Below are 115,343 nucleotides of genomic sequence, written 5' to 3' on the forward strand. Positions count from 1 at the left end.
GAACAAGCAAGAAAAATAACGGAAGAATGGTTAGAAATATATAACACAGAAAGACCGCATGAAGCATTAAATAATATGACACCAATTGAATATAGAAACATGAAACAAATAGCATGATTTTCTACTTAGTTTGTGTGCTAACAATGGGGTATTTACAGTGGATGAGTGGCGTGAAGGATTTGTCACTATATAAACAAAACAAAAAAATTAGACTGGGAGTTATTATGACGGAAAAAAAAGTATATCTTTTAATCCATGCTAAGGAAACAAAACAGAGCGGTATACAAGAATTTGTAATTGGTTTTTTTTCTTCCTTGGAAAGAGCAATTGAGGAAAAAAGAAACGGGAGAATGTCTTAGGTTTTAAAGATTATCCTGAAGGATTCAGAGTAGAGGTATTTGTAATTGATAAAGATATTTGTCAAGAAATCATATATCTGTAGGCAAAAATTTATCCTATAAAATGATGGTAATATGCAGCTTCAAAAAATCTTTTAACGTTAAGCAATAAAAAGATGATAATGAAGCTGCATTAGATTTAGCTAAACTATATAATAGATAGTAGAAAAGAACATATGAAGAGTGAAAATATTATTTAATTGAATTTTAAATAATATAATTGTCATTATATATTCTTTAAAACTAGCATTACTTTTTAAAAACTGATTTAAAAAGAAGATTGAAAAAATTAGTATAGCCTAGGAAAACCAGCAAAAGGTGATTCCATAAATTTTTAAAAACTGTTTCTTACAGAAATAAAATTTAATCTGGAAAATAAAGTACTATTTATAAGAGAGTAAAATGTTACAAACTGAAGTGACTATAGAATTTATCATATGCGGCCCTAATTTTAATCCAGATAGTGTAACCAAATTACTAGGAATTTCGCCTACAAAATATACTATCAGGGGAAGTATGAAAAATTGCAAATATAGCCCGGCTATAGAAACTACCTGGTGTTTACAGCATTGTATAAATTCACTAAATGATCTGGATCATCAAGTACGTCAGATAATTGATAGAATTGAAAACAAACTAAATATATTATTAACATTTAAAGAAGAGAATGATATAGATTTTGTATTCACAATTTATGGTCATGTATATAAGAATGAACAGCGATCAGATATATATTTGAAAAAAAATACGTTAGATTTCATAGCTGATTTAGGTAGTAAATTAACGATGGATATCGAATTTTGGTAAATAGATATACCAATATATATAAATTATTTAGTAAGCAAGATTTAATGAATTATATTGCAGATATAATTGCAAAATTAGATAGAATTAATTCCGCTTTTATTAGATCATTTTTTTCTATTCTGTTAGATAGTGACGATAAAGAAGTTATTCAGTATATTTCGTCGATTATCAATAGTAATAAGTTAGTAAATAAATTATCTGATAAGGAGTTAACTCTATTGAAAAGACAAATTTTGTAAACTCTTTATTTTTAATAAAGTATGTTTTTTGTATAATAAAGTATAATACAATGTTGATTACACAAAAAAGTAATTGTTAATTTATGAGGAGTAATAAAGTAATGAGTGCGTTTGATGAAGAGATTGAAATTGAAATTGATGAGATAATCAAAAAAAGTAATAATTTTGGATATGATTTAAAACAATATTTAGATAATCTTCCAGAAAAACAATTAAGAAGAGCTATATATATTTTATCAAGACACTATTATCATATGGATGTTTCATCAGAAGAAATGTTTAAATTTATAGTTTATATGTTTTCTGATGATAAAATAATATCCCAAGTTACTTTTGATAATTTTGCTTATTATTTTGTATCGATGAGAGATTTTAATAGTGCTCAAAAATATAAATTGAAAAATATAGTAATGGAAAAAATGGAGATTCTATGCAGAAATTCCGTTGACCCTTATAATATGAACACTTTATTAAATCATTTATTTAGTAAGCAAGATTTGATGGATTATATTGCAGATCTAATTGAAAAATTAAATAGAATTAATTCTGATTTTATTACATCATTTTTCTCGATCTTATTTTATAATGACTATAAAGAAGTTATTCAGTATATTTCGTCGATTATCAATAGTAATAAGTTAGTAAATAAACTATCTGATGAGGAGTTAACTCTATTGAAAAGACAAATTTTGTAAACTCTTCGTTTTTAATAAAATATTGTTTTTAAATATTTATAATTTATTTGCTCATTCATATGGTTGTAAATATTGTTTTGGTACGGTTTGAACCAGCCATACTCCATTTTCCGCCAGATAGAATTGATATCCTGCCTGATACATTATTAAGGCGTGTATTTGCAGCACAATAGGGCTGCCATGACGTGTGCCGACTTTTATCGCAGTATTCACATCTGCTGACAGATGTACATAATGGCGGCTCCCTGCGATTAATCCTTGCTGTTTGATTGAATCCATAAATCTTGTGGCTGTACCATGATATAAAAACTCTGGCGGTTTTTGCGCATTATGACTGATATGAACCTGATCAGTTGAATGTCCTTGTGCTGCACGAATTTTTAAGCCATCTTCAGATATGGTAAATCGTTTTTTATCACTTGTTTTAACAACCACTTCGATAATATTTCTGGTGAGTTGTTCTCCATGCAGGTTTGCCTGTTTGATTAAGTATTCTATATTTACCCATCCCTGCTGATCTAAGGTGATATCTATTGTTTCCGGCTTATGTCTTAGAATATAACTTAGGAATTTACTGGTTTTGATAATTTTCTCTGACATTAATTTTGTATTCATATGTTCTATATTGTATTAATTTGAAACCATAGTTTATTAAGTTAAGTATTAGTTCATTGGTGTTGTGTTGGCTGATTTTAATATAGTGAATGTATATTAAAAACGAGAAATAGTATATGTTAAAAACATAAGATTGGTTGAAGAATAGTTAGTTATACCGGAAAATTTTTGAAAATTCAGAGGATTAATTTTTTTACTAGGAGGATAACTAAAAGTATTGATGGTAGTGATGCAGTAAAAAATATATGAAGTCAGTAAAATTGTTAATGAGAATGAGTTATTGCGAAACAAATTTTATTTTTAAGCTTGGTCTGCGTTGATACAACAGCCACCGGATGGTTTTTTATTGATGATAGTAATTAATTGTTTATCGCTCCCGAGCACGTGGATTTTATAGAATCAGGCTGTGGTTATACATATTGCTCAGCCTGATTCTATTAGGAAAGATTAAGGTATCAGTACTGCACGGCCATTAATCTGCCCTTTAATCAATTTATCGTATACTTCCAGAGCCTGTGAAAGGGGGTAGGTGGTGTATTCGATATTTATAATACCTTTTCTTTTCATGTCCAGTACTTCCATCAGTTCAACCCGTGAACCCCAATAGGGTGTACAAAGCGATGCTCCCCATGGCTGATTCATGCAGTGCCAGTCGAGTTTGCCGCCACCCAGACCAACTACTGTCCAGTCGCCGTTTAATCCGACTGTTTGTGCGCCCAAAGTCAGAGTTGGCTTATTACCAACAAAATCAAGTACGACGGCACATTTCTTCACACCGGTAATACGGGTAATTTCTTCGACAATGCTATCGGTATCGCGGTCGGTACGTATTACATAATCCGCACCATATTTTTTGGCCAGTTCCAGTTTTTCATCATTAATATCACCGGCAATAATGGTGGCTGAATATAGCTGTTTCAGGATTTGTACAGCCATATGTCCTAAACCACCTATGCCGATTACGAGAACAAAAGCAGACGGTGTTATTTTGCCGGCAGAACGTTTAATTGCATGATAGGGAGTTAAGGCTGCATCAGAAAGAGGGGCTACTTCTTCCGGGTGCAGGTCATGCAAAGGTACGAGTAAACGGCTGGATGGAACAATCATGTATTCAGCCATGCCGCCATTGGTACCCAGTCCACCGCCGAGGATCGGAGATTCCGATTGATGCTCACAGTAGTTTTCCATAGATTGCTGACAAGGCTGGCAATGTCCGCAGCCCCATGGTCCGTATACCATGACTGCATCGCCTACTTTAAAATCGGTTACTCCTTCGCCCAGTTCTTCAACCCATCCGGCATTTTCATGTCCCAGGGTAAATGCAGGAGCACCTGCAGGGATACCACTTTCGATCAGGTGTATATCTGAGTGGCACACGCCGGCTGCGCCGATTTTAATCAGTATTTCACCGGCTTTGGGTTTTGGTTTTTCGATTTCATCTATGCGGATATCGTGTTGTGCATGTAATCTGACAGCTTTCATGTTTTTCTCTTTTTCTGTTGATAAGATAAATATATAAGTTAATAGTTAATCAATTTGTTTAATTTGTGTCAAGTTACTAGTTTTTATTATATATTTTGTTTATTTTAATAGTTCTGTTTTTTTATGTTATTTTTAAATTAAATTTGTATTTTTCTGCTGATTTATCTGATTTTTTTATTCTGGATTTTGTTTAAATCTATAGTACAAATTTTTAAAATGTAAATAAAGCTGTATCAATTAAGATATTTTTGATATCTGTCTCCTGATGAGTTTCATCATTGATACTAATCGATAACTGACTGGTGTTATTTATGATGATTAATATTTGATAGCTGATTCAAATAGATTTTTTCAGTGTTGGATTTGCAATTTGAAATAGCTGGTTTGCAATAATATTGATTGGGTCGGAAAACCATATGTAATAAATGTAATTGATTTGACTCTGGTGTCAGTAAAGCTATAAATCAGTTTGTACATTGGTGTTATGAGGTTGAATTCTGCTATTTTATAAAATGAAACAGGACGGTTGATTTTTAACCGTCCTGTTCTCATGTTGTTGATTTCTGTCTAAGCTCAGTGCTGATAACCTTTATTGTATTTTTTCTCCAGCCATGAGAAGAACCAGCTTAAGGCGATGGTCATTATCAGATAGATTATGGCAATGGTGTATAGCGGTGTCTCGTAGTTAAGATAACGTCCGGCTGCTGCGCGGGCTGCAAAAGCCAGTTCGACTACGGCGATGGCGGATAAAAGTGAGCTGTCTTTAAGTAAGGTAATAAATTCGTTGCCAATCGGCGGCAGCATACGGCGGATAGCCTGTGGCAGAATGACATAGCGCATGGCCTGTGTATAACTCAGACCAAGAGAGCGGGAGGCTTCGAATTGCCCGCGGTCTATTGACTGGATGCCTGCACGGAAAATCTCGGTAATGTAGGCTCCTGAATTAACTGAAAGTGCAAGTACGCCGGCAATCAGTGCACCGTAGCTGCGGCGCAGTTCGACAGCCAGATCGCCGCTGATAATCAGGCCGTCAGCAGGGTTGATGAGCAGTGGAAACCAGACAAAATACCAGATGAAAATCTGTACAAACAGGGGTGTGCCGCGGAAAATGGTTACATAGAGCAGGGAAATCTGGCGCAATGACCATACGAATGCACGCATGGGCAGCCCGCCTTTTTCAATGCGGATAATGCGTGCAAGGGCAAAAATCAGACCGAGAAGTGTGCCCATAAATGTGGAAATCAGGGTGACGCCGAGTGTTGTAAGCGCACCGTAATAAAACATTTCACGGTATTCGTAGATGATGTCAAAACGAAAGGCCATTGTGTTACCTAATAAATTTTCTGAGGTGTTGCTGGCTATTGATAGCCTTAGCGTCAGGGTGGCGGCTATTTTAGCAAGAAATAGGGGGATAACTGTATTAAAATTTGTTTGTTCTTGAGAATAAAGTGGATTTGATGGTTGAAACGGCTGGAAAATCCTGAGCAATTGCGCTGGCTAAGGCTGGCTGAAATGTTTACAATAATACGTTTTATTATTTGATTTATTCAAGAATTGTATGCGAGTTTGGTTGGGGAGCGGGCAGCAGCCGGATTGGCCGGATGGTACTGCGGTGACTATCGGTAATTTTGACGGGGTTCATTGCGGGCACCGGCATATTTTGATGCGTTTGCGTCAGGAAGCCGGACAGCGCGGGCTTAGTTCGGTGGTGATGATGTTTGAGCCGCAACCACAGGAATTTTTTGCGCAGCAGGCTGGGAAAACTTTGCCGTTTCGTCTGACTCCGCTGCGCGATAAACTGGATCTGCTTGCTGCAAGCGGCTGTGTTGATGCGGTTTATGTTGTGCGGTTTAATCAGCAGTTTGCAGCTATGCAACCGATGGATTTTATCAGTCAGATGCTGGTCAGGCATTTGCACACGCGCTATTTGCTGGTAGGTGATGATTTCCGCTTCGGTACACGGCGCAGCGGTGATTTTACTTTATTGCAGGCGCAGAATGAGTTTGTTACTGAGCACACGCCTTCAATTGTGGTTGAAGATGTGCGCGCATCCAGTACTGCGGTGCGGATGGCACTGGCTTCGGGTAATCTGGCTTATGCACAGTTGTTGCTGGGACACGAGTATACGCTGAGCGGTCGTGTGAAGCATGGGGCCAAACTGGGGCGTGAACTGGGTTGTCCTACTGCTAATGTGCATTTACCGGCTTTGCACTATGCTCTGAACGGGGTATTTGTGGTCGATGTATCCGGAGCTTTCGGGCGTAAGCGCGGGGTAGCCAGTTTTGGTAAAAACCCGACTGTGTCTTCGGGCAGTTTACAAAAGCTTGAAGTGCATATTTTTGATTGTGAAGATGATTTATACGGACAGCGTTTACAGGTGCATTTTTTGCATAAGCTGCGCGATGAGCTGAAGTTTGAGTCGCTGGCTGCGTTACAGACGCAGATTTTTGCTGATATGGAAGCTGCCCGAATATGGCAGGCTGCCTGAACAGCAGGATTATGTTCGGGTGGCCGTAAAATTTATTGAACTGAATTTATTCTGAATATTAAAAGTTAAATATATTTTAAAGAGAAAGTCATGACTGACTATAGTAAAACAGTAAATTTATTGGATACGCCGTTTCCAATGCGCGGTAATCTGGCCAAGCGTGAAGGCGGCTGGCTGAAATCTTGGTATGAACAGAAGCGTTATCAGAAACTGCGTAAACTGGCAGCGGGAAGACCTAAGTTTATTCTGCATGATGGTCCTCCATATGCAAATGGTGATATTCATATCGGCCATGCGGTAAATAAGGTATTGAAGGATATTATTATCCGGAGTAAGACGCTGGCTGGTTTTGATGCACCATATGTTCCGGGCTGGGACTGTCACGGTTTGCCGATTGAGCTGATGGTGGAGAAAAAGCACGGCAAGAATATTCCGGCTGCAAAATTCCGCGAGTTATGCCGGGAATATGCACGGGAACAGATTGACCGGCAGAAAAAAGATTTTATGCGTCTGGGTGTACTGGGTGACTGGGAACATCCATATCTGACTATGGATTATCAAACCGAGGCAGATATTGTACGTACGCTGGGACGAATTCAGCAAGGCGGTTATTTGTATCGTGGTGAGAAGCCGGTACAGTTCTGTCTGGATTGCGGCTCTTCGCTGGCAGAAGCAGAGGTAGAGTATAAGGATAAGGTTTCTTATGCGATTGATGTGGCTTATCAGTTTAAAGATAATGCTGCTGTGGCGAAAGCTTTCGGATTGAATGAGCTGCCGGGTGAGGTATATGGTGTTATCTGGACAACAACTCCGTGGACTTTGCCAGCCAGTCAGGCAATTTGTGTCGGGCCTGAAGTGGTTTATCAGTTAATTGATACGCCTAAAGGTAAGCTGGTGCTGGCTAAAGAGCTGGCTGAGGCGGCTTTAGCCCGGTTTGGTTTTGGTGCGGATGATACGGCGGTACTGGCTGAAACAGCTGGCCGGCAACTGGAAAATCTGCATTTAAATCATCCGTTTCTAGATAGGGATATTCTAGTATTACTGGGTGACCATGTTACTACCGAGGCCGGTACTGGTATGGTACATACTGCTCCGGCACATGGTCTGGATGATTATTTTGCCTGTTTGCGCTATGGAATTAAGTTGTATAACCCGGTAAATGCTGAGGGGCGCTATATTAGTGATGTGCCACGGTTAGCTGGTATGACAGTCTGGGAAGGTAACCCTGTGGTAATCGACTGGGTTGCGGAAGAAGGTAAGTTACTCTCTAATGGCAAAATTACCCATAGTTATGCACATTGCTGGCGCCATAAAACACCATTGATTTACCGGGCAACCGGTCAGTGGTTTATCGGTATGGATAAGGAAGGTACCGATGGTAAAACATTGCGCAATAAGGCTATGAATGCTGTTGATGTTACTGAATTTTTCCCTGCATGGGGACGTGCGCGTCTGGAGGCAATGATTGAAGGGCGTCCGGACTGGGTGGTTTCCCGCCAGCGTTACTGGGGTACTCCGATGGCGTTTTTTGCGCATAAGGAAACCGGTCAGTTGCATCCGCGTTCGGCTGAGTTACTGGAAGAGGTAGCTAAGCGGATTGAGCAGCACGGAATTGAAGCCTGGTTTGCATTGGATAAGCATGAGCTGTTAGGGGCTGATGCAGATGAATATGAAAAGCTGCCGGATACGCTGGATGTCTGGTTTGATTCGGGCAGTACGCATTATGCAGTATTGCGTCAGCGCCCTGAACTGGCATGGCCGGCTGATTTGTATCTGGAAGGTTCGGATCAGCATCGCGGCTGGTTTCAGTCTTCATTGCTGACAGCTTGTGCAACAGTTGGCAGTGCTCCTTATAAACAGTTGCTGACACATGGTTTTGTGGTGGATGGTAATGGACAGAAGATGTCCAAATCTGTTGGGAATGTGGTTGCACCACAAAAGGTCAATGACAGTCTGGGTGCTGATATTCTGCGCCTGTGGGTGGCTTCTACGGATTACTCCGGTGAACTGGCTATTTCTGATGAAATTCTGAAACGGGTTTCTGAAAGCTACCGTCGTTTGCGCAATACGCTGCGCTTTTTGCTGGCCAATCTGAGTGATTTTAATCCGGAAACGGATGCAGTAGCGATTTCAGATATGCTTGAGCTGGACCGCTATGCTCTGGTATTGGCTCAGCAGTTACAGGAGCGCGTAGCCAATGATCACTTTACCCGTTATGCATTCCATTTTGCGGTACAGGATATTGTGCATTTCTGTTCGGAAGATATGGGTGCTTTCTATCTGGATATTCTGAAAGACCGTCTGTATACAATGCAGGCAGGCAGCCATGGTCGTCGGAGTGCACAGACTGCGCTTTATCATATTACGCGTAATCTGGTGTTGCTGCTGAGTCCGATTCTGTGCTTTACGGCTGAAGAAGCCTGGGCTGTTTTAACAGGTAATGATGAGGATAGTGTGCTGTATCATACTGCACATGTGTTCCCGTCTATGGCTGAGGCGGAATTAGCCGGTCTGGCGCAGAAGTGGCAGGCAATCCGTGCAGTAAGAGATACTGTTAATGCGGCGATTGAGCCTTTGCGTGCTGATAAGAATGTTGGTTCGTCATTACAGGCCGATGTGGCTATTCGAGTACCGGCGGATATTCTGCCTTTTGTTACGGCAATTGGTGATGAGTTACGCTTCGTGCTGATGGTTGCCAAGGTTACTGTTGATCAGGGTGATGAGCTGTCGGCTACGGTCACTGTTGATCAGGGTACTAAGTGTGAACGTTGCTGGCATTATACAAATGATGTGGGTTCTGACCCGAAACACCCGACAATCTGCGGTCGTTGTGCACTTAATATCGACGGTACCGGTGAACAGCGGTTATATGCTTGATGCGGGTTAATGATTTTAATATTGCCGGTTATTTTGGCATGATTTGAATGATTCAGGCGTAATTGGTTTGGCCGGTTACGCCTGTTTGGTTTTTAGGGAAGGTTATGCTGAGTAAAAAATTGTTTTTATATGGTGCAATTATTATTGCTGGGCTGATAGCTGATCAGTTAACGAAGTATCTGGTTTTATGCCATATTCAATATCTAGAAAGAATTACGGTAATACCGGGTTTTTTTGATCTTACACTGACATATAACCCCGGCGCGGCGTTCAGTTTTCTTGCAGATGCCGGAGGCTGGCAAAAATTCTTTTTTATGGGACTGGCTCTGGTGATTTGTGTTTATCTGTTGCGTGCAATTATCCGTGACGAATTCGCAAAGCTGGGTAAAGTTGCTGCAGCCATGATTATAGGAGGGGCCGCAGGTAATGTAACAGACCGGCTGGTGCACGGGCATGTGGTTGATTTTCTATTGTTCTACTACCATAATTGGTTTTATCCGGCATTTAATGTTGCTGATAGCCTGATTTGTGTCGGTGCGGTGTTGCTGGTGCTGGAAAGTATTTTCCATCAGAAGAAAAAGGCGGTCTGATTGATTTGTCTGTGATGAATTCAGCCAGGTAACGGGATGTTTAATGAGTGACAAAAAGATTTTACTGGCCAATCCGCGTGGATTCTGTGCTGGTGTAGACCGTGCTATCAGTATTGTAGAACGGGCACTGGAAGAGTATGGTGCTCCGATTTATGTACGGCATGAAGTAGTACACAATAAGTTTGTGGTTGATAATCTGCGCAATAAGGGTGCGGTATTTATCGAAAATCTGGATGATGTGCCTCCTGATGCGACGCTGATTTATTCTGCTCATGGTGTCTCTCAGGCTGTACAGCAGGAAGCAGTTGCACGCGGCTTTCGTATTTTTGATGCTACGTGTCCTCTGGTAACTAAGGTTCACCGACAGGTATCTCGGCTGGATGAACAGGGTTATCAGATTATTATGATTGGTCATAAAGGCCATCCGGAAGTTGAAGGAACGATGGGGCAATTGCCGCCGGGTGTGATGTTGCTGGTGGAAACAGTTGCTGATGTGGCAGGTTTACAGGTCCGCAATGAAGAAAAGCTGGCGCATGTGAGCCAGACAACGCTTTCGGTTGATGAAACCAGCGGTATTATTGCCGCTTTAAAACAGCGTTTTCCTCACATTAAAAGTCCGCATAAAGAGGATATTTGTTATGCAACCACCAATCGTCAGGATGCAGTGAAAAAACTGGCTGCTACCTGTGATGTGGTGATTGTGGTGGGATCTCCTAATAGTTCGAACAGTAATCGTTTGCGTGAAGTGGCAGCATTACTAGGTGTTGATGCTTATATGGTTGACAATGCCGGCTGTCTGCAAACACAGTGGTTCAGTGGTAAGCATCAGATTGGTATTACAGCCGGTGCTTCAGCTCCTGAGGTACTGGTGAATGATGTTGTACAAACTATTGTTTCCTGGGGATACCCGACAGTTACCGAAGGTGCTGGTGTGGAGGAAAATATTATGTTTGTTCTACCGAAAGAACTGCGTGGCTCATCATGAGTACGCCGATTTTATCCGGTGAGGGTGTGTGTCAGCGTGCCCATGATGATGGCAGGATGTTATTACAGGATATCGATTTTCAGCTCTGGGCTGGTGCGCGTGTGGCAATCAGCGGTGCATCCGGGGCAGGAAAATCGGTTTTTTTACGTACGATTTCTCTGCTGGATTTACCAGCTTCGGGCACGCTGTATTGTCATAATCAGCCGGTTCGTCTGAATGCACATTGTATTGCACAGCATCGCAGCCAGATCGCTTATGTACGTCAGCAGGCGGTGCTGATTCCGGGTACAGTGCGTGATAATCTGTTTTTACCTTTTACTTTGCATCATTATCAGCATAAAAAATTTCAGCCGGATAATGTACAGCGTGTGTTAGAGAGTCTGGGTAAAGATGGTAATTTCCTGGAACGGGATGCAACGGATTTATCCGGAGGAGAGGCTCAGCTGGTGTGTTTGTTGCGTATATTGCAATTAAATCCGCCGGTTTTGCTGCTGGATGAGCCAACGGCTTCTCTGGATGAAGATTCGGCACAGGCTGTACAAAAGCTGGTCGGTCAATGGCAGAAAGATAATCCTCAGGCTGCCTATATTTGGATTTCACATAGTGAGCAGCAGATTAATCAGGTAGGTGATGAAATCTGGTATCTGGATGCCGGACGGATTACTCACACCAGAAAATCACCACGGGCGGGAGGCAATAATGCAGGGAACTAATTATATTAGTGTTGCAGAACTGGCTCTGGCTTCATTGCTGATTCTGGTGAGTGCCGGTGTTTCATTATGGCTGAAGCTTGGATTGACAAAACGTATTCTGATTTCAGCAGTTCGGGCTATTGTGCAGCTGTCCATTGTAGGTTTGTTATTAAAATGGATATTTGCCTCTAATCAATGGTACTGGGTACTGCTGATTATTGTTGTTATGACTGTGATTGCCGGCTTTTCTGCGCGTTCGCGGGGCAGTTATGTATATCGGGGCTTGACCCGTGATGCTTTATCATCTGTATGGCTGGCTTCGTGGTTAAGTGCTGCTGTGGGATTATATGCGGTACTGCATATCCGCCCATGGTATTCACCGCAGTATGTGATTCCCCTTCTGGGGATGGTATTGGGTAATTGTCTGACAGCTGTAGCATTGTGTCTGGACCGTTTAACACAGGATTTACGTCAGCAACAGGCTCGTGTAGAAGTAATGCTGTCTATGGGCGCTACAGGCTGGGAGGCTTATCGGGATACTGCGCGTGCAGCGGTAGTAGCAGGGATGTTACCAACAATTAATCAATTGAGTGTAGTGGGGTTGGTAAGCTTGCCGGGTATGATTACCGGGCAGATTCTGGCCGGTGCATCTCCTGATCAGGCAATCAGGTTTCAGCTATTTACTATGTTTCTGATTTGTGCCGGTTCTGCCGGTGGTTGCTTATTATGTGCGGTTTTTGTTTACCGGCATGTATTTAATCGTTGCTGGCAATTTTGCAGCTGGCGTTTGAGACGCAGAAAAGCTGATAAGATTTAGTGATTTAATTTATATATTAAACAAACCGGTTGCCTATAGAAGTTGGCAACCGGTTTGTTTCAGTTATAAGCCGGACATCATCTGTAACATCATTATTTGTACGGATATTCTGATAAGTTTAGATGACTAAATTCAGGCAATTTCATCAATCCATGCCTGCTGAACCGCTTCGAGTATGCGCTCGCTGCAGTGCTCCGGATTGTCATCAAATTCTGGTAAAGCCAGTATCAGATCACGCAGTTGGGTAAAGCGGATACTGGTAGGGTTGATGTCTTCGTAGCGGTCGGCCAGTTCTTCGGCGATTCGGTGTATATCAGTCCATTTCATGGTTTAAGCCTGCACTTAATTAGATAATTAAAAAATATTATTAATTCAATCGGTTTGGAGAGTATTGTCATCAAATATGATTAATGCTCTTCTCGTGCATGATTGATGGTATATCTGGGAATTTCGATGGTAACATCACTATCAGCCAGACGTGCCTGACAGCTCAGGCGTGAATCGGCTTCCAGCCCCCATGCCTGATCAAGTAAATCTTCTTCCTGTTCAGTCGGTTCAGGCAGGCTATCATATCCTTTGCGGATAAGAACGTGACAGGTTGTACAGGCGCAGGATTTTTCGCAGGCGTGTTCAATTTCAATATCATGCTCAAGTAATGCATCACAAATACTGGTTCCTGTGGGAATGTCACTTAAAACTTTACCTTCAGGACAGAGTTGAGGATGGGGCAGTACAGTAATTTTGGGCATGGTAATTCCGTGTTTCTAAATAAAGCAGGCGTGTCCGGTTTTAAAATAAAACCATTCACGCCGAAAATGTTATTAAATTATACCTTGTACTTTTAGCACGGTGGATACACCGGCATCAGCACTTACGCGCTGATAGAATTTACTCAGATTATGATATGCGCTCAGATCAATGTTACATCTTTTTGTCCAATGTGCTTCTATAAAAATGTAAACATCTGCAATAGTGATATTATCGCCAGTCAGGTAATCCTGCTGAGCAAGAATATTATCAACGAAGGAAAATAAATTTTTCAGAGTAGCACTAGCATAGGCCTTCAGATTCTCCTGTGCTTTTTCATCATCTACCATGCGTGCTGCATAGAAATAAGGTTTAAAGCTCATGTGTAAATCAGAATTGGCAAAGGCCAGCCATTGACGGGCAAGGGCGCGTGCTTTGGGATCGTGTTGTGCTGTAACACCATAAATACCTTTATCCGGTGCAAGATCATTGATGTAATCAATGATTGCCACATTCTGACGCAGTGCCCAGTTGCCGTCAGTCAGTAATGGTACTTGCCCCTGAGGGTTCAGTGCCAGATATTCCGGCGATTTGATTGTGTCGCGGCCTACCTCTTCAGCGGTATATTCAAGTCCGCTCCATTCTAGTGCCACATGCGGTATAAATGCACAGGTATTTGGTATGTAATATAGCTTTAACATGATGTTATCTCCATTGTATCGGCAGACAGTTCAATTTGTCTGCATTTGAAATATCAGATTTCTCTGACGTTTTTACCTTGTAAAGCACGTTGGATATTGCGGTTCATGCGTTTGGCAGCAAATTCATCAGTTGCGTGATTCAATGCATGAATGGCATCACGAATATCCTGAGCATCTCCTTGCCGGATTTGTTGTCGGGTGTGTTCCAATGCAGTTTGAATAGCCTGTTGTTCATCATTGCTAAGTAAGTCTGCGTCCATAGACAGTGCATTGGTGACCGCTACAATAATGCTTTCTGCTTCTACTGTGGCTTCTGTACGGGCACGTTGTCTGGCATCGGTTTGTGCATGAGTAAAACTGTCTTTCAGCATTTGGGTAATAACGGTATCGTCAAGTCCGTACGAAGGTTTTACTTCAATATGAGCCTGTACTCCTGTAGTTTGTTCGCGAGCAGAAACAGAAAGCAGACCATCAGCATCAACCTGAAATGTTACCCGTATGCGTGCTGCTCCGGCGGCCATCGGCGGGATACCGCGGAGTGTGAATTGTGCCAGACTGCGGCAGTCTGCGACTAATTCACGCTCACCCTGTACAACATGGATCATCATGGCTGTTTGCCCGTCTTTAAAGGTTGTAAAATCCTGAGCGCGTGCTGTAGGTAAGGTACTGTTGCGCGGGATAACCTTTTCAACCAGTCCGCCATAAGTTTCCAGCCCGAGTGATAACGGGGTTACATCCAGTAACAGCCATTCATCATCATTTTTATTGCCTGCCAGTACATTGGCCTGCATTGCAGCTCCCAATGCTACGACTTCATCCGGATTAAGATTATTCAGCGGAGTCTGACCAAAGAAAGTGGCTACAGCCTGCTGTACATGCAACATGCGCGTAGCTCCGCCTACCATAATTACCCCTTTTATCTCACTTTTACTGATGCCGGCATCGCGCATTGCCTGTTTAACCGGCTCCAGTGTTTTGGCTACCAGAGGCTGAGTTAGCTGATGAAAAGTGTCACGGCTGATATCAGTGAGAATTTTTTGTCCGTTAGAAAGAGTGGCGGCAATGGTGGTTGATGTTTCACTTGTCAGAGCTTCTTTGGCTGCACGTGAAAGTGATTGTAATAATGCGCTATCCTGAGCATTTAACTGTGATAATTTATTCTGTTCCAGCAACCAGCAAAACAAACGCTGGTCGAAATCGTCACCACCCAGAGCACTGTTACCGTTTGTTGCTTTTACTTCAAACAGACCGCGGCTTAAGGTTAGAACTGAAACATCAAATGTTCCTCCGCCAAGATCATAAACGATAAATGTTCCTTCAGCGGCATTGTCCAGACCATAAGCAATTGCTGCCGCGGTGGGTTCATTCAGTAAGCGTAAAACATGCAGACCGGCCAGACGGGCGGCATCTTTGGTTGCCTGGCGCTGTGCATCGTCAAAATAGGCCGGTACGGTAATCACTGCGCCGGCAAGTTCACCACCGAGTGTGTTTTCTGCACGGGTTTTCAAAACACGGAGAATATCTGCAGAGACATCTATCGGGGTTTTATTTCCTGCACGGGTGTGAATGCTGATAATGCGTTCATCATTAGTAAAATGATAGGGCAGATAACGGGTTTCAGACTGATTATTGATATCTTCAAGAGTACGGCCAATCAGACGTTTAGCTGAACTGATGGTGTTGGCCGGATCGATACGCTGTGCTTTTAATGCATCTGTGCCTACTTCCGGTACGCTATCCTGCTGGTAGCGGACAACAGAGGGCAGGGTAATCCTTCCCTGTTCGTCTGCGAGACATTCGGCATAACCACTGCGTACGGTTGCAACTAAGCTATTAGTTGTGCCTAAATCAATGCCTACAGCACGACGATGTTCATGCGGTACAGCGGAAAGGCCGGGTTCGGCAATTTGCAATAAAGCCATAATCTGAATTTAGTCCTGATTTCTTAAATATTACTTAATACTTCGATTTTTTATCAAAGCATATCTCTGATACATTGATTCTGATGATGTCAGGGAAGCGCAGCTTGAATTTCACTTTGTAATTTGTGTAAAAAACGCCCCAGGCGTACCAATTCTGCTGCTTTTTCCGGCTGATTCTGAATAAAGGCCGCATCCAGTTGCTGGTATAAGCCGGTTTGTTCGAGCTCAATAGTTGCTGCAAGTTCTTTCAGTGTTGTCCAGTCAGCTTCTGTACGGGCGTCTTCGAGTGTTTCACGCCATTGCATCTGCTGCATTAAAAACTCAGCCGGAAAGTGCGTATGCTCAGGTGCATCCGCATCTATTCCCTGTTGTTTCAATAAATATGCAGCCCGGTCAAGCGGATTGCTCAGAATACGATAAGCTTCGTTAACGGTAGCAGCCATCATCATGGCCTGCTTTTGTTCAAAAGCACTTCTGGCAGCAAATTTATCCGGATGGCACTGTGCTGCCAGCAGGCGATAATTCTGCTCCAGTTGCTTATCATCAATATTGAACTGTTCGGGTAATTGAAAAAGAGCAAAGTATTGGTTCATGTGGCTCACCTTTATGGTGAAAATTGGGTCAAAGCTAAAGATACCGGACATGAAAAACAGGCTTTTCGCAAAATTTGGTGTAATGCTGTATTTTGCTTATCAACCGGCAGAATTGCGACATTCCGGCAACAGGGTTATTTATTTAAACATGAAAGCTTTCACCACAACCGCATTCATCTTTGGCATTGGGATTGGCAAATTTAAAACCTTCTTGTAATCCCTCTTTAACAAAATCCAGTTCAGTACCATCCAGATAAACATGGCTTTTAGGATCAACAAATACTTTGACACCATGTTGTTCAAACAATAGATCTTCCGGCTGGATGTTATCAACAAATTCAAGAGTATACGCCATACCCGAACAGCCACTGTTTTTAACCCCGAGACGAATACCTTCGCCTTTACCACGTTTGGTCAGATAATTGCTAATATGCTTAGCGGCTTTTTCAGTCAGAGAAATCATATTCTCACCTGTTGGAAATTTGTCCTGAATTTACTATGCAGTACCTTCAGGTTTTTTACAATTATGATTAAAACGACGTTTGTAAGATGAAAGAAATGAGCGCTTAATGGCAATATTTTCTTCACAGTTAATACAAAAACGTGTACCAGGAAACTCAAGCTGATGTTCAGATGATATTGATTCACCGCATTCCAGGCAAAATTGACTGGTACACATTCTGATATCGTTTAGGCGTACTGCATTAACCGATTGATTGTCATTATTTTCAGTAGTGGGTTCGTTGTTATTTGCGGTACTGCCAAAAATCATCATATTACTCGTTATGTTTTTTTCGATAATCAGCTACAGCAGCCTTAATAGCATCTTCTGCCAGAATAGAACAATGTATTTTTACTGGTGGTAATGCTAGTTCTTCAGCAATGGCACTGTTTTTAATAGCCAAAGCCTCATCAAGACTCTTACCTTTAACCCATTCTGTAATCAGACTTGAAGAAGCAATAGCAGAACCGCAGCCATAAGTTTTGAATTTGGCATCTTCAATAATACCGTTATCACTTACTTTGATTTGTAATTTCATTACATCGCCGCAGGCTGGTGCGCCTACCATACCGGTACCTACGCTCTGGTCACCCTTTTCAAAAGAGCCGACATTGCGCGGATTTTCATAATGATCAATGACTTTGTCACTGTAGGCCATAATAAGTTCCTTTTACAATTCTTCTGATGCCAGAATAACTACAATTGCTTTTATATTCGCAGCAAATAACCTGTTTTTGGTGTGCAGCCCTGCGATATAGCAGGGCAGAATATATCGTTTCAGTCTGAGCTGATTAATGTGCTGCCCATTCGACACTACTCAAATCAATACCTTCCTGATGCATTTCCCATAATGGAGACAATTCGCGTAATTTACCGATTTTGGATTTAATCAGTTCAGCAGCATAATCAATCTCGGCTTCGGTAGTAAAACGTCCGAATGTAATACGCAGAGAACTGTGCGCCAGCTCATCATTGCGACCCAGTGCGCGCAGTACATAGCTTGGCTCCAGACTTGCGGAAGTGCAGGCAGATCCGCTGGAAACAGCGATATCTTTAACAGCCATTATCAGACTTTCACCCTCAACAAAATTAAAGCTAATATTCAGATTCTGATAAACGCGATGTTGTAAATCACCATTGATATATACTTCTTCAACACTTTTAATTGCATTGAGAAAACGGTCACGTAGTGCTTTAGCATGAGCATTGTCTTTATCCATTTCCAGACGAGCCAGACGGAATGCCTCACCCATGCCGACAATCTGATGAGTAGCCAGTGTGCCGGAACGGAAACCACGCTCATGCCCGCCGCCATGCATCTGTGCATTCAGGCGGACACGGGGTTTGCGGCGTACATACAAAGCACCAATTCCTTTAGGGCCGTAGGTTTTGTGTGCAGACATACTCAGCAAACCAATCTGATTGGCTTTTACATCAATATGAACTTTACCGGTAGCCTGAGCAGCATCGACGTGAAAAATGACTCCTTTTTCAGCACAAAGTGCACCAATAGCTGCAATATCCTGAATCACGCCGATTTCATTATTTACCCACATCACACTGACTAAGGTTGTATCAGGACGGATAGCAGCTTCCAGCTCAGCCATATCAATCAAACCATTTTCCTGTACACCCAGATAGGTAACTTCAAAGCCTTCTCTTTCCAGCTCTCGCATGGTATCCAGAATAGCTTTATGTTCAGTTTTGACCGTAATCAGATGCTTACCTTTACTGGCATAAAACTGTGCCGCACCTTTCAATGCCAGATTGTCAGACTCAGTGGCTCCTGAAGTGAAGATAATTTCTTTAGAATCCGCACCAATCAATGCAGCAATTTCATTGCGAGCATTTTCTACGGCTTCTTCTGCCTGCCAGCCAAAGCTATGGCTATTGGATGCCGGATTACCAAAAAATTCCGTCAGGTAAGGAATCATTTTTTCAGCCACACGCGGATCAACCGGTGTTGTAGCTGAATAATCAAGGTAGATAGGAAGTTTTACGGTCATTGTCGTGTTCTCTTTAAATATCTATGGCTGCGCCGGAGTATTAATGCAGATTAATTAAGGTAACTGGCTGCTCCGGGTTGCTTTTTTTTTCATTACTGTTGTTATGGTAAGTTCGCTGATTCAGAATGCATTGCAAAGTAATGCCGCGCAGATAGCTGTCTATGGTTTTATTCAGATTTGCCCATAAGTCATGTGTCAGACAGGGTGAACCATCCTGACAATCAGCATGACCGCCGCAAACGGTAGCATCCAGAGTGTCTTCCGCTGCAGAGATAATATCTGCAATATTAATCTGAGCAGCATCATGACTCAGTACATAGCCGCCCCCCGGCCCGCGAATACTTTCTACCAGCCCGGCACGGCGTAATTTTCCGAATAGCTGCTCAAGATAAGACAGGGAAATGCGCTGGCGTTCACTTATTGCAGTCAGGTTTACTGCACCAGATTGCGCATGCATAGCTAAATCCAGCATGGCAATGACGGCAAAACGCCCTTTGGTGGTTAAACGCATGACAAAACTCGAAACAGATTGACAATGTATGAATTATCTAATACCCGACAATTTTAGTCAACTTTATTCATGGATAAATCAAGTAATTATGTCAGAATTAATTCCATCACAAATACATAAAATTCTAAAATTAATACTGGTTAAAACCCTGGAAATACAGACTGTTTCCAGCTGTCTGGCAGCGGAACCGGGTAAATTGTTTTAATTTTTGCGCATGATATTTCCAGATTATTAATAACATTCATCAAATCAGAGCGTTTGTATACGATAAGCACAGAATAATTAAGAAATTCGGAATTATCGGTTTTTCTGAGAACAGGCCAGAATCAAGCTCACGGATAGTAAAATGAAAAAATAATGCAAGCCGTAAAAGTACTGAAGTTGTTAATGAAGCTGAGCTAATAGCTTAACTTCAAAAGATATTGATACTTTGTATGGGAAGAAATTAATATTCGAAATATTTATGCTGATTAAAAAATAATATTTCTGATAATAAAACAGGTCTGAATATATTCAGACCTGCAAGAAATGTCCGGAGTAAATGTTATAAACTGGCAAAAGCATCGGTAGCAGCCACCAGAGCAGCCTGATTTGCCGGTTCAAAGCCAGAATGACCAGCCATAGTGACTACCAGTCTGGCATGCGGTAAAGCCTGCTGCAATTCCCATGCGCTTTCAATCGGTGTGCACATATCATAGCGCCCCTGAACAATGACAATCGGAGTATCAGCCAGTATCTGAATATTTTCCAGTAAGGCAAATTCGCTTGCCAGCCAGCAGCGATGGACAAAATAATGATTTTCAATCCTTGCAATTGCCAAGGCACGCTGCGGATCATTATATTCGTCTATACCAGCCTGATTATGCTCTAAATGTACAATACTACTTTCCCATTGGGCCCATGCTTTAGCTGCATTGAGCTGAGTTGTTTCATCCGTATAAGGATGGCATAACAACTCATGATAGGCATTTACTAAATTATGCCGTTTATCTTCAGCAATTGGTGCGAGATAATTCTCCCATGCTTCTGGAAAAATATGATTTGCGCCTTGCTGATAAACCCAAGTAATTTCATGTGGCCGGCACAGAAAAATACCGCGCAGTATCAGCTCACTGACTCTTTGCGGATAAGTTTTAGCATAAGCAAGTGCCAGTGAGCTCCCCCATGAACCACCAAATACCTGCCAGCGTTCAATGTGCAGCATCCTGCGAACTTTTTCTAAATCTTCAACCAGATCCCATGTAGTATTGTCGTCAATACAGGCATAGGGCAGGGAACGACCGCATCCACGCTGGTCAATAATAATAATGCGGTATTTTTCCGGATTGAAGAAACTGCGGCATGCAGGCGAGGCTCCGGCTCCCGGCCCGCCATGTAAAAAAATAACTGGTTTACCGGCCGGATTGCCGCTTTCTTCCCAGTAAATCTGATGAATTGCAGAAACCTGCAATAATCCGGACTGATATGGTTCAGTTATTGGATACATAAATGTGTTCCTGAAAGCATCTGCAAACTAACTAAATGATTATTATTAAATTATAATTCAATTTGTATCTGGTTTTATCACTGTTCTGCCGGCTGTCTGCAGTTATCAATCAGCGAAACCACTTACGCACGGCATCCAGACCGCCAAAGCGTACATTAATAGACGTTGCAGCCTGTGTTTTCGGTTTGGCGTGGTAGGCAACTCCAAAACCGGCTGCCTGTAACATCGGAATATCATTAGCACCGTCACCCATTGCCAGTACCTGCATTGAGTTTAGTCCAAGTTTTTCTCTGAATTGAACCAGTAAATCAGCTTTAGCCTGAGCATCAATAATTCTGCCTGCCAGCTCTCCGTTCAGAACATTATCTTGTATCACCAGCTGATTAGCAAAAGTATAATCAAGCCCGTATTGTTGCTGCAGCCGTTGAGTAAAATAAGTAAACCCACCGGAAACCAGTATGAATTTTACTGCATGTTTCTGACACTGCTGCAACAGCCATTCTGCACCCGGAGAAAGTTTCAGTACATGTTCATAAACCTGTTTTAATTCTTCAACCGGTAAACCCTTCAATAAAGCTACACGCGCCCGTAACGATTGCTCAAAATCAATTTCACCGCGCATTGAGCGTTCGGTGATGGCCGCAACCTGTGCCTGTAATCCCACTCCGGCAGCAATTTCATCCACACATTCAATGGTAATCAAAGTGGAATCCATATCACTAACAATTAATCCTAAGTCTGCAAAACTCTGATCAGGCAAAATAGCAAAATCAATTTTTTGCTCAATCAGCTGAGTCTGTGCTGATTCAGATAATTCGAAATCAACACTAACCGGCAGCCGCAGCACAGAATTATCAAATGTATATTCCGGATTTGACGGCATAATTGCGTTTAAATGGGATAAATCACACAGATGTAAATCCGAATGTTGTAAAACCAGAACAGGAAGCATAACAAATATACAGCCAGAAAAAAAATTCAGTATAGACATCGCCAATAGGCTTGACAACCAACAGTTAAAAAGAAAATAAGTACTGAAATCAGAATCCGGAAATTAAGTAAAATTAATCTTATTTAAACTAAGAATAAAAATAAAAAACTTAATTTACATTAAATTCTTTAAACATAAAGAAAAATTACAAATGAGTTTGTACAATGCAACTTTTTGTCCAAAATTGCGGTCGTGAAAGGATAAATAAATATCCAGAAATTTTAGTATTATTGCTATTATTCCAAGTCGCATTTTTATGGAGTTATTACATGCAACACCCCTCAACCACCTCATCGGCGGTCGATCAGTATCGCGAACTTACCGTTCGCGGCATGATCTTAGGTGCATTAATCACAGTAATATTTACTGCATCTAATGTATATCTGGGGCTGAAAGTTGGCCTGACATTCGCTTCATCCATACCTGCTGCCGTAATCTCTATGGCTGTACTCAAATGCTTTAATGGTTCAAATATTCTTGAAAACAATATGGTACAAACACAGGCATCGGCGGCCGGTACCTTGTCTTCAATTATCTTTGTTCTGCCCGGTTTGTTAATGATTGGTTACTGGCAGGGTTTTCCATTCTGGCAGACAACCTTGATATGCGTTGCCGGCGGTATTCTTGGTGTTATTTTCACCATTCCTTTACGCCATGTACTGGTTGTTAATAGTGATTTACCTTATCCGGAAGGTTTAGCCGCTGCTGAAATACTCAAGGCTGGTGACCACAATCAACCACAGGAAAATGATGAAGATTCACCGCAAAGCGGAGTTAAACAGATTGTTACCGGTGGTATTTTATCCGGTATTTTCAGTTTTCTGGCTGGCGGCTTACGCGTAATCAGTGAAAGTGCCAGTTACTGGTTTAAAGTAGGCGGAGCCGTATTTCAGGTGCCCATGGGCTTTTCACTGGCTTTGTTGGGTGCCGGTTGGCTGGTAGGTATTACCGGTGGTATTGCTGTACTGCTAGGCATGTTTTTTTCATGGGGAATAGCCGTACCATATTTCACCAGTACCACTGCAATGCCTGAAAATGTTTCAATGATGGATTTTGCAATTAAACTTTGGGTAACCAAAGTCCGCTATATTGGCGCCGGAGCCATCGCTGTTGCTGCAATCTGGACATTAATTACCCTTTTCAAACCTATGCTTGAAGGCATGAAACTTTCTTTTCAGGCCTTTGGATCGGATTCACAAACCAGCAAGACACAGGAGCGGGTAAATCAGGATTTATCGCCTAAAACCATGATGCTGATTGTAGTGGCTACTCTGATCATTCTGGTTGCTACCTTTTACAGCTTTATTGCCACTGCGCCGATATCTTTCGGACTGGCCTGTGCTTTGGTTGCGTGTGCCACCATCATGGCCTTCATTATAGGTTTTCTTGTGGCTGCAGCCAGTGGCTATATGGCTGGTCTGATTGGTTCTTCTTCCAGCCCGATATCCAGTATCGGTATTGTTTCAATCATCATTATATCGCTGGTATTCATGGTGATTGGTCAGTCTAGCGGTATTTTCGCACAAGCTGGCGGTAATCAGTTTATGACAGCTTTAGCATTATTTACTGCTTCTGTGGTTATGGCCATTTCCACTATTTCTAATGATAATCTGCAGGATTTGAAAACCGGCCATCTGGTTCAGGCTACCCCGTGGCGCCAGCAGGTAGCACTAATTATTGGCAGCATTGTTGGTGCGATAGTAATCTCACCAGTACTTGAACTGTTGTATAACGCTTATGGTTTTACCGGAGCCTTACCACGTGCCGGAATGGATGCTGCTCAGGCACTGTCAGCACCGCAGGCAACTCTGATGACCACTATTGCCAAAGGGATTTTTTCTCACAATCTGGAATGGGCATACATCAGAGCAGGCGTATTTCTGGGTGTATTCCTGATTATGCTTGATGTGGTGGTCAAATATCTTCGTCCGGGCTGGAGTGTACCTCCGCTGGCAGTGGGTATGGGTATTTATCTGCCGGCTTCCGTCAATATGCCAATCTTTATCGGAACAGTATTATCCTATTTATGTTTGCGTTATATCAAAAAGCGCCATACTAATCCAGCTATTCAGGAGAAAGAGGTTAAAGCCACAGATCGTCGTGGTACATTACTGGCTGCCGGATTAATAGTCGGTGAAAGTATCGTAGGTGTAGTAATGGCTATGGTAATTGTTGCGTCTATTGCTCTGGGTGGCGGCGAATCTCCGCTGGCTTTGAATTTGCAGGGCTGGGATAAAATTGGAGAACTATTAGGTTTACTTCTCTTTATCTCATTTATGGCAATTCTGGTACGGCAAATAATAAAAAAATAACAGTTAATTAATAAAAACAGCGCGTAAAAAGCGCTGTTTTTTGTACATCTTCTGAGTTATATAGACCTAAATAAAATAATTCTACAGTATATTTATATGCCATCATACTTAAGAAAAATAAAAAAATAGCTTCAATACTAGCTATCTCGAAAATATCTAATGTTAATATAAAATCATATAAATTTTTCTTGAATAGATATTTTATTAGTATTTTTAATATAGCCTTATAGAGAATAATTTTTTATGTAACGAATATTATTATAAAAATGAATACAGTAATAATTGAACACATTGCCCAATAAACTGTTATTGAAAATTAATATTTCAACTAACTCTGATTTCTAAATTCATTATATTTGTTGTAATAATATCTCTTTTATTATAGTAAATTTTGATATTCACATTATCAGTCTGGAGACTGGGAAATTTTTATTTTCTATTGTTAATGCACAGCGGATGCATTCCGCACCTGGTGCCACGTTGACAGGGAGCTAGCAGGTGAGCAAAGAAGTTACAAGTACCGTGAGTTAGTAGGTTTTATATACTAAAGAAAAAATCAGCTAGGTATTGTGAAAATTAAACTGATTTATGCCGGTAATTTACATATAACAACATTGCAGCATTTGCCTTACCGGATGCTGATCTTTGAAACTGATACCGACCAGCGTACTTGATCAGAAATGCGGGGACAACTTAACTAGCCGGTTGCCTCAAGGATTATTAAAATAAACGCTGCACACCTAGGACAAAGCTCAAAATCATAATATTTCCCTCCCGCTGCATAATTTTTACATACAAAGTTTCTGCAAACATAAATGATTTTTCCACAATTTGGACATTTACACATATCTCTTCTAAATTTATTTTTAACTAAAATTGTTGCTCGGATTTTTTTATAACAAAACGGACAACGACCTAATGGTTTAGCCTTTGGTGTTTGTTTATTCATAATTAATACCTTAATAAATCCATATTCGGTATTATTAAAATGTGTTAAAAATGGAAACCAATATATTTCTAATCAATTAATGTCTTAATACTTCGTTAACCAAACAGTAAGTTATATAGCTAAAGATTAATCAATTTATTAAATAAATACAACTTAATCAAGTATAGTATAAATTTGAGTTTTCATGTTAAGAATATTTTATTTATTTAAAATATAGTTAAATAAAATATAAAGAATGCCTAATATCTATGCTTAAAAATTCTTAATAAAAAGAACAAATTGAATTCATTAAAATAAACTGAACGATGTCAAGCGTAAACGTGATACGTTAATAAATGCAATTGAGAACGGTTCAGATGAAGTAAGTTCAATTATGAAAAAAATATCAAATTAAGATGAAACAGAAAGAGCGCTATTAATTGAACAGAAAAAATATCTGCTGAGCCTGTCTTTGTGGAGCCATCTGGTATTAAAATTGATTCAGCTGTTAAAGCCCTGCGGGATATCATAACAAATATAAAAATTGCACGAAAAATAAGGATTTTATTACAATCATTTATAGAGAGTATTGAAGTATTTGATGATGAAATAGTTATAAACTATTTACCTAAACGGATTATGAATGCAAAAGCGGTTCATAGTAAGAACGAATGGCACGCCTACAGGGATTCGAACCCCGGTTGCTACCGTGAAAGGGTAGTGTCCTCGGCCTCTAGACGATAGGCGCATGAATATGTGTTAGTGTGTATATGATACTACAATTTGTATAAACATATATCATTTTCACAAGTATGAAAAGTAATTCTAACAGTTTTAATTATTACAAGAAATATCTCTTTATCAGAATTATTATATTGTCAACTTCGATATTACTTTGCTTTGTTTTTAAAAAGACAAATTAAATGATAAAATTTATTTGAATAAATTTTATAAAAATAAAAATCAATTAATGATATATTCATAAAAAATTGATAAATAGTTAAATTTAGTTAAATCTATGTATAAATAAATATTTTATGATATAATATTTTTTGTTGTTTAAACAACATATCAATTATTATATATTTATTTACAAAGGTGAAAATATGGTTTATTTTACTGTTACTGCAGCTAATGGGTGTAAAGCACTTATTAACAGAAATATGGTTAATAAAGTAATTGATTATGGTAATTATCGTGCCATTTATCAAGGAAGTGATACTAATAACTTTCAAGTCAGAGAAAGTTTGTCTTATATTTGGGACTATTTAAATAGTAAATAAAAGTTGTATAGGTTAAATTTTATTCTCTTTGAGAAGGAATTCATAAAATGAAAACTGATTTAACATGTATTCTTTTAACATTACTGTTATCTTTTTCATTTAGCAATGCTTTTGCATATAAACCTTCACAATTTGATAAAATTCGCCTAAAACAAAATTGTAAAAATGAGCAGGAGTCGCCATTTAAAGACTTCGCCGGTACACCCAGTTGTGACAAGCTGAAAAAAATCGAAATCGATGAAAATCAGCCAACTTACCGGGTAATTCGTGAACAATAAATGAACCTTATCTGAAAAGGTAAGTACAAATGTAGCCTGATTAGGCCAATCAGGCTACAAAGTTGACAGATTTAAACTCTGCAAGCTGTATCAGAATGACGGTTCTGATGCAGCTTAATTCTTATATATTATTGAATTAAATAAAATGTATGTGTTGTATTGCATGTTATCTGGTTAATATACTTTACTTAATAGTTGAAATATATATTTAATTTCAAAATACTTTTTATTTCTTGGGGATAGTTGATTTGTATATGCATAAATCAACTAACAAAAATACTATACTCAAATCAATTTGAGAAAATATTGAAAACGTTTATAGCATATTAATGGTAAATATATTATTTTAAATAAATAGTTTTAATAGCCCTTTATAGTATAATTTATATTTTTTATAAAATTTATCATCTGAAGCTATAAGTAAAATTTTAGTTGTTCAGTTTATTGTTCTTTATTTTATATATTGGAAAAGTAATATATGATATTAAATGGCGATACCATAAAAAATGCTTGATATATTAAAATTATAATGAATGAATGAATTTTATTTATAAATATTATTTTTACTTATTTGATTATTTTTGCCTTATTTTATAGTATCAGCTACTATTGATCATTTAGACATTTCAAAGCAATAAAGTAGTTGGTGGTGATAAAAATAGATAGATAATATAACTTAATATATGTTTCCTATAGAGGTTTTATATTATCTTATTCAAATCTTTTTTATCACCATTATAATTAATTAAACTTTTATAACCTAAATAATTTTAAAACACTTTTCTTTAAATAAATCATCGTATTTAATTAATTTTCAAAAATTCAAATAAATACCATATTATTTAAAATTTTCTTAGATAGCTTTCAATTGCATATAAAGGGGAAATAATCAACCAACTTTTAGATGAGTATATTTTGAGTAATATTTCTACTGCTTGTAAATCATCTTTAGGTACAATATCCCTTTTTTTCTTACGTCCGCGTAGTTTCCAATTTATTTTTTTTAAAATTCTAATTGATTTCCAAGAAATTGATTTATATATATTTTTTAAATTATTCTTTGCACCCTTATAATTAATTCGTACACCTAAATGTAGGTGTTGTGAAGATAATGACTCAACTTCTTTTATCCACCATCCAAAGTTCTGAATCTTTTTTTGATTTAATTTTAATTCAGCTTCATTCCACTTTTGTTTTTTTTCATATAATTCTGTCACAGATGAACCTGTACTTATTATAGTATTGGTTCCATCAGAACGTACACTATATTCAGCACTATATTTTTCGACATAAAGAGGTTCATAGTGATATGCAAGACGTAATAAAAACTCATAATCTTCATTTTTATCCATGGATTCGTCTACCCAGCCTATATCTTGCGCTCTATTTCTATCTATGACAAAGCTATGAATGGGAATAAAATTACCTTGGAGATGTGTAATAAATGAATATCTATCTTTTTTAAACGGCGTTAATCTGGATATCAATTGATTGTTTATATTATATGTTGCCAAAATAATATCGGAGTAGGCCCATGCATTAGTACTTGTTTGCAACTTGCCAATCATATTGGAATAATGATCAGGATAAACTTTATCATCATCGTCAAGGAAAGCTAAATAACGTCCTGTAGCTGCTTGCATTCCTAAATTTAGGCTGTGAGAGCGAGCATCATGATTAGCTGTATGACTAAGTAGTTTAAAACACTTAAAATAATTTTTCCATATAGAAACTATAGACTCAATTTTTTCTAAAGAATCATCATTTTGTAATTTTTGTACTACAATAATTGGTTCAATATTTTTGTGTATCTGACCTGACAAAATAAACAGGCATTTATCCAAGAATTTTTCTCGTCCTGGCATAGTACGTATAATAATTGAAATTAAATCGTTTTTTTTCATTATTATCTCCACATCGGTTTAGAGAAGTTTAAACCGTTTTTAAAATCCGGATTTGCTTTCATGACTTCATCTACAGTGTGTTGTTGAACATTAATTAATTGTTCATTTAAATCTATATCTGATAAATCTAAACGTTTTTTCCATTGATTTAAGGCGAAATTTTTAAATTTGACTGAGCGCCATTTATGTGCTATCAATGTCGCAGATTTCCATATTTCTAATTCCCTATCTTTTCTATCCATAGCATAATGAAAAAATAAGGCTTTTGTACATGTAAAGCATTTATATCCCGCTGCTTTAACTCGCCAAGAAAAATCAACATCTTCACAGTATAGAAAAAAATCTTTATCAAAACCGTTAATTTTTTGGTAAATATCAACTGGAATAAGCATACAGGCACCAGAGCACCAATCTGTTTCTCCTGTATTATGATTAAAACTTTTAGGATGCATTATTGGTTCATGAATTGCTTCAAATATACCATGCCAGTTATTATATTCAGCTATGTTAACTAATTCAGTCAAAGCTGCCGGATGTAAAAATCCATCAGGATTCAAGCAAATATAAGCTTTAGAATCTGAAGATACCCTTGAAAAAATATCATTATGGCCAGCACCAAATCCTATATTTTCTCCATGATAAACATCAATGTTAGTCCACTGCTTTTGTTGGATAAGAAGAAGTATTTCTTCCAAAGTGTGGTAATTTCCCTGATTTCTTATTATTATGTGAATTTTATTTTGAGAATATTGCTGGCTATAAATTGCCTCCAGATTTCGTTCAATTTCCTCAATAGGATTATTATAAGTAATTATACCAATTGAAAGTGTATATTTAGCAGGTAACATATTATCCCAACCATCATTCGCTGATATTAAGTCAAAACTTATACAAATATTTTTTGATATATTTTCGAGTGAATATTTATATTCAAAAATAAATATATTATTTTTAAAAAGGGAAATTTTTAACCATATTCCTCTGCTGATTTAATTGTCTTAATATAAAGAGTAATCCCCAATAATTTAATAACTTTAAATGATAGTATCCGCTTAAACATGTATATGTACCAACAATATTGCTGTATTATATTCTGTAAATTACGTATAATATCTCAATAGCTTATATATGTAAATATATTACTATTTTGACTAAATTAAGAATAATATTCATATTACAATTTACTAAATGAAAAAGTTAAAAGTAGATTCTTGCAAATTATTTTTATCAAAATTCTGAAATAAACAATTATATTGGAGTTCAATAAATAATTTATTATATTAAATAAAGTAGGTACATTTATATCTTTTGGTAATTTTAAAAATTATATTTTATATTATCAATATAAATAATATATTCTTTTTAAGAAATATTTTGTGTATCGATAGTTGATCAATGTATAAGGTTTTCACGCATGTCCAAATTACACGTTCATTTTAATTGTTAAATATTTTTACATAAATTAAATTTATATAATTGGTCATATTATAAATTTCTTATATTTTATAGTCGTTTGAAATTTAACCTTGATACTTTTGTTATGTTTAAAACCATTTAAGCATAATTATAATCTATGTACCATCAACAATAAACAGCCACAAACCACTGCCACTGCTTTCTTGCCCTGCCGGCCGGAAAAAGCGTTCACGCAGACGTTTCAGGTTTTCTGAGGCAATATCATTACAGGGATTAGTTATGCTGATAGAGTTTGTGTTTAGGGTTAAATTAATAATACTGTGTTCAGGACTATAGCGAATGGCATTATCAGGCAGATTACGGATAAGAATAGTCAGCAGGGTATGGTCACCGTAAATAGGTAATACTGCCGCCGCATCAGTATTAAATTGCCGCAGGATACGACATTGGCGTTCACGTGCCAGCAAGTTTATACTTTAAATTTACGAATGAGAAGTTGTTGTGCTTAAGAGTGACGATAATTATGCATTGCAATAAGTAAAAAGCGAATATACTTTTCTGTAGAGATTTATTTGGTTAATTTACTTATTAATATGATTATTATTTTAGATAGTAGTGTGAGTACAGTTTCGATATGAGAGACGATTTCTCATGGCTTTTTGGTAGTTTCCCGGTGTGATCCCGAAATTTCGTCGGAAAATAGAAATAAACCCGCTAATATTGTCATAACCTAAATATAAAGATATTTCTGTGACAGGTTTTCCGGCAGCAAGCAATTCTAACGCTTTTAACATGCGCAGTTTCTGACGCCATTCTGTGAAGTTAAACCCAGTTTCATTTGTAAACCGACGTGTTAATGAACGTCGGGAAATGCCAGCCCAAATGCCCCAGTCGTTAAGTTTTCTATCATCACCAGGATTATCACACAAAGCTAAAGCGATTTTTAACAGACGCATATCTTTTGGCATTGGAAGTGCTAGCTCAACTTGAGGCATTGTTCTAATCTCGTCAAGGATTACGGCAATTAATCGCTTCTGTTCCGGTTCCAGTTCTGAATTATGCCATGACATGGTTCGTGTAATTGCTTCACGCAGTAAGTCAGATAATTCTAAAACGCATGGTTTGACAGGTAGTTTAGTACATGCTTTTTTTTGTATATAGATGCTCCATCCTTCGAATGGTCCATGTGATCCAAGAAGACTATGCTGTACATTCGGAGGTATCCAGACACCATGAGTTGCGGGCACTACCCATTGACAATTTTCTGCTTCAATTGAAATTAAACCCTGTAATGTGCCGAGTAATTGTCCTCTCGAATGACCATGACGTTGTGTCACTCTTTGTGAAGAGTGGCTGACTGTCGATATGATCATCGGTTCGCTATCAGAAGAAGCGATCTGTGGAGAAATGAGTGGAGTATTCATTTATATGGCCCCGATGGGATATTTTGTGGCTTAAATTGGTTAGTAAAACTCTATTCTACTGGCTATCCTGAAGTCCTAATAATTGTATTGAAGATAACAAGTTAGCAATAAATAGATAAGTTGTAGATGAGCAAAATAATAGTTTTTTATACAAATTTATTGGGTATTTTCAAATTTATTAATCTCTAGAGAGAGTTTGACATGGCACAATCAGTTGAGCTGGCAGCCGAAGAAAGAAAGTTAGTGTTTGCTATGACGCTATCTAGTATATTGCCATTACTGGATAGCAGCGTTGTTAATGTTATTTTATCCTCAATTTCGAATGACATTAATGTCTCTTATGCTTATATACAATGGGCTGTTACTGTATATATGCTGGCTTGTGCTGCGGGTATATTACTATCTCCTTATATACATGAAAATTTTGGACTCAAGAAAGCATGGATATGCTCAATTTTTGTTTTTCTTGTAGGTTCTATATTGGTTGGATTTTCATATAATCTGGTGTCTTTGATTCTGTTTAGATGTCTACAAGGTTTTGGTGCAGGAATATTAATTCCAATTACTCAATCCACAATAGCGACTTATTTTGGTAAGGAAAGACTAAAGCCGGTTATGGCATTGATTGCTATTCCGTCAGTCTTTGCCCCTGCATTAGGACCAGCTTTTGGAGCAATCATATCAGAACAGTTAAATTGGAGAATAGCTTTTTTTATCAATATACCTTTAGTACTTGTGGCTTTTTTCTTTGGCAGGACGACAATACCTGCTAATAAAACGTCTAAATACAATATGAATATTTATGTATTTTTGACATTTTTAATTTCTTTAATTCTATTTTTTATCTCTATTAAAAATATCGCATCTGGGCATTTTTTTGATATTTCTAATATTATTATGCTGGTTTTCGGTATTGGTTTGATGATGGTTTCGCTTATTACTAATAACAAGTCAGACAGTAAACTGATCGATTTAAGTGCATTTAATAGCCCTAAATACTCAATGTCAATAATGATGGGGTTTCTGACGTCGCTTATCTTTTTTGGTTTTATGATTTTTTTTCCTTTAATACAAGCAATAAAGGATAATATATCTATTACATATATTGGTATGCTGCTTGCCCTGCAAGGTGTAGGTGCCTGGTTGGCTAGAAAATTTATTTATAAATCTCTAAGTGAGATAAATTCATTTCTAATTATTGGTGTAGGATTAATAATATCAGCAATCAGTATATTAATAATTCAAGTTGGTGGAAACGCCTCTGAAATCATCGGTTTTACGGTACGAGGCTCCGGATTAGGCATCGCCACGATTGCTGTTCTCTCTTCTCCATTCGAGTTTTGTGATAAAAATCAAATTAAGGACACGAGTGCTGTCACGCGTGTTGTACAGCAGATTGGCGGCGCATTTGGGGGAGTATTATCAGGAATACTTATCTACCTGACGCAAGCTCAATTAATTTCAGTAAACAATGCTTACCATGTAATGTTTTTTGTATCTCTTGTATTTGGTGTTATTGCTGTTATTGCCTATATTTTCTTTGGTCGAGTGAATAAAATCGCCTAACATAAGATTTGGTTCGTTTATATAAATTTTGGGCGCCGATTAACAAGTCTGTTGCTGAGAGAATAGTGCAAACATTAGCTAAAAGCCCCACCATCTTACAAACAAATCCTTAGTTAATATTATTATTATTGTATTATGATGTTTTTTGTTGCAGTTTAACCTGGAAATTAATAGTTTCATTTTTATACTTTCTAATCTTTACTATATCTAATTCCATTTGCAGCCAGTGCAGCTGGGCAATACCATCAACAATGGACAGCCCCAAGCCACTGCCACTGCTTTCTTGCCCTGCCGGCCGGAAAAAGCGTTCACGCAGACGTTTCAGGTTTTCCGAGGCAATATCATTACAGGAATTAGTAATGCTGATAGAGTTTGTGTTTAGGGTTAAATTAATAATACTGTGTTCAGGACTATAGCGAATGGCATTATCAAGCAGATTACGGATAAGAATAGTCAGCAGGGTATAGTCACCGCAAATAGGTAATACTGCCGCCTCATCAGTATTAAATTGCCGTAGGATACGACACTGGCGTTCACGTGCCAGCAAGCTGACACTCTCTATAGCGTCATTGGTAATATCTGTCCAGTTAACTGCTTCGGTATGGGGTAACTCGGTAAGTGGATCAAGACGGGAAAGAGTAAGAAGCTGATCGACTAAGCGGCTAGTGCGGTCGATGCTGTGTTCAATGTTGCGTACACGCTGTTGCTGAGCATCGTTCAGGCTGGTAAGTGCCAGTACTTCTGTTTGTACTTTAAGTGCGGCTAACGGGCTGCGCAGTTCATGTGCTGCATCTGCTGTGAAGCGCAGTTCACGTGCGCGAGATTGTTCTATACGCTGAAATAAATCATTCAATGCATTGATAATAGGCAGAATTTCGGTAGGTGCAATATTAGAAAGAGGTGTAATACTGTGCGGTTCTCTATGGTACAGAGTTTGTGCCAGTGTCTGAAGTGGCTGTGTACCACGGCGTACACTCCATGCAATCAGCCATAGTAAAAGCGGCAGAGCAAGTATAGATACTGCCAGTTGTGACCATACTGCACGCAATACAGTTTGCAAACGTTCGTGCATACTGAATGATACGGCTACTTTGAGTTGCTGCTGAGGACTGTTCAGATAAAAAATACGCCATGCATGGCTTTGCCACCAGTATCCCTGATTGATAAATCCCTGATAATTTGGTTGATAGGGAATAGACTGGCCTGTTTCATCGGCATTAATCAGTTTACCTTTATACCAGATGGCGTATCCGGATTCTTTGGCATCAATAAGTCCGCGCTGTGGTTTTGGAATAGATGGTAAAGCGGGATATTGGCTGGAATTGAGGTTGATCGGTGTATGTAATAATCGCTGTGCCAGCTGACTCATCTGTGTATCACCGGCTTCATTGATTTCATGCATTACCGCCACTGCGCTAATGATGGCTGTCAGAATCCACAGAAGTGGCAGGGTGATACCAAGATAGATAATTAAGCGCCGACTAATAGCAGTGGTTGGCTTCAAGGTGCCTCTCCGAGCTGATAGCCAAGTCCGCGCCGGGTACGAATAATGGTTGTACTGATTTTTTTACGTAAATGATGCACGTGTACTTCTATGGCATTGCTCTCGACTTCCTGTTCCCAGCTATACAGTTTATCTTCGATTTGAGCACGGCTGAAAACATGTTGCGGATGAGTGACGAGTAGCTGTAATAACAGCCATTCACGCTGGGTAAGATTAAGTGGTTTGCCATACAGGCAGGCATGACAGGAGTTAAGTTTCAGACTCAGCTGCCCGAAGTTAATTTCGGTCTGACTGATGCCCTGACTGCGACGAATAAGCGCATGCAAACGTGCAATCACTTCATCAAGCGCAAAAGGTTTACATAAATAATCATCAGCACCGGCATTCAGACCAGCAAGTCTGTCGGGCAGGGCATCGCGGGCGGTGAGAATCAAAACCGGTGTGCTGAGATTCTTGCTGCGCCAATGGCTTAAAACGTCCATACCATCTCTTTCCGCCAGACTTAAATCAAGTATTACAGCATCGTATGGCGCTACACTTAATGCCTGTTCTCCAAGGCGGCCGGATGCAAAAATATCGCAAGCCATACCTTGCTGGCTCAGACCGGCAGTAAGGCCGTCAGCAATGTCTCTGTCATCTTCAAGAATCAGTATACGCATATTTTTTCATATAGTGATACCAATAATCCGACCTATCATGCTGGTAAAGGCCAGTGCAAGTGCACCTAATATGACGATTCGGATTACAGCCGGACGTTTGGGAGCTCCGCCCAGATGTGCTGATATGCAGCCCAGAATACCAAGACCGGCTATGGTGGTAACAGACAGTATGCTCATCAGCCATACGGTAGAGCTTAACAGAGATAGTAATACTGGTAACAAAGCACCGCAAGCAAAAGACAGTGCGGAAGCCAAAGCTGCCTGAAGCGGATTGGCTTTACTGACTTCGGTGATACCGATTTCTTCACGGGCGTGGGCTTCAAGGGCATTATGTTTGGTTAGAGCTTCGGCAACCTGTTGTGCAAGTGTTTTGTTTAAACCACGCTGACGATAAATATTAGCCAGCTCTTCCAGTTCTATTTCCGGATATCGGATAAGTGAGTCCAGTTCTTTGCGTAAATCAGCTGCTTCTGTATCGCGCTGGCTGGAAACGGAAACATATTCTCCCGCAGCCATAGAGGCAGCACCTGAAACAAGTGCTGCAATACCGGATATAAGCAAGGTATGCTGATCCGGATCCGCTGCTGCCAGCCCCATTAGCAGGCTGGCAGTGGAAATCAGTCCATCGTTAGCGCCAAGAACGCTTGCGCGTAACCAATTGTTACGATTAGAAAAATGTTGTTCGTCATGCCATGACTGGCTCATTTCGGGCTCCTGATAAGTACAAATTAGTACTTTGCAGACATATTAATTACCGTACCACAATGACGCCTCTTATTGGCATGGTTTACCTTAAGCTTCACTTAAGGCTGTTTTTTTACACTTGCCGCTGTTTAGTTAACAGGGGCTGATGATGCAGTCGAAATGGGTATTAAGCAGCAATCGGGCCATATTATTGCTCAGTATTTATGTCTTATTGATATTTAATGTAGGTTTCTGGAGCTATCTGTTTCAGCATGTAACCCTGAAAAATAATGTTATTTTCTGGTTTACCGTGCCTGTTCTGATGCTGGCAGCAATGAATTTTTGTATGCAGTTGTTATTCTGGCCATATTTACATCGGTTGATGGTGCCATTGCTTCTGTTGCTGGGTTCAGCTGTAAGCTATGCAGTGATGATGCAGCATATTTATTTTGATGCCAATATGCTGCAAAACATTATGCAAACTAATATAGGTGAAGCCGGTGCCTGGCTGACGCCTCAATTCTGGATGTGGCTGGGCATTACCGGCTTATTGCCGGCGCAGTGGTATTGCTGGGGTGTTAATATTCACTATACAAAACCATGGTATCGTGAATTCGGCAAACGAATTGTTGTCATAATTGCTTCTTTGATTACGGTTTTTACAGTTATTCTGCTTGCGTATGGCAGTTATATTTCTTTTTTCCGAAATAATAAAACTGTGAATCATTTAATAGTGCCCACAAATTTTGTCGGAGCAGCAGCAAAAACAGCTTATAACACATATGATGCTCATCAGCCTTTGCAACGCATAGGACTGGATGCCAGTCATCAGCGTCATGGGAATAAGCGGTTATTGATACTGGTGATGGGTGAAACCACGCGCGCTCAGAATTGGGGATTGAATGGTTATCCGCGTCAGACTACGCCAGAGCTTGCTGCTATGGGTAATCAGGTTGTCAATTTCCCTCAGGTTAGTTCGTGTGGTACAGCAACGGCTGTGTCTTTACCCTGTCTTTTCTCGAATATGCCACGCCAGCATTATCAGGCTAATCTGGCAAAACATCAGGAAGGGCTGCTGGATGTTTTGCAACGTTCAGGAGTTGCGGTAAGCTGGCGTGATAATGATGGCGGGTGTAAAGGTGTATGTGACCGCATCCGTCATCTGGATGTGCGGGACTGGGCTCCGAATTTGAAATGTAATAGTGATGGTTGTCTGGATGAAAGCCTGTTAATTAATTTACACGATATGATTACTAATATGCCTGATGATGCTGTACTGGTATTACATACAATGGGTAGTCATGGTCCCGCTTATTATCAGCGTTATCCTGAGGCATTCCGGCGCTTTACACCGACGTGTGATACGAATCAGATTCAGCAATGTACAAGGGAGCAATTGCGTAATACATATGATAATACGGTGCTGTATACAGACCATATACTGGCAGAAATAATTAAGTTATTACAAAATGAATCCGGTCTGGCCAGTGCGATGTGGTATTTTTCTGATCATGGAGAATCTTTGGGTGAAAACGGTATATATCTGCATGCAACACCCTATGCCATTGCACCGGAAGAGCAAACCCGTGTACCTATGCTGTTCTGGGCAAACCATGATTTTGCCGAGATCAGTAATCTGGATATGAACTGCTTACGCCGGCATGCGCATCAGCAAGAATTTTCACATGATAATATTTTTCATTCAGTACTGGGACTAATGGATGTGAAAACCAGTGAATACCAAACTCAGCTGGATTTATTCGCATCTTGCCGGCATATATGAATGCTGATAATCAGCAGTGAATTTAAAAAATGTTCAGAATATGGTTATTATATGACGTAAATTCAGTCAGTATTGGAAAACACCTAAGATTATTTTCATTACTGATTCATATCTTTGATTATCTATGACAAAATAAATTCTTTGATTGAGATTTATATTAAATATTTATATTTATCAATATAAGTATTGCAGATAGGATTATTGATTATAAATCTGAATGAATAATTAAATAGAAAGCTGTTTAAAAGCCGGTTTATTGTTTTCCATATTGTGTGCCGGCTGCCGTATAATCACTCATTTCCTAGTTGGCTGTGAAAGAAATTACGCATGTGGTTTAAGCAATTAAGTATTTATCCGCTCAATAAAGACAATCTGCCGAATTTAGAAACTTTAGTTGATAAGCTGACCGAAGCTCAGTTTAAGCCGTGTATGGGATTGGATTGGGACAGTATTGGTTTTGCCAGCCCTGTATCGTTTAGCCCTGAGATGGTATTTCCGGCACAGAATACATGGCGCATTGCGCTCAAAAAAGAAGAAAAAGTATTACCGGCAGCCGTTGTGCGCGATATTCTTGACGAAAAAATTAATGAGATTCGTGAAGCTGAGGGGCGGAATGTCGGGCGTAAGGAGAAGATGGAGCTGAAAGAAACCATCACCGATGATTTGTTACCGCGTGCTTTTACTAAAAGTGGTAAAACAGAAGCCATTATTGATACTCAGCGCGGCTTATTGATGATTAATCAGGCCAATGCCAATCGTGCTGAAATGTTGCTTACGAAATTACGTGAGGCACTGGGCGGACTGGAAGCGAAGCTGCCACGCACTCAGCAGTCTCCTGGCAGTCTGATGACGGAATGGCTGTTAAGAGGAGATGCAGCCGGTCATTTTGAGCTGGACTGTGATTGTGAACTCAAAGGACTGGGTGATGCTGCGCCAGTAGTTCGTATCAGCCATCAGGATTTAACCGCAGAGGAAGTGGTTAATCTGGTCAAAAATGGTAAGGTTGTTACTCAACTGGGGTTATGCTGGCAGGACAGAGTACGTTTTGTGCTGACGCAGGATTTTACTCTTAAACGTATTCAGTTTCTGGATGTGATTCAGGAGGAAGCTGCAGGGCAGGGAGACGATATGCAAAGTATAACCTTTGCATCACAAATACTGATGGCAGAAGCCTTAGGCGATTTGCTTGCTGAGCTGGTGCATCATTTGGGTGGCTGGTTACCGGAATAATGGCTTAAAACGGCGTAAATAGTCGCAATTTGCCTGCAACTATGGCATTGGCTTCGGTATAATGCGCTAAATTTATTAAGGATACTGTCATGAGTATTAAGTCAGACAAATGGATACGCCGTATGAGTGAAGAGCACGGCATGATTGAACCGTTTGAACCTAATCAGATTAAGCAGTTAAATGGTGAAAAAATCATTTCCTATGGTACTTCCAGCTATGGTTACGATATTCGCTGTGCACGCGAATTCAAGATTTTTACTAATATCAACAGTACTATTGTAGACCCGAAAAATTTTGATACGCGTAATTTTGTAACTGTTGAAGACGACTTTTGCATCATTCCGCCTAACTCGTTTGCTTTGGCACGTACTGTGGAATATTTCCGTATCCCGCGCAATGTTCTGACTGTTTGTCTGGGTAAATCCACTTATGCACGTTGCGGTATTATCGTTAATGTCACGCCATTTGAACCTGAATGGGAAGGCTATGTAACTCTGGAATTTTCCAATACCACGCCATTACCGGCAAAGATTTATGCTAATGAAGGGGTGGCACAGGTATTGTTTTTTGAAAGTGATGAAGAGTGCGCTACTTCTTATAAGGATCGTGCCGGTAAATATATGGGGCAGACGGGCGTAACTCTACCTAAAGCTTGATATAAGTCTGTGTTTGAAAAAGGACGCGATTGCGTCCTTAAAAATTTGGATGTTCAGGCGGCGGTTTTACAGATTAGCGTTTAAAAGCAAAATATACTGCACCAAGAATAAAGCCGAAGCTGATTAAATAGTTAAGTCTGAACTCATCCTTTAAATAAAGAATCGCAAACAGGGTAAATACGACCAGTGTCACTACTTCCTGAATAATCTTCAGTTGAAATGGTTTTATCCCCCAATGTGCCCCCAGATGATTGGCCGGCACTGCAAGACAATATTCAAATAGAGCAATTCCCCAGCTAATCAAAATAATCTGCCAAAGCGGAAATTGGTAATTATTGGGTTTAATATGCCAGTACCATGCTGTAGTCATGACCAGATTGGATGCTGTGAGCAAACAAATAACAATTAAGTAATGCATAATGATGTGGTGTATTTAAATTGATGATCTCTTAATAAGATAAATCATACAATGAAGAAATGGTTTTGTTCATATACTCGGAATGAAAAATATATCTTACTGCAATCAATGTTTTATTCAAAGATAAATAGCAGGAAGTAATAGAAATGTAATAAGTAATTAATACAAAATTTTAGATGTTTTATTGATATATATTTCAGCTTTGAATTCAGTTGTATATTTATACTCAATATTTAAGTATATCTGTAATTATCTGGAATTGTATTTAGATAGTTTAAGTAAAAGGTTTACTGTATCTGCGGGTAAAGAATACAGATGGTGTTTAGAGTAATAAAAATGATGAAGCAGATATTGATTAAAGCAGAAGGTTTTTGCAATATGTGTTTGGATTAGTAATTAAAATATATGCTTTTCAACTGAATTTCTTACAAACTGAAATTAATTTCAATTTGGCGCCAGGCAATGGTGATATATCTGAAAAAGATATTTATGACTTGTAATTATAAATAAATCAATAATTTGTATGTTAAGGGCGAGCTGGATGATGGAAGTGGTTTCCAGTGATATTAAGTTTACTAAATTATAGCTTATGTCTGTGAATAGATTTTTTGTCTGTATGTACGATGAAGAATAAAACAGGTGTTTGCATTACTATGCAAACACCTGTTTTATTGAATGCCCAATTGCCACAAAGAAGTGATTTCACGATTACGGGCATAGGAAAGTGGATGATGTTGTTCCCGGGCTTTTTGATGTGTAGGTTGGGTATCGATTTTCTGAATAATTTTTAACCCTGCTGCTTCTATCCATTGATGTAAGGCTTCTGAGGTGCGTAAGCCCAGATGTTCAGCTATATTGGACATAATCAGCCATACCTGCCCGTTTGCTGAGAGGTGGTTTCTGACATTTTCCAGAAATGTTTTCAACATTTGATGGTTGGGGTCATAGAGTGCGGTTTCTATATCGCTGCTTGGCTTAGCAGGTAACCATGGAGGATTGCAGACAATGAGATCGGCCTTACCCTCAGGAAACAGGCTGGTATGCTGAATATGAATTTGTTTATTTAAACCCAGACGCTCTATATTTGCTTGTGCGCATGCAATGGCGCGCGGGTTATTATCTGTTGCAATGATTTCAGGTATTCCACGCTGTGCGAGTATAGCAGCCAGTACGCCACTGCCGGTTCCTATGTCCCATGCTGTCTGACAGGCAGAGGGAAGTGCTGCATGGGCAACCAGTTCAAGATATTCACCGCGTACGGGCGAAAATACACCGTAAGGAACATGGATTTTTTGTCCTTGCAATGCAGGAATGGAAACACCAGTTTTATGCCACTCGTAAGCGCCAATATAACCTAATAACAGATGTAATGGCAGAAGTAGGGTGTTCTGATTGGGTTTGCCGAATACGTCGTTCAGAGCAGCTGCAATGTCTGGTGCGCGACTGTTGTTAAGTATGCCCTGAGGTTGAATCTCTACTAATAGAAGCTGAAACAGGCGGCTGTGCTGAGCCTGTTGCAAACGATGTTTATGAAAATCAGTATGAATACGGGCTTTACTGCGAACACGTTTTTTAATCGCAGCCAGTAGTTGTTTACCCTGATGATAATCACCGCGCCAGAGCAATGCAGTATGCTGACGCATTAGTTGAATCGCCTGTTCAGCGCTGATCTGAGTGATAGCCTGAATGTGTTTCGGAGCGGGTTGGCGGCTGTCGCCTCCCCAGTCTGCCTGCATGTTTTGTGCGTTTTCTGTCCAGTGAATAGTTTCGTTCATGTTGGTTGGTTATATAAAAGGCATTATATAAGAGAATAATATGTTAAACGTGGTTGCAGGTAAATAATATGGCTGTGGATTGGGTGTACATGATTTTGCAAAAATAAAAACTGCCTGAACTTAACAGATGTTCAGGCAGTTTTGTATTTGGTATGTATTTTAGCGGTTATCCATTATAGCCAGCAGAATTTGTATCAGACTGGTAAAGATATTGTACAAAGAGACAAACAGAGTGAGTGCTGCACTGGTTGCACTGTCTTCACCACCGGCAATAACAGTACGGATTTGCCACATAATCATCAGTGAACTGAAAATGACAAAACCGGCTGCGATAGTGAGTGACAAAACCGGTAAATGCATAAACATATTCAGAATCATACCGATAATTAAAACAACTGCTCCAACAACCAGAAACTGACCAATACCTTTCATTTCAGATTTGGAACGATGAGCAATTGTTGCCATGGTAAAAAATACGGCCGCTGTCATTAATGCTGCCATACCTACAATTTGTGATCCGACAGCAGAAGCCACAGCAAGTTGTAAAAGCGGAGAGATGAAAAATCCGATAACAAAAGTAAAAACCATTAACAAGGCTATACCCAGATTGTTATAACGGTTTTTTTCAATTGCAAACATCAGCCCGTAAGCGAGAATAAAAAACGCTACAACTGATAGCCATGAATTGCTAAACAGAGCATAGAAATTTATATAATTACCTGCGTAAGCACCTGCGGCACAGGGCAGGAAAGAAAGTCCGAGCAGGCTGTAAGCTTTGCGCAGAACAACGGTTTGCTGGTTGTCCCCTGCCTGACCCAGCTGGGTAAAATCGTAAGTGTTACGAGATTTCATGAATAATATTCTCCGTGATTTTGTCAGTAAATAATTTCTCTGGTTAATTATATTGTAACAATTGTTGGCAAAATATGCACAATAATGATGAATTGTTACAATAAAAATGTTGATTTTTATTTTTAAATTTATTTTTAATAATATTAGGCTGATTTGGATTTTTTCAAGGATTTTGAATCGCCGGCAGAATACATAGATGAGCAGAAATATTATTCTATATTGGCCAGTTTGTGTGTCTGAATGCTTAGCAACCATTTATTATTATGGCGGTTTTGATTCAGTCTGCCGAGATATTGTAATGTCGTAAGCATATTGAACTGGTTGTTTTGTTCGCAGGGCGAAAGAAAATAGTGTCTGGCCTGAATATGTTGTTCTATGTTCTGGCAGAAGGTAAGAAAATCCGGATGGTTTTCAACTACGATGCGTACTTCGTCAGCCTGACGCTGTAGTGGAAACGGATATTGGTGACGATAATAAAATTTCGGGCTCAGGGCTATATAGTCGATAAGCGGGTCTACTGTGCCCAAACCATTGCTTTCGATGGCAAGATAATAATTTTCCTGTTTAAGTGCATGTAAAAGTAAGGGCAGTTTTTTGTTGATAGTAGGTTCGCCGCCGGTAATGATTATGTTTTTACTCTGAAACTGACTGACGGTATTGAGGATGTGCTCCAGGCTCATACTTTGGTAACTCATGAAGTCAGTATCGCACCATGGACATTTGAGGTTACAGGCTGCCAGACGGATGAAAACAGCAGGCATACCGGTATTGTAGCCTTCACCCTGCAGGGATTCGAAGATTTCGACAATATTAAACTGGATCATGAGCTGATATTCTGATATTCGCAATAGGAAGTAGGGGTTTCCCATAGGGTAATTTTGGATACTGGCAGATGAGCCGTAAGCTTATTGAAGATAAACCGGCTCATGCTTTCTGCAGTAGTGCGACAGGGAAAGGCAAATACTTTTCGCTCCATTTGGCGAAGGAGGGCTGCGATTTTACATTCGTTGCTATTCGTTTCATCATACAGATAGGCATGATCCAGCTGGCTGATAATATGCTGGTTAATGATATTTTTGATGTCGGAAAAATCCATAACCATTTCTTTGCTCGATCCTTGCAAATGTAGCTGGTCGCTTACTTCGACAATCAGGCGATAGGTGTGTCCGTGCAGGTTATGACATTTGCCCTGATGCCCGTCCAGCATATGGCAGGCATCAAACTGGAATTCTTTGGCGATTTTAAACATATTTTCTGTCTAAAAGCCAAAGAAGAAAGATTTGTCATTAAGAGAAGATGATATTGCAGAATACAGTTGATACATGTGTAGCAGGGCTCCTAGTTTTTTTTCGTGGGATGGATTGCGAACCACGTGGTTATTCAGTTTCCAATAACACATTTGCTGTGTGCAGGGATTTCTATTACTTCAAGTATATATTTTAATGGAATCAGCTGTTTTCTTACAAGGGTAACTGTGAATAACTGCGGGATTGATTCAGTGTCGTCCTGAACGCCAGATTGACCAGATTACCCAGAGGCTGTTGCTGAATGCCAGTAAATAGCCAATCAGTCCGAAAAACGACAGGCCGAATATTTTCGGGCCGGAATTAATACTCATAACAATAGATGAGCCAATGATAAGTGCCGCTGTAACAATTCCCATTGTCAGGCGATTAACAACTTTATCCAGCTGGTTATTAAATTTATCGATGTGCTGAATGTTCAGGTTAACAGGGAGCTGTCCGTGCCGGATGCGTTTACTTAGACGTAATAGATTTTGGGGTAGTGTATCTATTAACTGAGCTAAAAGATGTAACTGTATTTTATTGTGGCGCCAGATTGACTGGATGTTAAAGCGATTGCGCAGTACGTTTTTGATGGTGTTTCGTGCATGATTTAACAGTTCAAAGTCGCCGTCTATTTTTTTTATAACGCCATCAAGGGTAATCAGGCATTTGAACAGGATAATCAGATCCGCAGGCAGGGTGAGACCATGTTCACGAATAATATGGGTAATATCGTTAATTATCTGACTGATACGCAGTTCTTTACTATTGAGCTGCTCATAATTATTCAGCATTTCCAATACATCTGTTCCGAGCTGGTCTTCGTTAATAATTTCTCCCTGCGCCCAGTTGGACAGAACATATTGCAGTGCAAACTGGTCGTGTTCCAGCAGTGCATGAATCAGAGTGATGATTTCCTGATGGCGTTGCTGGCTTAGCCGGCCGACAAGTCCGAAATCAATTAAGGTGATTCGTCCATCATTTCGTACTAAAATATTACCCGGATGCGGGTCTGCGTGAAATAAACCATGCTGTAATATCATATCAAGAATGGTATCGACCAGTGTGGCTGCAAGTTTTTTTCGCTGCTGCTTGTCCCAGCCGGTGAAATCAAGATTTTTAAGTAAAGTATCGTCAATATATTCTTGTACTAATATTTGCCGGTTAGAATATGCCGCATAAGTTTGTGGTATATGGATTTGCTGCTGATGGTTGTAAAGACGGGAAAAATGTTGCATATTGCGACGTTCGGCAGACAAATCTGTTTCTTTTTCGAGTGAACGGGCAAAATATTGCACCATTTGTACCGGATAGTAACGTCTGGATTCGGGTATTTCCGATTCAAGCAATTGAGCTATGTGGTTAAGAATACGCAGATCAGCTGCTACGGTTGACTCAATGCCCGGGCGTTTAACTTTAATGGCGACCTGTTCTCCGCTGATAAGTGTGGCGCGGTGAACCTGTGCTATGGATGCGCTGCCGACAGGCTGAGCTTCTATATTACTGAAAATGCTTTCCAGTGGTTGGTTAAGCTGAGCCTGAATAATATTTCTGATGTCTGGAATCGGAAGAGGATGTGTGTTGTTTTGCAGATGGGCAAATTCCTCTGTCCACTCTTCTCCGAAGACGTCGGTACGGGTAGCCAATATTTGTCCGAGTTTGATGAATGTTGGTCCGAGCTCTTCAAAGGCGAGTCGTACTCGTTTTGGTGTACTCATATAATGCTGGCGGTTCTGACCTGATGGATCGGAATGTTTGTACCAGCGTTTTGGTAATTTGATACGTACAAGAAACTCACCCAGACCATGTCTGGCCAGAATGGTGATAATTTCGCGCATACGCGCCCAATCGCTGATATGGGATGAGCTGGGTGAATACATATGATGATGTCCCGAACAATTGCTATTTACAGGATAGCAGAATTGTTTGATGAACTGATGGAATAATGTTGGCATGAAGTGGATAAAAACATTAATGAAGACGGCAACGGTATGCTTGTGTGCCAATTTCATTCTGATTTCGCCGGTAATGGCGGCACCGGATGAAGGTCTGGATAATGCAGCGCTGGAGCGTTTGATTCGTGACAGGACTGCTACACCGGCTGTGCGTACAGGTGATGACGCCAGTGACCTGATTATGAACGCAATGGGACTGCTTGGTGTTGCCTATCATTTTGGCGGAAATTCCCCCACAAGCGGACTGGATTGCAGTGGTTTTATGCAATATATCTTTCGGCGCAGTATGGGTGTTACTTTGCCGCGCAGCTCACGGCAGATGGCTACGGTAGGTGAAGCAGTCAGCCGAACCAGTTTGCAGCCGGGGGATCTGGTATTTTTTAGTCCGGGTGGTGGTGGAATTTCCCATGTTGGTATGTATATCGGTAATGGCCGGATGATCCATGCGCCGCGTACGGGTAAGAATATTGAAATTACCAGTATTGAACAGGGCTACTGGTCTCGTGCTTTTGTGACTGCGCGCAGGGTGAAACACTGATGAAACCTTTACCACCGATGCCGAAGTGGGTAGATGATGCGGGCAATGTGGTTTCTTGCACTGAAAAAATTAAGGTGATGCAGCAAAATATGCAGGAGATCTATGAGCTGGCACAGGAAGCTTTTGAAGACGGATTACTGATGGGATGTCAGGAAAAGCAGTTACGCGCTTATCTGAGCGAACTGATGAACGCAGTGGAGAACCCCTATCAATAATGCATTGATAGTGTGTACTGCTTAAGCACTCATCGAATTTTATCTGCCGGAGTTCTGAATATTTGGTTATGTATGCTAATTTATTGTGTACATAGCTATGGTTTTCTGCTGCCTTTAAAATGATTAAATACAACTATGAAATTTTGTTAGGATCACCAGTTGGCCATAAATAACGCCCATCATCAGGATGGGCGTTATTGTTGTGTGAATATTGGTTTAAAACAGATTATCCAGCGGTTTGCCGTTATTTCCGTTTGCTGCGGGTTTTGGTTTTGTTGTCGGAGCGGTATTAACAGGAGTTTCAGAGTTATTTTCTCTATTAGTGGTAGCGGGTACGTTTATGGGTGTAATAGGCCGAATTTCTTGTGTATTTTCCGGATTGTCTCTGTCTCTGGTATTAGCTCTGCCGGTAGTAACAGGTAGAGCAGGTTCGGAAGCAGTGTCAGGTTCTGTACTCTCTGAAGCAGCTATAGCGGGATTGGGTGAAAATACTGGTGTTGGAACATTACTGCCTGTTACCGGTGCACCGGTCGGAGTCAGTACTTCAAAGCTTGCCTGAGAGGCGAACTCTGTGGTTTCAGAGGTAGAATTCAGAACTTGCCATGCGTGAAAAACAAACCAGACAACAAATATGGCCAGAATCAGAAATAAAGTCAGTAGAATTTTGGTGAATGTACTCAGACCAGTTTTAACCGCTTTTTTTTTGTTTTTTGTTCCCGGTGCGGTAGGTTTAGTGCTCATGACAGGTAATCCTTCAGGGATATTGTTGCGTATAATATCGTTATTATACGCAAAATTTTGTTTACGCTAATCAGATACTGGCAATTTACTGCTTCGATAAGCTTAGTCTATATGGTTGTATCGCAGCAGAATGTCGGTTATCAGGGATTGGTCGGTGTACTCTTCGGAGTATTTTCAAAGGTTTGATACAAAGTAATAACTTTCTGAACACCAGACGTTGTACTGATGGCCGTTGTAGCGGCCTGTTGTTCATCTGGTGTCAGAATACCCATTACATAGGTGACGCCATTATAAGTAACTACTTTGACGTGGTTTGCCGATACGCCTTTGGTATTTAGCAGATTGGAACGTATTTTTGAGGTAACCCAGGTATCATCTGTAACATGACTTAATTTACGATTCTGAGTGGCGATATCAATGTAGTTATAGATTTTTTGTGCCGCAGGCTGGGCACGGGCAACGCGCTCTACCAGATTTTTATCATTTTCACTGGCTACTAAACCAAGCAGTAATATCTGCCGGTTGTAGCTGATAACGGACAGTGTAGGCTGGAATTTACTTTCCTGTGCCTGACTATTCAGGTATGAGATAGCACCATCATGAATCCGAACTTCCATTATTTTGTCATCTGCCTGTGCGCCAGTAGTACGCCGGTCGATAACTGAAAGCGTACCAACAGTGGCGCCACCTACCAGAACAGCCGGACAGCCGGTCAGGGTAGTGGTCAGGCAAAGTCCCAATGCCAGAGCAGAAAGATATTTTTTCATGAAATACACCTGTAAATTGGTTGTTGCTGGTTATATACCACCTAGCAATAATTGGTCAATCTGTGCGCACAAAGCATGAATAGTTACCTGATGTGCCTCAAGTACACGTAAAGGATGGTCGCCGGGTACATTAAGCCAGAGATCGTCATCGCGCAATAATCCGGCAACTTCACCACCGCTTCCGCCGGTAATCGCCAGCACTCGCATATCACGTTCATGCGCGGTTTTAATCGCACTAACCAGATTGATATTCTGACCATCTGCCGATAGTACACAGAGCATATCATGCTGTTTGCCAAGTGCGTGAATTTGCTTGGCAAACATATCGTTAGGACCGCTGTTGGTTAATATGCTGAGTACAGAAGGATTATTGCACAATGATAAGGCGGCCAGTGCCATGCGTTCCTGTTGTAATCGGGTCACCATATAGGCGGCGAGCGTGTTTGCCAGTGATGCATATGCACCATTACCGGCAATAAGCAGCTTGCCATCACTCATCAAGGCCATCAGTATTCCCTGAGCAACTTCGGCAATTGGTTCAGCCAGTAAGTCTGCACACTCGTTCAGAAGCTGGGCACTATCGGCAAAATGTTGATGGACGGAGATGGATTCTGTCATATAAATTAATTTGTTAATTAAGGCGGGAGCATGAAATATGCTTGGTATTCACAATGTGTTACGCGTAAATACCCCTGTGCAGGTTTCAGGCTGCGTGACTTCTGAAACGGCACTATTATACGGTTTATAACCCGTGCAATTGTTAACCGTAAACTCTGAAACATTATCACTACGTGGTATAGTAACATTTTCAGGCTTATGTACGGAGTTTTCAGTTTAATGCCTGATGCTAAAGTTTAATCAGATTACGGATTTATAAATGCAAGCCCATTACCAGAAAGCTGTTGCCAGCATTGTACCGCAAACCCTTTATGTAGTGGCTACTCCGATTGGTAATCTGGCAGATCTGAGTTTTCATGCATTGGCAGTATTATCTCGGGCAGATTTAATTTGTGCAGAAGATACACGCGTAACACAGCAATTACTGCGTACATACGGTGTTTCTGTACGATTGATCAGTGTGCGTGAACAGAACGAACAAAGTATGGCAGAGCGCGTTATTGCTGCTCTGGCTGCCGGTCAGGTAGTGGCGCAGGTTTCTGATGCCGGTACGCCGGCAGTGTGTGATCCTGGTGCACGGCTGGTAACACGGGTACGTGCAGCTGGTTATCAGGTAGTGCCGGTAGCCGGCCCGAGTGCGGTGATGACAGCTTTGAGTGTTGCGGGAGTTACTCAGTCAGATTTTTATTTTGCGGGATTTTTACCGGCAAAAAGTGGTGAACGTCATCAAAAGCTACAGTTATGGAAAGAAGTATCTTATCCGGTAGTTATGTTTGAAACGCCTCACAGAATTACAGATACACTGGCACAAATGGTTTTACTTTATCCGCAACGTACTCTGATGCTGGCACGTGAAATCAGTAAAACCCATGAAACCTATCTATGCGGCACAGTTTCTGAAATTCAGTCGATTGTGCAGGCAGATGCTAATCAGAAACGTGGCGAGATGGTACTGATACTTCATCCGGCACCAGTAGAAAAAAATACCGAGCTGTCTGCTGAAGCTATTAATATTATGCAGATTTTAGTGCAGGAACTGCCAACCAAGCAGGCTGCCGTACTGGCTGCGCAGATTAGTGGTGAAAACCGAAAAGCTTTATATGATTGGGCAATTAATGCTAAAAAGTTATCAGAATAAACACAATCATTAGGACATGTTAAAATAATTTATGCCCGATGCTATTTTACACAATGCTGGTCATTGTTTATGATACTGTCTGAATTGGCTATTGCCGCCGCTGTTGCGCTGGCACCCCCTGAATATTGCAATGATTTAAGGTAAACCGTTATGTTGAAAAAAAGTGTGAATCGTTCCGGCTGGTGCTTGCTGGTACTGGCATTAAGTGCCTGTACTCTTTTCAAACAGCCGGCAGCGCCGACAGAAACGGGCAGCAGTGATGCCACTACAGGTACTGCTGCTACCACTGCCGACAATCCATATGGTGCTGCTCCTTATACGCCACCGGCAAATACAGCTCCGGCTTATACACCTGCCGCTGCAGGTACTTCTACTGGTTATGTGGGCAATTACTCTCCGGTTGATATTAATGCAGCAACGCATACGGTACAGCGCGGAGATACGGTATATAACATTTCCAAACGTTATCAGATTACTCAGGATAATCTGCGTTCATGGAATAATATAATAGAGAATGAAATTAAGGTGGGGCAGGTTCTGCGCGTGAAGCCAGCCGGCTATGTGGCGCCGGCTGGTAGTACAAACACAACTACTACTGTGACTGCTCCTGTACAAACAGCAAATGTCACTACCACCACCAGTACAACCACGACAACTACACCAACCAGTACAAGTACTGTATCAACCAGTAAAACAGTGAGTGTTGGAGGCGTCCGCAATGTAAGCGGAATTGAATGGCAGCGTCCGACCGCCGGTAATATTCTGCAGAGTTATGGCGGCAGCAGTAAAGGTATTGATTATGGTGGTAATGCCGGGCAGCCTATTCTGGCAGCTGCTTCTGGTAAAGTAGTGTATGCCGGTAATGGTTTGCGTGGCTATGGTAATCTGATTATCGTACAGCATAATCAGACATATCTGACCGCCTATGGTAACAACCAGAATATTCTGGTAAAAGAAGGTCAGCAGGTCAAACGTGGCCAGCAGATTGCTACTATGGGTAATACTGATGCTAAACGCACTCAGCTGCATTTTGAATTACGTGAAAATGGACAGCCACAGGATCCCAGCCGTTTCCTGCCAATGTGAGCATCAGAGTTAATTAATTCTGTTTACACATAAAATAGCACTTATTCACTGGATAAATAAATTCAGAAAGTAAGTGCTGTTTTTATGCATAAATAAATTAACTTATATATAGATAGAGACAGACTAAACCCGATTGAAAAAATTAATAATGGTTGCTGGATAAAATTGATAAATTTGACAAAAAGTTAAATTCAGCATTAGAAATGCGCTCCGTTATTCTGCAAGCGGATAAGGTTAACAGGCGTATTTCTAAAAATTTATGTAAACTGCTGACTGAATTGTGATTCAAGTAAAATTGTATACTGTTAAAAGTATTAACTGAGGAACTGTTCAGCAGATTGTACAGTCGCAAGATAATTCAATGCGGCTAAAAAACTGTTTTGCACATTTGTTGCACTAATGATGTTGCTATTGAACTCCAGATTCAGTGTTGCGCATGCATCTGCAATAACAATTGGTTGATAACCGAATTCAACTGCCTGACGAGTGGTAGAGTCAACACACATGTGTGTCATCATGCCACAGATAACTAGCTGATCTGTCTTCTGTTGTTGAAGGTGCTCATGCAGGGTTGTTTGTAAGAAGCTATTGGGATAGCTTTTATGAATTATAAATTCATTCGTGTCCGCAATCGGCAATAATTGATGGTGTAATTCTACACCATGGCTGTCAGGCTGAAAAAAAGTAGCTCCTGGGTTACTATTAATATGCTGGATGTAATACACCGGCAGCTGCTGATTGCGGAAATACTCACGAACCTTCAATATTTTTTTCAGTGCCAGTTGTGGCTGGTACAGTTCCATTTTACCTTCTGAAAAATAATCATTTTGTACATCAATTATAATGAGTGCTTGTTTCATTAGTTATATCCTGTTGGTTTTAATAATTTAATTATGCGCCTTATCTGTTTTCGACAGAATAGGCTGATGAAAAAGATATACTCTATTTATTTTCAGGATGAAACTATGGATAAAAAAGACAGAGCAATTCTGGATTTATTAAAAAATAATAGTCGTTTGTCGTGGAAAGAGATTGGTGAGAAAGTATTTCTTAGCGGACAGGCAGTGGGGCTAAGGGTACAGAACCTGATTGAGACCGGCGTGATAGAACGTTTTACACTGACTGAAAACTTGATATCGGAACAATTTATTTTTATTTATATGAATAACAGTCGGTTTGCTGAATTCGAGCATTTGGTGAGTACCTTTGCTGAGGTACAGGCTCTGTATAAAATTACGGGTGATGGTTGCTATTATATTCATGCAAATTTTACTGCCGAGCAGCTGGAACCGTTTTTACAGCAGATAACAGTTTATGCACGTTATAAAGTAAGCCATAAATTACGCAGACTGATTTAATCTGATATCTGCGTAAACTTATTGAGTAAGACATGCGGCCATAATAGTATGTTCTTTCAGACATAGATTGTGAGCAAAATATAAACTATTTTCTACCAGCCCCAGATCTTCTTCGCACTGAGTTTCAGTTTCAATAATCAGCATTTGTTCCGGCCGTCCGGCATGCAGGCTCATGCGCATTTGTGCGGGAGTAAACGGCAGATTATGCTTTTGGGCGAAGCTGCGTGCACGGCTGTTTGCTGTTTTCAGCATGGGTATCAGGGTAATATCCAGATGAAAAATTCTTACACCCATTACCAGAATACGTGCGGCAAACCAGTCTGCCTCATCACTGATAATATCAGGAGTAGGTTGTTCAAAGCCCAGACGCTGTGCAGCAATTAACATTGCTATCAGGCGCAGCTGAGGAATCAGAGCTTCACTAAGCATAAATGCAGTCTGGAATTGTGGCTGTAGCTGGCATAGGTCAGAGCGGTGCTGATTGCCGTCAACAATCATGTACCAGCGTTGAAGCTGAGCCACAGGTGATTCTGATTGCCGTAACTGATTTAGCGGTAATGCGGACATTTTATTCTCCAGTAGTTGTCGATTCATTTGTAATGCCTTTCTGTATGAGGCGCTTGTAGCAACAAAAAACCGCCTCGGTTTGGCCGGGCGGTTCACTTTTTTATTTTGCTTATTAGATATTATATAAACGCAAAAAAGCACCGCACCGAGGTGTGGTACCAATAATAAGCAAAAGAGAAAGTGGTTGCGTTTTTCATCATTAAACCTTAAACCTTATTGAAACATGTGTCAAGAATTATTTTCTTCACCCCAGCGTGAAATCAACTGATGAGGTATATGCAACTGATCCAAAATACGTCCTACTACAAAATCCACCATATCCTGAATAGTTTGCGGGTGCTGATAAAAACCGGATACCGGGGGCAGAATGCATACACCCAAACGTGACAGTTTAAGCAGATTTTCCAGATGAATGGCTGATAAAGGCGTTTCCCGCGGTACGATGATCAGCGGACGATTTTCTTTAATCGATACATCAGCTGCCCGTTCAAGTAAATGGTCGGAAGTACCGGCTGCAATGGCGGCAACACAACCCATGCTGGCCGGACAGATAATCATTGCATCAGCAGGATTGGAACCGGAGGCCGGAGGTGCAAACCATTCATCGCGGCCAAATACAGTAAGCATGGATGAGTCTACGCCGTATTCTGCACACAATGCGGCATTACACTGTTTAGCATTTGCAGGTAAATGCCAGTTGATTTCCTGTTGCGCGACTATCTGGGCAGCCTGTGAATACAGTAACCAGACCCTTATATCAGCCTGTAACAGGCAGCCCAGCAGACGTTTGGCATAAGGCATACCCGATGCTCCGGTAAGAGCCAGTGTAACGGTTTTGACAGAATGAGCAGAGGGAAAAATCATAATAAAACTAGTGTATATTCAAATATGCCTGTTATTATAGCTATTTTGTTTTCAATATAACATTTGGCATATGACAGCTATATTCAGATGAAAACCATTATTAGCCAGTTGAAGTTTTATTTTCTGTAATTGTGATTAATTAATCAAGCTCCGCAGGTAATGGCCGGCTGGCAAAAAACTTAAATTTCTGAATAACTAAATACAAATATTAATACTGATCATGGAATGATAAGCATGTTGTGGAAAAAAATATTATGGTGGCCCTGTTTTTGTGTCAGTATTCTGGCCGGCTGTGCTCAGGTTCCTCCTCCTGTTGCTGAAGAACGTGAATGTGATTCGAGAACGATGGCAATGGCTTTATTGCAATCTAATCAGCCCTATGGCACCAATAAAATTCGCTGTGCGGTATCGTCAAAAAACTTACCTGTAATGAAACCTGAACGTACCGCAACACCTGAAGTCAGCCTGCGTATTGAACGACCGGTGACAGAAGTGAGTAAGTGTCTGCATGAAAAATTTCAATCACGGTTTAAACTGCCGCAGGAATTTTACAAAATCAGCTCCTATCCTAATGGCACTCAGACACTGGCACTGGTCAATCCTTTCACACAGACAGAAGGTTTACAGATAGACGTAGTTAAAGCAGGTATGTCGCAAAGTATAGTTAATCTATATTCTAATGGTATGACTTTGTCGGAAGCGTGGAAAAAATTTCCTGAGCTGTGCCGCTAAATGATATCAGTTTTTGATTTGCATAAAGTAGAATGTATCAAGCCCCTCTCAAAGGAGGGGCTTTTTGCAAACATGAGGTTTAGCCGGAAATTTATTTTCCTGCTTTAAGATTTTGCCATAATCGCAATTCGTATTTCAGGGTATCCGATTTTGCCGGTAATACCAGATAACTGTTAGCCAGAACTTCATCTGACGGAAAAATACTGTTATCTTCGCGATATTCTTTTTTTATCAGTTCTTTTGCCGGCATGCTTGAAGGCGCGTAACTAACATAATTGGCGTTTCTGGCCGCTATTTGCGGTTCCAGTATCCAGTTCAGGTAGCGATAGGCATTTTTGAGGTTGGTTGCATCTTTCGGGATAGTTAATGTATCTATCCAGAGAGAAACTCCCTGAGTCGGAACCAGTACCACGATATCTTTTTTACCGGTTGCATCCAGCCGGCGTCGTTTGGCAATGTTTAAATCACCGCCAAAACCAATGGCTACACAAACATCGCCGCGTGCCAGATCGTCGATATAACCAGAAGACGAATAACGCAATACATTGCTTCGGTTCGCTTTGATAATATTAGCTGCAATATCTATATCATCTTTGCTCTGGCTGTTCGGATCTTTGCCGGCATAATGCAACGCCAGCGGAATCATCTCTACCGGACTATCCATGTAACTGATGCCACAGTTTTTCAGTTTGTCGGTATACTCAGGATTAAACACCAAATCCCAGCTATTTTCCGGCATTGGTGTAGCACCGAGTGCGGCATTCACTTTTTCAATATTGATTGCAATGGTATTCATACCCCAGTAGTTGGGTACCGCATACTGATTATCCGGATCTACGTCTTTTAATAAGTCCAGTAATTTCGGGTTAATGTATTTCCAGTTAGGCAACTGATTTTTGTCCAGTGGCTGGTATGCTCCGGCTTTAATCTGGCGTCCGACAAATGAGTTGGACGGCCCGACAATATCATAGCCGGACTGCCCGGTCAGAATTTTGCTTTCCAGTGTTTCGTCACTGTCATAAAAATTGTAAGTAACTTTAATGCCATATTTTTTTTCAAATTCACCAATAGTTTTCGGGTCAACATAGTCTGACCAGTTAAATATTTTAAGTGTCTTGGTGTCGCTCAAACTACCAGGTTTGCTGGCCGCTACAGCAGAAGCCGGTTGAGGACCGGCATTGTCGTGTGAACCGCTGCATGCAGTCAGAATACATAAAATCAAACCGGATAAACCCAGACAGGCTGTGTTTTTCATGTCCGTCCTTTTCAAAGATGTGCCAAGGCTGGCTGGCATGGTTATGTGTTATTACCACCTTTGTAACTTCAATCTGTTCGTATGGGGGTAACTATACCGCATAAGGCATTAGTGTTGTCGGAATTGTCATTTTGGCATGGATTTTCGTCTGTTCAGGTAGGCTTATGCGTAAAACTGCGGTAAGATAAGCGGATGATTTTAACAAGGGTGATGGTTGAGGTGGACTAACCAGTGTCCTGTTTTTATATCTATGTTCAGGCAGTCTGTGTTTTATACAGACTGCCTGAATACGATTAATCACCCGTCTTATTGAAACTACCATGAAAACAGCAGAATTACGTTCTAAATTTCTTCAATTTTTTGCAAGTAAGGGTCATCAGGTTGTACCTTCATCTTCACTTGTACCTCCGCAGGATGATAAAACCCTGTTGTTTACCAATGCGGGTATGAATCAGTTTAAAGATGTGTTTCTGGGTTTTGACAAGCGCCCATACAGCCGTGCGACAACAGCACAAAAATGTGTGCGTGCCGGTGGTAAACACAATGATCTGGAAAACGTCGGTTATACCGCGCGCCATCATACATTTTTCGAAATGCTGGGCAATTTCAGCTTTGGTGATTATTTTAAGCGTGACGCCCTGCATTTTGCCTGGGAATTTCTCACCAGTAAGAACTGGCTGAATCTGCCACAGGAAAAACTGCTGGCAACTGTTTATGCAGATGATGATGAAGCTTATGATATCTGGTTAAACGAGATTGGTCTGCCACCAGAAAAAATTATCCGTATAGGTGACAATAAAGGCGCGCGCTATGCTTCTGATAATTTCTGGCAAATGGGCGATACCGGTCCGTGCGGCCCTTGTTCGGAAATTTTTTATGATCATGGCGAACATATCTGGGGCGGGCCTCCGGGCAGTGCTGAAGAAGATGGTGACCGTTTTATAGAAATCTGGAACTGTGTGTTCATGCAGTATAACCGGGATGAAAACGGTACTATGAATCCGCTTCCTAAGCCATCAGTTGATACAGGGATGGGACTGGAGCGGGTGTCGGCGGTATTGCAGCATGTACACAGTAATTATGAAATCGATCTGTTTGTAAATTTGCTGCATGCTGTAGCCCGTGTTGTAGGCATTCCATATAGTCAGGATGTACCGAGTCTGAAAGTCATTGCCGACCATATCCGCTCTTGTGCGTTTTTAATTGCTGATGGTGTATTACCCAGCAATGAGGGGCGTGGCTATGTATTGCGGCGTATTATCCGCCGGGCTGTGCGCCATGGTTATAAACTGGGTTGTAAACAGGCATTTTTCCATTTGCTGGTAACGGATCTGGTGCAGGAAATGGGCTCTGCCTATCCTGAGCTGGTTGAAAAACAGACACAAATCAGTGATGTACTGAAACAGGAAGAAAGCCGTTTTGCGCAAACACTGGAAACCGGAATGACTCTGCTGGAAAGTGCCTTGCAGAATGGGGGTCAGACACTGGCTGGTGAGGTAATTTTCAAACTATATGATACTTATGGCTTTCCATATGATTTAACCGCCGATATTGCGCGTGAGCGTAATATCAGTCTGGATGAAGAAGGGTTTGAGCGTGAAATGGCTGCTCAGCGTGCCCGTGCCCGTGCTGCGCAGAATTTTAAAGCCAATACTCAGCTTACCTATGAAGGTACTGATACAGAATTTACCGGCTATCAGCAACGCCAGAATGAAAGCAAAGTTCTGGCTTTGTATCAGGATGGTGAAGCTGTTGAGCAGTTAAATGCCGGTGAATCAGGTGTGGTCGTGATTGATTTCACACCGTTTTATGCAGAATCTGGTGGTCAGACTGGTGATACTGGTTATATTTTTGCCGGTGAAAACCGCTTTCAGGTGGAAGATACGCAAAAAATCAAAGCTAAAGTATTTGGTCAGTTTGGCGAAATGCTGTCCGGCAGTCTGAAAGTGGGTGATGCTGTTACCGCTCAGGTAGACAGTGTACTGCGCGAAGCCAGCATGCGTAATCACAGTGCCACTCACCTGATGCATCGCGCCTTGCGTGAAGTATTGGGTACACACGTTGAGCAGAAAGGTTCTCTGGTTAATGCTGAGCGCACCCGCTTTGACTTTTCACATCCACAGCCGGTTACTGCTGCACAACTGGCCGAAGTTGAACGTCGGGTAAATCAGGCAATTGTGGCCAATGTTCCTGTATGTGCGCAGAATATGAGCTTTGATGAAGCCATTGCTGCCGGTGCGATGGCGCTGTTCGGAGAAAAATACGGTGACGAGGTACGTGTACTGAGCATGGGCGAATTTTCTACCGAATTATGCGGCGGTACCCATGTTGCACGGACTGGAGATATTGGTCTTTTCAAAATTATTTCTGAAAGTGGTATTGCTGCCGGAGTACGGCGTATTGAAGCTGTGACCGGATTGAATGCTTTACAGTTTGTTCAGCAGCAGGAAGAGTTGCTTAAGGCTGCGGTTGCTGAAGTAAAAGCACAGACTGCTGAAGATTTGCTGCCTAAGCTTCAGGCAATACATACTCAGACCAAACAGTTGGAAAAGGCATTAACTGAAGCCAGAAGTGAACTGGCCAGACAGGCAGGTACCGCTTTGCTGGCTCAGGCCAGAACTATTGGTACAGCTCGTCTGGTGCTGGGACAAATTGAGGCAGAAAGCAGTGCTCTGAGAGATATTGCTGCTGATTTAATTGCACAGGGTGATAATATTATCGTTCTGCTGGCAGCAGTAAATGATGGTAAAATTGCCATCATAGCAGGAGTATCAAAAGCATTAACTAAAACAATCAAGGCTGGTGAGCTGGTTAATTATGTTGCCGGTCAGGTTGGTGGTAAGGGTGGCGGTCGTCCCGAACTGGCACAAGCCGGCGGGCAGGATATAGCTGCATTAGAACCGGCGCTCGCCAGTGTAACTGACTGGTTAGCTTCCAAATTAGGATAAAGACTTAGTAAATGAAAACAGCAAGCGGTTTATGAATGATAAAAAAACATAAGCCGTTTTTTTTGCTTATTCACAGGAGAATACAATGCAGAGGTATGTAAAAGCTTGTTTGGCAGGCTGGATGCTCATGGTTGCAGTATGTTCGTTCGCTGCAACGCAGGAACAGCTGGCACAACAACAGTTACAGCAAAATGTGGATATGGTGTTATCAGTGGCTCGTGACAAAAGCCTGAATGAACAACAGCGTATTAGTCAGATTGAACGTTATGCCGATCAGTATCTGGATTATGAGCGTATTTCAGCTTTGGCAGTAGGTATGCAATGGCGGCAGTTTACTGCACAGCAAAGACAGGATTTCAGTGCGGCCTTTAAAAATATGATTGTGCGCATTTATGCACATTCAGCATTGATGGGTGCCAGTAATGCATCTGTGAAGGTTATACCTAAGGTAGTGAATCAGGGTAATAACCGGCTGGAAACATTTACCGAAATTGTTAGTGCCGGTAATAAGCACTACACGGTGGGTTATCAGATGTATTATGCTAATGGTGTCTTTAAAATTTATAATTTCCGGGTCAACGGTACCAGTCTGGTAACGGTATACCGCAGTCAGTTTGATCAATTGATTCAGAAACAGGGTATTGATGCAACTATTGCTCAGTTACGTGATAAAGGTTTGGGTAAAGTGCAGATCAATAAATAATGCATTTATTTGAGCAAAAAAACGGTGATGGATTGAATATCCATCACCGTTTCGTTATATCTGTCTGTTTTTAATTTTGCCGTAAATAAACAGAATAATGCAGGCAAAAATAATCGAAGCTATTAAACCGGCTTTTTCACCTGCATGGTACCAGCCAAATGCCTGACCAACATATCCGGCCAGTAATGAGCCGCCGATACCGAGTAAAGTGGTGACCACTATGCCAAGTTGCTGTTTGCCCGGATAGATTAGTTTGGCAATTAAACCAATGATAAAGCCAACTATAATTGTCCAGAGTAACCCCATGATGTTGTACTCCTGAGAATAAGGAAGCTTTATCTTAATCCTGTGGCTATAATAAAAGTTGAGTTATTAAGTAAAATCAATATTAATTATGATTTTTTAAATAAATATATGTAATCAGTAAGTTATATTTTAAAGATAAACACAAGAACAACTGACGGAAGATTTAAGCAGTGTGAAAAAAAAGTGTAGGATAATTCTTAGTTTACTCTCTGAGAGAATAGTATTTTGCATGAAAATAGATAAGTAAAAAAAAAGCATAACAATAAGTTATGCTTTTTTTATTGCCAGACTGTTAGTGGTTACCAGCATAGGTATTAACAGTACGGAAAGGAGTATTTTCTGGTGTAGAGTCAGAAACATGAGTGTTCTGACCATTTTGAGCAGTAGATTCGCTGAAATGACGAACATCAGTATCATCGTTGTTACTATTAGCCATAGCGAAACCTGCAGTCATAGCTAAAGAAGCAGCCAGTAAAGCGGAAGAAACTAATTTTTTCATTTTTGTTTCCTTTCAAAATGAATTATCAAAATATTTTAAATTTAAACGCCAAATTGTTATTTTTGCTTTTGCAATATGGTTATATTAATACTTTATTAGTATTTTGATAATACCTGATTAGTTAAAGATGAATTTCTTATTAAGAAACTCAATGGCGATGTTTAATGTCAATAAAAAACAGACTAAAACATCATTGATTCAATGATGAAAAAGTCTGCTTTGAGTATAAGTACTATTTTATAGTCAATCAACAGGAATGATTGGAAATTATATTAATACTATAATATTGTGGTTTATTTACCATATACAGGTAAATGATTGCAAATTTTCTGTATTTTTTCTGAGACTTCTGAAATAACTTTTTCATTGTCTGCATTATCCAGAACATCAGCAATCAGATGACCAAGTTCACGCGTATCTGTTTCAGTAAAGCCGCGAGTAGTAATGGCTGCCGTGCCTAAACGGATACCGGAAGTGACAAATGGTTTTTCCGGATCATTAGGGATGGCATTTTTATTAACAGTAATATGTGCTTTGCCCAGCACCGCTTCCGCCGTTTTACCGGTAAGTTTTTTTGGTTGCAGGTCTACCAGAAATACATGGCTTTCAGTACGGCCTGAAACAATACGCAAGCCACGTTCAATCAAGGTTTCTGCCAGTACTTTGGCATTGGCTTTAATCTGACGGGCATATTGTTTGAATTCCGGCTGTAAGGCTTCTTTGAAGGCTACTGCTTTGGCTGCAATCACATGCATTAACGGACCACCTTGCAGGCAGGGGAAAATAGCTGAATTCAGTGCTTTTGCATGCTCATCGCTGCGGCACATAATTACACCGCCGCGCGGTCCGCGCAGAGTTTTATGGGTAGTAGTGGTCACAAAATCAGCAAAAGGCACCGGATTCGGATACTCTCCGCCAGCGACCAGACCGGCGTAATGCGCCATGTCTACAAACAGATAAGCACCTACTTTATCTGCAATCTCACGGAAACGTGCCCAGTCTATTTCCAGTGCATAAGCAGAAGCACCGGCCACAATCATTTTCGGCTTATGCTCCAGTGCCAGCTGTTCCACCTGTTTGTAGTCGAGGATTTCATTTTCATCCAGACCATAGGTAATGGCGTTATACAGGCGACCGGAAATATTGACACTGGCTCCGTGAGTCAGATGACCCCCATGCGCCAGTGACATACCCAGAATAGTGTCGCCCGGTTGCAATACGCTGGCGTAAACAGCTTGATTGGCCTGAGAGCCGGAGTGAGGCTGTACATTGACATAACTGGCGCCAAATAATTCTTTCAGGCGGTCGATAGCCAGCTGTTCTACTTCATCGACATATTCGCAGCCACCATAATAACGTTTACCCGGATAGCCTTCGGCATATTTATTGGTTAACTGGCTGCCCTGAGCCTCCATTACGGCGCAGCTTACGTAGTTTTCTGATGCAATTAGTTCTACGTGATCTTGCTGGCGCTGATCTTCACGGGCAATGGCACCGGCCAGTTCCGGATCAAATTTTTCGATGGTTAACGCTTTGGAAAACATGGTGGTTGTTCCTTTTGAGGATGAAGAAATAAAGAATTTGCTGAATGCAGCAGAGAGTGAGTGGTGACTATTTTAACTGATAGTAATGTGTATGTGGCTGAATTTGATAATGTGTGATGATGAAGTATATTCATAAATACACATTCAGACGATGTGATACTGGATTTCAGTCTGGTAAGGGTAATAACCTGTTTATAGGATTCAGTAAATCAATTGCGGATGCTGAACCGAAAATAAATTATCTAGTCGAGAAGTGATGCAGTCTGATAAAAAACAGCCCTGTTAGAAACAGGGCTGTCTGACATTATCCGGAATCAATTACATTTTCATAGAACCGGTTTTCAGGAATTGTTCATGCCAGCTTAAAGCTTCAGTAAGAATATGAGGTGTATGAATACCTTTCGCCGTTTGCAAAGCACGGTCGTAGTAATCCTGCAACTGATCGCGATAATCCGGATGAGCACATTTTTCAATCATCACTTTTGCTCTCTGCCGCGGAGCCAGACCGCGCAAATCAGCCAGACCCTGCTCAGTAACAATAATCTGTGTATCGTGTTCAGTATGGTCAACATGTGAAACCATCGGCACGATACAGGAAATCTTGTCATCTTTAGCAGTAGACGGGGTAACAAAGAAATTCAGGAAGCTGTTGCGAGCAAAGTCACCTGAACCGCCGATACCATTCATCATGCTGGTACCCATTACATGGGTAGAATTGATGTTGCCGTAAATATCGGCTTCAATCATTGAATTCATTCCAATGATACCCAGACGGCGCACCAGTTCCGGGTGATTGGAGATTTCCTGCGGGCGCAGAATAATGCGGTCACGGTAAAAATCAATATTGTCTGCAAAATCCTGGAATGCCTTAGCAGACAGGGAAATAGCGGTAGCAGATGCAGTAGCCATTTTTCCGGCACGTATCAGATCCAGCATACCGTCCTGCAATACTTCGGTATAACCATACAGATTTTCAAACGGACCGGTTAACAGACCTGCCAGTACGGCATTCGCCACGTTACCTACGCCAGACTGAATTGGCAGCATTTCTTTAGGCAGACGCCCCATTTTGATTTCGTGAGACAGGAAATCAACAATATAAGCGGCAATCTGTTTGGATTTGTCATCAGGTTCGCTGAAAACATTGTCGCGATCCGGAGCATTGGATTCAACAATAGCGACTATTTTGTTTAAATCAACTTTCAGGTATTTTTCACCGATGCGATCATCAGCGCGGGTCATGTTAATTGGTTTGCGGTGGGGCGGAATAGCATTATCCATAGGAATATCATGCATGCCTTCCATTTGTATCGGCAAACCGGTATTGATTTCCAGAATAACCTTGTCTGCCATATCCAGCCATGTCTGATTATTACCGATTGCGGTAGACGGAATCAGGTGTCCGTCTTCAGTAATGCCCAGTACTTCGATAATGGCTACATGCATGTGACCCAGAAAACCAAACCATGCCTGCTGGGCAACATGCGATAAATGCATGTCAATAAAATTGACATCGCCATTGTTGATTTCCTGACGCATATGGCGATCAGTATTAAATGGTAAACGCTGATTTATTGCATGTGCCTCAGCCAGTGCGCCATCACATTCCGGCGCAGTGGAAGCACCAGTCCATACATTAATTTTATATGGCCGACCGGCAGCATGTTCAGCACGGGCAAAGTCAGCAATAGCTTTCGGCAAAACTTTAGGATAGCTGGCGCCGGTAAATCCGCTCATGCCGACATTGGCATTATTATCTATCAGGGTAGCAGCTTGCTCAGCAGACATAAGGCGGGAATGAAGTGAGGTATAACGAATGCGATCCTGTACGGACATCGTGTTTTCTCCTTATTAAATCAAAAATGCCTGACCCTTGCCTGGTCAGAGTGAGGCGTAGAAGATAAGTGTTTGTCTTTGCCGTATATTCAATTCAGTACGAATGCTATGACATAATGACTCTAACAACGGACTGCATTTTACTGTAAATAATTTTGTTTTGCTGTTCTGTCTTTGTACTGAAAAAGTGCAGAACAGCAGATACAGATAAATAATTACAAATTAATAATTAAGAATTTGAATTAATACATTAAGTTGCAAAATAAACAGACTATCAGATTAGACAATGTTTACACAATATTTTAATAGTATTGCCTAAGGTTTCGTTGCCGGAGAATTTTCTAAATTAAATCAGTTTAAGCAAAAAACTGCTGTATTAATTGCTGCGCATGTTCTTGCAGCCCTGCAGGATTAAACGGATCGCATACATGTTCGGGATTCAGTTTACGCAACCATGTAAGCTGACGTTTTGCCAGTTGCCGGGTGGCAGTAATTCCGCGTTCAACAAATGTACTGTAGTTAGTTGTGCCATTAAGATAATCAAAAGCCTGCCGATAGCCTACACAGCGAATTGAAGGCAAATCAGGATGCAATTCCGGGTATTGCAGCCGAAGTGCTTCCACTTCTTCCACAAAACCCTGTGCCAGCATCGAATGAAAGCGGGTGGCAATCTGTGTATGCAAACGGGCACGGTCGGCCGGTAAAAGTGCCAGCGTACATACATTTAAAGGACTCTGCCGGCTTTCCTGTTTAGCCAGATGGCTGCTCATGGGGACACCGGTGATGTGATAGATTTCCAGTGCACGTTCAATACGCTGGCTATCACCGGCAGGCAAGCGGGCAGCAGTAATGGGATCCACCCGCTGTAATTGTGCATACAGAAAGTCTGTACCGTGCTGTTGTTTAAGTTTATCCAGTTCGGCACGGATTTGCGGATTGGCCTCCGGCAGGCTGTTCAGTCCCTGTGTCAGGGCATGGTAATACATCATGGTACCGCCCACGAGCAAAGGCAGGTGACCGCGTGTATGAATTTCCTCGACTAAATCCACACAATCACTGACAAACTGGGCAGCACTGTAGCTTTCAAGCGGTGAAATAATATCAATCAGATGATGGGGGACTGCTTCTAACTCTTCTGCACTGGGTTTAGCCGTACCGATATTCATATCACGATAAATCAGGGCGGAATCCAGACTGATAATTTCAATCGGAAACTGCTCAGCCAGACTCAGAGCCAGACTGGTCTTGCCTGACGCTGTAGGACCAAGTAGAGCAAAAACTTTTGGCAGAGATGCAGACATAGTGGCTACCGTAGTTTAAACAGTTATTGTAGCGATTTACGCTCAATTGAGCGATAGATAGTTAGATAAGAGTATAAATCGGGATAGGCAGCATAATGTTATGTAATCTGTTAAAGCAGTTAAAGAAAATCAAAGCATAAATATGAAGATTATTTTTTGAACATTAGATATTTTAAAATTTTCTTTTATTCAGAGATATTTGAAGCAATAAAGTAACCAAGAATTAGCGAGTAATTTCAATTGCTGATTAGCTGAATTGAGAAGGAAACAGCTATTGTGCGGAAGCAATGATAATTTACTTGCATAATACAGGTGTATTTCTAATCAGATGTCAGCTAAACGACTTTAAAATTGATCTGTACCGGCAAATTAATATAACTGTTGTGCAAGAAGTATTCTGCTAGTAATTAATATTTTGTTTTAAGTTAAGATTTAATTTTATGATTCGGAATAATCAGATACCTCAGTAGCAGACATTTCAGCCAGCTAAAAAAATAAATGCTGCGGATATCAGCAACTATGAAAGTAATATCTTATATTTATACCTTTTCAAATTTGCTATCAGTGCATTTGCATAATATTTGCATTCGGCATGAAAATGCACATAATATAAGTTTATTGTTACACTAACCTTTATAATAGCCAAATAAAGTTATGGTAGTTATTTAGAGAGAGTAACTTAGTCAGGAATAAATGTTTACATGAATAGCCAGTTTAACCATATCGGAATTGTGACACGGCCGCAAACACCAATGATGAGTGAAGTACTGGACGAACTCATTACTTTTTTATGTGAAGAAGAAATTTCGGTGTATCTGGATAGTGAGGCGCAAGCGGATAACCAGATTAATCCGGTATTGCTGCAACGCTGTAATATTATTAATAAATGTGAAATGGGGCGGCGCTGTGATCTTGTTATGGTACTGGGTGGTGACGGTACTTTATTGTCTGTTGCCCGTAAACTGGCACCTTACCGGGTACCACTGATTGGTATTCATCAGGGACATCTTGGTTTTCTGACACAAGTACCGCGTGCTCAGATGGTAACAGAATTAACCGGCATGCTGACTGGCAAATATCTGCCCGAAGAACGTATTTTGCTGGAAGCGACTGTGGTACGTGCAGGCGAAGAAGTTTATCATTCACTGGCACTAAACGACGTTGTACTCAGCCGTGGTGCACTGGGGCAGATGATTGAATTTGAGGTATTCATCAATAAAGAGTTTGTTTATACCCAGCGTTCAGACGGTTTGATTGTGTCTACACCTACTGGTTCGACGGCATATGCTCTGGCTGCCGGTGGTCCTATTTTACAGCCAACTCTGCGTGCATTCAGTTTGGTGCCTATTTGCCCGCAATCCATGTCCAACCGGCCGATCGCTGTTAGTGATACCAGTGAAATAGAAGTGCTGATTACTAAAGGCAGCGATGCCCGGGCTCATTTTGACGGACAGGCGTTTTTTGATTTACATAGTATGGATAAAATCCGTATTTGCCGCTATCGCAATTCTCTGAGGATTTTACATCCGGTTAATTATCAATATTACAAAACTCTGCGCCAGAAACTGCATTGGGGTGACCAGCTGGTATAGCTGTGTGTTGTATAAACAAACTTAAGCCGTTAATCAGATTTTAAATAATTTTTGTAGCCTAATATCATCTCTGAAAAAATAATGTGTATGTTGCTATTGGTGGAAAAAACACAATAAAAATTAATAAAACCGAAATTTATTATCGATTATTTTAGATTTTTCTAAAAAATGGTTTCTTATTTTCCTAAAAAATACTAAAATCCGGCATAAATCATTAATACTTTCTCTAAGAAAGGTTGTTTATGCTTCTGGCGCTGTCTTTGCGTGACTTTGTCATTGTTGATGAGCTGAATCTGAGTTTTCAAAGCGGGTTTACCGTTCTGACAGGTGAAACCGGGGCGGGTAAATCAATCACGCTGGATGCATTGGGTCTGTTGTTAGGTGATAAAGCTGATTATGGTCAGATAAGACATGGTGCCAGAGAAGCCCAGTTATCAGCACTGTTTGATGTCAGTGATGTAACGCATGCCCGCACCTTACTACAGGAACAGGGATTACTGGATGAAAACGAAACGCAATTAAGTATCCGCCGTACGATTGATATAAAAGGAAAAAGTCGCAGTTTTATTAATAATCAGGCGGTTACTCTGAGTCAGTTGCGGCAGATAGGTGAATTATTAATTGATATACATGGTCAGAATGCACACCACTCTTTAAATAGTGAATCCGCGCAACGTATATTACTGGATGCATTTGCGGGTGCTGATACAGAAGTTGCTCTGGTACGTGAAGCCTATCAGCGCTGGCATGAAGCCAAAAAAGAGCTGGAAAAAGCGCAAACACAGGCTGATAGTCTGAATATTGAGCGTGAGCGCTTGCAATGGCGCTTTGATGAGCTAAATGCCCTGAATCTTCAAGAGCATGAGTGGGAAAATCTCAGTCAGAGTCATGATTCATTAGTACATGCGGCGGAAATACTGCAAACGGCGGAAAATGTAGAAGAAGTTCTCAATGGTGATGAGGGTTTGCAAAGCCGTTTGTATCATTGCCGGCAGCAACTGGTTGCACTGATTAAAGCAGCTCCTGCTTTTGCAGACAGTGTGGCATTACTGGAATCAGTAGAAGCAGAATTGAGTGAAGTCAGTGCGTATTTGCGTGAAGCCACTGCCAGTGTAGAGACTGATGAAAATTTATTAGCACAGCAGGGACAGCGCATGCAGGAGTTAATGAGTGTTGCGCGTAAATATCGGATCGAGCCACCACAATTGCCTGAAGAGCTAGAAAAAGTTGAATCAGCTCTTAATGAACTGGAGGCGGCTGCGGATATTGAAGCGTTACAGGCGCGGGTAGCAGAACGCGAAAATGAATATATGCATGCAGCACAGCAATTATCAGTGAAACGCCATCAGGCAGCGAAAAAGCTGGCGAAACAAACCACGGCTCACATGCAAAATTTATCAATGCAAGGCGCACGCTTTCATATTGAATTGTTAAGTGCCTCACCATCTGTGCATGGTCTGGAGCAGGTACAGTATCAGGTAGCTGCCAATCAGGGCACGCCTTTAAGAGCAATGAGCAAAGTCGCTTCCGGTGGTGAGTTGGCACGTATCAGTCTGGCTCTGCAAATGGTTACCAGTCAGTATAATGCGGTACCTACATTGATTTTCGATGAGGTGGATACCGGTATTGGCGGAGCTGTAGCTGATGTTGTTGGTCACGCACTGCGTAGTCTGGGGCAAAATCGTCAGGTGCTGGCTGTTACTCATCTGCCGCAGGTCGCAGCTTGTGGTCAGCAGCACTGGCAGGTGCGAAAACATAACAGCAAAGGGCAGACTGTAAGTGAAATAAACGTACTGAATGCGACAGATCGGGTAAATGAGATTGCACGAATGCTTGGCGGCGAAACCATTACCGATACCACACGTAATCATGCCAGGGAAATGCTGGAGCTGGCGCAAAGTTAATTCTGCTATTACGAATTTATCTGCAAGCTCTCTGATTTTTCAATGTATATATGTCATTACTGCAAAAGCCGGAAATGATATTTATTTAAGTAAATAATTTTAAAATAACGTTTATCTGCTTATGTTTTATGCATGCTGTTCTTGATTACAACGGTTTTAATAACAAAATATATTCTGATAATTTTCCTGTCAGCGTGCATTTTTATAATATATGACTGATATAGACTGGAACGGGCTGCTTTAGCCTGAGCAAGGTGTGTAGATTCAGTCTGTTTCATGCACGATGTATAATGATAACTTTCAATATTCTATGATGAGTTGCTGATGAGTGAACCACACAGTGATAGAACACTAGATGTTATCGATTTAAATTGCCCGATGCCGATTTTACGTGCAAAAAAGGCGCTGGCAGCAATGGATAGCGGAGAAGTATTGCTAGTACTGGCAACAGATAAAACTGCTCCTGATGATTTTGCAGCTTTCTGCCGGCAGACAGGTCATGAATTATTGCATCAGCAAATCAGAAATGATGATGTAATAATGATGTGGGTAAAACACCGCTAAGTTTTTCAGACGGTAATTTATTACAATTAATTACAATATTTTGTTAACTTTATTCAGGTTCAGGTTGTAGAAGCTGCGACAGAATAGTACATTAACCTATTATTTTTTAGCTGTGTAACACACGCTGATAGAACGGATACAGATGCAGACTCTCACTATAACCCGTCCGGATGACTGGCATCTTCATGTGCGTGATGGTGCAGCATTAAAAGCAGTAGTACCTTTCAGTGCACGGCAGATGGGGCGAGCCCTGATTATGCCAAATCTGAAACCACCGGTAACCTCAGTTGCAGCAGCACTGGCTTATCGTGAACGTATACTTGCTGCAGTACCTGCGGGCAGTCATTTTCAGCCATTGATGACTTTATATCTGACTGACCAGACTACGCCGGCACTGATACGCGAAGCCAAAGAAGCAGGTATTATTGCGTGTAAGCTTTATCCTGCCGGTGCCACAACTAACTCTGCGGCTGGTGTCAGTGATTTGTGGGCTTTATTGCCGGTATTGGAAACTATGGCTGAAACAGGCATACCATTACTGGTGCATGGTGAAGTAACCAAAAGTGAAATTGATATTTTTGACCGTGAAGCAGTATTTATTGATGAACTTTTACAGCCGCTGTTACAACGTCTGCCTGAACTGAAATTAGTATTTGAGCATATTACCACTGCACAAGCTGCTCAGCTGGTGATTCAGGCTGGTGAAAATGTGGCTGCTACGGTAACACCCCAGCACTTGCTCTACAATCGCAATGCTTTACTGGTAGGAGGAATCCAGCCTCATCATTATTGTTTGCCGGTACTAAAGCGCGAAACCCATCGTCAGGCACTGTTACAGGCTGTAAGCGGTACACAGTCACATAAATTTTTTCTCGGTACCGACAGTGCGCCGCATGCACAGCACAGTAAAGAATGTGCTTGCGGATGTGCGGGTATATTCAGTGCCTTTGCTGCTATTGAGTTATATGCGGAAGCTTTTGAGCAGGCGGGAGCACTGGATAAATTACAGGCTTTTGCAGCAGAAAACGGTCCGCGGTTTTATGGTCTGGAAATCAATAAGGAAACCATTACACTGAAAAAAATAAATCGCACAGTGCCACCATACTATCCGTATGGTAATCATGAACGACTGATTCCGTTGCGTGCTAATCAGACCATTAGCTGGAGTGTGGTAAATAATTAAATATGCAAGATTCAACTCAAATTACAGACCGGCTATCAGTACAAGCACATCAAACCGAAATTCGGGTGCGCGGCTTTCACATAGATGTATACCGCCATGTTAATAATGCACGCTATCTGGAATTTCTGGAAGAGGCACGCTGGCATTATTTTGATGAAGCCGGCTTAACGCCAATGTTTACTGAAGCCGGTTGTGGAATGGCTGTGATAAATATCAATATCAGTTACCGGCGCAGTGCCGGTTTCGGAGATGATTTGCTGATATCTACTGCTTTGAGCAAAATACAACCGCGCAAAGTAGAAGTTAATCAAACGATTACTCTTAAAAATACAGGACAGACAGTTGTGCAGGCTGTGGTGACGTTTATGGCTTTCGATCAGCAAAGCAATAAAGCAATTTCTTTTCCTGCTGCGATACAAGAACGATTTAATGCTATCAGGTAACAATATAAGTTAAGTCAGTAAAAAACCCTGCGCTTGGCAGGGTTTTTTACTGACTTAACTCAACCACTATCAGGCTTTACCGTCAGCTTCACGCAGCATGGCGTAAATTTCATCTTTCAGGCGCAATTTTTCCCGTTTCAGTTCGTCCAGATTATCCAGACCACTGGTTACCGGGTTATTAGTCAGACCTGTAATTTTATCGTCCAGTCGGTTGTGTTCTTCGAATATATTAGCAAAATGGGTATTTTCCGCCTTTAATTTGGTAATCAGGTCGCGATATTCAGGAAACATATAACATCCTTTACAGTTGGTTAAAATGATTTTTATTATTTTGCATTAATTATAGCTTAAGGTATATAAGATTGCGCTAGTTATGACGTAAAAAGTAACAAGAGCATGTTAAACTGGCACAATAATACATACGGGAGTTTATAATGTATAAACGGTTAATGGGTTGGATAGGCGCATTTATTCTGGCTTTAAGCCTCAGCGGGTGTGGCTATAATACAATGCAGTCACAGGATGAGGCTGCAAATGCTGCCTGGTCGGAAGTGCTGAATCAGTATCAGCGTCGTGCTGATCTGGTACCCAATCTTGTGAATACAGTTAAAGGCTATGCCAAACATGAACAACAAGTTTTAACCGACGTTACTAATGCCCGTTCACGTGTAGGCAGTCTGAATATGACCAGCAGTGATGCTGATAATCCGGCAAAAATGGAACAGTTTTCACAGGCACAGGGAAATCTGAGCAGTGCTCTGAGCCGCTTGCTGGTAGTAACAGAAAATTATCCTGATCTGAAAGCTGATCAAAGTTTCCGGGATTTACAAGCGCAGCTTGAAGGTACAGAAAACCGTATTGCTCTGGCACGCAACCGCTATATTCAGACAGTACAGGTTTACAACACTACTTTGCGTTCTTTCCCGAACAATATCACAGCCAAAATTTTCGGAATGCATGTTCGCCCGAATTTTGTACCGGAAAATGAAGCGGCGGTAAAACAGGCACCGCAGGTAGAATTTTAATTCGTTTTCTGTTGTTATTTTATGTAATCAATTAAACAGCCAGTTTATCAGAACTGGCTGTTTGCATATCAGCATAGTAAGCAGCTGCTACTATTGTGCAAAATGTTTGTTTGCAGAATCTGACAAAATGGAAATTAAAAATTTATATGGTTGCGGCTGTTTTCTGAACAGATAAGGGTAATTGTTAAACATACCAGCAGTTCGATAAAAACTTGCAATGATAACTGTGGAAATTTGCTGTATCGGACTGAATACTTGTATTCTGATGTAATAGCAGAATCTGTTTGTCTGAAAGTATGGAGTCAGATAATAGCGGTCTTATTATCCTGACAAACAAAAGGTTAGTATGAACTAAAATACAAGCAAATTTGCTTTTATGGCACTAAGGTTGCAAAGATGAACACAATACGCTTATCTGTCCACAGGCTACTCGGTCTTTTTCTGGGCTGTTTTTTTGCAATGCATTTGCTCGCTGCCGATGGTTTGGTTCCTGTACCAGCGCTGACTGATCCGGTAATGGATACAGCCAATATGTTACAGCCGGCAACCCGTGCAGAATTAAACCAGCAGTTACTGGCGTTCAGCCGGCAGCATGGCAGCCAGATTATAGTATTGACAGTTCCGGCTATCGCACCGGAAACACCTTTTGACTATGCTACACGTGTTATGGATAGCTGGAAACCAGGACGTAAAGGAATTGATGATGGTGTACTGTTGTTGCTGGTGCGCGATGAGCATAAAACGTTTCTGGCACCCGGTCGCGGACTGGAAGGGGCTATTCCTGATGTTTATGCTAAAAGAATTCTGGATGATGTGCTTCGTCCGCAGTTACAGGCAAATAATGCAGACGGCGGTGTACGTGAGGCTGTAAATCAGCTGGAGAAGCTGATTAACGGTGAAAAATTACCGGCACAGCAATCTGCACATCAGGAATCTGATGATTCAGGCTCAACAATTTTTGGAATTCTGTTACTGATATTTATAGCCGGTTCATTTTTGAAAAATATATTTGGTAATACGCTGGGCAGTGCAATTGTCGGATTTCTGGTATTAAGTTTTGGCTGGTATTCGGGCTGGAGCCTGTTTGCAGCGATTATTGGTGCAATTCTGGCATTCATAATAGCGCTCATTTTTGCCGGTAATATTTTTATTGGCGGCTCTGGCGGTGGTAGGGGCGGTTTTGGCGGTGGTTCAGGAGGCGGAGGGTTTAGCGGAGGAGGAGGCGGCTATGGTGGTGGCGGAGCCTCCGGTAGCTGGTAATACTGGCAGTCATCATTGAATTCCCCGTTAAATACTGATAATTTGTAAATTTTACGTAAAATAATGTATAGTTATTTATTTATATGATTATGATTATTTAGCATTTCGTTTCTGGTGGGCATACATGTCTAAAGTCGGTTATGGTATCTGTTTTCTGCTGATGTACTTTTTAGTCATGCGTTATAGCGTGTTCGGAGTGCTGATTGATATTGTACTAATCATACTGATTATGTTTTATCTTCGGGCTGTGCAGATTGTAGATGATGGTACTGAAGCATCTATTGCTGCCGACAATAATCTTTATATTGTTGTTATGTTTGAAGTGGCCGGTCAGATATGTGCAGCCAAAGGATATGTTTCTGATGAAGACCGGTCGCGTGTCTATGACATGATTAAAAAAATGCAGCTGGATGCAGAAACTGAAGTTTTGTCGCGTTATGCTTTTAATATGGGGCAGACAAAAAATTATCCGCTCAGGACCAGACTTAAACAACTATACCGAGCTTATTGTGATGACAAGCGCGGTTTAATGCTGTTTTGTAAAAATATGCTGGAATTAGCGCTGATTGACGGACGGCTGCATAATAATGAACGGCGCATTCTGAATATCATAGCGGATGAATTTCGTATTCCTTATGCACAAATGCTTATTTTTGCCAGCCAGACTATTCATCAGGAAAATGAATACCGGCATTACTGGCAGACCAACGAGCAATGGAAACAGCAGCGTCAGCGTGCGCGTTCAGAGCAACGCCGGCAACAATATCAGCAACAATATCAGCAACAGCAGAAGCAATATCAGCAGCAATACCAGCAACAGCAACACTATAATCAGCAACAACAGCCTGAAGAACCGTTTGGTAGTGATCCTTATCGGGTACTGGGTATATCAGCAAAAGCGAGCCCGCAGGAAATTAAACAGGCATATCGCCGCCTGATGAATAAATATCATCCGGATAAACTCATTAAGCAAAATCTATCGGAAACTAAGATGCAGCAGGCAACTGAACATGCTCAGCGTATACAGGCAGCCTATGCTTATGTGAAACAGTTACGCGGATTTGTTTAGATAATAGATAAGGGATTATAGAATCTATATTTATTTCAAAATATATAACCCTTAGAATTTTGTGATTTTCCAATCAGAGAATTTGTCAGAGCCAGCTCTGATAATAGGTTGGTTTTTATGTTAGAAATCATTTTTGCTCTCTGGCAATATCTGGATTTTTACTTTACAGGCTAATTTTCCCTGCTAGATCAATTAGTATCGTTATCATCAAAATATATGCTAACTAATGTCGCCAGCAATAATATCCGTTACATCTGACTTTCCGGTTTTCTGTTTTTATATGATATATATTGTTTTTGTTATCAGCCTGGTAACAGCAGCATTTTCTTATTAAGAAAATTTATGGTAGTGTAAGTAGAATGCTGATTATTCTGGAATTAATTAAGTAACTCAATATATACTTTTTAATAAATCTGCGGTGCTAACTATGAAATCAGATATACAGGAAAAAGCAGAATATACGAGCTTAAATAAACTCAATATGCAATTATTACCACGTATCTGGCGCCACTGGGTAAATCCGCGCCAACGAGTAAGTAAATATTTTCCTGCTCTTGCATTGCAACAGCTAACTGAACAAATTACATTATCCGAGCAACGTCATACCGGACAGCTACGGTTTGTGATTGAATCCAGTCTTGATACAGCGAATTTGTGTCATCACACTACGGCACGCCAGCGTGCACAGTATTGGTTCGGAAATCTGGGTATATGGGATACTGCTGAAAAAAGTGGTATTTTGGTTTATGTACTTTTTGCTGATCGCGCAGTAGAAATTATTGCAGACCGGGGTATTAATACCTGTGTCAGTATGCTGCATTGGCAGCAGATATGTAATCGCATTACTCAGGCATTTCAGCATCAACGATATATGGATGGTTTAACTGCCGGACTGGATGAGCTGACGGAATTACTTGTACAGTATTTTCCGCGTACGCGTGCCGGTACTAATGAACTGGCTGATGAAGTTATTCTGCGTTAGTTTTGAAAAACTAAGTATTTATATGGGTTAATTTTCAAAGTACTGCAACGGTTTAATATTCAATTAAGTTATCAGTGTGCAGCATTTTCAGTAAATTAGCCCATAATTACAAAAGATGTGGAATTAATTATTAATATTTCGGGATAAAACGCCATAAATAGTTTTTTTGAATTAAATTTATTTAATAATATTAAAATACAAATATATAAGGTCTATAATATATCTGCGGCTTAAAAGGACAGATTGACAAAGAGGGAATGTGCATGGCCGCAGGTAGTTTGACTATCGCACGTATGCATAAGCCGGAATAATCTAAAATTGCATGACAGGGTTATTCTGGCTTCAGTTTGTCTGATGAATGCACATTCAGCGCAAACGTCCGATAATAATGTTCGGAGCCTTGATTAACAGCATGATTTTATCTTCATTTTTCAATTGCATAGTTTGTGCACTATGACAGGTAATACTGGCGGTCAGGCTGACAGCTGCGCCTAAATCCACAGTAATCACACTGTTTACAGCACCAGTATCTATTTGGCGTATTTGGCCTGTTAGCTGGTTACGAGCGGATATTTGTAAATTCGGATCGGGACGCGCAAGCATAATGGCTGATGCCTGAATGAGAGCCAGTGCATCAACGCCGACAGCCAGTTCCATCTGTTCACAACTGTGTCTGGTAAGAATGGCTACCAGTTCCTGTCCGTTGCTCAGTTGCAGATGAACCTCATTATTTACAGCTCCTTCAATGATTTGGCTGATTCTTCCGGCGAGTTGGTTATCAGCACTTAAATCCAGATTCATTTTTTGCCATAAACTATGATGACTATTGTCAGCGTTAGCTTCCAGTTGCCGGATGAGTTGCTGATGACGTTGCTGCATAGTGTGATAATAATTTAAAAAAGCTTCACCAAAAGCTGTTAATACACTGTTCCCGCCGCCCTGACCACCGGTTTGCCGTAAGACTAAAGGTTCTGGCGCCAGATTATTCATTGCATCTATGGCATCCCATGCTGCTTTATAACTCATAGGTACCGCTTTAGCCGCCTGAGTAATTGAGCCGAAACGTCGGATATTTTCCAGTAATGTAATCCGTTTGCTGTTGCCAATTCGCTGGCCGTTAATAGTGGGAATCAGTTCACTGTTAAGATTAAATTCATTCATTGCGATTGTTACGGGGAGCTGAGTACAGACATCCATTATCCATATGCCAGATTTGAGCGTCAAAAGCAGCTGCATCTTCCGGATCGTGAGTTATCAGTAGCATGGGTAAGTTTAATTTCTGCTGCCAGGCAGATAACTCAGAACGCATTTGAGCCCGTAGCTGAGTATCCAGTGCAGAAAATGGTTCATCCAGCAGAATAGCCCGCGGCTGAGCAATCAAAGCACGAGCCAGAGCCACACGCTGGCGCTGCCCGCCGGACAGATGAGCCGGATATTGTTCTGCTACCGAATTGAGCTGCATAGCATTCAGCCAGTGTTCAACTTCTGTATACCGGCTGCGTTTTTTCGGATTGAATAAACCATGACAAATACCGCAGGCAATATTCTGCCGGACATTTAAATGAGGAAAGAGGGCATAATCCTGAAACACAAAGGCCAGTTTACGTTGTTGCGGGCTGAGATTAATATGCTGCTGTGCCTGAAACAGAGTAACACCATTCACATTAATATGACCCTGTTCAGGAGTCAGCAGCCCGGCAACAGCCTTTAGCATCAGACTTTTACCGCTGCCTGAGGCTCCCATAATAACTGTACGCTGTGACTGACAGCACAGGCGGATATCCAGAGTAAAATGACTTCCGTCATTACGCTGAAGGGTTTTCTGAAAATTAAAATCTAACATAAAAACCATTGGCCGGATTAAAAACAGGCAAAGCAATATCGGAAAACCATATTGTTTGATTCAGGTATCGGATTATTTAAGATTGGTCATAGGTACTTTGCCGGATAAAAGTTTGCCGGTAAGCAGTAATATCAGAATACAGACCACAGATATAATCAAGACCAGAGTATTGGCCAGATAGTCATCTCCGGCCTGTACTGCTTCATATACGGCAATCGACAGAGTTTGTGTCTGCCCCGGAATGCTGCCTGCCACCATCAGCGTAGCACCGAATTCACCCATACTGCGTGCAAATGCCAGTAATACGCCGGCCAGAATACCTCTCCAGGCCAGCGGCAGAGTAATGCGCAGAAATACTCCGGCATTACTGATACCCAGAACACGCGCTGCCTGCTCCAGCTGGGAATCCAGGCTTTCAAATGCAGCACGTGCCGGTTTAAATACCAGAGGAAACGATACGATTGTTGCTGCTACAACAGCACCCTGCCAGGTGAAAATCAGATTAATACCCAGATAATGTTCCAGCCATTGACCAATAAAGCCATTTTTTCCAATCAGTACCAGTAAGTAATATCCCAGTACCGTTGGCGGCATTACCATTGGCAAAGTGAGAATGGTATCAATCAGTTCCTTTCCCCAAACAGTTTTACGGGCAAGTACATAACCTATACCGACCCCAAAAACCAGATTAATAGCAGTTGCCCACAGGGCGATTTTAAGCGACAGGGCAAGAGCAATCCAGGCCGCAGCCATTATCTACTCCTTGAAATAAAAAATTCAGACAGATTCGCGGAAGGATAACTGCCGGTGGAAAAATACTCAGCGTGCGCTTTGAAAACCGTAACGCTTAAGAATCTTCTGACCTTTTGGCGACTGGATAAAATTAATAAAGCGGCTGGTAGCCACTGGTTCTTTACTGGCTACCGTCTTAGCAATCGGATAGCTGATTGGCTTACTGGTCGGGATAGTTGCAGCTACACTAACTTTATCCGGCATAATGGCCGCATCTGTGCCAAATACGAAACCGGCTTCTGCTGACTGATTAGCGACGTAATCCAGAGCCTGACGGACATTATTCACATTCACAATTTTAGGCTTTACCGTACTCCATACTTTTGCCTGCTCCATTGCTGCCTGAGCATAACGTCCGGCCGGTGTAAAAGCAGGGTTGCCCAGTGCAATATGTTTAATACCTGGTTGCTGCAGATCTTTCAGTCCGCGTACATTCAGACTGCTTTTTTTCGGAATAATCAGTACCAGACTGTTATTTACAAAATTAATTCTGTCCTGTGCCCGCACAAGATTCTTAGTCTGAGCCTGATCCATAGTTTGCTGATCAGCAGAAGCAAATACATCTACAGGTGCACCGTTTTGCATCTGCTGAAGCAGAGAGCCTGAAGCTCCGAAATTAAGCAGTACTTTATCCTGAGGATATTGCTGCTGATATGCTTTGGCAATGTCATTAAATGCATTGGTCAGACTGGCAGCCGCTGAAACTGTGATATTGGCGGCAAGTGAAGCAGTGCTCATTACACTCAGGCTGATTGCAGTAACAATAGTAGTCAGACGAATGTGGTTAAAGCGCATATTTTATCCTTATTTGAAATAAATTATTATCTGGCGCAGGGTCGGGCAATGCCGATTATAAAGGAAAATTATTGCGAAATATACCTATGTATATAGCGATAGATAGTCATAGAGATGTTCGATACAACATATATGTCATAGCAAATAAATAATTTATAAATCAATTTGTATGCAAAATATTCATGATTAATAGAAATAATTTATTGAATAAATTATTTCTATTTATTGCTAATGTAATAACTTGTATTTTAACCTTTATACTAATTAAATTCGGAATTTAAATGAAATTGTAATTATTTATTTAAAGTAGAAAATACTGATAAAATTTTATAATAGTTTAAATAAGGTATTATAATAGGATTAAATGTTAGTATAAATTAATTTTCTAGCATAATTAGTAAGCAGTGCGGGGATGGATTTCCTGCAAATAAATAATAAAAATTTTATTAGGAACATACACACATGAACCTGACAAGACGCCAGTTTTTCAAGGTTACCGCAGCAGGTGCCGGCGCGACAGGACTGGCAGTGATGGGCATGGCTCCTGCCACAGCCTTTGCTGAAGTCCGCCAGTACAAGCTGTTGAGGGCTACAGAAACACGTAATAACTGCACATATTGCTCAGTTGGTTGTGGTACGTTGTTGTATAGTCTGGGTGACGGTGCCAAAAACGCCAAAAAGAAAATTTTTCACATAGAAGGTGATCCCGATCATCCGGTCAGTCGCGGCAGCTTATGTCCTAAAGGCGCCTCACTGATTGACTTTGTTAACAGCCCGAACCGTGTATTGCATCCGCAGGTTCGTGAAGCCGGAAGCACAGAGTGGAAAGACATCAGCTGGGATGAGGCACTGGATCGTATTGCCTGCCTGATTAAAGAAGAACGTGATGCCAATATTATTGAAAAAAATGCTGATGGTGTTACGGTTAACCGGCTGGAAAGTGTGGGTATGCTGTGTGCTTCTGCCAGCTCCAATGAAACCGGTATCCTGACCCAGAAATTCATGCGTTCGCTCGGGCTGGTCGGGACAGATTCACAGGCCAGGGTTTGTCATGGTCCGACGGTATCTGCACTTGCTGCTACGTTTGGTCGTGGAGCCATGACCAATACCTGGACCGATATTCAGAACGCCGATTTCATTCTGGTTATGGGTGGTAATGCCGCTGAAGCACATCCGGTAGGGTTTAAATGGGTTATCGAAGCCAAAAAACAAAAAGGCACCAAACTGATTGTTTGCGACCCGCGTTTTAACCGTACTGCCTCTGTAGCCGATCATTACTTGCCGATTCGTTCCGGTACCGACATAGCTTTCCTCGGAGCGGTAATCAACTGGCTGATTAAAAATGATAAAGTACAATGGGATTATGTTAAAAACTATACCAATGCTGCTTTTATCGTAGCTGATGGTTATGGTTTTCATGAAGGTCTGTTTTCCGGACATGCCGATTACACGACTGAAGACGGCAGCACGGCACCGGAAGCGGCTCCGAAAGGAGCCAAAGGCGGGGCTGTCTATAATAATGCCAGCTGGACATACGAGCTGGATGAAAACGGTTATGCTAAAGCAGATCCGACTCTGGAAAATCCGCGTTGCGTCTGGCAGATAATGAAAAAACATTATGCCCAGTACACACTGGAAATGATGCACAAAATTACCGGTACCCCGATTAAAGATTTTCTGCTGGTGTGTGAAGCTCTGGGGGCAACCTCGGCAAAAAACAAAGCCGGTACAATTCTGTATGCACTGGGCTGGACTCAGCATACTTATGGTTCGCAGAATATCCGTACCATGGCCATGATTCAGCTGATTCTGGGTAATATCGGTATGCCCGGTGGGGGTGTGAATGCTTTACGCGGCCATTCCAATATTCAGGGCTTGTCTGATCTTGGTTTGCTGTCTACCAGTCTTCCGGGCTATCTGAGCCTGCCTAACGAAAAGAAAAATCCGACTTTTGCTGATTATCTGAAAGTTCAGACACCAGCAGCCATGCGTCCGGGACAGCTTAATTACTGGAGCAATACGCCCAAATTTATGGTAAGCCTGCTCAAATGGTTCTTTGGTGATAAGGCTACCAAAGAAAATGACTGGGGCTATGACTGGCTGCCGAAGTGGGACAAAATGTATGATGTGCTGCAAATGACCGAAATGATGTATCAGGGTCAGATGCACGGATTACTGGTACAAGGTTTCAATGCCATGGGTTCCTTTCCAGATTCCAACCATATCATCGAAGCATTTTCCCGCCTCAAGTGGATGGTAGTAATGGATCCGCTTAATACCGAAACGGCTACCTTCTGGGAAAATCATGGTGATGCGCATGACGTAGATTCCCGCTCTATCATGACGACAGTGTTCCGTCTGCCTGTCCCTTGTTTTGCAGAAGAAAATGGTTCGATTGTCAATTCTTCACGCTGGCTGCAATGGCATTATGCCGGAGCCGAAGCTCCGGAAGAAGCCAGAGCCGATCTTGAGATTCTGGCTGATTTGCATTTACGTATTAAAGCTCTGTATGAGAAAGAGGGCGGTAAAGTACCTGAACCGATTCTGAACCTGAGCTGGCCGTATAAGGTACCGCATTCACCGGCACCGGAAGAAATGGCACAGGAATCCAATGGCTGGGCACTCACAGATATTAAAGACGAGCAGGGTAATATTATCGTGCCTAAAGGCGGGCAACTGGATAGCTTTGCTCAGTTACGCGATGACGGCACAACAGCCTGCGCCTGCTGGATTTTTGCCGGTTCCTGGACTAAAAACGGCAACCAGATGGCACGGCGTGATAACAGCAATGCCGGACTGGGTAATACCCCGGGCTGGGCGTGGGCCTGGCCGGCAAACCGCCGTATTCTGTATAACCGCGCTTCCTGCGATCCGTCCGGCAAAGCCTGGGATCCTGACAGAATATTAATTCACTGGGACGGCAGCAAATGGATTGGGGCGGATGTGGCTGACTACAAGGCAGATCAGGCACCTGACACTAATATGAATCCGTTTATCATGAATGAGGAGGGTGTTGGTCGTCTGTTCTGTACCAAAAAACTGGTAGATGGCCCGTTTCCAACATTCTATGAGCCTACTGAATCACCGGTTGGCAAAAACCTGCTTTATCCTAAAGTACTGAATACACCCGCAGTGCGCTTATTTGACAGCGTTAAAGGTCGTATCGGCAATAAAGATGAGTTTCCTTGTGTCGGCACTACATATCGTCTGACAGAGCATTTTCAGTTCTGGACGAAATCCGTGAAATTGCTGATGATTGCTCAGCCCGAACAGTTTGTTGAAATCAGCGAAGAGCTGGCAGCACAAAAGAATATTGCTAAAGGCGATACAGTTAAAATCAGTACTAAGCGCGGCTGGGTAGAGGCCAAAGCCGTGGTAACCAAACGCCTGCGTCCGTTGGAAATTAATGGGCAGACCGTCCATCAGATAGGTATTCCCCTGCATGGTGGCTGGGTGAATGTTGGTGAGAAAAAACAGTTTCTCATTAACACACTCACACCATTTGTTGGTGACTGCAATACACAGACACCAGAATACAAAACCTTTTTATGCAATATCGAAAAAGCGTGAGGGGAATAAGTCATGGCTTTACAATCTTTGGATATAAAACGTCGTTCGGCTACAAATCAGCTCACGCCGCTACCACAGGCAAGAAAACCCATTGAAATTGCCAAACTGATTGATGTTTCGACATGTATAGGCTGCAAAGCCTGTCAGGCAGCATGTTCGGAATGGAACGACATTCGCGATGAAGTTGGCACCAATCATGGTGTATACGATAACCCGATTGACCTGAGTGCCGATAGCTGGACGGTAATGCGGTTTTCTGAAACCGAGCAATACGGCAAGCTGGAGTGGCTGATTCGTAAAGACGGCTGTATGCACTGTTCCGACCCGGGCTGTCTGAAAGCCTGTCCGTCACCGGGTGCAATCATTCAGTATGAAAATGGTATCGTCGATTTCCATCAGGAAAACTGTATTGGTTGCGGTTACTGTATTTCCGGCTGCCCGTTTAATATTCCGCGTATTTCGAAAAAAGATAACCGCGCTTACAAGTGTACTCTGTGTTCCGATCGTGTTGCCGTCGGGCAGGAACCGGCCTGTGTGAAAACTTGCCCTACCGGTGCTATTCATTTCGGCAGCAAGGAAGACATGAAGTCTTTGGCCGGGGAGCGTATAAAAGACTTAAAACAGCGCGGTTTCGAGCAGGCAGGGCTCTACGACCCGCAGGGTGTGGGTGGTACCCATGTTATGTATGTACTGCATCATGCGGATAAACCCAGCCTGTACCATGGTCTGCCGGACAATCCGCGTATCAGTACCACCGTTAAATTATGGAAGAGTATGCTCAAACCGATAGCAGCATTCGGTATTGCTACCGCTGCTTTTGCCGGCTGGCTGCACTACATTACCATTGGTCCGAATCGCCCTGACGATGATAAAGAACAGGTTCTGAATCGTGAAGGCGAAATCCTCAAAGATAAAGGGGACGCATAATGAAAAGATTATTAATTCAGCGATATAAAAAATCCGAGCGGTTTAATCACTGGGTAGTAGCCGGCTGCTTTGTGCTGCTGGCTGTTTCCGGTCTGGGTTTTTTCTATCCGTCTTTTTTCTGGCTCACTGAAGTTTTCGGTTCTCCGCAATTGGCACGCATCCTGCATCCGTTCATCGGAGTGGTGATGTTTCTGGGCTTTTTTATCCAGTTTTTCCGCTATGTAAAATATAATTTTTTTGAGCGGGATGATATTAAATGGTTACTGGGAATTAAGCATATTCTGCTGGGAAGAGAAATTGGTGATACTGGCAAATATAATGCTGGACAAAAATGTATGTTCTGGCTGATGTCCATCAGTATGGCACTGCTGCTTATCAGCGGGCTGATTGCCTGGCGGCAGTTTTTTTCCGGATATTTTCCAATTTGGGTGGTACGTATCGCTTTGCTAGTGCATTCTGCCTCTGCTATCCTGCTGATTGTCGGTATTATTATTCATGTATATGCCGCATTGTGGATTAAAGGCACAATTCCGGCGATGGTGGAAGGAGTGGTTAGTCAGGAATGGGCGAAAAAGCACCATCCACGCTGGTACCGCGAAATGATGGCAAAAAAAGAAGCCAAAGCGCAGCAAAATTCCACTTCACAGACAACTGAATAATTTAAATAATCATCATCTGTAGTGCTGTCTGTATGGCGTATTGTCATACAGACAGTAAAATTTTATCTTCTTGCGTGATTCGGTTAATATGTCGGTACAAGTCTTTTCCGGCTGTTACCGGTTCATAAATACAGAAACCTCATGAATTACACCCCCGCCCAAAATCGCACTGTCTGGGTGGCACAGGCTGGAGAATGCAGTAGTACCAGTGATAATATCAGTGCCGAAATCCCAGTAGCACTTGTTTATAACGGTATCTCCCATGTCGTATTAATGGCTACGCCCGCTAATATTGCCGAACTGGCATTGGGTTTCAGCCTGAGTGAAGGCATCATTGAAAATGCAGAGCAAATTTATGCGATTGAAATTACTGAACATCTGCATGGAATTGTGGCTGAGATTGAGCTGGCCAGCGCAGCATTTGCACGTTTGAAAAGTCGCCGTCGCCAGATGAGCGGACGCACTGGTTGCGGACTGTGCGGTATTGACAGTCTGGCTGCTGTTCAGCCAGAATTAGAACCGGTTTTACGCGATTGGCATGTAGAATTTAGCATAATCGGGCGTGCTTTGACCGATTTTAACCATCATCAGCAACTGCGGGCGCAAACTGGTTCAGTTCACGGCGTGGCGTGGGCTGACAAGGCAGGTAAGATTGTAACCGTCCGTGAAGATATCGGCCGGCACAATGCTTTAGACAAGCTTATTGGCTGGGGATTACATGCAAAAGTGGATTGGAAGCATGGTTTTGTGGTATTGTCCAGTCGCGCTAGTTTTGAAATGGTAATGAAATCAGCAATAACCGGTATCGGGTGTATCGTGGCCGTATCTGCGCCCACCACCTATGCCATTGATTTGGCTCACAAGGCTAATATCACGCTGGTGGGTTTTGCGCGTCATAATCGCCAAGTAATTTATACCCATCCTCAATTTTTTCATCCTTAACGCATGTTTAAAACAAAAAATAATAGAATATACTCTATTGTTTTTGTTTCGCTTTTTAGATTGAATAAGAACTATATTACCACTTACAGTAAGGACGACTATGTTATCGATTATCAAACGATATAGCCGTAATTTGGCCTGGCAAATTTTAATCGCACTGATTATGGGGGTAGCACTGGGATTATATCTGCATACTTTTTCAGATCCTTCTCATCCCTACTACAAAACCTATCAGTCGTGGGTAATCAATGTATTACAACCGATGGGGGATATTTTTATCCGCCTGATTAAAATGATTGTGCTGCCCATCATTCTCAGTACGCTGACATTGGGTATTGCCGGACTGGGTAACTCCAAAAGTCTGGGTCGACTGGGCGGTAAAACCATTCTGTATTTTGAAATTATCACTACTATCGCCATTGGTGTGGGTTTACTTTTCGGTAATCTGTTTCACCCGGGTAGCGGCATTGATATTTCCAATCTGCACCACAGCAATGTCAGTCAGTACGTACAAAAAAGTGAAGCACTGGCCGAGAAGCCTCATGGTCTGGTTATAATGATTCTGGACATGATTCCGCATAATATATTTGATTCGCTTAGCAGCGGTGAAATTCTGCCGGTAATCTTTTTCTGTGTGTTTTTTGGTCTGGGCTTAACTAAGCTACCTGATAATCAGCGCCTGTTCTTTTCAGATTTTCTGAAAGTGATTTCAGACGTAATGTTCAAAATCACCAATATGATTATGCGTTACGCACCTATCGGGGTATTTGGTCTGATGACTGTTACCATCAGTAAATTCGGTTTCGGTTCGCTGATTCCGCTGATGAAACTGATTTTAATAGTTTATCTGGCGATGATAGTATTTACTCTGGTGATTCTGGGTGGCGTGGCCTATTTCTGCCGCTTTAACATTTTCACTATTATCAAAATTCTGAAAGATGAGCTGATAGTGGCTTTCTCAACCTCCAGCTCAGAAACTGCGCTGCCAAAAATGATTGAGAAAATGGAAGCATATGGCGCGCCGAAATCTATTACCAGCTTTGTGATTCCTACCGGATATTCATTTAATCTGGATGGTTCTACGCTGTATCAGAGTATTGCAGTTATCTTTCTGGCGCAGTTATACGGTATTTCTCTGTCGGTTAGTGATCAGGTAATGATTGTGATTACGCTGATGGTGGCTTCTAAAGGTATTGCCGGTGTACCGGGTGTATCGTTTCTGGTACTGTCTGCCACGCTGGCTACAACATCCATTCCGTTAGAAGGTCTGGGCTTTATTCTGGGTATCGACCGTATTCTGGATATGGGACGTACTGTAGTTAATGTAATCGGTAATGCTCTGGCTTCATTGGTTATTTCGCGCTGGGAACATGATTTTGATGATGAAAAAGCGCGGGAATATGAGAAATCACTTGGTATTAAATAATTAGTTTTCAGTAATAAAAAGGTTCAGAAATTTCTGAACCTTTTTTGTTATCCGATTTATCACATTTTGAAAAACAAATTGATAAGAGACATTATCTTTCTCTATTGATGGCATATAGAAAATCATAGACAGTAAATCCAGACAGAATACCTATTTTTGGTTAAACTTGGTTATTTAATTTGTTGATAATGATAACGGTACCATTACCTGAACAAGTAATACCGTTATATAACCGCGTTGATACATGAAAACACAAGTAACACCAGAAACCATACAAGCACAGGAATTTTTTCACATCCCGTTCTGGCAGCAGCCTCCTGTTGATATTTTCAGCCGGCGCGCATTGCGGCTGAATGAATTGGCTGCAGAAGATAATAGTGACTGGCAATCATACTTACAGCTACTGGCTGTTATCAATAATGCTCAGCAAAATTTACTGGAGCAATATGCACAGGAAGCCTGGGTAATTCCTGAGACTGATAAAGATGAAGTTCCGCTTACTCTGGCATTACTAAGTGCCAATAGAGGCCTGATAGAGCGTCTATTTACCGATTTACATGCTTTATTGCAAGCAGATTTGTCACCAACTGCTCAGCAAGTATGGAAAGAGTTATTGCAGCTCGACAGTGAAAGCCGCAACCAGTTATGCCAGCATGCATTTAATCAGCAGCTCGGAATAGCTCAGCAGGATTATCAGGTCTGGGTAAATGCAGTGGTGCAAATTGTTTATACTCATGCAGCGTTAAATCTGGCGGCTACAACGGTAAAACCTTTGTCTGAACCGGGTTTTTGCCCCTGCTGTGGTACTGATGCTGTGGGTTCAGTAATAGTCGGTCTGGGTGAACTTGAAGGGCTGCGCTATTTGTGTTGTGGTGTATGCAATAGTCGCTGGCACAGTGTACGGGCACGCTGTAGTTTTTGTGATAATAGCCGTGATCTGGGCGTACACCTGATTGAACAGGTGAAAGAAGGGGTATTGTCCGGTGCAGAGGCGGAATGCTGTCCCAGCTGCCATGCTTACCGTAAACGTTATCGCCTGGCCAAACAACAATATGCTGATCCGATTGCTGATGATTTGGCCTCTTTAGCTCTGGATATACTGTTGAATGAAGAGGGGTGGCAGCGTGGCGGAGCTAATCCGTTTTTACTGATGGGAAAAATACCCAGACATTAAATTAAGCTAAAGCTGTTTGGCTTGAATAAATGATAGGGAGTCAAGCAGCTTAAATAAGAAAATCTGATCTAACAGATGGATAATAAAGATGAAAAAAGCGGAGAAGTTTTTTTCCAGAGTAATTGGTCCTTTAATTATCGTATTGGGGATAATCTGTTTAGCTGAAAGTAAAAGCAATCACCAGCACTATTATCTTCCTTTGCAAAATAAAGCTAAATATCTTTTATCATTAAATTGTGCACCAAATCAATGTACTACACAGGGGAGAATGATATATAACCATTCGGAAAATATATCCGCTAAATCCATCAGTACACCAATTTATCATTTTCGCTATTATTTCCGGATAGCAGATAAAACCTATATTAATGATGATTTGCGTGTTTTTAGTGAAGGTTTTGGTTTTACCAAAACCGGACTGCGCTATTTTCCTGCAGGAGGCCTGAACTCAGCTGAATTTTTTTCAGAAGAAATCATTTTTGACCCGGCTAATCCAAATATAAATTTACCCGCGACATATGCAAAAGTTCTTCATGAGATTCCCAGCCCTTATGGCTTTTTTGAAGGTTTTTTTATTATTATAGGGGGAATTATTCTTACTCTAATCAGCTATTGGAATAAAATTTTTTTAAAAAACAGGCTTGATAAATAATTAAAGAAGTATTTCTGATACCCAATTAAAACTATTTTTTATTATTTCATCGTAAAGTAATTTATTATCTTTATAAATAAGACTGATATTACTCAGACCTTCTAATATAACCATTAATTGATTGGTTATTGCCTCATTTTGTGGGTTTTGCCGGAGTTTATCGCGGATTAAATTTCGAATAAATTCTTTATGCTCCATAACCAGCTCTTTTATTGCATTGTCGTTATGGATTTCTTCTCTTGCTCTGACAAATAAGCAGCCATTAAAATTGTCTTGATTATACCAGTCTAAATGCCATTTAAGTATCTGAATAATGGACTGTTGCTGGTCAAGATCAGCTATTGCTTCGGTAAGTTCTTGTTTAAATCGCAAGTCTCTTAGTTTTAAAACTTCAAAGATTAAATTGTCTTTGTTGCCAAAATGTTTATATAGCGTTGTTTTAGAGCAACCTGACTGGTCTCTTATTTCATCGACTCCTACATTGCCAAAACCCTTTTGATAAAAGAGTTGTTCTGCTGTATCAGCAATTAATCTGTATGTTTTTTTCATTTATTATCCAAAGTGTTTGATAAGTGGACAGATCTGTACTATTATAAAAATGAACAGATTTGTTCACTTTTGGTGCTGGCACTAATTGCTAACACTCAAGCTAATCTTATAGGATATAAAGAATAATGAAACCATTTTTTTTCGGCAAGGAGAAACTGCCACCAAAGCCAACAAATAGTGAATTATTGCAAAGTCTGACCGGTGGTTTCGTGGCTATATTTTTTCTGATCTGGTTTAGTCAGGTCACCGGCTATACTTTAATAATGGCGCCATTTGGAGCAAGTTGTGTGATCTTGTTTGCTGTATCTCAGTCACCACTTGCGCAGCCAAGAAATGTTATTCTGGGACATTTAATTTCAGCTTTTTGCGGGTTACTGTTTTTAAAGCTATTCGGTCATGATGTCATTATTATTGCTTTGGCTGTAGGCATAGCAATTATCGCTATGCAATATTTTCGGGCAGTGCATCCACCAGCCGGTGCTAATCCATTAGTTATTTTATTAACAGCAGATAAAATAGATTATGATTTTACTTTTTTGTTGTTTCCAGTGCTATCCGGGTCAGTAATATTGGTAGTAATTGCTTATTTAGTTAATAATCTTTTTAATCAAACGCATTGGCCTGTCTATTGGCTGGCACTCTTTAAAGAAAAGGAAAAATAATAATAAACCTATCATGCTGTTATCAGTAAATTGAAAAAACTGTGTGATACTTTTTGGGCGCAGAAAATTGGTCAGAAGGGTAGGTAATCCGGTGTATATCAGCTTATGATAAGCTCGTACTATCTGCTGAATCAGTTGTTAAAAAAATCTTAGTTGAAATGATTTATTAATCATTTCATGTGCTGATTAATAAATCATAATCTTTTGTTTAATTAAAATATTTCAGAATTTATTGTCTGAAGACTTCGATAAACTTCAGATAAATATTAGTCGAAATCGATTTTCACGCCTTCTTTTTTAAGTATATTAGTTGCAATATTCATATCCGGCAGTGTTTCGCCGAAGTAAACCCGATTAGATAATTGCTGAGTGAATATCGAATGTATCTGATTAAATGCACCAATAGCGGTGAGATGAGACTGACCTTTAGGATCTGTAATGGATAAGATGGATTGAATTGGCCGGTTGGTCGAATCTGTACCTGTGATATTGATTAAAATACGGTGCTCATCACCTTTACCCGGATTGTATAGCAGTTTCTGGCGAAATGTTTTAAAACGTTGCGTTGAGATTAAACGCCAGAAGCCGCTATGAATTAATACATAGAAAAGGCGGTTGGTTATATTGCTGTTAAAACCAATTCGTGTGGATACTGATCTGGCTTGGGTCAACATTGGCAAGGTTAACTGATCAGGTGTATCAAAGCGATAAACCCGAAAACGTTTTTTATCTGTAAAGCTGACCAGCCTGCTGTCTGAAAATGGCATACAGCTTTGAGTGTGTCCCTCGGTGATGACTTCAAAAGGAATCAGCATTCTATCCATATAATCTACAGAATTGATTCCCGCGTTATCTTGCATAGAATAGAGAATATTAATATCTATGCTGTTTATCTGCTTGAATTTAAGTGTGTGCCGGAGTATCAGACTGGCAGCTACACCAGCCATCCATGTGGAAGAAAATACTATGGGAGCATGCAACTGGTCGAATGTATGGGTATAGGTAATCGCTGTTTTTAATTTATCCGTCCAGCGAGTGATATCAAGATAGGCAATCTGATTTTTGATGGCAAAATGCAGTACGCGGTTATCGGGATCATTGGCCAGGGTTACGATTAATTGGGGCCGGATATTGTCTGGAAGCTGTGGTGCATTAATATTGAATTGTATTGCAGAAGCTTTGGATAAGGTACTGGCAAATGCCGTTGCAGTATGTATATTGCGCCCACTAATAATAATATGTACATCTGGATAATATTGATTTAACAGTGCCGCTACTTGTTTGCCTACTACGCCATAGCCACCGATTAATAATACTGACAGCTGATTGTTCATGCAGACTTTCTATTTTAGGTTGATTGACCTAAAATAATATACTAAATAATTTATTTTTGGTCAATTGACCTATTTATAAAAATCATGATGGCTAAATTATCTCCAAAAAAAGAACAAATACTGACTACTGCCGCGCGGTTGCTGGCGACACGGGGTGGGGTGAATTTCAGTATGCGGATAGTGGCAGATGAAATGGGAATACGGTTAAGTAATCTGCAATATTATTTTCCTACGCTGGAAAAACTTTTTAGCGCGCTGGTTGAAAATATGCTGCTACTGGTTGAGCGGAAAATAAATCTTGCGCTAAAAAGTGATGCTGAAACGATGAGTGTACTGATAGATATCATTTGCTCAGAGCTTGATGATGTTTACAATTGTCAGTTAATGTGGGAAATCTGGGCACTGTCTGAACGAACAACAGAAGCTCATCATGCTATTGATTTGTTTTATCAGGAATATTTAAAAAAAATAGCTTGTTTCGTCCAATCACAGAATACTTTACTCAATAATGATGAAATACAGCGACGCGCATTAATCATTGTTAGCTTGCTCGAAGGCGTATGGGTGGTCGCGGGTAAAAAACGCTCGGGCATTGAGTTGGATAAAATTAAGGCAGATTTACTGCATACGATTAATCTGATTGTCAGCAGCACCTGATCACGATGCGCAATATATTTATAAAAACAAATTGAGCAGTAATTTAAACCAAATATAGTCGGCCATTAGCAAATTGAAATTCTGCTCGGGTTATCAGATTATTTGGCTAATCAGATAATAAAATCAGAAAAATCCTGATTATATGAAAGCCGGAAAAAGCTCTCTTGCTTTTTCCGGCCTTATTTTTGCTAAATAATTTATTTTTTATATCGGATAAACTGTCAGCCACTGTCCTTGCTGAATATCAGTTTGTGCAGGAATATCGATTAATACCTGTGCATTCACGCAACCGGAAAGCATATGTGAACCCTGTTTATTTAATGGAATAACCTCCGGACCATTATTGGTAAAGCGCAAGGTTCCGCGCAGGAATTCGCGTCGTTTTTGCCGGTTCGGGGTTATGCTGAAAGCAGCTTTGGCCTGATAGCATTCGGGTAGTGCTTGCAGAATATGACGCCCGGCGGCTGTTTGCAGTGCCGGTAGTCCAAGCAGTTTGAAGGTAACAAAGCTGGCTACCGGATTGCCGGGCAGAAGCATGACGCGGCATTCACCGATACAGCCCCAGCCAAAGGGTTTACCCGGTTTTATCGCCAGTTTCCAGTGTTCTATACTGCCTAATTGTTGCAGTGCCGGTTTAACCAGATCACGATCACCTACAGAAGCACCACCGGAAATAATAATGCTGTGGCTGCTGGTGGCGGCTTTGGAAAGGGTTTCGGTGATGATATCGAGATTATCCGGCAGAATACCGCCGTCAATGATTTCAATAAATGTGTAAGTTTGAAGACAGGCCAGCAACATGGGGCGATTACTATCATATATCTGATGTTGCTGTAACTGGCTATTGCCGCTTACCAGTTCATCACCGGTGGTAAATACGCTTACACGCAGTTTTTGGTAAACCTGTAGTTCACTGAATCCCTGTGAGGCGGCCAGTCCGATTGCCTGAGCATTAAGTAATGCACCTTTTTCCAGTAAAGTTGCCCCTTGTTTCAGCTCTTCGCCCTGACGGCGAATATTTTCATTGGCAACGGGTGTGCTGGTGCAGCTGAGGGTGAGTCCTTCAACGCAGGTGTTCTCCTGCATAATTACTGCATCAGTATTTACCGGAATTCCGGCACCAGTGTAGATACGCATAGCCTGACCGTGTTGCAGGGTTAGCTGTCGTGTATCTCCTGCTGCGGCTGTATCGGTTAGTTGCCATTCAGAGCAATCGAGTCCGCATATCGCATAGCCATCCATAGCGCTGTTGTCGAATGCGGGAGAGTCTGTAGTAGCAATAATGCTTTGGGCGAGAATGCGCCCGGCAGCCTGATTAAGCGGTACGGTTTCAGTTTCGACTATGCGGCTTGCCTGTTGCAACAGGGCTTCCTGCCCTTGGTAAAAATCCATCATAAGGTTGTTTCTCCGCTGCGCATACTGGTAAACATTGCGCTGCTGTTATAGTTGGTAAACGGAATATTGTCAGCAAAGGTAACGATAGCATGCCGGTAAGGCAGAATGACGGAGCGGACACTGTGTTTGCCGGTACTGTTAAGCTGTTGCCGGATATGCTGTAAGTGACGACGCCGCATCTGACAAACGACAGGGTGCAGAGTGAAAGAATCTGCGGCGCAAACAATGTCAAGTTCAGGCTGGCCGGATAGTTTCTGATACAAACCGGCAATGATATCGGTGTTGAGTAATGGCAGGTCACACGGTACTATTTGCAGATATTCAATAGTTTCCGGTAAATGTTGTGCAGCACTGATGATACCGGCAAGTGGTCCCATCCCGCTATAGGCCGGCAGATCAGAATATACGGGATAGCCGTATTTTTCTATTCGGGCAATATCCCGGTTGGCACTGATAATAATGTGCTCGCTGCAGTGACCAAGCTGATGCAGAATATGTTCCAGCAATGGCTGACCATTTAATGTGAGCAGGGCTTTATTGGCACCACCTACACGGGTACCGAGTCCGCCGGCCAGAATAATCAGCCCGAGCTTTGTATTTATTCCCATGACTGTGTGCGCAGCCGGTCTGTATGTTTCATTTCTACCCAGTGCTGCTGACCATTGGCAAAACATTCTTTTTTCCAGAATGGTGCTTCGGTTTTGAGGTAGTCCATAATAAAATGATTGGCCTGATAAGCATGTTCGCGATGGCCGCTGGCAGTAAGTACCAGTACTATTTGTGCGCCTACTGGTAATTCACCCACACGATGAATGACGCAGGCGTAGGGTAAAGACCAGCGTTCGCCGGCACGGGTGATAATTTTGCTGATTTCATGCTCGGTTACTTCCGGCATATGAGTGAGATACAGATGACTCAGTGGTTGCTGCGGGTTATCGTTGCCGCGCACTTTACCAATAAAACTGACTACAGCTCCGCAATCCGGCGCATTTTTTTCAGCCAGTGCCAGTTCCTGACTGAGGTTGAAGTCTTCTGTCTGTATTTGTATGCGTGTCTGCATTTTAACCTCCGGTTACTGGTGGTAGCAGTGCGATGCTGTCTCCGTCTCTAATGGCTGTGTTGCCATGCTGAATAATATTATTTACAGCAATTTTATATACTTTTCCCTCGGCCAGTACCTCGGAGAACGGTATTCCGCGCTGCCGCAGATAGGCGAGCAGGGTATCGCTGTCATCAAAACTGCATGCAAGCTCTTCCTGTGCCATGCCCAGTTCTTCGGCAAATCGTGCCAGATAAATAACCGTAATCATGATAAAGACATAGTTAAACCAATAATCGGTTATTATGCCGTGTTTTTTCTTTTTGTGGCAGATAGCTGCTGCCAATGCTATTGGATTTAAGTAATAATTTAGGATAAAATGCCGTTCTTTTCTTAATCATTCCAATCATTTGCCTTATTCTGAAATTTTTTCTGATAACAGGCTTTTACCTATCTCATGCTGATTGACCGCTTCAACAGACGTATTGATTATTTACGAATTTCGGTAACGGATAAATGTGATTTGCGCTGTACTTATTGTATTCCGCAGGGATTCACAGAGTTTGAAAAACCGGTCAACTGGCTGTCGTTTGCTGAGATTGAGCGTGTTGCCGGCGCATTTGCCCGTATGGGCGTGTCACGTTTCCGTTTAACTGGCGGCGAACCGCTATTGCGCAAAAATCTGCCCGATCTGGTTGCACGGCTGGCGGCATTGCCCGGGGTTTCAGATTTGTCGTTAACCACCAATGGCACACAACTGGACAGGTTTGCTTATGATTTACGCAAAGCGGGACTAAACCGGCTGAATGTGAGTCTGGATTCACTGCGGCGTGAATGTGTACAGGAAATTTCCGGTAAGGATAGCTTTGATAAGGTAATAAATAGTCTTCAGACGGCACGCGATGCAGGCTTTGAGCAGATTAAAATTAATATGGTGCCGCTGCCGGGGGTTAATACCGGTGATATAGAGGATATGGTGGCGTTCTGTATTGCCAATGGCTTTATTCTGCGCCTGATTGAAGTAATGCCGATGGGTGTAAGCGCCCGCGGACTGGATTATTTTAATTTACTGGAACTGATTGAAAATCTGCGCCCGAAGTATCAGTTGCATGAAAGTAAACGTGTCTATGGCGGCGGGCCAGCTAAATACTGGGGAAGTGCGGATGGCCGATTTACTTTAGGATTGATTACACCACGTTCCCAGCATTTCTGTGCCACCTGTAACCGGGTACGTATGTCTGTTGATGGGACATTGTATTTGTGTCTGGGGCAGGAACAGAGTATGGCATTAAAACCTTTATTAATGGCAAATTGTTCTGATGCTCTGCTGGAGCAGGCAATTCAGCAGGCAGTGGATTTAAAACCGGAAAAACATGAATTCAATGAGAAACCGGATAAAATTGTGCGCATTATGGCCAAAACCGGTGGTTAGTATCCTGGTTATTGCTGTTACCGGAAACCAAAAGCCCGCTCAGGAGAGCGGGCTTTTGGTTTAGAAATAAATCAGAACAGGATGAGTGTCCACGGTAACAGATAAGTTTGTACGACGGTAAATAAGCCGGCGATTACACAGAAAAGCAGGCTATGACGTACGGTAAAGCGGAACAGATCTGATTCTTTACCGGCCAGGCCTACAGCAGCGCAGGCAATGGCAATAGACTGCGGTGAAATCATTTTACCGGTTACACCACCAACTGAGTTAACTGCTACAGCCAGTACAGGATCCATACCTACCTGCATAGCAGTATTAGCCTGCAGGGCGCCAAACAGAGCATTGGCAGATGTGTCTGAACCGGTGAGGAAAACGCCTACCCAGCCAAGGAATGGTGAGAAAAACGGAAATGCTTTGCCGGTATCAGCCAGTGCCAGAGCCAGAGTGGAGGAAAGACCGGAATAATTAACCACGTATGCAAAAGCCAGTACTAATCCGATAGACAGTACCGGATAGCGTAAGTCGTACAGAGTATGTTTGAATGTATCGACAGCCAGACGTGGTTTTATTTTTAATAGCAATATGGAAATAATGGCAGCCAGCAGTATGGATGTGCCCACTGCTCCTAACAGATTAAGTTTAAATTCGGCTGCGATAGGGGTGTTTTCCGTTACGATAGGTGCGGTTTTAATCACCAGATTATCAAGCCACGGCCATTGAATTTTAATCAGGCTGAATGAGTTAAACCATTCTTGCAGCGGTTTGATTGTCCAGACCGCAACACAAATGGTCAGAATAATGAAAGGCGACCAGGCCAGGGCAATTTGTTTGGCGCAGTATTCTGAAGTACTGCGTTGTTTTTCAGGCTGCTGCATGCCGCTGAACGTAAATATCTGTTTCGGCTGCCAGACCCGAAGAAACAGTGCCAGACACACCATACTAACCAGGGCAGATGTAACATCCGGCAATTCAGGCCCGACAAAATTGGCTGTGATGAACTGGGTAGCGGCAAAAGAAACACCGGAAACCAGTAAAGCAGGCCATGTCTGACGAATACCGCGCATCCCGTCCATGATGAATATCAGATAAAACGGAATAACGACAGACATCATAGGTAACTGCCGGCCGGCAAGCTGGCCGATATGAAATGGGTCAATACCTGATACTTGTCCGCCAACCAGAATCGGAATGCCCAGTGCGCCGAATGCTACTGGTGCAGTATCGGCAATCAGACACAGGCCGGCTGCATATAATGGTTTGAAACCAAGACCTACGAGTAGTGCTGCACTGATGGCAACAGGTGCACCAAATCCGGCTGCACCTTCCAGAAAAGAACCAAAGCAAAAACCAATCAGCAGCAATTGCAAACGCTGATCTTTAGTAATGGACAGAATAGATGAGCGAATGATGTCAAACTGCCCGCTTTTAACCGTAAGATTATAGAGAAAAACAGCGGTAATAATAATCCAGGCAATTGGCCACAGACCATAAAAGAAACCATACAAGGCTGAGGACAGGGCGAGAGCAACCGGCATTTTATATGCGGCAACAGCCACGATAATCGACAGAATCAGCGTAATGGCTCCGGCAACGTGGCCTTTCATGCGCAAAACAGTGAGTGCTGCAAAAAAAAATATAATTGGTAAAAGGGCTGCCAGCAATGTGAGATAAATGCTGTTACCTAATGCCGAGTAACTTTGTACCCATTGGTGCATATATTTCTCCTCAATGTATGAGTCTGTGTGTGATAAGTTGATTGGTATGTGCGTTTTTGAAAATGCTGAGTACTATTAATTTTTTAATGCTAACTAACACATGATGCCTTGCAGGCTGTTATTTTAAAAAAATAAAAATGTTAACGTCAATGTTTGTATATTATATTTTAATCTTTGTAATTAAAGCCGATGCGGCTGAATAAGTCTTTTTTCTGCTCAACCAGAAGATAAATTTTCAATGATAATATATTAATTATTTATTTTATTAGATTTTAGTATCTGAGAAAGCAGATTATTTTTAATTATGGGCTGGTTTGATCAGGTGATTTATAACTATATTGTTAATTTGATGTATGCTAGTGATAGCAGAGTTTAATTACTGTCTGTATACTGATACAGCAGAATAATAGATGTACAGTAATTGATTACTGTACGGCAAGAATAATATGAATGTTGTGCTGGCGCAGAAATGCAGCTGTTTGTATACCGATTGTCTTATATCAGCCAAATTTGGGTCATAAGGAGAATTCCGGCACTGGCAATAAAATTGTGTTTGTCACAAAGTTGTCATGTTGGTCTTTTACAATAAGTCAGGATAATTCCTAAAATTAGGGAGAAAGCTGTGTCTGCTTCGTCTGCGGCTTCGTCGTCTGGGGCAATTATGTCTGCATCTAGTAAAACCAGTAAAGTAAGTAAAATTTTATTCCTGCTGATACTAATGGGCGGTCTGGCCTATGCTGGCGTTTGTATTTATCATGATTTGCAGGGAATTCCCACTTCTTCATTGCTGGTATATGCCTTATTAACAGTGGCACTTCTGATTGCGCTGGCGTTTGAGTTTGTGAATGGTTTTCATGACACCGCTAATGCAGTGGCCAGTGTTATCTATACACGTTCGCTTAAACCTAATACTGCGGTAATCTGGTCCGGAACGTTCAATTTTCTCGGGGTAATGCTGTCTACCGGTGCCGTGGCTTATGGTGTGATTTCTTTACTGCCGGTGGAGCTGATTCTGCATATGGGCAGTGATGTTGGCTACGCGATGATTTTTGCTTTGCTCTCAGCAGCCATTATCTGGAATCTGAGCACATGGTGGCTCGGTTTACCGGCTTCCAGCTCGCATACCCTGATTGGTTCAATTATCGGTGTAGGGGTGGCTAATCAGCTGATGTCGGCACATCAGGGAACCAGTGGTGTAAGCTGGAATCAGGTAATTAATGTTGGTGAATCGTTATTATTTTCGCCGTTGCTCGGTTTTATTCTGGCTGCTTTGCTGTTGATTCTGTCTAAAAAATTGTTGCGTATCCCTGCTTTATATAAAGCACCGGAAAATGATATGCCACCACCCTGGCCGATTCGTCTGCTGCTGATTTTTACCTGTACTACAGTAAGTTTTGCTCATGGCTCAAATGACGGACAAAAGGGTATGGGTCTGATTATGCTGATTCTGATTGGTACCGTGCCCATGGCGTATGCTCTTAACCATACTGTACCCAAGGAAGAATGGGCAAAATTTTCAGCTCATTCAGTGGCTGCACAGAAAACCATCCATGATTTGCTGCCAGCGGGCTTCGTGTTGCAACAAGGTACAGATGTGCGGGCACAGGTAACGGCTTTAGTGGAAAATAAACAGGGTACGCCGGAACAACTGGACGCACTGGCACAGTTGGTAGAAATTGTGGCGCATGATGTGAGTAAAAGCGACAGTCTGCGTAATTTACCGCCTGAACAGGTAGGTAATATCCGCAACGATATGTATCTGGTGTCTGAATCAATGACCTTGTTGCAAAAAAATGCCCTGGTTCATCAATACAGTCTTAATCAGGTACAGATGGACAGTTTAAAGACATATCACACGTCAATTGATCATGCCACTAAGTATATTCCGGTTTGGGTAAAGGTACTGGTTGCACTGGCACTCGGACTGGGTACACTGGTTGGCTGGAAACGGATTGTGGTAACAGTGGGTGAAAAAATCGGCAAAACCCATTTGTCCTATGCACAGGGTGCTTCTGCGGAATTGGTAACGGCCGCGCTGATTTTTGCTGCTGATCGCTTTGGTCTGCCAGTAAGCACAACACATGTACTGACTTCCGGTATAGCCGGTACGATGGCTGCCAATAAAAGTGGCCTGCAAAAATCCACAATTCGTAATCTGGTGATGGCATGGGTGCTTACTCTGCCGGTTTCCATTCTGCTGGCCGGAGGCTTATTCTGGTTTTTTCGGATGATTTTCTGAGTATGTATTACTATTTGTGTTCTGAGTGGTTATAAACTCTGTAATAATTTGCCAAATGCTCTTGCATGGTACGGTATTTCACAGTTTAATGTCGGTTTAGTGGTGGCTGTGCTGGTGCACGTCATAGATACTTGCTTCCTCCCGTTATAACGGGGCATACAAATTGGAAATCGTGTATGAAAAAATTACTGGTATTGTCAGCTATCGTAAGCTTGCTGATAGTTGCCTGCTCGGATGCCGGTACAGCAAATAAAGATGCTGCTTCCAATAACGGAGTCATGAATCCAACTGACCAGCTTAATATCTATAACTGGTCTGACTATGTTGATCCCGATACAGTAAAAAGTTTTGAAAAAGAAAATAATATCAAGGTTCGTTACGATTATTATGATAGTAACGAAACATTGGAGGCCAAAATTCTGATTGGTCGTTCCGGCTATGATCTGGTTGTACCATCCATTGCCAATGTCGGCCGGGAAATTAAAGCCGGTGCTTACCGGCCTGTAGATAAAAGCCAGCTGTCCTATTACAATAATATCGACCCGAATCTGTTGAAAATGATGGATAAGGTAGATCCGGGTAATAAATATGCAGTGCCTTATTTCTGGGGTATTAATACTATCGGTATCAATACCGCTATGGTAGAGAAAGCACTTGATGGCAAATTACCGGATAATCTCTGGGATCTGGTATTTAATCCGGAATATACGCATAAACTGAAAAATTGCGGTATTTCTCTGTTTGACAGCCCTACAGAGCTGTATCCGCTGGCTTTGCATTATTTAGGCAAAGACCCGAACAGCAGTGAACCGGATGATATCCGTGCTGCAACCAATCTGATTAAATCCGTACGTAATGATGTAAAACGTTTTAGCTCATCAGGCTATATTGATGATATGGCTCGCGGTGATCTGTGTGTGGCTACCGGTTACGGTGGTGATTTAAACATCGCTAAAAAACGTGCTGAGGATGCTAAAAGTGGCGTGCATTTACAGGTGCTGGCACCGAAAGAAGGGGTTGGAATCTGGGTTGATTCGTTTATGATTCCTAAAGATGCCCAGAATGTAGCCAATGCTCTGAAATACATCAATTACACACTCGAACCTAAAGTTGCAGCGAAAAATGGTAATTATGTGACTTTTGCACCAGCCAGTAAACCGGCACGAGCACTGATGAGAAGTGAAATTAGTAGCGACCCCAGCATATTTCCCACTCAGGAAGTACTGGATAAGAGTTTTATCGTATCACCGAAATCACAGGATGCTGTGCGTCTGGCTGTGCGCCTGTTCCAGCAGGTAAAAGCAGGGCAGTAGCTGTTTGATATTCGCGCAGGCAGGTTTCAATAAAAAACGAATCGTTCCGGTTCGTTTTTTATTTAGGATGATTAGCTTATCTTAGCGAATCATCGGAACATATAACTCTTTGAATGGGTGTAGTATGCTGATAATGGCAGAATCGTTATAGATATTAGCTGTCAGAATATGGGTAAACACTTATAATCAGAGCCTACAGCACCAGTTCTGACTGCTGAAGGTCAGACAAAATTTGAGAGTGAATATCAGCATATTTTCATATAGCAGATAGTAAATCAATGAAATTATCAGTCATTATCGGAAATAATGGTTTTTTATTCATTTAAAATAAAAGTTTGTTCTGAGATTTACACGCTTAATCTTTAATCTGATTGGCTGCTCACGGCCGGATAAAAAGTGTAAAGAGCAGCAGCGTTAGCAGAATAAAGGTTTTGAAGTTTTAAATGGGATGGTTATGAAAATTTTAATTTGTAATGATGACGGTTATTTATCAGATGGGATTGCTTTACTGGCACAGGTAGCATCTAAATTTGCTGAAATAAGAGTTGTTGCTCCGGAAAGTGATCAGAGCGGCGTAAGCAATTCATTTACTCTGAACCGGCCTCTGTCGATTAAAAAAGCCGCAAACGGTTTTTATTATGTTAATGGCACGCCAACTGACTGTATCCATGTAGCTATGCATACCATGACTGACTTTAAACCTGATTTGGTTTTGTCCGGTATTAATCATGGTGCCAATATGGGTGATGATGTGCTGTATTCCGGTACAGTGGCTGCGGCTACTGAAGCCTTTCTGATGGGTATACCCGCACTGGCATTTTCAATTAATGATCGCAGCGGTGAGTATTGGGCAACGGCTGAAAAAGCCGTCATGACTATTCTGGAAAAAGTATGTGTACAGCCGCCGGCTGAACCAGTTTTATGGAATGTTAATATTCCGGCTGTAAAAGCAGAATCAGTGCAGGGCTATCGTGTGGCTAAACTGGGGCGCCGACACCATGATCAGTGTATCGTGCCGTATAGCAGTCCTCGCGGCGAAACCCTGTATTGGATTGGTGGCGTAGGTGCCGCTGATACTCGCTGGCAGGAAACCGATTTTAGTGATAACGAAGCAGGTTTTATTACCATTACGCCATTATCGCTGGACTTAACTAATTATCAGCAAATGGGTGCAGTCAGTACATTTTTACACGACATACAATGGTGACAGAAGTGGGACAGGGCGTAAGCTGGACCGGATATGAATTCCGGCGTGCACGAATGGTAGAGCGGCTGAAACAAATGGGTATTACCCGTGCTGAAGTATTGTCTGCTATGTCTGCTGTGCCGCGGCATGTATTCGTTGAAGAGGCTTTGCGCTCTCATGCTTATGATGATATGTCTCTGCCGCTGGGTTTAGGGCAAACTATTTCCCAGCCATATACGGTCGCAGTCATGACGCAGTTATTGTTTGCCAGACGGCCAATACAAAATAATCTGCGGATACTGGAAATCGGTACCGGTTGCGGTTATCAGACAGCTATTTTACAGGCACTGGGTTTACGTGAAATTTACTCAATAGAGCGTTTGCGTCCGTTACATGAGCGTGCCAAACAGAATTTACGTGCAGTACGTTTACTGGCTCATGCACGGCTGGTCTGTGGAGATGGTTATCTGGGTTTGCCGCAGGAAGCACCTTTTGATGGCATTATACTGACAGCTGCGCCGAAAGAGGTGCCTTTGCCTTTATTACAGCAACTTTCAATTGGCGGGCGTATGGTTTTACCTCTGGATGAAGGCGGGGTGCAGTTTTTATGGGTAATCGACAAAACTGCTGAAGGTTTTCAGGAAACCTGTGTGCAACAGACTTTATTTGTACCATTGGTAAATGATAATTAAACCAAAAGCATTCTGTCATTTTATTTTGCCGGTTTACATAACCACTTGAATCCAGGCATAGATACAATGCCTGTCAAACTGACTTATCCCCTTTACTGTCAGAAGAGCCTGAAAGAGTAAACGGAATCACAGTATCAAATAACTGAACACCATTAAATGTATAAAAATAGCTAACGTTATGAAATAACGAATAAATAATATAGGTTATGACCAAACCGGTTGCTACTGTGCATTGCTTGATGAAAAACTCAGTAAATAGCGTAAAATAATCTTGTCTTAATATTTTTTAATGAAAAAAATAATGATAGCAAAGAGTTATTGCTAAACAATACAGAAAAAGCTGGAAAAATTCTTTGGCTCCTTCCGGCTTAATCTGAATAGTACTGATTCACTATGTTATATAAAGTGATTTGGCTGTCAGAAACAGGTAAATCACAGTAATCTGGGAAAATAACTATGAAAGTAGCAGTATTCGTTGAACCCGGAAAAGTAGCTATACGGGAAATGAAAAAGCCGGTTATTCAGAAACCTACTGATGCCATTATCCGCATTGTTCGTGCCTGTGTTTGCGGTTCTGATTTATGGTGGTATCGCGGAATCAGTACCTGTGAGCCGGAACGAATTGTCGGCCATGAAGCTATTGGTGTTGTTGAAGCTACCGGCAGCGCAGTAACTCATGTCCGTAATGGTGATTTTGTTATTGTACCGTTTACACATGGTTGTGGTCATTGTGCAGCCTGTAAAGCAGGTTTTGATGGTAATTGTCAGAATAAAGAAGATGAGCGCAACGGCGGGTATCAGGGTGAATATCTGCGCTTTACTAATGCAGACTGGGCTTTGGTGAAAATTCCCGGTCATCCGCAGGATTATTCAGATGCTGTTTTGAATTCGTTACTTACCTTGGCCGATGTTATGGCTACCGGTTATCATGCTGCTGCCAGTGCTGAAGTAAAGCCGGGAGATACGGTAGTGGTGATGGGTGATGGAGCGGTTGGGCTGTGCGGAGTCATCGCGGCGAAACTGCGCGGCGCTGAACGAATTATTGCAATGAGCCGCCATCCTGACCGGGCAAAACTGGCAGAGGAGTTCGGAGCAACTGATATTGTGCCTGAGCGTGGCGATGAAGCGGTAGAAAAAGTGTTGTCGCTTACCCGGCAGGCTGGTGCTGATGCAGTATTGGAATGTGTGGGAACTCAGCAATCACTGCAAACAGCAGTTGCAGTAGCCCGTCCCGGAGCAATTGTTGGTTGTGTTGGTATACAGCATGACACAGAAATTAAAACCAGCGATGTTTTCTGGCGGAATATCGGATTACGCGGCGGTATTGCCAGTGTCACCACTTATGATAAAAATTTATTACTGCAAGCTGTATTAAATGAAGAAATTCAGCCGGGGAAAGTATTTACCCATCGGTTTGATTTAACCGATATTCAGGCTGCCTATCAGGCTATGGATCAGCGTCAGGCAATTAAATCATTAGTTATTGTCAGCCATGAATAATAGATAACTCCCGCAGCTTAACAAGCTGCGGGAGTTATCTGTATGAACGGCAACGCTTATTCTATCTATCTGATCAGAAAATTCCTTTCATGCCTTCCGGTGTATAGCGTTCTCCCTGAATATTGATATGATTTTTCAGATCGTTCAATATCTGAATATCTGCTGTATCCAGTTTTAACTGGCAAGCCTGATTATTTTCATTCAGGTATTTTTCACTTTTGGTTCCCGGTATCGGTACAATATGTTCCCATTGAGCGAGCAGCCAGGCCAGTGCGATTTGACCCATAGTGCAATTATATTTAACAGTCATGGGTTCTAATGCCTGAAGCAAACGTTTGTTATGTTCCAGATTATCATCCTGAAAACGTGGGTTGGTACGGCGGAAATCATTTTCAGCCAATTCATTTTTATTCTGGATTTTACCGGTCAGAAAACCGCGCCCGAGAGGTGAGTAGGGTACAAGACCGATATTTAATTCTTTCAGTAATGACAGCACTGAATCATCTTCTATATGACGTGTCCACAGCGAATATTCTGTTTGTACCACATCAACCGGATGAACTGCATGGGCACGCTGCAAAACAGGGGCAGAAACTTCACATAAACCGATATGGGCTATTTTCCCTGCCTGTACCAGTTCTGCCAGAGTCTGCATTGTATCTTCAATTGCAGCATTAGGATCTAAACGATGAATATAAAATAAATCGATCTGCTCAATGCCGAGTCTGGCCAGAGAGTCATCGCAACATTGTTTAATATATTCAGGGTGGTTATTAATGTTGCGGTTATAGCCGGAAGTATTGTTTCTATCAATACCGCATTTGGTTGCGATAGTAAGCTGTGCCCGTACTGAAGCAGGCAGAGTTTTCAGTACTGAACCGATCAGTTTTTCGTTTTCACCCCGACCATACATATCTGCTGTGTCAATCAGCGTAACACCGCTATCAATAACCTTGTGCATCATTGTGCGGGCATGTGCTGTATCCATATCACCATAAAATTCGCTCAGACCCATTGCTCCATAGCCCATTGCAGATACGGTAATGTTTTGTCCAAGTTTTCGTTGTGGTAAAGAATGGCTCATTATTTTCTATCCTCAGATTAGTTATATCTGAAACGCTTAATCAAATAATGCTTTTATTCGACTGCGGTCAGATAATTGTTAATTACTGATAGTGATAGTAAATAATTAATCTTGCTAAGAGAAATATAAAATCATTGATATAAAAAATATATCAATGATTTGAATTTCACAACCTTCCGGAAATATACATGTCACAATGGGGTATTAACTTTATTATGGTGCTTAAAATACTCAATAATAGTTTGTATCACAGTATTTTCAGCCTGCTGATGCCAGAGCAGATGTATATCGATTGATAGTTGCTGTTCATACTCAGTAGTTAATTTTTTATATACCACTCCCGGGATATGTGCCTGTGCCATAGAAGCCGGAAGTAATAACATGCCTCTGCCCATGGCAATTTCCATCAGCATGGTTAAGAAATTAGGTAATTTCGGTTGTAAAACCAGAGAAGCAGTTAAGTTGCTGATGACTTTTTGCAGTTGATCATACAATCCCGGATTCTGGTACCGTTTACACCAGTACAGAGGTAAGTCTGTTACTGTATTTAAATCTATTTCATCCCGTGAACAGGCAGGGTGGTTTTCAGGTAAGGCCAGTACCAGTTTTTCCTGATAGACTAATAAACTATTTGCCTGATCATTATTTTTTTTATAATCTGAAATAATAACCAGATCAATATTGCTTTTATTAAATTCAGCTAATAGCTCTTTTGAAGAGTAGTCTTGCTGCAAAAGATCGATGTTTGGCTGGAATTTATTAATAAATTCGCTGAATAGCGGAATAAAATTAAAACCCAGAATTTTAGTTATGCCAACAGTTATTCTGTCTGTCGAATAATTATTAACATTGGTTATGGCCATAGATAAGCCTTCCAGCCAGTTTCTGGCTTTGTCTCTGAATTGTCTTCCCTGTTCAGTAAGCATGACATAGCGGGTATTACGTACTAATAAAGTAGTTTGCAGCTTTTCTTCCAGCTCTTTGATTTGCATTGATAACGGAGGCTGACTAATACCCAGTCTGCTGGCAGCTTTGCGAAAATTGCCTTCTTCACATACTGCCAGAAAATATTGCAATTGTCGGACTGTTGGCAGATGTCGGCTGTAAATGGCGGAGTTATCGAGATTATGTTCTGTCTGAGCAGGTAATTGATTATACATATTTCCCCTGATTCATTGTTGTGCATCCGTTCGCAATTAAACTGTATAAGCGACAATATTTTCGTCAATCAGACTGGAAAAGCACATCATGCGAATGTTTAATGGAAATGATTTAAAAAAAATCAAATCTAAAATTAAATTATCTGCAGGTAATTATTGATATCGTCGGGAATCATAACAGAAAAGATATAGTTAATGTTAGTATGAAAGTTAACGAGAAAATATTAATTAAATCTATAGAAACTAATAATGAAGAAATAATACCAAATAATCTGGTGTAACAATCGTATGGAAAACTAAATATATGGTTTATAGATATCGGCTAAGCTGATTATCAATTATGCATTGGCTGGATCAGCAGAAAACAGATATTGTTGAAAATAAGTTGTGTCAGTTTCGCTTCTGAATTCGTTTAGCTATTTTATTTAATAACAGAATCTCAAATATTGTCTGCAAAAGCTCTGCACTATCAAAGGCAATTGCTGTCGGAGTATTGAGCCCGGAACTGATCATTTTAAATTTTCCACACTTAATCATCAATAAATCAGCAAAATATAAATATCAAGAATGATAATAATTTTTTTTCATAACGAGTTTCCTTATTAATAAATTCCTGTATTTTTATTATTTATGATTATTGTTAATAAGTTGAATACCAACTAACGCTAAGATTAGATTTAACGTTGATAACAGAACACAAATGGCAATTACTCCACTCCAGATCATGTTTTGATAAACTATACCTAATAGATAAGTGCCAATACTGCCTCCTGCCAAACACGAAAGTAAATATAAAGACGAAATCGCACCGCGCGAATTAATTGGCACAATTTTATTAAGCATGGCTATAACTAATGGCTGAATGCCAAATACAAATAAAAACAAAGCAAAAATCCCGAATCCGATAACATATATTGCTGAGCTATAACCAATAGTCACAACCGATATACATACAGCTAGCAAACAGATGATTAAGAGAGACCGTTCTTTGATAATCTGTGATAATTTACCAGTAATTATGGTGCCAATAACCGCACTCAGACCGGCAAAATTAAGCCAGCCTAAAGTTGTTGCAGACAAATAAAAAGGTGAACTTTTCAAATAAAAAGTAAGTAATGAAGACAATCCTAAATAAACAAAAAATAGTAAAAAGCCGACTAATAAAAAAATAACTACCGTTTTATCAAGTAATAATTTAATTGCTGCTAGATAAGTACCCCGTACACTATTAGCTGAAGGTTGGATTATTGAGCGTTTTATACCGTAAGGGACAAAAAAACATGTTGCAGTTATCAAACCCGCATAAATAATAAATGCAACTTGCCAAGACCAAAGATCGGTCAGCATTGCGACTATACTTCGGCTAAAAATCATGCCCACAATAGAAGCTGAAATCATCATTCCCATTGCTTGTGGTAACTTATGGTTAGGCGTGTTTTTAGCTGTATAAGCGAATAATGCCGCAGGAACAGCAGCGGCGAAAAAACCGATTAATGACATGGTGACCAAATACAACGTAAAAGAATCAACAATCACCGATAAAAATAAACAACAAACAGTTCCAATACTACCGACTAAAACTAACAACTTTGTCGAAACTTTGTCCGAAAGCGGGCCATAAATAAAAAAAGAAATGGCATAAAAAAAGCAAGATAAGCTGAATACATTTCTCGCTGCTAAAATATCGATATGATAGCTTTGAGAGATCTCTTGAAAAATAAGTTGGCTGATATAAACCGACCCGACTAACAGCATGATTAATAATGCTGATAACATTAAATTCGGTTTTGTCTGTACAAGATTTTCTTTAGACTTTGCTTCCATGAACAAAATCCCGATTAGCGAGTGATTGAGTTCAAGACAGGTTAACTAACAAAAAAAGAATTGAGAAATATATAATTTGTTATACGAAATTCGTATTGTAGAAAAAACAAGATAAACCAATGTAAAAAGCAAAGACCTCAATCATACTAATCTGATTGAGGTAGATAAATTGCAAAATAGCATAAAGGGCAGACTGAAAATATCATTTAAATTACTGAATTATTAAATAATATTTTGAAGCCTGACCTTTAAAATTTTAGTGTCTGTTAGTTGGATAATGAAATATCACGCCGTCTGAATATCAATGTGGCTATCAGGAAAAAAATCAATGCATAGACAATATTGGCTGCCAAGGTAATAAAAAATTCACTCTGGACAGACTGATCAACTGTTTTAGAAATTAACTCAATCAAATAGCTGTTTACATTTAATGGGCTTAATTTGTATATCCATCCGTCTTCAGGTAAATGAAGGTAGAAAAAGTTGATTAGTCTCCACAGACCACTAGCAAAGAAATAATACACAATACAGCTACCGGTTATGAGTGCACTGCTGTTAAATACGGAAGAAAGCATCAGAGCAAAAGCAGTAAAAAATATTGTAATGGCTAATATGAATATGCTGTATATTCCAGTGTACTTTAATACGATGCTAATTTCCGGTATTTGGTGAATTGTCAGTATATGTATTAATAAACAAATAATTACAGATACAATCAGAAAAACAGACATTAATATAGTAATCGCTGCAATTTTAGCCAGTAATATTTTGTAGCGCTGATAAGGACGGGTCAGAATAAATTTAACTGTTCCTTTGGATATTTCAGAACTTAGAATATTAGATGCATAAATAATAGAGATAAAATTAATAAATTTGTAACAAATAGTGATACTATATAAAAAGACTTGGTTACTATCATTTTTAGAAATTGAATGTGATGTATGAGTGACCACAAAATGCATAGTGCTGAAATAAATAATTAGTATCAATAATAATATTATGGGTATGATAATGACACTTCGGGTGTTTTTAAGGTATTTACGCCATTCATTAATTAGTAATTTCATTTGTTGACCTTTTGTTGATTATCGTTTTTTATGCTTTGCAGAAAAGAATCTTCCAGAGAGTAATGAGTCAGCTTCAAACCAATTAAGGGAATATCATGTTGAACAAGAAGTCTGGCAATTTCTGCACGCGGATCGTGGTCAGTTGAATCAGTTGCAATTTCAAGATTATTGAGCTGACGGGTAACCTGATACCCGTTGTTCAGCAGAATTTTTTCTGCCGGTGCTAAATCTCCGTCTACTTCGATATGAATAATGTTATTGGATTTACCCAGAAAATCACTCATTGTTCCCGCATAGACCTGTCTGCCCTGATTAACGATAAAAATATCATTAACAATTTCCTGAAGCTCGGAAAGCAGGTGGCTGGAAATAATAATGCTGTTTCCATGCTGAACAAAATTTTTCATCAATGTACGAAAATCTTTCATTCCTTCCGGATCAAGACCATTCATGGGTTCATCCAGAATTAATACTTTAGGCTGATGAATAGTTGCGTTTGCGACGCCTAATCTTTGGCGCATACCCAGAGAATAGCCTTTGACTTTTTGGTGTTCTGCACCTTTAAGCCCGGTTCTGGTTAATGTTTGCATTAAATCATCTTTACTGATTGACTGACGGCTCATATCAGCAAAAATTTGCAGATTATTGAAACCGGACATGTAATTATAGAATTCCGGATTTTCAATGATGGTACCAAGATTAAAAGCTGCTTTTTCAAAGTCTTTTTGTATATTGTGTCCACAGATTTTAATGTCTCCGGAAGTGGGAAACATCAGACCTGTGAGTATTTTCAGCATAGTGGTTTTGCCGGCACCATTGGGGCCTAAAAAGCCCATAATCCGACCGGGTGCAATCTTGAAAGAAATGTTATCCAGAATCTTCCTGTTTTTAATTTTTTTGCTAACATTTTTAACTTCAATGAGATAATTGATTTTTCCCACTCTAAACCTTTCTTGTTCAGGGAGTTAAATTTATTGACTTTGTCGATGTTATGTGAGTAAAGCAATACCTGTCTTTATGGTGTACGGAATTTTTATTTTCCTTATTCATAATAATGTATTATACATAATTTAACAATATTAGAATGTCTGGTTTATTGGTAGTTTATTCAGTCTGGACATGCTGAATATAAATTGAGTGTTGCTTTTGAATCTTTTTTATGTAATGAATCAGATAAATAGCTAAGCAGAAAAAATCTGACTGAAATAATTTTTTGCCGTAATCAAAATTATCTATCAGAAAAATTCTGGGAATGAGGCATAAATGATCTGATTAAAGGATATCTGTTCTATAAAGATTATGTATTTAAATATTCGGGTTTGACGTAATAGGTTATCTGAAAAATGTTTGTACATAATGAAATAATAAAAAAGCACAGCTTATGCTGTGCTTTTTTATTTAATTTGGCGCGGCGGACGGGGCTCGAACCCGCGACCCCCGGCGTGACAGGCCGGTACTCTAACCAACTGAGCTACCACCGCGCAAGTTTTATGCAATGCATAAAACAGAAAACTGGTGGGTGATGACGGAGTCGAACCGCCGACATTCTGCTTGTAAGGCAGACGCTCTACCAACTGAGCTAATCACCCCTGCTTGGGAAAGACGCTATTAAACCAGATATGCCGTTCGCTGGCAAGTACTAGTTATGAAAAAATTAGTTCGTTCCCTGTAGTGACCAGTTTTCAAAAAGAATTACTTTGTCTCTGGGACCAAGTACAACCAGGGTATCTGCATTTTTAAAACGGAATTCAGAGTCAAATTTGCGTAATTGATGAGCATTGCGGCGTACTGAGAGCAGTTTTACTTTCAATTTGTCCAGCGGAAGGTCGTCTACACTTTTACCTACCAGAAAAGCATCTGGCGGCAGAGTGAAAGCCTGACGGAAATAATGGATATTCTCATCAGAGACGGTGTCATCACTACCGGCAAATAAACCTTCAAGTGCCTGATAACGGTTTTGACGAATACGCTGCATGATTTGATAGACTTCATCAAACGGTTTGCCTGAGCTTAATAATGCCTGACTGGCGAGTGTAAGGCTGGATTCTTTTTCATCAGAAACGATGTCGTCTGCCCCCATATTGGTTAGCACAGGAATGTTGTCGTCGTTGGTAACGCGCACAATTACCGGCATGGTAGGGGCAATCAGCATAATATTATTGAGAATATGCTTAGCCTCTGTCATGTTGTTGATGGTAATCAGTACGGTATTGGCACGTTTTAATCCGGCTGCCTGTAATACTTCCTGCCGTTTGGCATCACCGAAGGTGACCGGTTCACCGGCAGCTTTGGCTGTGGCAACCCGTTCAGCATCCAGATCAATGGCATAGTAGGGTGTAGCCTCCTGTTGCAGGATACGGGCAATGCTCTGACCGCAGCGGCCGAAACCGATAATGAGAATATGGTCAGATTTGCTCATGGTATCTACCAGTATGCTCTGTAAATCAACTGCCTGTTCGTCCCAGCTGCGTTTAACCAGCAGTTTATTGATTTTATCTGCACTTCGCATAATAAAGGGTGCCAGTATCATGGAAAGCAGGATGGCGGCAATGGCTGCTTGTTGCAGCTCAAGAGAAATGAGTTTTAATGCGCCACTAATGGCCAGCATAACAAAGCCGAATTCACCACCCTGAGCGAGATACAAAGCTGTTTTAATGCTGTCGCCGGTTTTTTCTTTCATGTAGCGGCTAATGCCAAATAGTACCGCTGCTTTCAGAATAACCAGCAGTGCTCCCAGTATCAGTATCATTAACCAGCTTGATTGTAAAACTTGTATATTCAGTTTCATGCCGATGGTAATGAAGAAGAAGCCGAGCAGAATGTCCCGGAAGGGGCGAATGTCATCTTCTACCTGATAGCGGTATTCGGTTTCTGATATCAGCATACCGGCAACAAAGGCGCCCAGTGCCAGTGACAGACCGGCCAGCTGAGTAAGATAAGCAACTCCGAGAGTGACCAGCAAAACGTTAATCATGAAGAGTTCGCTGGATTTGGTGCGGGCAATCAGACGGAACCACATAGGCATGATTTTACTGCCGACCACCAGCAGCAGACCTAAGGCAAGTGCCATGGTAAGCAGGGCTTTGCCCATTTGCAGGATCAGACCGTCACTGCTGTGAGCCAGAGCAGGTAATAAAATCATCAATGGAACGACGGCAATATCCTGCATCAGCAGTACGCCCATAATCATGTGGCCGTAATGCTGTCCCAGTTCGTTTTTTTCTACCATAATGCGGCTGACAATAGCCGTCGAAGACATAGTCATGGCTGCGGCAAGGGTAAACGCCCATGTCAGCTGAATACGCATGGCTGCAAACAGGATAAAAAGTATCAACAGGGTAAGTGCGACCTGTAATCCGCCTAAACCAAGCACCAGCCTGCGCATGGCCTTAAGTTTGCCGATGGAAAACTCAAGCCCGATGCTGAACATAAGAAAAGTAATGCCGATTTCTCCGATAAATTCGGTGGCATGACTCTGATTAATTAAATGCAGCCAGCCAGGACCGGCTATGAAGCCAACTACCAGGTAGCCTAGCATGGCGGGAATGTGTAAACGTCGGCAGATGATAGAGGCCAAAACAGCCACCAAAAGAATCATCACGACAGGGCCAAGAGAAATATGCATAATATATTGATTTTATTTAATTAAAATTTTATTATCATATTTTAACATAGATGTTTTGGCTTGTGCGGACTTATACCTTATAAAGATACATTTTTTAACAGATTATTGTAAGAAATTGCGCAATTGTTTAAGTGCTGTCCATGCATTGGCTTTTAAATGGCTTTGACGCAATAATCGTGCAGGGTGGGGCGATATTACGTAAGGAATATTGTGCAGATTGTGTGCCAGTATTGTCTGGTCGAGCTGGCTGAATATCTGCCCGAGCAGCAGAATAGCCTGAGGCCGGATATGTTCGATCTGAGCATTCAGATAAGGCAAACAGGCTTGCAGATGCTCATCAGTAATGCGCAGGCTGACATTAGGCGCACACTTCACCTGACTGGTAAAAAAAACTTCTTCAGCAGTAATATTGATGGCTGCCAGCATATTGCTGAGCAATTTGCCGACTTCTCCGCTGAAAAGCTGCCTGCTGCTGTCGTCGGGCGGTGCAGGATTAGAGCTGATAACCAGAAGCCGTGCATTGCTTGCACCATATCCCGGAAGTGGAGTGCAGCGCTCCTGATGCAAATTGCAGCGAGTGCATGCAGCCAGTGTTGCCGGAATGGATTCGAAGCTGATATTTAATTTATCACTTGTGGTAATGGGGCTGATTTTGCTAGTGTTATCTTCTTTGGTAATCTGTGTTACAGATTCAGTTGCCGGCTGATTGATAATTTGCCGAAGTGCGTCACGATGCCGGTTGGCTGGCTGAGTTGCAGTAATATCAGCCGGCGACGTCTGGTGAGAAGTTCTCACTGGTTGTGAACGGACAGAATTGTCCGGAACAGAGCGCGCAACAGGCCGGGTATCGTTTTTTACTGGCGTATTTGTTTCTGTAATTTCGGAAGGTATCAGATAAGCAGTTTGTGATAACCACATGGGGCCGAGACCCAGCGCTTCGTGCAGATAAAGATAGCGGCTGTCTAGCATGGTTTTTCCATTAATACAGCATCATCACCATTCTGGTAATAATTTTTACGTATGCCACAGGATACAAAACCATTGTTTGTATACAGTTGCAGTGCACCGGAATTGCCGGCACGCACTTCAAGCAATATCCGGTTCAGATGCTGTTGCTTTGCATGCTGGAATAAATGTTCCAGTAATTGTTGTGCATAACCCTGCCGTCTGAAATCAGGATGGGTGTCAAGCAAATGAATTTCGGCTTCCCCCGGCAGTTTTTGCCAGACCAGCATGCTGACAATTCCATGCACAGGCAGGTCGATTACCCATACAGGCTGTGGTGCATAAACGGTATTGGCCAGTTGTGTTGCTGACCATGGCGCCGGATTACACTGTTTTTCAAGCTCATGCAGAGCGGCGACATCAGCGAGAGTGGCGGCACGGATATTCATGCTATCTGACTCGCAGTTCGTCTGGCAGCCTGTTCGGCAGCTGTCAGAGCAATTTTATTGCGGACATAATGCAGGCTGGCATGAGCAGCATCAGTTGCTTTGTAACGACCGGATAAGGCCAGTTGCACATACTCCTGAGCTCCGGGCATAAGATTCTGCCCTGATACGGGTAAATTGATATTCAGCCCGTAAGCATTACCGATACCTGTAGCCTGATGCTGACCGGCCGGCAGACAGATGCTTTCGGCAGTACCCACCAGATAATCACTCAGACGTTTATGATTATGGGTGTCATACCATGCATAGAATAGTTCGTTCATACGTGCGTCTGTTGCGGCCAGTACGCAAGGCTGATCCGGTGCAAGAGCAGCTACAGCATCCAGACAGGGAATGCCAATCAGTGGCAGACTGAATGGCAATGCTAAACCAGTAGCTACACCCAGACCAATGCGTAATCCGGTGAAAGCACCGGGGCCTTGTGCGTAAATGATGGCATCCAGCTGAGACAGTATCAGTCCGGATTCTGCCAGTAACTGCTGTATACGCGGTAATATCAGTTCAGACTGTTTTGCACCGGCTGCTTCGCAGATGCTGTAAGTATGTCCGTTGTAATGCAGTCCCAGTGACAGATAACTGGTGCTGGTATCGATTACAAGCAGACGTGAATCATTGCTAATCATGATGTGTTAATGTATTCGGATAAATTGAATTATACCGTTTTATGCCTTTATTTTTTAGGTTAAATATTGTGCCAGAGTAAAGTTATAGGTAAGGGTAATAAATGCTATTTTTGGGTAATTTTTTGATAAATAATTGTTTATATTCTATATTTAGTTATTAATTATCACGGCTGGTTTGTACTTTTTCGGGTGTGATGTTAAGTTATATTAGCTGTGCCGGCTGTGAAATTGAATTAAGAATGGAAGTTGTTTGTGGATGAGTTGTATGTAGGGCGTTTTGCCCCCAGCCCTACCGGTTTGTTGCATATTGGTTCGCTGCTTACTGCGGTAGCTTCTTATTTGGATGCGCGCAGCCGGCAGGGACGCTGGCTTGTGCGGATGGAAGATCTGGATCCGCCACGTGAAATGCCGGGTGCAGCAGCAGCTATTTTATCTGCACTGGAAGCTTTTGAACTGCACTGGGATGGTGAAGTTATTTATCAAAGCAAGCGTCATCACCTTTATGCTGCGGCTTTGGCGCAGTTAAAGGCGCAAGGACTGGTGTATCCATGCTTTTGCAGCCGAAAAACGATACAGGCTGAAGCACAGGGCATGGGTACGGATGGTTTTATTTATGGCGGACATTGTGCATCTTTGAATGCAGATAAGTTTGTCTGTTCAGAGAAAATGCCGGCATGGCGTTTGCGAACTGGTACAGATATAACCGGTTTTACGGATGCAATACAAGGTTATAAGCAACAGTGTTTATTCAGAGATGTGGGCGATTTTGTTTTGTTGCGGGCAGATGGTTTCTGGGCTTATCAACTGGCGGTCGTAGTTGATGATGCGGATCAGGGAATCAATCATGTAGTACGCGGTCAGGATTTGTTATTATCTACCCCCCGTCAGATTTATTTACAGCAGTTACTGGGTTTTTCACAG

At 41.3% G+C, this 115,343-nt stretch carries 112 protein-coding genes, 3 tRNA genes and 1 riboswitch (1 of these 116 running past the window's edge); of the genes, 50 read left to right on the plus strand and 65 right to left on the minus strand.

Annotated elements, in window-relative coordinates:
- The 4 genes from GYX91_RS02510 to GYX91_RS02525 form a co-directional block, all read left to right on the plus strand.
- The coding region (locus GYX91_RS02510) for an integrase core domain-containing protein (RefSeq protein WP_144340592.1) at positions 1-117 on the plus strand (117 nt) is incomplete at its 5' end.
- A gap of 44 nt (positions 118-161) precedes the next feature.
- Positions 162-359 carry a hypothetical protein gene (locus GYX91_RS02515; RefSeq protein ID WP_174829872.1) on the plus strand — a complete coding sequence of 66 codons (198 nt, stop codon included), beginning with the start codon at positions 162-164 and terminating at the stop codon, positions 357-359.
- Between the two features lie 441 nt (positions 360-800).
- Positions 801-1,205: a DUF4279 domain-containing protein gene (locus GYX91_RS02520; protein ID WP_174829873.1), complete on the plus strand. Its 405-nt coding sequence runs from the start codon at positions 801-803 to the stop codon at positions 1,203-1,205.
- Positions 1,206-1,545: 340 nt separating this feature from the next.
- Positions 1,546-2,139 (plus strand): hypothetical protein, encoded by a 594-nt coding sequence (locus GYX91_RS02525; RefSeq protein ID WP_025330158.1) that lies wholly within the window; start codon positions 1,546-1,548, stop codon positions 2,137-2,139.
- A 51-nt stretch (positions 2,140-2,190) separates the two neighbouring features.
- On the opposite strand, the gene GYX91_RS02530 is transcribed toward GYX91_RS02525, so the two are convergent.
- The 3 genes from GYX91_RS02530 to GYX91_RS02540 form a co-directional block, all read right to left on the minus strand.
- On the minus strand, positions 2,191-2,739 hold the full coding sequence (locus tag GYX91_RS02530; protein WP_084549969.1) for an RNA 2'-phosphotransferase: 549 nt from the start codon (positions 2,737-2,739) through the stop codon (positions 2,191-2,193).
- A 462-nt stretch (positions 2,740-3,201) separates the two neighbouring features.
- A complete protein-coding gene (locus GYX91_RS02535) occupies positions 3,202-4,236 on the minus strand; it encodes an NAD(P)-dependent alcohol dehydrogenase (RefSeq protein ID WP_084549961.1) in 1,035 nt (344 codons plus the stop codon).
- Between the two features lie 573 nt (positions 4,237-4,809).
- On the minus strand, positions 4,810-5,559 hold the full coding sequence (locus GYX91_RS02540) for an amino acid ABC transporter permease (protein ID WP_025330161.1): 750 nt from the start codon (positions 5,557-5,559) through the stop codon (positions 4,810-4,812).
- A gap of 235 nt (positions 5,560-5,794) precedes the next feature.
- Between GYX91_RS02540 and ribF the strand changes: the two genes are divergently transcribed.
- From ribF to fetB, 6 genes are all read left to right on the plus strand, one after another.
- Positions 5,795-6,724: a bifunctional riboflavin kinase/FAD synthetase gene (gene ribF, locus GYX91_RS02545; protein ID WP_025330162.1), complete on the plus strand. Its 930-nt coding sequence runs from the start codon at positions 5,795-5,797 to the stop codon at positions 6,722-6,724.
- Positions 6,725-6,814: 90 nt separating this feature from the next.
- Positions 6,815-9,601: an isoleucine--tRNA ligase gene (gene ileS, locus GYX91_RS02550; protein WP_174829874.1), complete on the plus strand. Its 2,787-nt coding sequence runs from the start codon at positions 6,815-6,817 to the stop codon at positions 9,599-9,601.
- 104 nt (positions 9,602-9,705) lie between these two features.
- A complete protein-coding gene (gene lspA / locus GYX91_RS02555) occupies positions 9,706-10,191 on the plus strand; it encodes a signal peptidase II (protein ID WP_037475735.1) in 486 nt (161 codons plus the stop codon).
- Between the two features lie 43 nt (positions 10,192-10,234).
- Positions 10,235-11,176, plus strand: coding sequence for a 4-hydroxy-3-methylbut-2-enyl diphosphate reductase (gene ispH / locus GYX91_RS02560; RefSeq protein ID WP_174829875.1), 942 nt, complete (start codon positions 10,235-10,237; stop codon positions 11,174-11,176).
- Positions 11,173-11,889, plus strand: coding sequence for an ATP-binding cassette domain-containing protein (locus tag GYX91_RS02565; RefSeq protein WP_174829876.1), 717 nt, complete (start codon positions 11,173-11,175; stop codon positions 11,887-11,889). Before ispH ends, GYX91_RS02565 begins: the two co-directional genes overlap by 4 nt.
- The gene (fetB, locus tag GYX91_RS02570) at positions 11,807-12,685 is read left to right on the plus strand and encodes an iron export ABC transporter permease subunit FetB (protein WP_198209717.1); all 879 of its coding nucleotides are present in this window, start codon (positions 11,807-11,809) and stop codon (positions 12,683-12,685) included. The genes GYX91_RS02565 and fetB overlap by 83 nt, the downstream gene beginning before the upstream one ends.
- Before the next feature lie 132 nt (positions 12,686-12,817).
- On the opposite strand, the gene iscX is transcribed toward fetB, so the two are convergent.
- From iscX to serB, 12 genes are all read right to left on the minus strand, one after another.
- On the minus strand, positions 12,818-13,012 hold the full coding sequence (iscX, locus tag GYX91_RS02575; RefSeq protein WP_174829877.1) for a Fe-S cluster assembly protein IscX: 195 nt from the start codon (positions 13,010-13,012) through the stop codon (positions 12,818-12,820).
- 80 nt (positions 13,013-13,092) lie between these two features.
- Entirely contained in the window at positions 13,093-13,434 is a 342-nt protein-coding gene (gene fdx / locus GYX91_RS02580) for an ISC system 2Fe-2S type ferredoxin (RefSeq protein WP_174829878.1), read from the minus strand.
- Positions 13,435-13,506: 72 nt separating this feature from the next.
- Positions 13,507-14,133 (minus strand): glutathione S-transferase family protein, encoded by a 627-nt coding sequence (locus GYX91_RS02585; protein WP_174829879.1) that lies wholly within the window; start codon positions 14,131-14,133, stop codon positions 13,507-13,509.
- A 53-nt stretch (positions 14,134-14,186) separates the two neighbouring features.
- Positions 14,187-16,055, minus strand: a complete 1,869-nt coding sequence (gene hscA, locus GYX91_RS02590; protein ID WP_174829880.1) for a Fe-S protein assembly chaperone HscA — start codon at positions 16,053-16,055, stop codon at positions 14,187-14,189.
- An 89-nt stretch (positions 16,056-16,144) separates the two neighbouring features.
- Positions 16,145-16,648 (minus strand): Fe-S protein assembly co-chaperone HscB, encoded by a 504-nt coding sequence (gene hscB / locus GYX91_RS02595; protein ID WP_174829881.1) that lies wholly within the window; start codon positions 16,646-16,648, stop codon positions 16,145-16,147.
- Between the two features lie 142 nt (positions 16,649-16,790).
- On the minus strand, positions 16,791-17,111 hold the full coding sequence (iscA, locus tag GYX91_RS02600; RefSeq protein WP_025330173.1) for an iron-sulfur cluster assembly protein IscA: 321 nt from the start codon (positions 17,109-17,111) through the stop codon (positions 16,791-16,793).
- A gap of 33 nt (positions 17,112-17,144) precedes the next feature.
- Positions 17,145-17,423, minus strand: coding sequence for a hypothetical protein (locus GYX91_RS02605; protein ID WP_084549941.1), 279 nt, complete (start codon positions 17,421-17,423; stop codon positions 17,145-17,147).
- A 1-nt stretch (position 17,424) separates the two neighbouring features.
- The gene (gene iscU, locus GYX91_RS02610) at positions 17,425-17,808 is read right to left on the minus strand and encodes a Fe-S cluster assembly scaffold IscU (RefSeq protein ID WP_025330175.1); all 384 of its coding nucleotides are present in this window, start codon (positions 17,806-17,808) and stop codon (positions 17,425-17,427) included.
- A gap of 133 nt (positions 17,809-17,941) precedes the next feature.
- Positions 17,942-19,156 (minus strand): IscS subfamily cysteine desulfurase, encoded by a 1,215-nt coding sequence (locus tag GYX91_RS02615; RefSeq protein WP_084584988.1) that lies wholly within the window; start codon positions 19,154-19,156, stop codon positions 17,942-17,944.
- A 40-nt stretch (positions 19,157-19,196) separates the two neighbouring features.
- The gene (locus GYX91_RS02620) at positions 19,197-19,667 is read right to left on the minus strand and encodes a Fe-S cluster assembly transcription factor (protein WP_025330177.1); all 471 of its coding nucleotides are present in this window, start codon (positions 19,665-19,667) and stop codon (positions 19,197-19,199) included.
- A gap of 544 nt (positions 19,668-20,211) precedes the next feature.
- Positions 20,212-21,153 carry a prolyl aminopeptidase gene (gene pip / locus GYX91_RS02625; RefSeq protein ID WP_174829882.1) on the minus strand — a complete coding sequence of 314 codons (942 nt, stop codon included), beginning with the start codon at positions 21,151-21,153 and terminating at the stop codon, positions 20,212-20,214.
- A gap of 109 nt (positions 21,154-21,262) precedes the next feature.
- Complete coding sequence (serB, locus tag GYX91_RS02630) at positions 21,263-22,105, minus strand: phosphoserine phosphatase SerB (RefSeq protein ID WP_174829883.1); 843 nt, start codon at positions 22,103-22,105, stop codon at positions 21,263-21,265.
- Positions 22,106-22,413: 308 nt separating this feature from the next.
- Between serB and GYX91_RS02635 the strand changes: the two genes are divergently transcribed.
- Positions 22,414-24,456 carry an OPT family oligopeptide transporter gene (locus tag GYX91_RS02635; protein WP_174829884.1) on the plus strand — a complete coding sequence of 681 codons (2,043 nt, stop codon included), beginning with the start codon at positions 22,414-22,416 and terminating at the stop codon, positions 24,454-24,456.
- A gap of 697 nt (positions 24,457-25,153) precedes the next feature.
- On the opposite strand, the gene GYX91_RS02640 is transcribed toward GYX91_RS02635, so the two are convergent.
- Together GYX91_RS02640 and GYX91_RS02645 are read right to left on the minus strand one after the other, a co-directional pair.
- Positions 25,154-25,405: a hypothetical protein gene (locus tag GYX91_RS02640; RefSeq protein WP_174829885.1), complete on the minus strand. Its 252-nt coding sequence runs from the start codon at positions 25,403-25,405 to the stop codon at positions 25,154-25,156.
- 651 nt (positions 25,406-26,056) lie between these two features.
- A tRNA-Glu gene (locus GYX91_RS02645) sits at positions 26,057-26,132 on the minus strand.
- 358 nt (positions 26,133-26,490) lie between these two features.
- Here GYX91_RS02645 and GYX91_RS02650 point away from each other — a divergent pair.
- Both GYX91_RS02650 and GYX91_RS02655 read left to right on the plus strand, forming a co-directional pair.
- Entirely contained in the window at positions 26,491-26,667 is a 177-nt protein-coding gene (locus GYX91_RS02650; protein ID WP_172338467.1) for a hypothetical protein, read from the plus strand.
- A gap of 47 nt (positions 26,668-26,714) precedes the next feature.
- The gene (locus GYX91_RS02655; protein WP_025330182.1) at positions 26,715-26,945 is read left to right on the plus strand and encodes a hypothetical protein; all 231 of its coding nucleotides are present in this window, start codon (positions 26,715-26,717) and stop codon (positions 26,943-26,945) included.
- Positions 26,946-27,787: 842 nt separating this feature from the next.
- Here GYX91_RS02655 and GYX91_RS02660 read toward each other — a convergent pair.
- The 4 genes from GYX91_RS02660 to GYX91_RS02675 form a co-directional block, all read right to left on the minus strand.
- On the minus strand, positions 27,788-28,849 hold the full coding sequence (locus tag GYX91_RS02660; protein WP_174829886.1) for a glycosyltransferase family 2 protein: 1,062 nt from the start codon (positions 28,847-28,849) through the stop codon (positions 27,788-27,790).
- A 2-nt stretch (positions 28,850-28,851) separates the two neighbouring features.
- On the minus strand, positions 28,852-29,697 hold the full coding sequence (locus GYX91_RS02665; RefSeq protein ID WP_174829887.1) for a glycosyltransferase family 2 protein: 846 nt from the start codon (positions 29,695-29,697) through the stop codon (positions 28,852-28,854).
- A 723-nt stretch (positions 29,698-30,420) separates the two neighbouring features.
- Complete coding sequence (locus tag GYX91_RS02670; protein WP_174829888.1) at positions 30,421-30,732, minus strand: ATP-binding protein; 312 nt, start codon at positions 30,730-30,732, stop codon at positions 30,421-30,423.
- 138 nt (positions 30,733-30,870) lie between these two features.
- A complete protein-coding gene (locus GYX91_RS02675) occupies positions 30,871-31,689 on the minus strand; it encodes a helix-turn-helix domain-containing protein (protein WP_174829889.1) in 819 nt (272 codons plus the stop codon).
- Positions 31,690-31,890: 201 nt separating this feature from the next.
- Between GYX91_RS02675 and GYX91_RS02680 the strand changes: the two genes are divergently transcribed.
- A complete protein-coding gene (locus GYX91_RS02680) occupies positions 31,891-33,255 on the plus strand; it encodes an MFS transporter (protein WP_174829890.1) in 1,365 nt (454 codons plus the stop codon).
- 133 nt (positions 33,256-33,388) lie between these two features.
- Here GYX91_RS02680 and GYX91_RS02685 read toward each other — a convergent pair whose 3' ends face one another.
- From GYX91_RS02685 to GYX91_RS02695, 3 genes are read right to left on the minus strand one after another with little or no spacing between them, the layout of a single operon-like run.
- The gene (locus GYX91_RS02685) at positions 33,389-34,759 is read right to left on the minus strand and encodes a histidine kinase dimerization/phospho-acceptor domain-containing protein (RefSeq protein WP_037475623.1); all 1,371 of its coding nucleotides are present in this window, start codon (positions 34,757-34,759) and stop codon (positions 33,389-33,391) included.
- Positions 34,756-35,418 carry a response regulator gene (locus GYX91_RS02690; RefSeq protein ID WP_037475621.1) on the minus strand — a complete coding sequence of 221 codons (663 nt, stop codon included), beginning with the start codon at positions 35,416-35,418 and terminating at the stop codon, positions 34,756-34,758. The genes GYX91_RS02685 and GYX91_RS02690 overlap by 4 nt, the downstream gene beginning before the upstream one ends.
- 6 nt (positions 35,419-35,424) lie before the next feature.
- Positions 35,425-36,123 (minus strand): VIT family protein, encoded by a 699-nt coding sequence (locus tag GYX91_RS02695; protein ID WP_037475619.1) that lies wholly within the window; start codon positions 36,121-36,123, stop codon positions 35,425-35,427.
- A gap of 145 nt (positions 36,124-36,268) precedes the next feature.
- On the opposite strand from GYX91_RS02695, the gene GYX91_RS02700 reads away from it, so the two are divergent.
- The 3 genes from GYX91_RS02700 to dcd all read left to right on the plus strand — a co-directional run bounded on the left by GYX91_RS02700 (position 36,269) and on the right by dcd (position 39,771).
- Positions 36,269-37,885, plus strand: a complete 1,617-nt coding sequence (locus GYX91_RS02700) for a phosphoethanolamine transferase (RefSeq protein ID WP_174829891.1) — start codon at positions 36,269-36,271, stop codon at positions 37,883-37,885.
- A 327-nt stretch (positions 37,886-38,212) separates the two neighbouring features.
- The gene (locus GYX91_RS02705; RefSeq protein ID WP_025330195.1) at positions 38,213-39,115 is read left to right on the plus strand and encodes a recombination-associated protein RdgC; all 903 of its coding nucleotides are present in this window, start codon (positions 38,213-38,215) and stop codon (positions 39,113-39,115) included.
- Between the two features lie 89 nt (positions 39,116-39,204).
- Positions 39,205-39,771, plus strand: a complete 567-nt coding sequence (gene dcd, locus GYX91_RS02710; RefSeq protein WP_025330196.1) for a dCTP deaminase — start codon at positions 39,205-39,207, stop codon at positions 39,769-39,771.
- A 73-nt stretch (positions 39,772-39,844) separates the two neighbouring features.
- Here dcd and GYX91_RS02715 read toward each other — a convergent pair whose 3' ends face one another.
- The 6 genes from GYX91_RS02715 to GYX91_RS02740 form a co-directional block, all read right to left on the minus strand.
- Positions 39,845-40,189, minus strand: a complete 345-nt coding sequence (locus tag GYX91_RS02715; protein WP_084548254.1) for a DMT family protein — start codon at positions 40,187-40,189, stop codon at positions 39,845-39,847.
- A gap of 668 nt (positions 40,190-40,857) precedes the next feature.
- Positions 40,858-41,964, minus strand: a complete 1,107-nt coding sequence (locus GYX91_RS02720) for a class I SAM-dependent methyltransferase (RefSeq protein WP_238791309.1) — start codon at positions 41,962-41,964, stop codon at positions 40,858-40,860.
- Between the two features lie 159 nt (positions 41,965-42,123).
- Positions 42,124-42,816: a Bax inhibitor-1 family protein gene (locus GYX91_RS02725; protein ID WP_025330199.1), complete on the minus strand. Its 693-nt coding sequence runs from the start codon at positions 42,814-42,816 to the stop codon at positions 42,124-42,126.
- Positions 42,817-43,025: 209 nt separating this feature from the next.
- Entirely contained in the window at positions 43,026-43,640 is a 615-nt protein-coding gene (locus GYX91_RS02730) for a 7-carboxy-7-deazaguanine synthase QueE (protein WP_110413996.1), read from the minus strand.
- A complete protein-coding gene (gene queD, locus GYX91_RS02735; RefSeq protein WP_174829892.1) occupies positions 43,637-44,065 on the minus strand; it encodes a 6-carboxytetrahydropterin synthase QueD in 429 nt (142 codons plus the stop codon). Before queD ends, GYX91_RS02730 begins: the two co-directional genes overlap by 4 nt.
- An 83-nt stretch (positions 44,066-44,148) precedes the next feature.
- Positions 44,149-44,194, minus strand: a riboswitch (PreQ1 riboswitch).
- 117 nt (positions 44,195-44,311) lie between these two features.
- Positions 44,312-45,982 carry an AarF/ABC1/UbiB kinase family protein gene (locus GYX91_RS02740; protein WP_174829893.1) on the minus strand — a complete coding sequence of 557 codons (1,671 nt, stop codon included), beginning with the start codon at positions 45,980-45,982 and terminating at the stop codon, positions 44,312-44,314.
- Positions 45,983-46,055: 73 nt separating this feature from the next.
- On the opposite strand from GYX91_RS02740, the gene GYX91_RS02745 reads away from it, so the two are divergent.
- Positions 46,056-46,595, plus strand: coding sequence for a C40 family peptidase (locus GYX91_RS02745; RefSeq protein ID WP_025330203.1), 540 nt, complete (start codon positions 46,056-46,058; stop codon positions 46,593-46,595).
- A complete protein-coding gene (locus GYX91_RS02750) occupies positions 46,595-46,810 on the plus strand; it encodes a hypothetical protein (protein ID WP_025330204.1) in 216 nt (71 codons plus the stop codon). The genes GYX91_RS02745 and GYX91_RS02750 overlap by 1 nt, the downstream gene beginning before the upstream one ends.
- Before the next feature lie 216 nt (positions 46,811-47,026).
- Here GYX91_RS02750 and GYX91_RS02755 read toward each other — a convergent pair whose 3' ends face one another.
- The 3 genes from GYX91_RS02755 to GYX91_RS02765 form a co-directional block, all read right to left on the minus strand.
- Positions 47,027-47,551 carry a hypothetical protein gene (locus GYX91_RS02755; RefSeq protein ID WP_084551849.1) on the minus strand — a complete coding sequence of 175 codons (525 nt, stop codon included), beginning with the start codon at positions 47,549-47,551 and terminating at the stop codon, positions 47,027-47,029.
- A 140-nt stretch (positions 47,552-47,691) separates the two neighbouring features.
- A complete protein-coding gene (locus GYX91_RS02760; RefSeq protein WP_084551848.1) occupies positions 47,692-48,318 on the minus strand; it encodes a BON domain-containing protein in 627 nt (208 codons plus the stop codon).
- Between the two features lie 30 nt (positions 48,319-48,348).
- Entirely contained in the window at positions 48,349-48,936 is a 588-nt protein-coding gene (locus GYX91_RS02765) for an SIS domain-containing protein (protein ID WP_174829894.1), read from the minus strand.
- 259 nt (positions 48,937-49,195) lie between these two features.
- On the opposite strand from GYX91_RS02765, the gene rsmI reads away from it, so the two are divergent.
- Positions 49,196-50,074 (plus strand): 16S rRNA (cytidine(1402)-2'-O)-methyltransferase, encoded by an 879-nt coding sequence (gene rsmI / locus GYX91_RS02770; RefSeq protein ID WP_174829895.1) that lies wholly within the window; start codon positions 49,196-49,198, stop codon positions 50,072-50,074.
- A gap of 150 nt (positions 50,075-50,224) precedes the next feature.
- Positions 50,225-51,160: a peptidoglycan DD-metalloendopeptidase family protein gene (locus GYX91_RS02775; RefSeq protein ID WP_078475108.1), complete on the plus strand. Its 936-nt coding sequence runs from the start codon at positions 50,225-50,227 to the stop codon at positions 51,158-51,160.
- 314 nt (positions 51,161-51,474) lie between these two features.
- Here the strand turns inward: GYX91_RS02775 and GYX91_RS02780 are convergent, their stop codons facing one another.
- On the minus strand, positions 51,475-52,020 hold the full coding sequence (locus tag GYX91_RS02780; RefSeq protein ID WP_174829896.1) for a cysteine hydrolase family protein: 546 nt from the start codon (positions 52,018-52,020) through the stop codon (positions 51,475-51,477).
- Between the two features lie 66 nt (positions 52,021-52,086).
- On the opposite strand from GYX91_RS02780, the gene GYX91_RS02785 reads away from it, so the two are divergent.
- On the plus strand, positions 52,087-52,518 hold the full coding sequence (locus GYX91_RS02785; protein ID WP_174829897.1) for an Lrp/AsnC family transcriptional regulator: 432 nt from the start codon (positions 52,087-52,089) through the stop codon (positions 52,516-52,518).
- Between the two features lie 18 nt (positions 52,519-52,536).
- Here the strand turns inward: GYX91_RS02785 and GYX91_RS02790 are convergent, their stop codons facing one another.
- Positions 52,537-53,112, minus strand: a complete 576-nt coding sequence (locus GYX91_RS02790) for a hypothetical protein (protein ID WP_232617284.1) — start codon at positions 53,110-53,112, stop codon at positions 52,537-52,539.
- Positions 53,113-53,313: 201 nt separating this feature from the next.
- The gene (locus GYX91_RS02795; protein WP_078475104.1) at positions 53,314-53,949 is read right to left on the minus strand and encodes a flavin prenyltransferase UbiX; all 636 of its coding nucleotides are present in this window, start codon (positions 53,947-53,949) and stop codon (positions 53,314-53,316) included.
- A gap of 234 nt (positions 53,950-54,183) precedes the next feature.
- On the opposite strand from GYX91_RS02795, the gene GYX91_RS02800 reads away from it, so the two are divergent.
- Positions 54,184-54,681: a hypothetical protein gene (locus tag GYX91_RS02800; RefSeq protein ID WP_078475103.1), complete on the plus strand. Its 498-nt coding sequence runs from the start codon at positions 54,184-54,186 to the stop codon at positions 54,679-54,681.
- Positions 54,682-54,772: 91 nt separating this feature from the next.
- Here GYX91_RS02800 and GYX91_RS02805 read toward each other — a convergent pair whose 3' ends face one another.
- Positions 54,773-55,936, minus strand: coding sequence for an extracellular solute-binding protein (locus tag GYX91_RS02805; protein ID WP_078475102.1), 1,164 nt, complete (start codon positions 55,934-55,936; stop codon positions 54,773-54,775).
- 320 nt (positions 55,937-56,256) lie between these two features.
- Between GYX91_RS02805 and alaS the strand changes: the two genes are divergently transcribed.
- Together alaS and GYX91_RS02815 are read left to right on the plus strand one after the other, a co-directional pair.
- On the plus strand, positions 56,257-58,884 hold the full coding sequence (alaS, locus tag GYX91_RS02810; protein ID WP_174829898.1) for an alanine--tRNA ligase: 2,628 nt from the start codon (positions 56,257-56,259) through the stop codon (positions 58,882-58,884).
- Positions 58,885-58,969: 85 nt separating this feature from the next.
- The gene (locus tag GYX91_RS02815; RefSeq protein WP_025330218.1) at positions 58,970-59,587 is read left to right on the plus strand and encodes a phospholipid-binding protein MlaC; all 618 of its coding nucleotides are present in this window, start codon (positions 58,970-58,972) and stop codon (positions 59,585-59,587) included.
- A gap of 54 nt (positions 59,588-59,641) precedes the next feature.
- Here GYX91_RS02815 and GYX91_RS02820 read toward each other — a convergent pair whose 3' ends face one another.
- From GYX91_RS02820 to miaA, 5 genes are all read right to left on the minus strand, one after another.
- Complete coding sequence (locus tag GYX91_RS02820; protein ID WP_084548264.1) at positions 59,642-59,893, minus strand: GlsB/YeaQ/YmgE family stress response membrane protein; 252 nt, start codon at positions 59,891-59,893, stop codon at positions 59,642-59,644.
- A gap of 292 nt (positions 59,894-60,185) precedes the next feature.
- On the minus strand, positions 60,186-60,392 hold the full coding sequence (locus GYX91_RS02825) for a hypothetical protein (protein WP_025330220.1): 207 nt from the start codon (positions 60,390-60,392) through the stop codon (positions 60,186-60,188).
- A gap of 293 nt (positions 60,393-60,685) precedes the next feature.
- On the minus strand, positions 60,686-61,936 hold the full coding sequence (gene glyA, locus GYX91_RS02830; protein ID WP_084565454.1) for a serine hydroxymethyltransferase: 1,251 nt from the start codon (positions 61,934-61,936) through the stop codon (positions 60,686-60,688).
- 318 nt (positions 61,937-62,254) lie between these two features.
- The gene (locus GYX91_RS02835) at positions 62,255-63,772 is read right to left on the minus strand and encodes an acetyl-CoA hydrolase/transferase family protein (RefSeq protein ID WP_025330222.1); all 1,518 of its coding nucleotides are present in this window, start codon (positions 63,770-63,772) and stop codon (positions 62,255-62,257) included.
- Between the two features lie 356 nt (positions 63,773-64,128).
- Positions 64,129-65,073, minus strand: coding sequence for a tRNA (adenosine(37)-N6)-dimethylallyltransferase MiaA (gene miaA / locus GYX91_RS02840; protein ID WP_037475980.1), 945 nt, complete (start codon positions 65,071-65,073; stop codon positions 64,129-64,131).
- A gap of 701 nt (positions 65,074-65,774) precedes the next feature.
- Here miaA and GYX91_RS02845 point away from each other — a divergent pair.
- The 5 genes from GYX91_RS02845 (at position 65,775) to GYX91_RS02865 (ending at position 70,759) form a co-directional block, all read left to right on the plus strand.
- Positions 65,775-66,665: an NAD(+) kinase gene (locus tag GYX91_RS02845; protein WP_078475100.1), complete on the plus strand. Its 891-nt coding sequence runs from the start codon at positions 65,775-65,777 to the stop codon at positions 66,663-66,665.
- A 242-nt stretch (positions 66,666-66,907) separates the two neighbouring features.
- Complete coding sequence (gene recN, locus GYX91_RS02850) at positions 66,908-68,569, plus strand: DNA repair protein RecN (RefSeq protein WP_174829899.1); 1,662 nt, start codon at positions 66,908-66,910, stop codon at positions 68,567-68,569.
- Between the two features lie 324 nt (positions 68,570-68,893).
- Positions 68,894-69,133 (plus strand): sulfurtransferase TusA family protein, encoded by a 240-nt coding sequence (locus GYX91_RS02855; protein ID WP_037475987.1) that lies wholly within the window; start codon positions 68,894-68,896, stop codon positions 69,131-69,133.
- Positions 69,134-69,275: 142 nt separating this feature from the next.
- A complete protein-coding gene (gene pyrC / locus GYX91_RS02860) occupies positions 69,276-70,316 on the plus strand; it encodes a dihydroorotase (protein ID WP_174829900.1) in 1,041 nt (346 codons plus the stop codon).
- Positions 70,317-70,318: 2 nt separating this feature from the next.
- Positions 70,319-70,759 (plus strand): thioesterase family protein, encoded by a 441-nt coding sequence (locus GYX91_RS02865; RefSeq protein WP_025330228.1) that lies wholly within the window; start codon positions 70,319-70,321, stop codon positions 70,757-70,759.
- Positions 70,760-70,828: 69 nt separating this feature from the next.
- Here the strand turns inward: GYX91_RS02865 and GYX91_RS02870 are convergent, their stop codons facing one another.
- Positions 70,829-71,050: a YdcH family protein gene (locus GYX91_RS02870; RefSeq protein WP_025330229.1), complete on the minus strand. Its 222-nt coding sequence runs from the start codon at positions 71,048-71,050 to the stop codon at positions 70,829-70,831.
- A gap of 143 nt (positions 71,051-71,193) precedes the next feature.
- Between GYX91_RS02870 and GYX91_RS02875 the strand changes: the two genes are divergently transcribed.
- The 4 genes from GYX91_RS02875 to GYX91_RS02890 all read left to right on the plus strand — a co-directional run bounded on the left by GYX91_RS02875 (position 71,194) and on the right by GYX91_RS02890 (position 75,095).
- Positions 71,194-71,784 (plus strand): LemA family protein, encoded by a 591-nt coding sequence (locus GYX91_RS02875; protein ID WP_025330230.1) that lies wholly within the window; start codon positions 71,194-71,196, stop codon positions 71,782-71,784.
- 396 nt (positions 71,785-72,180) lie between these two features.
- Complete coding sequence (locus GYX91_RS02880; RefSeq protein WP_238791310.1) at positions 72,181-73,044, plus strand: YgcG family protein; 864 nt, start codon at positions 72,181-72,183, stop codon at positions 73,042-73,044.
- A 124-nt stretch (positions 73,045-73,168) separates the two neighbouring features.
- Entirely contained in the window at positions 73,169-74,113 is a 945-nt protein-coding gene (locus tag GYX91_RS02885) for a DnaJ domain-containing protein (RefSeq protein ID WP_174829901.1), read from the plus strand.
- 427 nt (positions 74,114-74,540) lie between these two features.
- A complete protein-coding gene (locus GYX91_RS02890) occupies positions 74,541-75,095 on the plus strand; it encodes a TPM domain-containing protein (protein ID WP_238791311.1) in 555 nt (184 codons plus the stop codon).
- 366 nt (positions 75,096-75,461) lie between these two features.
- Here GYX91_RS02890 and GYX91_RS02895 read toward each other — a convergent pair whose 3' ends face one another.
- The 4 genes from GYX91_RS02895 to modA form a co-directional block, all read right to left on the minus strand.
- Positions 75,462-76,256, minus strand: coding sequence for a TOBE domain-containing protein (locus tag GYX91_RS02895; protein ID WP_174829902.1), 795 nt, complete (start codon positions 76,254-76,256; stop codon positions 75,462-75,464).
- Positions 76,249-76,938 (minus strand): ATP-binding cassette domain-containing protein, encoded by a 690-nt coding sequence (locus GYX91_RS02900; protein WP_174829903.1) that lies wholly within the window; start codon positions 76,936-76,938, stop codon positions 76,249-76,251. The genes GYX91_RS02895 and GYX91_RS02900 overlap by 8 nt, the downstream gene beginning before the upstream one ends.
- A 72-nt stretch (positions 76,939-77,010) precedes the next feature.
- Positions 77,011-77,691, minus strand: coding sequence for a molybdate ABC transporter permease subunit (gene modB, locus GYX91_RS02905; protein WP_174829904.1), 681 nt, complete (start codon positions 77,689-77,691; stop codon positions 77,011-77,013).
- Positions 77,692-77,757: 66 nt separating this feature from the next.
- Positions 77,758-78,525: a molybdate ABC transporter substrate-binding protein gene (modA, locus tag GYX91_RS02910; protein ID WP_084551828.1), complete on the minus strand. Its 768-nt coding sequence runs from the start codon at positions 78,523-78,525 to the stop codon at positions 77,758-77,760.
- Between the two features lie 462 nt (positions 78,526-78,987).
- Between modA and fdnG the strand changes: the two genes are divergently transcribed.
- The 7 genes from fdnG to GYX91_RS02945 all read left to right on the plus strand — a co-directional run bounded on the left by fdnG (position 78,988) and on the right by GYX91_RS02945 (position 87,875).
- Positions 78,988-82,095, plus strand: a complete 3,108-nt coding sequence (fdnG, locus tag GYX91_RS02915) for a formate dehydrogenase-N subunit alpha (RefSeq protein WP_174829905.1) — start codon at positions 78,988-78,990, stop codon at positions 82,093-82,095.
- 12 nt (positions 82,096-82,107) lie between these two features.
- The gene (fdxH, locus tag GYX91_RS02920; protein WP_025330239.1) at positions 82,108-83,022 is read left to right on the plus strand and encodes a formate dehydrogenase subunit beta; all 915 of its coding nucleotides are present in this window, start codon (positions 82,108-82,110) and stop codon (positions 83,020-83,022) included.
- A complete protein-coding gene (locus GYX91_RS02925) occupies positions 83,022-83,681 on the plus strand; it encodes a formate dehydrogenase subunit gamma (protein WP_025330240.1) in 660 nt (219 codons plus the stop codon). Before fdxH ends, GYX91_RS02925 begins: the two co-directional genes overlap by 1 nt.
- Before the next feature lie 141 nt (positions 83,682-83,822).
- Positions 83,823-84,623, plus strand: coding sequence for a formate dehydrogenase accessory sulfurtransferase FdhD (gene fdhD / locus GYX91_RS02930; protein ID WP_174829906.1), 801 nt, complete (start codon positions 83,823-83,825; stop codon positions 84,621-84,623).
- Positions 84,624-84,723: 100 nt separating this feature from the next.
- Positions 84,724-86,049: a cation:dicarboxylate symporter family transporter gene (locus tag GYX91_RS02935; RefSeq protein ID WP_037393559.1), complete on the plus strand. Its 1,326-nt coding sequence runs from the start codon at positions 84,724-84,726 to the stop codon at positions 86,047-86,049.
- A 244-nt stretch (positions 86,050-86,293) separates the two neighbouring features.
- Positions 86,294-87,223: a formate dehydrogenase accessory protein FdhE gene (locus GYX91_RS02940; protein WP_174829907.1), complete on the plus strand. Its 930-nt coding sequence runs from the start codon at positions 86,294-86,296 to the stop codon at positions 87,221-87,223.
- A gap of 88 nt (positions 87,224-87,311) precedes the next feature.
- Positions 87,312-87,875, plus strand: coding sequence for a hypothetical protein (locus GYX91_RS02945; protein ID WP_084551824.1), 564 nt, complete (start codon positions 87,312-87,314; stop codon positions 87,873-87,875).
- Here the strand turns inward: GYX91_RS02945 and GYX91_RS02950 are convergent, their stop codons facing one another.
- A complete protein-coding gene (locus GYX91_RS02950; RefSeq protein WP_078475087.1) occupies positions 87,876-88,424 on the minus strand; it encodes a TetR/AcrR family transcriptional regulator in 549 nt (182 codons plus the stop codon).
- 125 nt (positions 88,425-88,549) lie between these two features.
- Here GYX91_RS02950 and GYX91_RS02955 point away from each other — a divergent pair, with 125 nt between their 5' ends.
- Positions 88,550-89,086 carry an HPP family protein gene (locus tag GYX91_RS02955; RefSeq protein ID WP_078475086.1) on the plus strand — a complete coding sequence of 179 codons (537 nt, stop codon included), beginning with the start codon at positions 88,550-88,552 and terminating at the stop codon, positions 89,084-89,086.
- A 266-nt stretch (positions 89,087-89,352) separates the two neighbouring features.
- Here GYX91_RS02955 and GYX91_RS02960 read toward each other — a convergent pair whose 3' ends face one another.
- A complete protein-coding gene (locus GYX91_RS02960; RefSeq protein WP_174829908.1) occupies positions 89,353-90,420 on the minus strand; it encodes a saccharopine dehydrogenase in 1,068 nt (355 codons plus the stop codon).
- An 84-nt stretch (positions 90,421-90,504) separates the two neighbouring features.
- On the opposite strand from GYX91_RS02960, the gene GYX91_RS02965 reads away from it, so the two are divergent.
- Complete coding sequence (locus GYX91_RS02965; RefSeq protein ID WP_174829909.1) at positions 90,505-91,077, plus strand: TetR/AcrR family transcriptional regulator; 573 nt, start codon at positions 90,505-90,507, stop codon at positions 91,075-91,077.
- A 204-nt stretch (positions 91,078-91,281) separates the two neighbouring features.
- On the opposite strand, the gene glp is transcribed toward GYX91_RS02965, so the two are convergent.
- Genes glp through GYX91_RS02985 form a run of 4 tightly spaced genes read right to left on the minus strand, consistent with a single transcriptional unit; the run spans position 91,282 to position 93,782 of the window.
- Positions 91,282-92,472 (minus strand): gephyrin-like molybdotransferase Glp, encoded by a 1,191-nt coding sequence (gene glp, locus GYX91_RS02970; RefSeq protein WP_174829910.1) that lies wholly within the window; start codon positions 92,470-92,472, stop codon positions 91,282-91,284.
- A complete protein-coding gene (locus GYX91_RS02975) occupies positions 92,469-93,080 on the minus strand; it encodes a molybdenum cofactor guanylyltransferase (RefSeq protein ID WP_174829911.1) in 612 nt (203 codons plus the stop codon). Before GYX91_RS02975 ends, glp begins: the two co-directional genes overlap by 4 nt.
- A complete protein-coding gene (locus GYX91_RS02980; protein WP_174829912.1) occupies positions 93,071-93,532 on the minus strand; it encodes a molybdenum cofactor biosynthesis protein MoaE in 462 nt (153 codons plus the stop codon). Before GYX91_RS02980 ends, GYX91_RS02975 begins: the two co-directional genes overlap by 10 nt.
- Position 93,533: 1 nt before the next feature.
- Positions 93,534-93,782 carry a MoaD/ThiS family protein gene (locus GYX91_RS02985; RefSeq protein ID WP_174829913.1) on the minus strand — a complete coding sequence of 83 codons (249 nt, stop codon included), beginning with the start codon at positions 93,780-93,782 and terminating at the stop codon, positions 93,534-93,536.
- Between the two features lie 186 nt (positions 93,783-93,968).
- On the opposite strand from GYX91_RS02985, the gene moaA reads away from it, so the two are divergent.
- Positions 93,969-94,943, plus strand: coding sequence for a GTP 3',8-cyclase MoaA (gene moaA, locus GYX91_RS02990; protein ID WP_078475080.1), 975 nt, complete (start codon positions 93,969-93,971; stop codon positions 94,941-94,943).
- A gap of 71 nt (positions 94,944-95,014) precedes the next feature.
- Here the strand turns inward: moaA and GYX91_RS02995 are convergent, their stop codons facing one another.
- A complete protein-coding gene (locus GYX91_RS02995) occupies positions 95,015-96,658 on the minus strand; it encodes a lactate permease LctP family transporter (RefSeq protein WP_078475079.1) in 1,644 nt (547 codons plus the stop codon).
- Positions 96,659-97,319: 661 nt separating this feature from the next.
- Between GYX91_RS02995 and GYX91_RS03000 the strand changes: the two genes are divergently transcribed.
- The 5 genes from GYX91_RS03000 (at position 97,320) to GYX91_RS03020 (ending at position 103,588) form a co-directional block, all read left to right on the plus strand.
- Positions 97,320-98,897 carry an inorganic phosphate transporter gene (locus GYX91_RS03000; protein ID WP_084587202.1) on the plus strand — a complete coding sequence of 526 codons (1,578 nt, stop codon included), beginning with the start codon at positions 97,320-97,322 and terminating at the stop codon, positions 98,895-98,897.
- Positions 98,898-99,073: 176 nt separating this feature from the next.
- Positions 99,074-100,210 (plus strand): polyamine ABC transporter substrate-binding protein, encoded by a 1,137-nt coding sequence (locus GYX91_RS03005; RefSeq protein WP_174829914.1) that lies wholly within the window; start codon positions 99,074-99,076, stop codon positions 100,208-100,210.
- A gap of 454 nt (positions 100,211-100,664) precedes the next feature.
- Complete coding sequence (gene surE / locus GYX91_RS03010; protein WP_037393579.1) at positions 100,665-101,417, plus strand: 5'/3'-nucleotidase SurE; 753 nt, start codon at positions 100,665-100,667, stop codon at positions 101,415-101,417.
- Positions 101,411-102,088, plus strand: coding sequence for a protein-L-isoaspartate(D-aspartate) O-methyltransferase (locus GYX91_RS03015; protein ID WP_037393534.1), 678 nt, complete (start codon positions 101,411-101,413; stop codon positions 102,086-102,088). Before surE ends, GYX91_RS03015 begins: the two co-directional genes overlap by 7 nt.
- A gap of 456 nt (positions 102,089-102,544) precedes the next feature.
- Complete coding sequence (locus tag GYX91_RS03020) at positions 102,545-103,588, plus strand: zinc-dependent alcohol dehydrogenase family protein (protein ID WP_174829915.1); 1,044 nt, start codon at positions 102,545-102,547, stop codon at positions 103,586-103,588.
- Between the two features lie 73 nt (positions 103,589-103,661).
- Here the strand turns inward: GYX91_RS03020 and GYX91_RS03025 are convergent, their stop codons facing one another.
- The 11 genes from GYX91_RS03025 to tsaB all read right to left on the minus strand — a co-directional run bounded on the left by GYX91_RS03025 (position 103,662) and on the right by tsaB (position 114,422).
- A complete protein-coding gene (locus tag GYX91_RS03025) occupies positions 103,662-104,672 on the minus strand; it encodes an aldo/keto reductase (RefSeq protein WP_174829916.1) in 1,011 nt (336 codons plus the stop codon).
- 191 nt (positions 104,673-104,863) lie between these two features.
- On the minus strand, positions 104,864-105,832 hold the full coding sequence (locus tag GYX91_RS03030; RefSeq protein WP_174829917.1) for a LysR family transcriptional regulator: 969 nt from the start codon (positions 105,830-105,832) through the stop codon (positions 104,864-104,866).
- Positions 105,833-106,456: 624 nt separating this feature from the next.
- Positions 106,457-107,656: an MFS transporter gene (locus GYX91_RS03035; RefSeq protein WP_174829918.1), complete on the minus strand. Its 1,200-nt coding sequence runs from the start codon at positions 107,654-107,656 to the stop codon at positions 106,457-106,459.
- Positions 107,657-107,922: 266 nt separating this feature from the next.
- Positions 107,923-108,723 carry an ABC transporter permease subunit gene (locus tag GYX91_RS11215; RefSeq protein ID WP_037393524.1) on the minus strand — a complete coding sequence of 267 codons (801 nt, stop codon included), beginning with the start codon at positions 108,721-108,723 and terminating at the stop codon, positions 107,923-107,925.
- Positions 108,720-109,664, minus strand: coding sequence for an ABC transporter ATP-binding protein (locus tag GYX91_RS03045; protein WP_084551808.1), 945 nt, complete (start codon positions 109,662-109,664; stop codon positions 108,720-108,722). The genes GYX91_RS11215 and GYX91_RS03045 overlap by 4 nt, the downstream gene beginning before the upstream one ends.
- A gap of 463 nt (positions 109,665-110,127) precedes the next feature.
- Positions 110,128-110,204: transfer RNA gene (locus GYX91_RS03050), tRNA-Asp, on the minus strand.
- Positions 110,205-110,236: 32 nt separating this feature from the next.
- A tRNA-Val gene (locus GYX91_RS03055) sits at positions 110,237-110,312 on the minus strand.
- Between the two features lie 65 nt (positions 110,313-110,377).
- Positions 110,378-112,351, minus strand: a complete 1,974-nt coding sequence (locus GYX91_RS03060; protein WP_174829971.1) for a cation:proton antiporter — start codon at positions 112,349-112,351, stop codon at positions 110,378-110,380.
- Between the two features lie 99 nt (positions 112,352-112,450).
- Positions 112,451-113,317, minus strand: coding sequence for a uracil-DNA glycosylase family protein (locus GYX91_RS03065; protein WP_025330266.1), 867 nt, complete (start codon positions 113,315-113,317; stop codon positions 112,451-112,453).
- On the minus strand, positions 113,311-113,742 hold the full coding sequence (rimI, locus tag GYX91_RS03070) for a ribosomal protein S18-alanine N-acetyltransferase (RefSeq protein ID WP_025330267.1): 432 nt from the start codon (positions 113,740-113,742) through the stop codon (positions 113,311-113,313). Before rimI ends, GYX91_RS03065 begins: the two co-directional genes overlap by 7 nt.
- Positions 113,739-114,422: a tRNA (adenosine(37)-N6)-threonylcarbamoyltransferase complex dimerization subunit type 1 TsaB gene (gene tsaB / locus GYX91_RS03075; RefSeq protein ID WP_174829919.1), complete on the minus strand. Its 684-nt coding sequence runs from the start codon at positions 114,420-114,422 to the stop codon at positions 113,739-113,741. Before tsaB ends, rimI begins: the two co-directional genes overlap by 4 nt.
- A 261-nt stretch (positions 114,423-114,683) precedes the next feature.
- Here tsaB and gluQRS point away from each other — a divergent pair, with 261 nt between their 5' ends.
- Positions 114,684-115,343 carry the 5' portion of a tRNA glutamyl-Q(34) synthetase GluQRS gene (gene gluQRS, locus GYX91_RS03080; protein WP_174829972.1) on the plus strand. 234 nt of this gene lie beyond the right edge of the window, so only the first 660 of its 894 coding nucleotides appear in the window; the start codon lies at positions 114,684-114,686; its stop codon lies off the right edge, out of view.

Origin of the sequence: Snodgrassella sp. ESL0304, assembly GCF_013344995.1 — a bacterium.
GTDB classification, from domain to species: domain Bacteria; phylum Pseudomonadota; class Gammaproteobacteria; order Burkholderiales; family Neisseriaceae; genus Snodgrassella; species Snodgrassella alvi.

Bases quoted from the DNA above. Each gene is read 5' to 3' on its own strand.
- GYX91_RS02515 (WP_174829872.1), top strand. From the start codon at position 162: ATGAGTGGCGTGAAGGATTTGTCACTATATAAACAAAACAAAAAAATT.
- GYX91_RS02520 (WP_174829873.1), top strand. From the start codon at position 801: ATGTTACAAACTGAAGTGACTATAGAATTTATCATATGCGGCCCTAAT.
- GYX91_RS02525 (WP_025330158.1), top strand. From the start codon at position 1,546: ATGAGTGCGTTTGATGAAGAGATTGAAATTGAAATTGATGAGATAATC.
- GYX91_RS02530 (WP_084549969.1), bottom strand. From the start codon at position 2,739: ATGTCAGAGAAAATTATCAAAACCAGTAAATTCCTAAGTTATATTCTA.
- GYX91_RS02535 (WP_084549961.1), bottom strand. From the start codon at position 4,236: ATGAAAGCTGTCAGATTACATGCACAACACGATATCCGCATAGATGAA.
- GYX91_RS02540 (WP_025330161.1), bottom strand. From the start codon at position 5,559: ATGGCCTTTCGTTTTGACATCATCTACGAATACCGTGAAATGTTTTAT.
- ribF (WP_025330162.1), top strand. From the start codon at position 5,795: ATGCGAGTTTGGTTGGGGAGCGGGCAGCAGCCGGATTGGCCGGATGGT.
- ileS (WP_174829874.1), top strand. From the start codon at position 6,815: ATGACTGACTATAGTAAAACAGTAAATTTATTGGATACGCCGTTTCCA.
- lspA (WP_037475735.1), top strand. From the start codon at position 9,706: ATGCTGAGTAAAAAATTGTTTTTATATGGTGCAATTATTATTGCTGGG.
- ispH (WP_174829875.1), top strand. From the start codon at position 10,235: ATGAGTGACAAAAAGATTTTACTGGCCAATCCGCGTGGATTCTGTGCT.
- GYX91_RS02565 (WP_174829876.1), top strand. From the start codon at position 11,173: ATGAGTACGCCGATTTTATCCGGTGAGGGTGTGTGTCAGCGTGCCCAT.
- fetB (WP_198209717.1), top strand. From the start codon at position 11,807: ATGAAATCTGGTATCTGGATGCCGGACGGATTACTCACACCAGAAAAT.
- iscX (WP_174829877.1), bottom strand. From the start codon at position 13,012: ATGAAATGGACTGATATACACCGAATCGCCGAAGAACTGGCCGACCGC.
- fdx (WP_174829878.1), bottom strand. From the start codon at position 13,434: ATGCCCAAAATTACTGTACTGCCCCATCCTCAACTCTGTCCTGAAGGT.
- GYX91_RS02585 (WP_174829879.1), bottom strand. From the start codon at position 14,133: ATGTTAAAGCTATATTACATACCAAATACCTGTGCATTTATACCGCAT.
- hscA (WP_174829880.1), bottom strand. From the start codon at position 16,055: ATGGCTTTATTGCAAATTGCCGAACCCGGCCTTTCCGCTGTACCGCAT.
- hscB (WP_174829881.1), bottom strand. From the start codon at position 16,648: ATGAACCAATACTTTGCTCTTTTTCAATTACCCGAACAGTTCAATATT.
- iscA (WP_025330173.1), bottom strand. From the start codon at position 17,111: ATGATTTCTCTGACTGAAAAAGCCGCTAAGCATATTAGCAATTATCTG.
- GYX91_RS02605 (WP_084549941.1), bottom strand. From the start codon at position 17,423: ATGATGATTTTTGGCAGTACCGCAAATAACAACGAACCCACTACTGAA.
- iscU (WP_025330175.1), bottom strand. From the start codon at position 17,808: ATGGCCTACAGTGACAAAGTCATTGATCATTATGAAAATCCGCGCAAT.
- GYX91_RS02615 (WP_084584988.1), bottom strand. From the start codon at position 19,156: ATGACCGTAAAACTTCCTATCTACCTTGATTATTCAGCTACAACACCG.
- GYX91_RS02620 (WP_025330177.1), bottom strand. From the start codon at position 19,667: ATGCGTTTAACCACCAAAGGGCGTTTTGCCGTCATTGCCATGCTGGAT.
- pip (WP_174829882.1), bottom strand. From the start codon at position 21,153: ATGTATCCAATAACTGAACCATATCAGTCCGGATTATTGCAGGTTTCT.
- serB (WP_174829883.1), bottom strand. From the start codon at position 22,105: ATGCTTCCTGTTCTGGTTTTACAACATTCGGATTTACATCTGTGTGAT.
- GYX91_RS02635 (WP_174829884.1), top strand. From the start codon at position 22,414: ATGCAACACCCCTCAACCACCTCATCGGCGGTCGATCAGTATCGCGAA.
- GYX91_RS02640 (WP_174829885.1), bottom strand. From the start codon at position 25,405: ATGAATAAACAAACACCAAAGGCTAAACCATTAGGTCGTTGTCCGTTT.
- GYX91_RS02650 (WP_172338467.1), top strand. From the start codon at position 26,491: ATGGTTTATTTTACTGTTACTGCAGCTAATGGGTGTAAAGCACTTATT.
- GYX91_RS02655 (WP_025330182.1), top strand. From the start codon at position 26,715: ATGAAAACTGATTTAACATGTATTCTTTTAACATTACTGTTATCTTTT.
- GYX91_RS02660 (WP_174829886.1), bottom strand. From the start codon at position 28,849: ATGAAAAAAAACGATTTAATTTCAATTATTATACGTACTATGCCAGGA.
- GYX91_RS02665 (WP_174829887.1), bottom strand. From the start codon at position 29,697: ATGTTACCTGCTAAATATACACTTTCAATTGGTATAATTACTTATAAT.
- GYX91_RS02675 (WP_174829889.1), bottom strand. From the start codon at position 31,689: ATGAATACTCCACTCATTTCTCCACAGATCGCTTCTTCTGATAGCGAA.
- GYX91_RS02680 (WP_174829890.1), top strand. From the start codon at position 31,891: ATGGCACAATCAGTTGAGCTGGCAGCCGAAGAAAGAAAGTTAGTGTTT.
- GYX91_RS02690 (WP_037475621.1), bottom strand. From the start codon at position 35,418: ATGCGTATACTGATTCTTGAAGATGACAGAGACATTGCTGACGGCCTT.
- GYX91_RS02695 (WP_037475619.1), bottom strand. From the start codon at position 36,123: ATGAGCCAGTCATGGCATGACGAACAACATTTTTCTAATCGTAACAAT.
- GYX91_RS02700 (WP_174829891.1), top strand. From the start codon at position 36,269: ATGATGCAGTCGAAATGGGTATTAAGCAGCAATCGGGCCATATTATTG.
- GYX91_RS02705 (WP_025330195.1), top strand. From the start codon at position 38,213: ATGTGGTTTAAGCAATTAAGTATTTATCCGCTCAATAAAGACAATCTG.
- dcd (WP_025330196.1), top strand. From the start codon at position 39,205: ATGAGTATTAAGTCAGACAAATGGATACGCCGTATGAGTGAAGAGCAC.
- GYX91_RS02715 (WP_084548254.1), bottom strand. From the start codon at position 40,189: ATGCATTACTTAATTGTTATTTGTTTGCTCACAGCATCCAATCTGGTC.
- GYX91_RS02720 (WP_238791309.1), bottom strand. From the start codon at position 41,964: ATGAACGAAACTATTCACTGGACAGAAAACGCACAAAACATGCAGGCA.
- GYX91_RS02725 (WP_025330199.1), bottom strand. From the start codon at position 42,816: ATGAAATCTCGTAACACTTACGATTTTACCCAGCTGGGTCAGGCAGGG.
- GYX91_RS02730 (WP_110413996.1), bottom strand. From the start codon at position 43,640: ATGATCCAGTTTAATATTGTCGAAATCTTCGAATCCCTGCAGGGTGAA.
- queD (WP_174829892.1), bottom strand. From the start codon at position 44,065: ATGTTTAAAATCGCCAAAGAATTCCAGTTTGATGCCTGCCATATGCTG.
- GYX91_RS02740 (WP_174829893.1), bottom strand. From the start codon at position 45,982: ATGTATTCACCCAGCTCATCCCATATCAGCGATTGGGCGCGTATGCGC.
- GYX91_RS02745 (WP_025330203.1), top strand. From the start codon at position 46,056: ATGAAGTGGATAAAAACATTAATGAAGACGGCAACGGTATGCTTGTGT.
- GYX91_RS02750 (WP_025330204.1), top strand. From the start codon at position 46,595: ATGAAACCTTTACCACCGATGCCGAAGTGGGTAGATGATGCGGGCAAT.
- GYX91_RS02755 (WP_084551849.1), bottom strand. From the start codon at position 47,551: ATGAGCACTAAACCTACCGCACCGGGAACAAAAAACAAAAAAAAAGCG.
- GYX91_RS02760 (WP_084551848.1), bottom strand. From the start codon at position 48,318: ATGAAAAAATATCTTTCTGCTCTGGCATTGGGACTTTGCCTGACCACT.
- GYX91_RS02765 (WP_174829894.1), bottom strand. From the start codon at position 48,936: ATGACAGAATCCATCTCCGTCCATCAACATTTTGCCGATAGTGCCCAG.
- rsmI (WP_174829895.1), top strand. From the start codon at position 49,196: ATGCAAGCCCATTACCAGAAAGCTGTTGCCAGCATTGTACCGCAAACC.
- GYX91_RS02775 (WP_078475108.1), top strand. From the start codon at position 50,225: ATGTTGAAAAAAAGTGTGAATCGTTCCGGCTGGTGCTTGCTGGTACTG.
- GYX91_RS02780 (WP_174829896.1), bottom strand. From the start codon at position 52,020: ATGAAACAAGCACTCATTATAATTGATGTACAAAATGATTATTTTTCA.
- GYX91_RS02785 (WP_174829897.1), top strand. From the start codon at position 52,087: ATGAAAAAGATATACTCTATTTATTTTCAGGATGAAACTATGGATAAA.
- GYX91_RS02790 (WP_232617284.1), bottom strand. From the start codon at position 53,112: ATGAATCGACAACTACTGGAGAATAAAATGTCCGCATTACCGCTAAAT.
- GYX91_RS02795 (WP_078475104.1), bottom strand. From the start codon at position 53,949: ATGATTTTTCCCTCTGCTCATTCTGTCAAAACCGTTACACTGGCTCTT.
- GYX91_RS02800 (WP_078475103.1), top strand. From the start codon at position 54,184: ATGTTGTGGAAAAAAATATTATGGTGGCCCTGTTTTTGTGTCAGTATT.
- GYX91_RS02805 (WP_078475102.1), bottom strand. From the start codon at position 55,936: ATGAAAAACACAGCCTGTCTGGGTTTATCCGGTTTGATTTTATGTATT.
- alaS (WP_174829898.1), top strand. From the start codon at position 56,257: ATGAAAACAGCAGAATTACGTTCTAAATTTCTTCAATTTTTTGCAAGT.
- GYX91_RS02815 (WP_025330218.1), top strand. From the start codon at position 58,970: ATGCAGAGGTATGTAAAAGCTTGTTTGGCAGGCTGGATGCTCATGGTT.
- GYX91_RS02820 (WP_084548264.1), bottom strand. From the start codon at position 59,893: ATGGGGTTACTCTGGACAATTATAGTTGGCTTTATCATTGGTTTAATT.
- GYX91_RS02825 (WP_025330220.1), bottom strand. From the start codon at position 60,392: ATGAAAAAATTAGTTTCTTCCGCTTTACTGGCTGCTTCTTTAGCTATG.
- glyA (WP_084565454.1), bottom strand. From the start codon at position 61,936: ATGTTTTCCAAAGCGTTAACCATCGAAAAATTTGATCCGGAACTGGCC.
- GYX91_RS02835 (WP_025330222.1), bottom strand. From the start codon at position 63,772: ATGTCCGTACAGGATCGCATTCGTTATACCTCACTTCATTCCCGCCTT.
- miaA (WP_037475980.1), bottom strand. From the start codon at position 65,073: ATGTCTGCATCTCTGCCAAAAGTTTTTGCTCTACTTGGTCCTACAGCG.
- GYX91_RS02845 (WP_078475100.1), top strand. From the start codon at position 65,775: ATGAATAGCCAGTTTAACCATATCGGAATTGTGACACGGCCGCAAACA.
- recN (WP_174829899.1), top strand. From the start codon at position 66,908: ATGCTTCTGGCGCTGTCTTTGCGTGACTTTGTCATTGTTGATGAGCTG.
- GYX91_RS02855 (WP_037475987.1), top strand. From the start codon at position 68,894: ATGAGTGAACCACACAGTGATAGAACACTAGATGTTATCGATTTAAAT.
- pyrC (WP_174829900.1), top strand. From the start codon at position 69,276: ATGCAGACTCTCACTATAACCCGTCCGGATGACTGGCATCTTCATGTG.
- GYX91_RS02865 (WP_025330228.1), top strand. From the start codon at position 70,319: ATGCAAGATTCAACTCAAATTACAGACCGGCTATCAGTACAAGCACAT.
- GYX91_RS02870 (WP_025330229.1), bottom strand. From the start codon at position 71,050: ATGTTTCCTGAATATCGCGACCTGATTACCAAATTAAAGGCGGAAAAT.
- GYX91_RS02875 (WP_025330230.1), top strand. From the start codon at position 71,194: ATGTATAAACGGTTAATGGGTTGGATAGGCGCATTTATTCTGGCTTTA.
- GYX91_RS02880 (WP_238791310.1), top strand. From the start codon at position 72,181: ATGAACACAATACGCTTATCTGTCCACAGGCTACTCGGTCTTTTTCTG.
- GYX91_RS02885 (WP_174829901.1), top strand. From the start codon at position 73,169: ATGTCTAAAGTCGGTTATGGTATCTGTTTTCTGCTGATGTACTTTTTA.
- GYX91_RS02890 (WP_238791311.1), top strand. From the start codon at position 74,541: ATGAAATCAGATATACAGGAAAAAGCAGAATATACGAGCTTAAATAAA.
- GYX91_RS02895 (WP_174829902.1), bottom strand. From the start codon at position 76,256: ATGAATGAATTTAATCTTAACAGTGAACTGATTCCCACTATTAACGGC.
- GYX91_RS02900 (WP_174829903.1), bottom strand. From the start codon at position 76,938: ATGTTAGATTTTAATTTTCAGAAAACCCTTCAGCGTAATGACGGAAGT.
- modB (WP_174829904.1), bottom strand. From the start codon at position 77,691: ATGGCTGCGGCCTGGATTGCTCTTGCCCTGTCGCTTAAAATCGCCCTG.
- modA (WP_084551828.1), bottom strand. From the start codon at position 78,525: ATGCGCTTTAACCACATTCGTCTGACTACTATTGTTACTGCAATCAGC.
- fdnG (WP_174829905.1), top strand. From the start codon at position 78,988: ATGAACCTGACAAGACGCCAGTTTTTCAAGGTTACCGCAGCAGGTGCC.
- fdxH (WP_025330239.1), top strand. From the start codon at position 82,108: ATGGCTTTACAATCTTTGGATATAAAACGTCGTTCGGCTACAAATCAG.
- GYX91_RS02925 (WP_025330240.1), top strand. From the start codon at position 83,022: ATGAAAAGATTATTAATTCAGCGATATAAAAAATCCGAGCGGTTTAAT.
- fdhD (WP_174829906.1), top strand. From the start codon at position 83,823: ATGAATTACACCCCCGCCCAAAATCGCACTGTCTGGGTGGCACAGGCT.
- GYX91_RS02935 (WP_037393559.1), top strand. From the start codon at position 84,724: ATGTTATCGATTATCAAACGATATAGCCGTAATTTGGCCTGGCAAATT.
- GYX91_RS02940 (WP_174829907.1), top strand. From the start codon at position 86,294: ATGAAAACACAAGTAACACCAGAAACCATACAAGCACAGGAATTTTTT.
- GYX91_RS02945 (WP_084551824.1), top strand. From the start codon at position 87,312: ATGAAAAAAGCGGAGAAGTTTTTTTCCAGAGTAATTGGTCCTTTAATT.
- GYX91_RS02950 (WP_078475087.1), bottom strand. From the start codon at position 88,424: ATGAAAAAAACATACAGATTAATTGCTGATACAGCAGAACAACTCTTT.
- GYX91_RS02955 (WP_078475086.1), top strand. From the start codon at position 88,550: ATGAAACCATTTTTTTTCGGCAAGGAGAAACTGCCACCAAAGCCAACA.
- GYX91_RS02960 (WP_174829908.1), bottom strand. From the start codon at position 90,420: ATGAACAATCAGCTGTCAGTATTATTAATCGGTGGCTATGGCGTAGTA.
- GYX91_RS02965 (WP_174829909.1), top strand. From the start codon at position 90,505: ATGATGGCTAAATTATCTCCAAAAAAAGAACAAATACTGACTACTGCC.
- glp (WP_174829910.1), bottom strand. From the start codon at position 92,472: ATGATGGATTTTTACCAAGGGCAGGAAGCCCTGTTGCAACAGGCAAGC.
- GYX91_RS02975 (WP_174829911.1), bottom strand. From the start codon at position 93,080: ATGGGAATAAATACAAAGCTCGGGCTGATTATTCTGGCCGGCGGACTC.
- GYX91_RS02980 (WP_174829912.1), bottom strand. From the start codon at position 93,532: ATGCAGACACGCATACAAATACAGACAGAAGACTTCAACCTCAGTCAG.
- GYX91_RS02985 (WP_174829913.1), bottom strand. From the start codon at position 93,782: ATGATTACGGTTATTTATCTGGCACGATTTGCCGAAGAACTGGGCATG.
- moaA (WP_078475080.1), top strand. From the start codon at position 93,969: ATGCTGATTGACCGCTTCAACAGACGTATTGATTATTTACGAATTTCG.
- GYX91_RS02995 (WP_078475079.1), bottom strand. From the start codon at position 96,658: ATGCACCAATGGGTACAAAGTTACTCGGCATTAGGTAACAGCATTTAT.
- GYX91_RS03000 (WP_084587202.1), top strand. From the start codon at position 97,320: ATGTCTGCATCTAGTAAAACCAGTAAAGTAAGTAAAATTTTATTCCTG.
- GYX91_RS03005 (WP_174829914.1), top strand. From the start codon at position 99,074: ATGAAAAAATTACTGGTATTGTCAGCTATCGTAAGCTTGCTGATAGTT.
- surE (WP_037393579.1), top strand. From the start codon at position 100,665: ATGAAAATTTTAATTTGTAATGATGACGGTTATTTATCAGATGGGATT.
- GYX91_RS03015 (WP_037393534.1), top strand. From the start codon at position 101,411: ATGGTGACAGAAGTGGGACAGGGCGTAAGCTGGACCGGATATGAATTC.
- GYX91_RS03020 (WP_174829915.1), top strand. From the start codon at position 102,545: ATGAAAGTAGCAGTATTCGTTGAACCCGGAAAAGTAGCTATACGGGAA.
- GYX91_RS03025 (WP_174829916.1), bottom strand. From the start codon at position 104,672: ATGAGCCATTCTTTACCACAACGAAAACTTGGACAAAACATTACCGTA.
- GYX91_RS03030 (WP_174829917.1), bottom strand. From the start codon at position 105,832: ATGTATAATCAATTACCTGCTCAGACAGAACATAATCTCGATAACTCC.
- GYX91_RS03035 (WP_174829918.1), bottom strand. From the start codon at position 107,656: ATGGAAGCAAAGTCTAAAGAAAATCTTGTACAGACAAAACCGAATTTA.
- GYX91_RS11215 (WP_037393524.1), bottom strand. From the start codon at position 108,723: ATGAAATTACTAATTAATGAATGGCGTAAATACCTTAAAAACACCCGA.
- GYX91_RS03065 (WP_025330266.1), bottom strand. From the start codon at position 113,317: ATGCTAGACAGCCGCTATCTTTATCTGCACGAAGCGCTGGGTCTCGGC.
- rimI (WP_025330267.1), bottom strand. From the start codon at position 113,742: ATGAATATCCGTGCCGCCACTCTCGCTGATGTCGCCGCTCTGCATGAG.
- tsaB (WP_174829919.1), bottom strand. From the start codon at position 114,422: ATGATTAGCAATGATTCACGTCTGCTTGTAATCGATACCAGCACCAGT.